Source organism: Herbaspirillum lusitanum (assembly GCF_026127345.1).
In the GTDB taxonomy this organism is placed as follows: domain Bacteria; phylum Pseudomonadota; class Gammaproteobacteria; order Burkholderiales; family Burkholderiaceae_D; genus Herbaspirillum; species Herbaspirillum lusitanum.
In genome coordinates this window covers 53565-164030 of sequence record NZ_QXFG01000018.1, presented here as the reverse complement: position 1 = coordinate 164030, position 110466 = coordinate 53565, and the positions used below count along the sequence as shown (strand labels likewise).

General features: G+C 58.7%; 129 protein-coding genes and 4 tRNA genes (2 of these 133 running past the window's edge). 109 read left to right on the top strand and 24 right to left on the bottom strand.

The features are described from left to right. From gshB to DXT88_RS22620, 3 genes are all read left to right on the top strand, one after another. Window positions 1-750, top strand: the 3' portion of a protein-coding gene (gshB, locus tag DXT88_RS22630) for a glutathione synthase (RefSeq protein ID WP_265216128.1). The gene continues 198 nt to the left of window position 1, outside the view; the window shows 750 of its 948 coding nt (coding positions 199-948); its start codon lies beyond the left edge, outside the window; its stop codon occupies window positions 748-750. A 61-nt stretch (window positions 751-811) separates the two neighbouring features. Further along, a complete protein-coding gene (locus tag DXT88_RS22625) occupies window positions 812-1219 on the top strand; it encodes a PTS sugar transporter subunit IIA (RefSeq protein ID WP_265216127.1) in 408 nt (135 codons plus the stop codon). A gap of 21 nt (window positions 1220-1240) precedes the next feature. After that, window positions 1241-1510: an HPr family phosphocarrier protein gene (locus DXT88_RS22620; protein WP_016836057.1), complete on the top strand. Its 270-nt coding sequence runs from the start codon at window positions 1241-1243 to the stop codon at window positions 1508-1510. Window positions 1511-2007: 497 nt separating this feature from the next. Here DXT88_RS22620 and DXT88_RS22615 read toward each other — a convergent pair whose 3' ends face one another. The 13 genes from DXT88_RS22615 to DXT88_RS22555 all read right to left on the bottom strand — a co-directional run bounded on the left by DXT88_RS22615 (window position 2008) and on the right by DXT88_RS22555 (window position 11077). Next, the gene (locus tag DXT88_RS22615; protein ID WP_265216126.1) at window positions 2008-3249 is read right to left on the bottom strand and encodes a phage head morphogenesis protein; all 1242 of its coding nucleotides are present in this window, start codon (window positions 3247-3249) and stop codon (window positions 2008-2010) included. Then, window positions 3236-4762 carry a DUF935 domain-containing protein gene (locus DXT88_RS22610; RefSeq protein WP_265216125.1) on the bottom strand — a complete coding sequence of 509 codons (1527 nt, stop codon included), beginning with the start codon at window positions 4760-4762 and terminating at the stop codon, window positions 3236-3238. Before DXT88_RS22610 ends, DXT88_RS22615 begins: the two co-directional genes overlap by 14 nt. Window position 4763: 1 nt before the next feature. After that, window positions 4764-6356 (bottom strand): phage terminase large subunit, encoded by a 1593-nt coding sequence (gene terL, locus DXT88_RS22605; RefSeq protein ID WP_265216124.1) that lies wholly within the window; start codon window positions 6354-6356, stop codon window positions 4764-4766. Continuing rightward, complete coding sequence (locus tag DXT88_RS22600; protein WP_265216123.1) at window positions 6349-6846, bottom strand: DUF1804 family protein; 498 nt, start codon at window positions 6844-6846, stop codon at window positions 6349-6351. The genes terL and DXT88_RS22600 overlap by 8 nt, the downstream gene beginning before the upstream one ends. A 6-nt stretch (window positions 6847-6852) precedes the next feature. Continuing rightward, entirely contained in the window at window positions 6853-7134 is a 282-nt protein-coding gene (locus DXT88_RS22595) for a hypothetical protein (RefSeq protein ID WP_265216122.1), read from the bottom strand. Next, entirely contained in the window at window positions 7124-7342 is a 219-nt protein-coding gene (locus tag DXT88_RS22590; protein WP_265216121.1) for a TraR/DksA family transcriptional regulator, read from the bottom strand. The genes DXT88_RS22595 and DXT88_RS22590 overlap by 11 nt, the downstream gene beginning before the upstream one ends. Window positions 7343-7383: 41 nt before the next feature. Further along, window positions 7384-7857 carry a hypothetical protein gene (locus DXT88_RS22585; protein ID WP_265216120.1) on the bottom strand — a complete coding sequence of 158 codons (474 nt, stop codon included), beginning with the start codon at window positions 7855-7857 and terminating at the stop codon, window positions 7384-7386. Next, on the bottom strand, window positions 7854-8504 hold the full coding sequence (locus DXT88_RS22580; protein ID WP_265216119.1) for a transglycosylase SLT domain-containing protein: 651 nt from the start codon (window positions 8502-8504) through the stop codon (window positions 7854-7856). Before DXT88_RS22580 ends, DXT88_RS22585 begins: the two co-directional genes overlap by 4 nt. Beyond that, a complete protein-coding gene (locus DXT88_RS22575) occupies window positions 8501-8815 on the bottom strand; it encodes a putative holin (RefSeq protein ID WP_265216118.1) in 315 nt (104 codons plus the stop codon). The genes DXT88_RS22580 and DXT88_RS22575 overlap by 4 nt, the downstream gene beginning before the upstream one ends. A gap of 117 nt (window positions 8816-8932) precedes the next feature. Further along, window positions 8933-9649: an SOS response-associated peptidase gene (locus DXT88_RS22570; protein ID WP_407649391.1), complete on the bottom strand. Its 717-nt coding sequence runs from the start codon at window positions 9647-9649 to the stop codon at window positions 8933-8935. Between the two features lie 16 nt (window positions 9650-9665). Further along, complete coding sequence (locus DXT88_RS22565; protein WP_265216116.1) at window positions 9666-10013, bottom strand: hypothetical protein; 348 nt, start codon at window positions 10011-10013, stop codon at window positions 9666-9668. Next, window positions 10010-10528, bottom strand: a complete 519-nt coding sequence (locus DXT88_RS22560; RefSeq protein ID WP_265216115.1) for a hypothetical protein — start codon at window positions 10526-10528, stop codon at window positions 10010-10012. The genes DXT88_RS22565 and DXT88_RS22560 overlap by 4 nt, the downstream gene beginning before the upstream one ends. Window positions 10529-10603: 75 nt before the next feature. Continuing rightward, window positions 10604-11077, bottom strand: a complete 474-nt coding sequence (locus DXT88_RS22555; protein WP_265216114.1) for a helix-turn-helix domain-containing protein — start codon at window positions 11075-11077, stop codon at window positions 10604-10606. 99 nt (window positions 11078-11176) lie between these two features. Between DXT88_RS22555 and DXT88_RS22550 the strand changes: the two genes are divergently transcribed. From DXT88_RS22550 to DXT88_RS22095, 92 genes are all read left to right on the top strand, one after another. Then, window positions 11177-11380: a DNA-binding protein gene (locus DXT88_RS22550; RefSeq protein WP_265216113.1), complete on the top strand. Its 204-nt coding sequence runs from the start codon at window positions 11177-11179 to the stop codon at window positions 11378-11380. A gap of 44 nt (window positions 11381-11424) precedes the next feature. Next, the gene (locus DXT88_RS22545) at window positions 11425-12468 is read left to right on the top strand and encodes a hypothetical protein (RefSeq protein ID WP_265216112.1); all 1044 of its coding nucleotides are present in this window, start codon (window positions 11425-11427) and stop codon (window positions 12466-12468) included. Window positions 12469-12479: 11 nt separating this feature from the next. Then, complete coding sequence (locus tag DXT88_RS22540) at window positions 12480-14096, top strand: Mu transposase C-terminal domain-containing protein (protein WP_265216111.1); 1617 nt, start codon at window positions 12480-12482, stop codon at window positions 14094-14096. Then, window positions 14096-15085, top strand: coding sequence for an AAA family ATPase (locus DXT88_RS22535; RefSeq protein ID WP_265216110.1), 990 nt, complete (start codon window positions 14096-14098; stop codon window positions 15083-15085). Before DXT88_RS22540 ends, DXT88_RS22535 begins: the two co-directional genes overlap by 1 nt. A 16-nt stretch (window positions 15086-15101) precedes the next feature. Further along, window positions 15102-15314: a hypothetical protein gene (locus DXT88_RS22530; RefSeq protein ID WP_265216109.1), complete on the top strand. Its 213-nt coding sequence runs from the start codon at window positions 15102-15104 to the stop codon at window positions 15312-15314. Window positions 15315-15316: 2 nt separating this feature from the next. Beyond that, entirely contained in the window at window positions 15317-15907 is a 591-nt protein-coding gene (locus DXT88_RS22525; protein WP_265216108.1) for a hypothetical protein, read from the top strand. A 37-nt stretch (window positions 15908-15944) separates the two neighbouring features. After that, window positions 15945-16559, top strand: coding sequence for a DUF3164 family protein (locus DXT88_RS22520; protein WP_265216216.1), 615 nt, complete (start codon window positions 15945-15947; stop codon window positions 16557-16559). A gap of 3 nt (window positions 16560-16562) precedes the next feature. After that, a complete protein-coding gene (locus tag DXT88_RS22515) occupies window positions 16563-16760 on the top strand; it encodes a hypothetical protein (RefSeq protein WP_265216107.1) in 198 nt (65 codons plus the stop codon). 24 nt (window positions 16761-16784) lie between these two features. After that, entirely contained in the window at window positions 16785-17273 is a 489-nt protein-coding gene (locus DXT88_RS22510; protein ID WP_265216106.1) for a hypothetical protein, read from the top strand. Between the two features lie 51 nt (window positions 17274-17324). Continuing rightward, window positions 17325-17576, top strand: coding sequence for a hypothetical protein (locus tag DXT88_RS22505; protein WP_265216105.1), 252 nt, complete (start codon window positions 17325-17327; stop codon window positions 17574-17576). 1 nt (window position 17577) lies between these two features. After that, a complete protein-coding gene (locus tag DXT88_RS22500; protein WP_265216104.1) occupies window positions 17578-18012 on the top strand; it encodes a regulatory protein GemA in 435 nt (144 codons plus the stop codon). After that, a complete protein-coding gene (locus DXT88_RS22495) occupies window positions 18012-18413 on the top strand; it encodes a hypothetical protein (RefSeq protein ID WP_265216103.1) in 402 nt (133 codons plus the stop codon). Before DXT88_RS22500 ends, DXT88_RS22495 begins: the two co-directional genes overlap by 1 nt. Window positions 18414-18605: 192 nt before the next feature. Continuing rightward, window positions 18606-19742, top strand: a complete 1137-nt coding sequence (locus DXT88_RS22490; protein WP_265216101.1) for a hypothetical protein — start codon at window positions 18606-18608, stop codon at window positions 19740-19742. Between the two features lie 60 nt (window positions 19743-19802). Continuing rightward, window positions 19803-20150 (top strand): capsid cement protein, encoded by a 348-nt coding sequence (locus tag DXT88_RS22485; protein WP_265216099.1) that lies wholly within the window; start codon window positions 19803-19805, stop codon window positions 20148-20150. A 120-nt stretch (window positions 20151-20270) separates the two neighbouring features. Then, window positions 20271-21218, top strand: coding sequence for a phage capsid protein (locus DXT88_RS22480; RefSeq protein WP_265216097.1), 948 nt, complete (start codon window positions 20271-20273; stop codon window positions 21216-21218). A gap of 70 nt (window positions 21219-21288) precedes the next feature. Next, entirely contained in the window at window positions 21289-21603 is a 315-nt protein-coding gene (locus tag DXT88_RS22475; protein ID WP_265216096.1) for a DUF7302 family protein, read from the top strand. Continuing rightward, complete coding sequence (locus DXT88_RS22470) at window positions 21600-22094, top strand: DUF1320 domain-containing protein (protein WP_265216095.1); 495 nt, start codon at window positions 21600-21602, stop codon at window positions 22092-22094. The genes DXT88_RS22475 and DXT88_RS22470 overlap by 4 nt, the downstream gene beginning before the upstream one ends. Then, the gene (locus DXT88_RS22465; protein WP_265216093.1) at window positions 22091-22531 is read left to right on the top strand and encodes a phage virion morphogenesis protein; all 441 of its coding nucleotides are present in this window, start codon (window positions 22091-22093) and stop codon (window positions 22529-22531) included. The genes DXT88_RS22470 and DXT88_RS22465 overlap by 4 nt, the downstream gene beginning before the upstream one ends. Then, complete coding sequence (locus DXT88_RS22460) at window positions 22531-23112, top strand: DUF1834 family protein (protein ID WP_265216092.1); 582 nt, start codon at window positions 22531-22533, stop codon at window positions 23110-23112. Before DXT88_RS22465 ends, DXT88_RS22460 begins: the two co-directional genes overlap by 1 nt. Next, window positions 23105-23323, top strand: coding sequence for a hypothetical protein (locus tag DXT88_RS22455; protein ID WP_265216091.1), 219 nt, complete (start codon window positions 23105-23107; stop codon window positions 23321-23323). The genes DXT88_RS22460 and DXT88_RS22455 overlap by 8 nt, the downstream gene beginning before the upstream one ends. Window positions 23324-23385: 62 nt before the next feature. Next, window positions 23386-24867 carry a phage tail protein gene (locus DXT88_RS22450; RefSeq protein WP_265216090.1) on the top strand — a complete coding sequence of 494 codons (1482 nt, stop codon included), beginning with the start codon at window positions 23386-23388 and terminating at the stop codon, window positions 24865-24867. Window positions 24868-24924: 57 nt separating this feature from the next. After that, on the top strand, window positions 24925-25299 hold the full coding sequence (locus DXT88_RS22445; protein WP_265216089.1) for a hypothetical protein: 375 nt from the start codon (window positions 24925-24927) through the stop codon (window positions 25297-25299). A 79-nt stretch (window positions 25300-25378) separates the two neighbouring features. Next, window positions 25379-25909: a hypothetical protein gene (locus DXT88_RS22440; protein WP_265216088.1), complete on the top strand. Its 531-nt coding sequence runs from the start codon at window positions 25379-25381 to the stop codon at window positions 25907-25909. 57 nt (window positions 25910-25966) lie between these two features. After that, on the top strand, window positions 25967-28192 hold the full coding sequence (locus DXT88_RS22435) for a phage tail tape measure protein (protein WP_265216087.1): 2226 nt from the start codon (window positions 25967-25969) through the stop codon (window positions 28190-28192). After that, window positions 28193-29482 (top strand): DNA circularization protein, encoded by a 1290-nt coding sequence (locus DXT88_RS22430; RefSeq protein ID WP_265216086.1) that lies wholly within the window; start codon window positions 28193-28195, stop codon window positions 29480-29482. It begins immediately after the preceding gene. 1 nt (window position 29483) lies between these two features. After that, window positions 29484-30569: a phage baseplate assembly protein gene (locus DXT88_RS22425; protein ID WP_265216085.1), complete on the top strand. Its 1086-nt coding sequence runs from the start codon at window positions 29484-29486 to the stop codon at window positions 30567-30569. Beyond that, the gene (locus DXT88_RS22420) at window positions 30566-31087 is read left to right on the top strand and encodes a phage baseplate assembly protein V (RefSeq protein WP_265216084.1); all 522 of its coding nucleotides are present in this window, start codon (window positions 30566-30568) and stop codon (window positions 31085-31087) included. Before DXT88_RS22425 ends, DXT88_RS22420 begins: the two co-directional genes overlap by 4 nt. Before the next feature lie 58 nt (window positions 31088-31145). Further along, on the top strand, window positions 31146-31706 hold the full coding sequence (locus DXT88_RS22415; protein ID WP_265216083.1) for a phage GP46 family protein: 561 nt from the start codon (window positions 31146-31148) through the stop codon (window positions 31704-31706). Next, the gene (locus DXT88_RS22410; RefSeq protein ID WP_265216082.1) at window positions 31703-32830 is read left to right on the top strand and encodes a baseplate J/gp47 family protein; all 1128 of its coding nucleotides are present in this window, start codon (window positions 31703-31705) and stop codon (window positions 32828-32830) included. The genes DXT88_RS22415 and DXT88_RS22410 overlap by 4 nt, the downstream gene beginning before the upstream one ends. Then, window positions 32823-33419 (top strand): YmfQ family protein, encoded by a 597-nt coding sequence (locus DXT88_RS22405; RefSeq protein WP_265216081.1) that lies wholly within the window; start codon window positions 32823-32825, stop codon window positions 33417-33419. Before DXT88_RS22410 ends, DXT88_RS22405 begins: the two co-directional genes overlap by 8 nt. Before the next feature lie 8 nt (window positions 33420-33427). After that, on the top strand, window positions 33428-34822 hold the full coding sequence (locus DXT88_RS22400; RefSeq protein ID WP_265216080.1) for a hypothetical protein: 1395 nt from the start codon (window positions 33428-33430) through the stop codon (window positions 34820-34822). A 9-nt stretch (window positions 34823-34831) separates the two neighbouring features. Further along, window positions 34832-35434, top strand: a complete 603-nt coding sequence (locus DXT88_RS22395; protein ID WP_265216079.1) for a tail fiber assembly protein — start codon at window positions 34832-34834, stop codon at window positions 35432-35434. Between the two features lie 9 nt (window positions 35435-35443). Continuing rightward, window positions 35444-35983: a DUF7338 family protein gene (locus tag DXT88_RS22390; RefSeq protein WP_265216078.1), complete on the top strand. Its 540-nt coding sequence runs from the start codon at window positions 35444-35446 to the stop codon at window positions 35981-35983. A gap of 128 nt (window positions 35984-36111) precedes the next feature. Further along, window positions 36112-36327, top strand: coding sequence for a Com family DNA-binding transcriptional regulator (locus tag DXT88_RS22385; RefSeq protein ID WP_321161130.1), 216 nt, complete (start codon window positions 36112-36114; stop codon window positions 36325-36327). After that, entirely contained in the window at window positions 36278-37039 is a 762-nt protein-coding gene (locus tag DXT88_RS22380) for a DNA adenine methylase (RefSeq protein WP_265216077.1), read from the top strand. The genes DXT88_RS22385 and DXT88_RS22380 overlap by 50 nt, the downstream gene beginning before the upstream one ends. Window positions 37040-37212: 173 nt before the next feature. Beyond that, window positions 37213-39000, top strand: a complete 1788-nt coding sequence (ptsP, locus tag DXT88_RS22375) for a phosphoenolpyruvate--protein phosphotransferase (RefSeq protein WP_016836056.1) — start codon at window positions 37213-37215, stop codon at window positions 38998-39000. Between the two features lie 265 nt (window positions 39001-39265). Beyond that, window positions 39266-40405: a homoserine O-succinyltransferase MetX gene (gene metX, locus DXT88_RS22370; protein ID WP_265216075.1), complete on the top strand. Its 1140-nt coding sequence runs from the start codon at window positions 39266-39268 to the stop codon at window positions 40403-40405. Then, window positions 40402-41004 carry a methionine biosynthesis protein MetW gene (metW, locus tag DXT88_RS22365; protein ID WP_265216073.1) on the top strand — a complete coding sequence of 201 codons (603 nt, stop codon included), beginning with the start codon at window positions 40402-40404 and terminating at the stop codon, window positions 41002-41004. The genes metX and metW overlap by 4 nt, the downstream gene beginning before the upstream one ends. A gap of 152 nt (window positions 41005-41156) precedes the next feature. Beyond that, window positions 41157-42428, top strand: coding sequence for an AmpG family muropeptide MFS transporter (locus tag DXT88_RS22360; RefSeq protein WP_016836054.1), 1272 nt, complete (start codon window positions 41157-41159; stop codon window positions 42426-42428). A gap of 84 nt (window positions 42429-42512) precedes the next feature. Next, window positions 42513-42598 (top strand) — tRNA-Tyr (locus tag DXT88_RS22355). Window positions 42599-42661: 63 nt separating this feature from the next. Then, window positions 42662-42735 (top strand) — tRNA-Gly (locus tag DXT88_RS22350). A 50-nt stretch (window positions 42736-42785) separates the two neighbouring features. Continuing rightward, window positions 42786-42860 (top strand) — tRNA-Thr (locus tag DXT88_RS22345). A gap of 96 nt (window positions 42861-42956) precedes the next feature. Next, complete coding sequence (tuf, locus tag DXT88_RS22340; protein WP_016836040.1) at window positions 42957-44153, top strand: elongation factor Tu; 1197 nt, start codon at window positions 42957-42959, stop codon at window positions 44151-44153. A gap of 112 nt (window positions 44154-44265) precedes the next feature. Further along, window positions 44266-44341, top strand: a tRNA-Trp gene (locus DXT88_RS22335). 35 nt (window positions 44342-44376) lie between these two features. Then, window positions 44377-44757, top strand: coding sequence for a preprotein translocase subunit SecE (secE, locus tag DXT88_RS22330; protein WP_016836053.1), 381 nt, complete (start codon window positions 44377-44379; stop codon window positions 44755-44757). Between the two features lie 3 nt (window positions 44758-44760). Beyond that, a complete protein-coding gene (nusG, locus tag DXT88_RS22325; RefSeq protein ID WP_029363887.1) occupies window positions 44761-45351 on the top strand; it encodes a transcription termination/antitermination protein NusG in 591 nt (196 codons plus the stop codon). A gap of 136 nt (window positions 45352-45487) precedes the next feature. Next, on the top strand, window positions 45488-45919 hold the full coding sequence (gene rplK / locus DXT88_RS22320) for a 50S ribosomal protein L11 (RefSeq protein WP_016836051.1): 432 nt from the start codon (window positions 45488-45490) through the stop codon (window positions 45917-45919). Next, window positions 45919-46614, top strand: a complete 696-nt coding sequence (rplA, locus tag DXT88_RS22315; protein WP_016836050.1) for a 50S ribosomal protein L1 — start codon at window positions 45919-45921, stop codon at window positions 46612-46614. Before rplK ends, rplA begins: the two co-directional genes overlap by 1 nt. 325 nt (window positions 46615-46939) lie before the next feature. After that, entirely contained in the window at window positions 46940-47488 is a 549-nt protein-coding gene (rplJ, locus tag DXT88_RS22310) for a 50S ribosomal protein L10 (protein ID WP_016836049.1), read from the top strand. A 107-nt stretch (window positions 47489-47595) separates the two neighbouring features. Beyond that, window positions 47596-47973: a 50S ribosomal protein L7/L12 gene (gene rplL, locus DXT88_RS22305; RefSeq protein WP_016836048.1), complete on the top strand. Its 378-nt coding sequence runs from the start codon at window positions 47596-47598 to the stop codon at window positions 47971-47973. Between the two features lie 335 nt (window positions 47974-48308). Beyond that, on the top strand, window positions 48309-52415 hold the full coding sequence (rpoB, locus tag DXT88_RS22300) for a DNA-directed RNA polymerase subunit beta (RefSeq protein WP_265216069.1): 4107 nt from the start codon (window positions 48309-48311) through the stop codon (window positions 52413-52415). A 278-nt stretch (window positions 52416-52693) separates the two neighbouring features. Next, a complete protein-coding gene (rpoC, locus tag DXT88_RS22295; protein ID WP_016836046.1) occupies window positions 52694-56932 on the top strand; it encodes a DNA-directed RNA polymerase subunit beta' in 4239 nt (1412 codons plus the stop codon). A 413-nt stretch (window positions 56933-57345) separates the two neighbouring features. After that, a complete protein-coding gene (locus DXT88_RS22290) occupies window positions 57346-59610 on the top strand; it encodes a TonB-dependent hemoglobin/transferrin/lactoferrin family receptor (protein ID WP_265216068.1) in 2265 nt (754 codons plus the stop codon). A gap of 46 nt (window positions 59611-59656) precedes the next feature. Further along, window positions 59657-60790 carry a hemin-degrading factor gene (locus DXT88_RS22285; RefSeq protein WP_265216067.1) on the top strand — a complete coding sequence of 378 codons (1134 nt, stop codon included), beginning with the start codon at window positions 59657-59659 and terminating at the stop codon, window positions 60788-60790. A 300-nt stretch (window positions 60791-61090) separates the two neighbouring features. Beyond that, window positions 61091-61474: a 30S ribosomal protein S12 gene (gene rpsL / locus DXT88_RS22280; protein WP_016836043.1), complete on the top strand. Its 384-nt coding sequence runs from the start codon at window positions 61091-61093 to the stop codon at window positions 61472-61474. 136 nt (window positions 61475-61610) lie between these two features. Continuing rightward, window positions 61611-62081, top strand: a complete 471-nt coding sequence (rpsG, locus tag DXT88_RS22275; RefSeq protein ID WP_016836042.1) for a 30S ribosomal protein S7 — start codon at window positions 61611-61613, stop codon at window positions 62079-62081. Window positions 62082-62208: 127 nt separating this feature from the next. Next, window positions 62209-64314: an elongation factor G gene (gene fusA / locus DXT88_RS22270; RefSeq protein ID WP_016836041.1), complete on the top strand. Its 2106-nt coding sequence runs from the start codon at window positions 62209-62211 to the stop codon at window positions 64312-64314. An 82-nt stretch (window positions 64315-64396) separates the two neighbouring features. After that, on the top strand, window positions 64397-65593 hold the full coding sequence (gene tuf / locus DXT88_RS22265; protein WP_016836040.1) for an elongation factor Tu: 1197 nt from the start codon (window positions 64397-64399) through the stop codon (window positions 65591-65593). 72 nt (window positions 65594-65665) lie between these two features. Continuing rightward, the gene (rpsJ, locus tag DXT88_RS22260; protein ID WP_016836039.1) at window positions 65666-65983 is read left to right on the top strand and encodes a 30S ribosomal protein S10; all 318 of its coding nucleotides are present in this window, start codon (window positions 65666-65668) and stop codon (window positions 65981-65983) included. Window positions 65984-66188: 205 nt separating this feature from the next. Then, window positions 66189-66845 carry a 50S ribosomal protein L3 gene (gene rplC / locus DXT88_RS22255; RefSeq protein WP_053200846.1) on the top strand — a complete coding sequence of 219 codons (657 nt, stop codon included), beginning with the start codon at window positions 66189-66191 and terminating at the stop codon, window positions 66843-66845. 3 nt (window positions 66846-66848) lie between these two features. Then, window positions 66849-67469: a 50S ribosomal protein L4 gene (gene rplD, locus DXT88_RS22250; RefSeq protein ID WP_016836037.1), complete on the top strand. Its 621-nt coding sequence runs from the start codon at window positions 66849-66851 to the stop codon at window positions 67467-67469. After that, window positions 67466-67780 (top strand): 50S ribosomal protein L23, encoded by a 315-nt coding sequence (gene rplW, locus DXT88_RS22245; RefSeq protein WP_016836036.1) that lies wholly within the window; start codon window positions 67466-67468, stop codon window positions 67778-67780. The genes rplD and rplW overlap by 4 nt, the downstream gene beginning before the upstream one ends. Further along, the gene (rplB, locus tag DXT88_RS22240; RefSeq protein WP_265216066.1) at window positions 67780-68604 is read left to right on the top strand and encodes a 50S ribosomal protein L2; all 825 of its coding nucleotides are present in this window, start codon (window positions 67780-67782) and stop codon (window positions 68602-68604) included. Before rplW ends, rplB begins: the two co-directional genes overlap by 1 nt. Window positions 68605-68613: 9 nt before the next feature. Then, window positions 68614-68889 carry a 30S ribosomal protein S19 gene (gene rpsS / locus DXT88_RS22235; RefSeq protein ID WP_007875308.1) on the top strand — a complete coding sequence of 92 codons (276 nt, stop codon included), beginning with the start codon at window positions 68614-68616 and terminating at the stop codon, window positions 68887-68889. Window positions 68890-68895: 6 nt separating this feature from the next. Further along, complete coding sequence (gene rplV / locus DXT88_RS22230; protein WP_016836033.1) at window positions 68896-69228, top strand: 50S ribosomal protein L22; 333 nt, start codon at window positions 68896-68898, stop codon at window positions 69226-69228. Window positions 69229-69237: 9 nt separating this feature from the next. Next, complete coding sequence (gene rpsC / locus DXT88_RS22225) at window positions 69238-70056, top strand: 30S ribosomal protein S3 (RefSeq protein ID WP_016836032.1); 819 nt, start codon at window positions 69238-69240, stop codon at window positions 70054-70056. Between the two features lie 2 nt (window positions 70057-70058). Then, window positions 70059-70478, top strand: a complete 420-nt coding sequence (rplP, locus tag DXT88_RS22220) for a 50S ribosomal protein L16 (RefSeq protein ID WP_007875315.1) — start codon at window positions 70059-70061, stop codon at window positions 70476-70478. A gap of 12 nt (window positions 70479-70490) precedes the next feature. Then, entirely contained in the window at window positions 70491-70682 is a 192-nt protein-coding gene (rpmC, locus tag DXT88_RS22215) for a 50S ribosomal protein L29 (RefSeq protein WP_016836031.1), read from the top strand. Further along, on the top strand, window positions 70679-70951 hold the full coding sequence (gene rpsQ / locus DXT88_RS22210) for a 30S ribosomal protein S17 (RefSeq protein WP_016836030.1): 273 nt from the start codon (window positions 70679-70681) through the stop codon (window positions 70949-70951). Before rpmC ends, rpsQ begins: the two co-directional genes overlap by 4 nt. A gap of 201 nt (window positions 70952-71152) precedes the next feature. Then, window positions 71153-71521, top strand: a complete 369-nt coding sequence (gene rplN, locus DXT88_RS22205) for a 50S ribosomal protein L14 (protein WP_016836029.1) — start codon at window positions 71153-71155, stop codon at window positions 71519-71521. A 9-nt stretch (window positions 71522-71530) separates the two neighbouring features. Then, window positions 71531-71845: a 50S ribosomal protein L24 gene (rplX, locus tag DXT88_RS22200; RefSeq protein WP_016836028.1), complete on the top strand. Its 315-nt coding sequence runs from the start codon at window positions 71531-71533 to the stop codon at window positions 71843-71845. 6 nt (window positions 71846-71851) lie between these two features. Continuing rightward, window positions 71852-72391: a 50S ribosomal protein L5 gene (gene rplE / locus DXT88_RS22195; protein ID WP_016836027.1), complete on the top strand. Its 540-nt coding sequence runs from the start codon at window positions 71852-71854 to the stop codon at window positions 72389-72391. 7 nt (window positions 72392-72398) lie between these two features. Further along, on the top strand, window positions 72399-72704 hold the full coding sequence (gene rpsN, locus DXT88_RS22190) for a 30S ribosomal protein S14 (RefSeq protein ID WP_007875333.1): 306 nt from the start codon (window positions 72399-72401) through the stop codon (window positions 72702-72704). Window positions 72705-72718: 14 nt separating this feature from the next. Further along, window positions 72719-73114, top strand: a complete 396-nt coding sequence (rpsH, locus tag DXT88_RS22185) for a 30S ribosomal protein S8 (RefSeq protein ID WP_007875335.1) — start codon at window positions 72719-72721, stop codon at window positions 73112-73114. Between the two features lie 10 nt (window positions 73115-73124). After that, window positions 73125-73658, top strand: a complete 534-nt coding sequence (gene rplF, locus DXT88_RS22180; RefSeq protein WP_016836026.1) for a 50S ribosomal protein L6 — start codon at window positions 73125-73127, stop codon at window positions 73656-73658. Window positions 73659-73670: 12 nt separating this feature from the next. Beyond that, window positions 73671-74033 carry a 50S ribosomal protein L18 gene (rplR, locus tag DXT88_RS22175; RefSeq protein WP_016836025.1) on the top strand — a complete coding sequence of 121 codons (363 nt, stop codon included), beginning with the start codon at window positions 73671-73673 and terminating at the stop codon, window positions 74031-74033. A gap of 11 nt (window positions 74034-74044) precedes the next feature. Further along, window positions 74045-74563, top strand: coding sequence for a 30S ribosomal protein S5 (gene rpsE, locus DXT88_RS22170; RefSeq protein WP_016836024.1), 519 nt, complete (start codon window positions 74045-74047; stop codon window positions 74561-74563). 10 nt (window positions 74564-74573) lie between these two features. After that, on the top strand, window positions 74574-74753 hold the full coding sequence (gene rpmD / locus DXT88_RS22165; protein ID WP_007875342.1) for a 50S ribosomal protein L30: 180 nt from the start codon (window positions 74574-74576) through the stop codon (window positions 74751-74753). 27 nt (window positions 74754-74780) lie between these two features. Then, window positions 74781-75212 (top strand): 50S ribosomal protein L15, encoded by a 432-nt coding sequence (gene rplO, locus DXT88_RS22160; RefSeq protein WP_029363883.1) that lies wholly within the window; start codon window positions 74781-74783, stop codon window positions 75210-75212. Between the two features lie 25 nt (window positions 75213-75237). Then, window positions 75238-76569, top strand: a complete 1332-nt coding sequence (gene secY / locus DXT88_RS22155; protein WP_029363882.1) for a preprotein translocase subunit SecY — start codon at window positions 75238-75240, stop codon at window positions 76567-76569. A gap of 34 nt (window positions 76570-76603) precedes the next feature. Then, a complete protein-coding gene (infA, locus tag DXT88_RS22150) occupies window positions 76604-76822 on the top strand; it encodes a translation initiation factor IF-1 (RefSeq protein WP_005663428.1) in 219 nt (72 codons plus the stop codon). 38 nt (window positions 76823-76860) lie between these two features. Then, window positions 76861-76974, top strand: a complete 114-nt coding sequence (rpmJ, locus tag DXT88_RS22145; RefSeq protein ID WP_014004415.1) for a 50S ribosomal protein L36 — start codon at window positions 76861-76863, stop codon at window positions 76972-76974. Between the two features lie 28 nt (window positions 76975-77002). Further along, window positions 77003-77368, top strand: coding sequence for a 30S ribosomal protein S13 (gene rpsM, locus DXT88_RS22140; protein ID WP_016836021.1), 366 nt, complete (start codon window positions 77003-77005; stop codon window positions 77366-77368). A gap of 43 nt (window positions 77369-77411) precedes the next feature. Beyond that, a complete protein-coding gene (gene rpsK, locus DXT88_RS22135) occupies window positions 77412-77816 on the top strand; it encodes a 30S ribosomal protein S11 (RefSeq protein WP_016836020.1) in 405 nt (134 codons plus the stop codon). 168 nt (window positions 77817-77984) lie between these two features. After that, window positions 77985-78608 carry a 30S ribosomal protein S4 gene (rpsD, locus tag DXT88_RS22130; protein ID WP_016836019.1) on the top strand — a complete coding sequence of 208 codons (624 nt, stop codon included), beginning with the start codon at window positions 77985-77987 and terminating at the stop codon, window positions 78606-78608. Between the two features lie 106 nt (window positions 78609-78714). Next, a complete protein-coding gene (locus DXT88_RS22125; protein WP_007875351.1) occupies window positions 78715-79692 on the top strand; it encodes a DNA-directed RNA polymerase subunit alpha in 978 nt (325 codons plus the stop codon). Window positions 79693-79863: 171 nt separating this feature from the next. After that, a complete protein-coding gene (gene rplQ, locus DXT88_RS22120; protein WP_007875352.1) occupies window positions 79864-80253 on the top strand; it encodes a 50S ribosomal protein L17 in 390 nt (129 codons plus the stop codon). Between the two features lie 292 nt (window positions 80254-80545). After that, window positions 80546-81478 (top strand): ATP-binding cassette domain-containing protein, encoded by a 933-nt coding sequence (locus DXT88_RS22115; protein WP_265216061.1) that lies wholly within the window; start codon window positions 80546-80548, stop codon window positions 81476-81478. A gap of 6 nt (window positions 81479-81484) precedes the next feature. Next, window positions 81485-82261 carry an ABC transporter permease gene (locus tag DXT88_RS22110; protein ID WP_265216060.1) on the top strand — a complete coding sequence of 259 codons (777 nt, stop codon included), beginning with the start codon at window positions 81485-81487 and terminating at the stop codon, window positions 82259-82261. Window positions 82262-82288: 27 nt separating this feature from the next. Beyond that, window positions 82289-82621, top strand: a complete 333-nt coding sequence (gene cutA / locus DXT88_RS22105) for a divalent-cation tolerance protein CutA (protein WP_016836014.1) — start codon at window positions 82289-82291, stop codon at window positions 82619-82621. After that, on the top strand, window positions 82614-84404 hold the full coding sequence (gene dsbD / locus DXT88_RS22100) for a protein-disulfide reductase DsbD (protein ID WP_265216059.1): 1791 nt from the start codon (window positions 82614-82616) through the stop codon (window positions 84402-84404). The genes cutA and dsbD overlap by 8 nt, the downstream gene beginning before the upstream one ends. A gap of 124 nt (window positions 84405-84528) precedes the next feature. Further along, window positions 84529-85167, top strand: coding sequence for a peroxiredoxin (locus DXT88_RS22095; RefSeq protein WP_116436339.1), 639 nt, complete (start codon window positions 84529-84531; stop codon window positions 85165-85167). A 46-nt stretch (window positions 85168-85213) separates the two neighbouring features. Here DXT88_RS22095 and DXT88_RS22090 read toward each other — a convergent pair whose 3' ends face one another. Further along, on the bottom strand, window positions 85214-86158 hold the full coding sequence (locus DXT88_RS22090) for a LysR family transcriptional regulator (RefSeq protein ID WP_265216056.1): 945 nt from the start codon (window positions 86156-86158) through the stop codon (window positions 85214-85216). A gap of 192 nt (window positions 86159-86350) precedes the next feature. On the opposite strand from DXT88_RS22090, the gene DXT88_RS22085 reads away from it, so the two are divergent. From DXT88_RS22085 to DXT88_RS22075, 3 genes are all read left to right on the top strand, one after another. Further along, window positions 86351-87490 (top strand): iron-containing alcohol dehydrogenase, encoded by a 1140-nt coding sequence (locus DXT88_RS22085; RefSeq protein WP_265216055.1) that lies wholly within the window; start codon window positions 86351-86353, stop codon window positions 87488-87490. A 16-nt stretch (window positions 87491-87506) separates the two neighbouring features. Beyond that, window positions 87507-89102 (top strand): aldehyde dehydrogenase (NADP(+)), encoded by a 1596-nt coding sequence (locus DXT88_RS22080; protein ID WP_265216053.1) that lies wholly within the window; start codon window positions 87507-87509, stop codon window positions 89100-89102. Between the two features lie 98 nt (window positions 89103-89200). Beyond that, entirely contained in the window at window positions 89201-90385 is a 1185-nt protein-coding gene (locus tag DXT88_RS22075; protein WP_016836008.1) for an ABC transporter substrate-binding protein, read from the top strand. Window positions 90386-90523: 138 nt separating this feature from the next. Here the strand turns inward: DXT88_RS22075 and DXT88_RS22070 are convergent, their stop codons facing one another. The 5 genes from DXT88_RS22070 to yihA all read right to left on the bottom strand — a co-directional run bounded on the left by DXT88_RS22070 (window position 90524) and on the right by yihA (window position 95579). Then, complete coding sequence (locus DXT88_RS22070) at window positions 90524-91354, bottom strand: ABC transporter ATP-binding protein (protein ID WP_265216052.1); 831 nt, start codon at window positions 91352-91354, stop codon at window positions 90524-90526. A gap of 7 nt (window positions 91355-91361) precedes the next feature. Next, window positions 91362-92171, bottom strand: a complete 810-nt coding sequence (locus tag DXT88_RS22065; protein ID WP_016836006.1) for an ABC transporter permease — start codon at window positions 92169-92171, stop codon at window positions 91362-91364. 43 nt (window positions 92172-92214) lie between these two features. Beyond that, complete coding sequence (locus DXT88_RS22060) at window positions 92215-93246, bottom strand: taurine ABC transporter substrate-binding protein (RefSeq protein ID WP_265216051.1); 1032 nt, start codon at window positions 93244-93246, stop codon at window positions 92215-92217. Window positions 93247-93494: 248 nt separating this feature from the next. Further along, a complete protein-coding gene (gene hemB / locus DXT88_RS22055; protein ID WP_265216050.1) occupies window positions 93495-94505 on the bottom strand; it encodes a porphobilinogen synthase in 1011 nt (336 codons plus the stop codon). Between the two features lie 348 nt (window positions 94506-94853). Beyond that, window positions 94854-95579, bottom strand: coding sequence for a ribosome biogenesis GTP-binding protein YihA/YsxC (yihA, locus tag DXT88_RS22050; protein WP_016836003.1), 726 nt, complete (start codon window positions 95577-95579; stop codon window positions 94854-94856). A 196-nt stretch (window positions 95580-95775) separates the two neighbouring features. Between yihA and DXT88_RS22045 the strand changes: the two genes are divergently transcribed. The 7 genes from DXT88_RS22045 (at window position 95776) to DXT88_RS22015 (ending at window position 102920) form a co-directional block, all read left to right on the top strand. Beyond that, on the top strand, window positions 95776-96444 hold the full coding sequence (locus DXT88_RS22045) for a c-type cytochrome (protein ID WP_265216049.1): 669 nt from the start codon (window positions 95776-95778) through the stop codon (window positions 96442-96444). A 176-nt stretch (window positions 96445-96620) separates the two neighbouring features. After that, window positions 96621-98744: a cytochrome c biogenesis protein ResB gene (locus tag DXT88_RS22040; protein ID WP_265216048.1), complete on the top strand. Its 2124-nt coding sequence runs from the start codon at window positions 96621-96623 to the stop codon at window positions 98742-98744. Window positions 98745-98888: 144 nt separating this feature from the next. After that, a complete protein-coding gene (ccsB, locus tag DXT88_RS22035) occupies window positions 98889-100046 on the top strand; it encodes a c-type cytochrome biogenesis protein CcsB (protein WP_029363876.1) in 1158 nt (385 codons plus the stop codon). Window positions 100047-100058: 12 nt separating this feature from the next. Then, window positions 100059-100724 carry an HAD-IA family hydrolase gene (locus DXT88_RS22030; RefSeq protein ID WP_265216047.1) on the top strand — a complete coding sequence of 222 codons (666 nt, stop codon included), beginning with the start codon at window positions 100059-100061 and terminating at the stop codon, window positions 100722-100724. A gap of 106 nt (window positions 100725-100830) precedes the next feature. Further along, window positions 100831-101811, top strand: a complete 981-nt coding sequence (gene msrP, locus DXT88_RS22025) for a protein-methionine-sulfoxide reductase catalytic subunit MsrP (RefSeq protein ID WP_265216046.1) — start codon at window positions 100831-100833, stop codon at window positions 101809-101811. Between the two features lie 8 nt (window positions 101812-101819). After that, entirely contained in the window at window positions 101820-102443 is a 624-nt protein-coding gene (locus tag DXT88_RS22020) for a protein-methionine-sulfoxide reductase heme-binding subunit MsrQ (RefSeq protein WP_265216045.1), read from the top strand. 234 nt (window positions 102444-102677) lie between these two features. Further along, complete coding sequence (locus tag DXT88_RS22015) at window positions 102678-102920, top strand: hypothetical protein (RefSeq protein WP_016835995.1); 243 nt, start codon at window positions 102678-102680, stop codon at window positions 102918-102920. A gap of 90 nt (window positions 102921-103010) precedes the next feature. Here the strand turns inward: DXT88_RS22015 and DXT88_RS22010 are convergent, their stop codons facing one another. The 5 genes from DXT88_RS22010 to DXT88_RS21990 form a co-directional block, all read right to left on the bottom strand. Next, window positions 103011-104009: an NAD(P)H-dependent glycerol-3-phosphate dehydrogenase gene (locus tag DXT88_RS22010; protein ID WP_265216044.1), complete on the bottom strand. Its 999-nt coding sequence runs from the start codon at window positions 104007-104009 to the stop codon at window positions 103011-103013. A 54-nt stretch (window positions 104010-104063) separates the two neighbouring features. After that, a complete protein-coding gene (locus tag DXT88_RS22005) occupies window positions 104064-104528 on the bottom strand; it encodes an SH3 domain-containing protein (RefSeq protein ID WP_265216043.1) in 465 nt (154 codons plus the stop codon). 156 nt (window positions 104529-104684) lie between these two features. Further along, entirely contained in the window at window positions 104685-105179 is a 495-nt protein-coding gene (gene secB / locus DXT88_RS22000) for a protein-export chaperone SecB (protein WP_053200800.1), read from the bottom strand. Window positions 105180-105246: 67 nt separating this feature from the next. Further along, entirely contained in the window at window positions 105247-105507 is a 261-nt protein-coding gene (grxC, locus tag DXT88_RS21995) for a glutaredoxin 3 (protein WP_016835992.1), read from the bottom strand. After that, entirely contained in the window at window positions 105504-105920 is a 417-nt protein-coding gene (locus tag DXT88_RS21990; protein WP_265216042.1) for a rhodanese-like domain-containing protein, read from the bottom strand. Before DXT88_RS21990 ends, grxC begins: the two co-directional genes overlap by 4 nt. A 111-nt stretch (window positions 105921-106031) precedes the next feature. Here DXT88_RS21990 and gpmA point away from each other — a divergent pair, with 111 nt between their 5' ends. The 4 genes from gpmA to DXT88_RS21970 all read left to right on the top strand — a co-directional run. Next, window positions 106032-106778: a 2,3-diphosphoglycerate-dependent phosphoglycerate mutase gene (gene gpmA, locus DXT88_RS21985; protein ID WP_016835990.1), complete on the top strand. Its 747-nt coding sequence runs from the start codon at window positions 106032-106034 to the stop codon at window positions 106776-106778. 14 nt (window positions 106779-106792) lie between these two features. Continuing rightward, window positions 106793-108199: a murein hydrolase activator EnvC family protein gene (locus DXT88_RS21980; protein ID WP_265216041.1), complete on the top strand. Its 1407-nt coding sequence runs from the start codon at window positions 106793-106795 to the stop codon at window positions 108197-108199. 3 nt (window positions 108200-108202) lie between these two features. Further along, complete coding sequence (locus DXT88_RS21975; protein ID WP_265216040.1) at window positions 108203-109699, top strand: S41 family peptidase; 1497 nt, start codon at window positions 108203-108205, stop codon at window positions 109697-109699. A 93-nt stretch (window positions 109700-109792) separates the two neighbouring features. Next, a protein-coding gene (locus DXT88_RS21970; protein WP_265216039.1) for a HesA/MoeB/ThiF family protein crosses the window boundary here: on the top strand, window positions 109793-110466 show its 5' portion. The gene runs 85 nt beyond the window's last position; the window shows 674 of its 759 coding nt (coding positions 1-674); the start codon lies at window positions 109793-109795; its stop codon lies off the right edge, out of view.

Below are 110466 nucleotides of genomic sequence, written 5' to 3'. Positions count from 1 at the left end.
CGCGCCGATGCCCCGGCCTCGACCTTCCTGTCGGAGTTCGACGCCATCGTGATCCGCAAGGATCCGCCGTTCGACATGGAATACATCTACACGACGTATCTGCTGGAACTGGCCGAGAAACAGGGCGCACGTGTCTTCAACAAGCCCGAAGCCATCCGCAGCCACAACGAAAAGCTGGCGATCGCGCAATTCCCGCAATACACCGCGCCGACCCTGGTCACGCGCGACGCCAAGCGCCTGCGTGCGTTCCACGCAGAACACAAGGACGTGATCCTGAAGCCGCTCGACGGCATGGGCGGCATGGGCATCTTCCGCATCGGCCAGGACGGCATGAACCTCGGTTCGGTCATCGAAACCCTGACCGACAACGGCAACCGGACCATCATGGCGCAGCGTTTCATCCCGGAAATTTCCAAGGGCGACAAGCGCATCCTGCTGATTGGCAGTAAAGTGGTGCCGCACGTTTTGGCGCGCATTCCGCAAGGCGGGGAAGTGCGCGGCAATCTGGCGGCCGGCGGTCTCGGCGTGGCGCAACCGATTTCGCCGCGCGAGCTGGAGATCGCCGAAGCACTGGCGCCGGTATTGGCGCAGCGGGGGTTGTTGCTGGTAGGATTGGACGCTATTGGCAATTATTTAACAGAAATCAACGTCACCAGTCCGACTTGTTTCCAGGAAATCACGCAGCAAAGCGGCTTCGATGTTGCCGCCATGTTCGTCGATGCGCTGGAAACCGCAGTCGCCGGCAGCTGAATCAATCATCCGGCGCCCGGTCTGGCAACGTACACAACGTACATATAGCAAGCAGAAATTCATGGTCGGTATCCTTCTCCTTACGCATGCTCCGCTGGGTCAGGCTTTCATTGCAGCGGCCACGCATGTCTTTCGCGGCTTGCCGGAACGCATCGAAGCAATCGACGTCATCGCCGACCAGAACCCGGCGGAAGTGCAGCGCATGGCGGCTGACGCCGTGCATCGCCTCGACGACGGCAGCGGCGTGCTGGTCATCACCGACGTCATGGGCGGCACGCCGTCCAACTGCACCGGTTACCTGTGCGCCATCGACAACGTCGAAATCATCGCCGGCATCAGCCTGCCGATGCTGCTGTGCGCGCTGACCTACCGCAACGACACGCTCGATGTCGTCATGGAAATGGCATTGGCCGGCGGCCAGAGCGGCGCCGTCCGCATCGACAACCGCATTCGCGTTTCATCCCAATAAAAGCACAAAGAAAGAACTGCCATGATTCAAAAAGAACTTGAGATCATCAACAAGCTCGGTCTGCATGCGCGCGCGTCGGCCAAATTCACGCAACTGGCGTCGAAGTACAAGTGCGAAGTGTGGATGACCTTCAACAAGCGCCGCGTCAACGCCAAGTCCATCATGGGCGTGATGATGCTGGCCGCCGGCAAGGGCACCAAAGTGCTGCTGGAAACCGAAGGCGACGACGAGCAGGATTGCTTCAATGCATTGGAAGCGCTGATCCTGGACCGTTTTGGCGAAGGCCAGTAATCCTGGTGAAGTCGTAAGTCTTCGAATTTTTCCCGTTTGTTTTCCTCTTGTTTTGCCGCACGATTGCTAAATCACGCGTTGTCCGGTAAGGTTTTGAGAGCTACCGCGCATGAACACAGATGACGGCATAACAAAATAACGCAGGAGACAGAGGGGGGATGTTTAGATTGAGTTAAGGGAAAAAGACCAGAAAAACCCGGAAAACCCGATTTAACGGGCGTTTCAGGGCAATTTGAAGAATTATCAACAGACGTTTGAATTGATCTAAATTCTGACAGGAAATAGGCTGCAATTTAAGAATAAATACCCAACAGCCGATTCATTTGTGTTCAGAAACCATCAGAACGGCCCGGAGTAAATCCGGCAGGCTTCCAGAATTCCAAAAAATAGACCTATAATCGAAGCACGGTAAGTCAGTGGACTGGAAATGGCCCAGCTATCGCGCCGGTAACGGCCCGCATTATGAGACGCCCCGCACCTCCTGACTTACCTTCCTTCTATTCCAGCTTCCCCGCTATCAACGTATATTGCGCCTGCTTGAGATTCCGCAGGTTCGCAGTCCCCAGCGAGACCACGCTGACCACGTCTTCCCCTTTATATTTTTGATTCGGGCGCAAGGCGATCTTTGGAACGGCATCGTTAAACGACCCTTTGGGAACGATGATCAAGGTCTTGCCCTTGGTATCCCACAGCACGGCCCTGTAATCACCCAGCAGTTCCGGCAGCTTGGCAATCCACTCGGACGGCCAGACCTGCGCGGCGTTCGTTGCGGCCTTGTGTGCGCCTTCAAGGTGGATCGTGCGCCGGTCGAAGACGCCCACGGCAATGGAATTCAATTCGACCTCAGGAACGGCGGCTGCAAGGCCCATCGTGACACCGTCAGGAAGATAACCGACGATTTGAGCCACGCCACGCGGCTGACCGTCCTGCCGCACCTTCTTGTACCAAGCCTGCCAGCGGTCGGACAGCACCTTGCGATAATCTTCCGTGACCGACTGGCGCACGGCGGTGGCTTGCAACTCCTGCGGCATAGTCGCCAGCTTCTTGCCAAGCGCCAGTTCGGGCGATATCCACGACTCGCCGACATTGTGATCCCAGCCAGCGTCGATGCCGAGAGGCACGCGGTCTGTAATCTCGCCATCCTTCGTGACGATATTGCGGTAACGAATGACCGGGTCTTTTGATACCGATTTTCCAGCGGCAACCATCTCCGCATACGAGTACGACCGAACAGTGCAGCGGCAATTCCAGCCGTTCGGCGGGTAGTACTGGCTCCAGAATGAATGCGTGACCGGCAGAATGGTGCCGTCCAGCTTCATGTGCGCCGGACGCGTCTTGTTGTCCTTCACGGCGCGGTATTCAATATATGGGCGGCGGTCGGCATTGGCGACGATTTGCTGCCAGCGCCCGGCCATGTACGCGCTCTGCATATTTGTGTTGTAGATCAACGCCGTGCGCCAGCCGCGCTTACCCTTATACGCCCAGCCGTTGCGCTGCACGGTCTCGTCGAAGTCCTTGCGGAACTGGCTCAGCGTCTGGCCTTGGTCAATGGCCTTTATGAGTGCCGTGTGAACGTCCTTGACCACATCCAGCGGCGCACCGGCGATGGTGAACTGCTTGGCATGGATCGGCCCCAGCAGGTCGTTCCACTTCTCCGTCGCCATCGGAATCTTGCCACGCAGGTTGTCGATGGCCTGCGTGGCCTTCACACCAAATGCCTGGACGTTAGCGGTCGTCATCGTTGTAACCTTGAGTGAACGACCAGACGAGCGCCTTGTCGGTCAACTCTCTCAATTCCGTGATATCCATTTCGCCGACGAGTGCAACCAGATCGGCACGAACATCGGCCAGCGACTTGCCGTCCTTCTCGGCCTGCGCCAGCATGCGGGCAATCGGCTCAATGACGTTCGCTTCGATGGCGTCATCTGCGGCCATCGTCGCCGCAATAATGGCCTCTTCTTCGTCGGGGGCGGTGAACTCATGGCCGGAGTTCTTGCCGGTGAAATCGGTCGACGTATCAGGCGGTGTACTGGCGGTGCTGACTGGCAGCAGCGCGTCGGCGTCATCGGCTGCAACCGGGATGTTCAACTCTTCCAGCATGGCCCTGCGCGACGGTCTTGCACCCATGTCTGCCGCTACTTTGTAGGTGTCGGCGCGTTCCTTGCCAGCCGTCTTGGTCTTGAAAAATTCAAGCTCCGGCGACGGTACATCCGGCCCGAAATTGAAGGTAGTGATGTGCCGGAAAATTTTTGAGAACGATGTCGCCGCGATAGATCGGTCAGAATTGTTGATCATGCTCTGACGACGCTCGGCGGTCTCACTCGCTGCGCGTGAGCCGGTATTCTGTAGCTCAGAAACCATCGCCTGTCCGGTCAATGCCTTGGACATCTCCCGATTCGACAGGTTGATAAGCGATTCCTGCGGCAAGTTGCTGCCGCTGCTGGTCGGCACCAGCAGTTCGACGCCGGTGCCGTCAGGCACCAGCGCATAGCCGCTGTCGATCATGGATTCAATCGCTTCACCCAGATCGGCCAAGTCTTTGTCGCTTGCGCCCTGACCATAGCGCGCCACCGGCCACGGCAAGCCATGGCGTTCGCAGTACTTCACGAAGTATTTCCAGCCGCCTGTCTTGAACGTCCACGGCCAGAAGCATGACGACAGCAACGCTTGCCCGTATGGATTGGTGGTGCTTGCCATATGGCGCGAAACGACAAACCGATAGGATTCCACTGGAACGCCTTCAGGACTACCCTTTGAGATCAGAAGCGGGTTCGCGTCATAGTCGAACGAAAAGCGCCGGTTCGGCCTGTCCAGCACCTCGACGGGAACGATGTTCCCTTCCCAGTAGCCCCACACCAACTCATGCGGCGCGTAGCCCTTGAAAATGGCCGACATCATCTGCCACATGATCTCTTCCCAGTCAGCCGCAGGATTTGGGCTGTGGTTCTGCATCCAGCGTTCGCATAGGTCACGCGCTGCCTTCGCCCGCGTGTCTTCTTCGGCCCATGTCACGATGCGATAGTCCATGTCGGCGAACTCGCCGCGAATAGATCGCACGTCACCCATCACATGAGGATCGGAAAGAATGGAGGCATACACGCGGTCGGCCATGCCCATGGCGCGCAGAATCGGGTCAGGGTTCGGCATAGTGTGCAGCTTGCCGAAGAAGTTGGGATCAGAGTCGAAGCCTGCGGCCTTCATGCCCAACACGCCCTTAACCGACGCCACCATCTGTTTGATATTGAGTGCCATATTATTTTCTCTTGCCTGAAATGATTCGTGGCACAGCGCCACCGATGAAACTGAAGGCCAGCATGAACAGCATGTGCAACGCATCCGGGCCGTCGTCGTGATCCGCTTCGGGATAGAACTGCAATTGCGTGTTCAGCACTGAGTGCTTGATATGCGAGCGGATGGTGCCGTTTGCCACGTGTGGTTGCATCGACAAAATGCGCAAGTCCTTGTCGGTGTTTGGTGTAATACCTCGCGCCGGAATCGGAATACCCATCTTGCGCGAAATCTTCACCATTTCGTCTTTCAAGAACTCCTGAAACTGGATGGTTTCAACACCCCATACCAGACAGCGATACTCTCGCTGCAATTCGACCACCGTCATGATTTGCAGATCAGGCACCATGCGTGCGATGCGGGCTTCAACTACATCAAGCAGGCCGTGTTCGCGATCCAGTCCGCCGACAAGAATCGCGCAAGGATCGCGGCTTTTGTTCTGCTTGCCCATGGAAGGATCGTGTGCGCCGAAGAACACCCAGTCGCGGCATGGTTGCACCCAGTAAGTTAGGTTGCGGAACGGTGCGCTGTCGTCGTTGCCGGGGTTGTTCTGATACTCCGCATCGAACGACATGTGATCCACGGCGCGGATTTTCATCAACGCCAACAACGGACGCATCGACGGCCAACTCACAACAGACCCCAGCTCCATGTCATAGCGGCGATGCTGGTAGTAGAGGTCGGCGGCTTCCTCGCCTTCGTTGAGATAGGTCTCTTCCCACTTTTCCCACAAGTCCATGCGGGACGGGTATTCGATGATTGCCGAGAACTTGAACGACTTCCACATCGGATTCTTATGCGTGCGGTTCGCAACAGAGTCGTAGTGCAAGATCGTGTTGAGATAGAGAACGTCCATGCTGCCGTCTGGCGGGCCGAGCGGCAAGACCGTGCGCTTCATCCAGCGCTCAGTTTTGTCGCGTTGCGCTTTTTGCTGCACGTTCTCATCGTTCTCGATATCGTCCAGCACGACCAAGTCGGGCCGGTACGGACCATGGCGAATACCCCGCATCCGCTTGCCGGAACCGAACGCCTGCACCTTGATATTGTTCCGCGTCAGCAGGACACCAACGTTCCAGACCCGGCCAGCGCCGCACACCTCCGGAAAGTCCATTGCGAGACGCGGGTTGCTTTCCAGTTCGCTTTTGATCGCTTCCAGCATGGCGTATGACTGGTCGATAGCGTCCATGATGATCGGGATAAAGCGCTTTCGCGCCGTCACGATGCACCACAGGACAAGCAACTGGGTGACCAACGTAGACTTGGCTTCGCCGCGTGGTGCGGAGATGTCCAGCAAGTGGCCTCGCGTGTCGTCCAGATAGGACGGCAGGTTTTCAAACACCCATTCATGAAACACGGAGCTATCGCCCTTGATGTAATGCGGGAAATAGGTCTGTACGAAAAAGCCGTACCCGTTCTGAGTCTTGGTGACGCGCAGATCGCGGGCCGCGTGGTCGACAGGAAAAGCAGCGCACGCCGTTTCAATGAGCGTGCGCTGTTCTTCCGCAAATGCCGTCAACTCGGCAAGAAAGTCTTTCGACGAGAGTTTCAGCTTAGCCATACTTCTTCGCGATCTCCGGGCCGAAGCCTTCGACGATTTCTAAGAACTGGTCGCGCAGTTTGGGAAAATGGGCATTGACGTAGGTCGACATATCGCGCAACAAGTCCATGGCGATAGACAATTCAGACAAACGCGGATTGCCGCGTGCGGCGGCGTTGATGGTCTTGACGTAGCTATCGGAAAGGCGCGCCAAAATTTCGGCTTTTTGGCCGGGCGGAATATCAGTCTTTTCCTTGATGTCATTGAGCGTCGCCATGAACAAGGTCGACATCTCTTCAAGAATTTGCCCGGTCAATTCTTCCATGCCGCCGCCTGACAGCCGGCGCGCAGCGCGTGCAACGTCCCAGTCATCGCCGCTTTGCTTCGCGATACGTTTCCAGTTGCGGGCAGTCTGATACGAAGCACCTGCAAGGTCAGCCGCAGTTGCCAGCGGCTGACCTTGCACGTACTTAGCACGCACTTCATTTTTGATTTTTGGGTCGATTGCCATTGATGCTCAACCAGTCTTGATGCGGATGATTTCGATCAGCAGAGTCGCAACCGTTCCCGCGATGCCGCCACCAGCCGCTGTACGTACCAGCAGCGTCTTGTGATCCGTTTCCAGTTTCTCGACCCGCTTTTCAACGTTTTGAAAGCGGGTTTCGTTCGAGGTATGGATGTCGTTGATGCGCTGATGCAACGACGCGTTGCTGGACGACATGAGGTCGCGCAAGCCCTTTAATTCCCCCTGAATCTGGCCGAGTGCGGCCAAGATTTGACCCTCTGCTTTAGCGTCCATGCTTGCGTGCCTTTTCGATGATGGTTTGACATTCGGCGCAACGCTGCGCGTGTGGCACCGCTGCGCGGCGCTTGGCCGAGATAGGTGCTTCACAATCGACGCAGTCTGGCGTTCCCTTGGTGGCGCTGGCACGGCGCGCCGCTTCGATGCCCGCAAGTCGTGCGGACTCTTCCAATCTCTGCGCCATCTCAAATTCGTGTTCAGTCATATGATTTTTTATCGCCGTAGTAGTCGACGCATTCCTCCCTTTCAATTCCCAAGTTGCGAAGTAGCTCGCACATCTGCGTCGCCAGCTTGTGGTACATCTTTGCGACCATCCTGTGATCGGCTTCCAGCGTCCGCATCTTGCCGTTCTCCGGCTGCGGCAACCGTGCGGGCGCCTGCGTCAGATTCGACGGCGGCAACACCTTCAACGGTTCCTGCGTTGGCGGCACGCCAGCGCTGCAAGCGATCAGCAGGCAACTCACAATCGTCAATAGAATTTGGCGCATCATGTGCGGCCTCCTTTTCAAGTTGGTCAAAAGCGCTGTCGAGGTTCCGGCGCGCTTTCTCAAACGAGTCACCGGCGTGCTGGTTCTTCTTCAGATTTTTATCAACACGCTTCACCTCGGCCTGACTGGACTTCGCGACGATCTTGTTCGCCACGACCGATTCGCCGGTGAAGTAGCAGACCGCATAGCCTGCACAGAACAGGCAGATAGCGGCGATGATTTGCTTCATCATTGGCAACTCCCTTGGCCCCAGCCATTCGCGACGTACAAGGGTTCGTAGCGCTGCAAAATGCGTTTGGGATAGTCGGCGTTCTCGCGCTGATTGGGCGGCGATATACCGGGATTGATCGCACACGTCGCGTCCAGGCACTTACGGGGTGTCGGCGACAGTGCTTTGCGCTTGTTCACCCAGCCCAGCCCGCCGTTGTAAGCCGACAGCGCGAAAGCAACTTGCTCGCACAGGCTTTCACCAGCGACGCGGTCGAAGAGGAACAGGTCATAGCGAAGCAGCGCACGCATCGCCCACACCGGATTGGTTGGCGAGTTGTCCGCCAGATCGGGATAGACGCCGCTGATCCACGTAGCGGTCGACGGCATGAACTGAGAGAGGCCGACAGCACCGACACGACTGCGCGCTGCGGCGTTCCATTGGCTTTCTTGATGAATCTGCGCGGCGAACGTAGCGACTGGCGCATCTAAGCCCCAGATCATGTGCGCCTGTTGACGTAGCTGACGCTTGTACTGCGACGCGCCCTGTGGCACTTGCGCCTGCGACGATTGAACGAAGCCAGACAGAAGCGCCAATGCCAGCCACCAGACCAACCACAGGGAGGTCGGTGACGACGTAAGGCGGGAAAATGTTCTGCGTACCGATGTCATGCCGCCAGCCCGACGCAGATCAGGCTTGCGGCGATGATGATGGCGCGGCGCAGACTCGCGAAGTTCAACGCGGCGGCGTCAAGATCGGTTTGGATTTCGCAGACGCCGTCCTTGCAGTAGACGTGCGGTCGACCATACGGGAACGCAACACGGTCGAGCCAGTAGCCACCCCAGCCACCAAGCGACATGAGATGTGCTTTGTACAGCGAGACAGCGATCAAGGGATCGGACTGGCGGAAGATATACGCCAGCGCCATCAGTGCAAGACTGACGACGAGACAGACGGTGAGGCGGGGAAATTTGTTAAACATGCAGCGCTCCAAAACAATCGGATGCGCTTATGTGGTGGCACCCCGAAACCTATTGACCGCAGGTTACGGGGATAGAGGTGCTCCGTATTTGTGAAATGTTTCACAGCGGTGCGATGTTCACGTGGGCCGGGTTGCAGCGGGTGCTATAAATGCGCGGCCTTCTTCGATAGTCGTTTCGGACGGATGCTTTGCATGGTTGATAGCGTCGGAAACCTTGTACCAGTCGAAGTCACTTGCGGGACGCAGCCCATGCCTCGCCAGCGTGAAAATTTCTTGTGTCGTGGCACTGATGTCCAGCCACTTCAACGCGGCGTCAGGAGCAAGAATAACGGGCCTGCGGGGATGTATGTCGGACAGTCCGGCATCCGCGTCAGTTGTCAATATGCCGACGCCGACTTCAACTTGTTGTTGCTGATTCGGTTTGAAGTTGGTGAGCGCAGCGGCAAACATCGGTTTGTCCGTCTTCAGCCGGATGTACCAAGGCTGTCGACGCGTCTTCTCGTCGCTCCATTCGTACCAACCGTCCATGGGAACGAGAACGCGGCCAGACTCAAACATATGGCGCACGAAACGTCCAGTCGCCGCCATTTCTAGCGGGATGGTCGGGCTGCGGGATTCACCTCTTGCCATGCCGTCAGGCGAGCGATATCCGAACGGAAGTGTGTCAGACCCCAACTTCCCGTTCAGGACATGGAGGGTCAACAGAAACATGCCCGTTGCGACGCTGTATTGGGGGATTAGATCGCCGCCGACCCACTTAGCGTGTTCGTATGCGGCACCTAGTTCCTGAATGGCATCTAGCCGGGTGCTTACCCGAACGAACCGGCCCGCCATGCGATACCCATGGTGATCACTTCTTGCTGATTTCTGACAGCAGTCGACGCGCCTGCTGCTTTGCTGCCCCCAGTGATGGTGCGTCGAGCTTATTGCAGTACACCTCAACGTTTCCTGCATCGCCCTGATTCACCTTTGGCGATCCCGAATTGAGGATGGTCAAATACCATGCGCAGCCCATCACTGGGTTGAGCATTTCGCCGTTGCGTGGACTCACGTAGGAATACGCGAGATTCCGCTGTGCTTGATAGTCACCCGCCAACGCCTTCTTGCCTAGCGCGTCTTGTGCTTCCAACGCGTGCGCGATTCCCATGGCCGCAAACGGCAGGATCAACGCTGCGACGATTTTTCTTGATGTGGTCATACTGTTTTTCCCTTCCAATGTTCGCCCCACAAGTGCATTGCAAATGATAAAACACAACGCATTTGCCAGTAGTTCAAGTCATTCATTTTCGACGTGCCGAAATGATCGCGAGTGAACTTTGAAATCGCTGGCTGTTCCTTCGGGCAGATTGTCCAAATGCGCAGCACTTGGGACACCATCGCGGACTCGCCTTGATGTTCACCCAACGCACAGGTCTTCCAACCCGTCAGGTACATTGTCGCTTTGCGGTACATCTCGTCGCTTACTTCTTCAATCGACGCGACGTTCAATTCCTGATTCATCGAATGCCGAATCAGCCGGGCGCTTACGATGCGCTGCTCTGCGTTTTCGACCTCGGCCACCAGCGTGCTGATGTAGCGCCGCTGCTCGCGAGACAGCATTTTGGTCTCTGGCACCAACAAGGGAAGCGGCACCCCATTGTGTACTGTGATGTGAAGATCGCCACCGACCTGAATGTTGCTACTGCCCGTTACGTACTGCTCATTCTTTGACACGATTACAACCCCTTTATTCTTTTGCACTGCTTACTGGATGCTGACTAACAGCATGCAGTTTAAATGCAGTGCAATTTATTGTGTTTTTTTTGGGGTTTTTTGTTGTCGCATACCGGTCTGAATGTTTCCGTTGCCGGTGATGACCTGCGCGTGCTTGCCTACCTGACCGTGGATCGTGGTCGCCGAGCCAGCAGGCGCTGCGTTGGCTGCGGCCTGTGGTGCGTTCAATAGCGCCACCATCATTTGGGCGAACTGCTGCCCAGACACTGCCAGACCACCGGCCTGCACCATCTGGTAGGCCGTTTCCGCTGTTCGTCTCACATCTTCTATTTCTATTCCCATGGGGCGCAGCCGCACGCCCGTCAAGACGTATTGCGTATCGAATCCCGCCGCATGCACTTTTGCCAAGAATTCAGCGTCAGGCGAGCGCTCGCCTGATTCGTAGTTGAACAGCGTCTTTCTGGTCACCCCTGTCACTTCCATCACTTCCGCCTGCGACAAGCCTGCTCCCTCACGCTCTTCCTTTAAACGCGCCCCGATTGTGTGCATAAATTTTTACTCATGAAGTGGTTGACAATGGGTAAATATGTACCCATAATGAAGTTCAAATGTACTCACATTGAACTGCAATATCACGAGAGGCTAACTATGACAGGCGAACAAGCAAAGCGCAAGCTGAGAGAGCAAGGCATCACTTTGAAGCAGTGGGCAGAAGAGAACGGACACCCGTATTACATGGTTTCGCGAGTGATAAGCGGTGTCATGAAAGCAAATTACGGCAAGGCCCACGACATCGCGGTGGCCTTGGGCATGAAGCAGCAGACCACTAACGGCAGCAAGCAATCAGCTTAAAAACAGGAGAAATCGTAATGAGTAAAGAAATACACATTGACCCGATGGAAGGCGTCGCCAAGCCGAAAGCAAAAACCCGCGCTGCGAGCGCCCCTGTGACCGATGTCGTGGTCAAGGAAGCCGGAAATGTGAAAGTCGACAACGTTGTCAAATACGACGCCGAGCAAGTGCGCTCGTTGGCGGTACGGTTCGGCCTCGATATGGACATGCCGCTGGAACAGCGCATGGATCGCGCTGTGCGGCACCTCAGCACCTCGGCGCAATACATGCTTGCGGCGGGTATTGACCTGTTGAGCCTGCGTGAAGAATGCGCGCACGGCGAATTCCTCAAGATGCTGGAAGAGCAAGGCGTCGAAGAGCGCGCCGCGTACCGCGCCATTCAATACACGCAATTCTTGCTATCCCGTTCCGAGTCGGAGCGCGACAAGCTGCTTGGCCTGCCGAAAAGCCATGTTCTGGCCATCGCCAGCGCTGACCCGGAAGTCATCGACGACCTTCTGCAAAGCGATGACAAGGAACTCGCCGGGCTGTCTGTGCGGGAACTTCGCACCACCATCAAAGACCTGTCTGCGCGCAAGACAGACATCGCCGTGCAGTTGGAAAAATCCGAATTGGAAGTCGAACGCCTGAACGGCATCGTCAAGCAACTGCGCGAAGCCCGCGTCAAGACTGGCGGCGACGTGCCGGTGCCGGTGCAAGACATGCGGCTGGAATGCGCGGCGCTCTACAAGAAAGCCGAGCTTTCGGTCGATGACATGGAGTCACTGATCAAACGATTCCTCGCTGAAGAGATGGAATTCATTGACTGGAAGGACGCTGTCGCCCGGCACCTCGTCGCTGCGCTGAGCGCGTTGCATGCGCGCACCGGTGGCCTCTTGTCTCAACTCGGTAGCTCCTTCGGCCCGGCTGCTGGCGTGCTGGAAATCACCGATGTGTTCAGCCCTGAAGAAGTGCTGCGCTGCGGTCAGGAATACAAAACGCTGACCGAAGAGCATAAGCACGAACAGACCGTGCGCGAGTGGGAACGGGAAATGGAGCGCCCAGCTAAAGCCGGTCGCCCGAAGAATAAACCGCAGGCTGGCAAGTAAGGGGCAGGCCCATGGTCGCACTCGTAAAAGCATCCACCGGACTTCCAGCCGTACAGGAAGCCGACCCATGGATGGCGGCGTCAACGCAGCAGCGTCAGACCGCGCAATGGCGTCACCAGCTGATCGCTCCGGCGCTGGCTTTGATGGAGCATGGCGCGTCCGCCAACCATGCTGCGCAACTGCTGGCAAAGAAGATCGAAGTCGGCGCGCTCAGCACCACCGAGAGCCTGCTGGTGGCGAAGCTGAAGGAAACCATTTCCGTGCCTACGCTAAAGCGTTGGATGGCCGACTACAAGCGCGACGGTAAGGCCGGGCTGCTGCCAAAACATACCGGGCGCGTCCGCAAGGACTACGGCTGGGAAGCGCGGGCAACCGAACTGTTCAACATCCCCAGTAACCCCGGCTATTCGGGGGTGGCGCTGAAGCTGCGCAAGGAAGGCTACGACTCGGCGACCGAGTCGCGGGTAAAGCGGTATCTGAAGTCGTTGCCTGCAACGCTGGGCAAGCACTCGCCCCAGCGTGTCGGCAAGAACCTGCACAAGCTGCAACGGCAGATTTGGCAACCGCGTGATCGCACCACGCTGCTGGTCGGTGAGGTCTACGCAGGCGACGGCCACACCTGCGACTGCTACGTGGCGCATCCGAACACCGGACGCCTCTATCGCCCGGAACTGACGGCCTTCATCGACATTCGGTCGGCCTACGTCACCGGCTGGTACATCAGCGAATCCGAGTCCGCGCTATCGACTCTGTTCGCGCTGTCTTCGGCGATGGTGCGCTTTGACCACGTACCTGCGGCGCTGTATCTCGACCGGGGCGCAGGTTATCGCGCCAAGCTGCTGAACGACGACAGCACCGGCTTCTATGAGCGTTTCTCCATGTCGGTCATCGGCGCGTTGCCGGGCAACCCGCACGGAAAAGGCTGGATCGAACGCTGGTTCCGCACGGTGCGCGACCACCACGACAAGTTCTTCTATGACGGCATGGTGTATTGCGGCGGCGACATGGCAGCAGAGGTGAATCGACGCCTGTCATCCGAAATCGAAAACGGACGCCGCAAGATTCCTTCGCTGGCCGCTTACGTCGAGAGCCTTGCCAACTTCATCGACGAGTACAACAACACGCCGATGCAGGCGCTTGATGGCATGACCCCGGCGCAGGTCTGGCAAGGGCTTGAACGCGTATCCGTTGAACTGCCTGCCGAGGCGATCATCAGGCCGCGTGAAATCCGTACGGTGCAGAAGCGCCACCTGATCGAACTGCACAAGCGAATTTACTGGCATGAGGCGCTGACGCTGTTTGAGCAAGGCACAAAGCTGGCCGTCGAATACGACCTGCACGACGACAAGCATGTCCGGCTGTTTGAAGAATCTGGCCGCTTCGTCTGTGTTGCCAATCTGGTCGAGACGATTGGCGTGGTCGAACCTTCCCGCATCGACGAACAACGTCAGAAGCGACTCAAGGGCCAGCAACGCCGCCTGGAACAAAAGCTGGACGAAGCACAGGCGCGAGCGCAGGACAGCATCACCGCTGGCTCCCAACTGCAACAACTTGAAACGGTAGAAGTGCCGCGACTCTCACGTAAGCGGAATTCGGAAATTGTGATTGACCTCTTGGAGAAAAAATAATGGCAACAGCACCAAAGCAAGCAGCACCCTTGACCGTTCCGACCACATGGGCGGAAAGCTACGACGCCGCCGATGTGGATGCCGCGAAGCGCATTGTCGTGTGGCTCAACGACAAGGAAATGACCCGCAGTTGGCTCGCACGTTTGGCCCGTATCTCGCCGTCGACCATGTCGCAGATTTTGAGCGGCAAGTATCCGACCTCGCCGAGTCGCCAGCTTAGCGAAATGGAAGCCGCCATCGAAGCGCACGAAACGCGTTCCTCCGTGGCGACCATCCCGTTCGTTACTACGTCCATCTACCAGATGACAGCGCTGGTCTGCGACCGCGCTCGCAAGTATGCGAACTTCGGCATTCTCACGGGCGCCGTCGGTGTCGGCAAGACCGCTGGCCTGAAGCAATACCAAGGCCAGAACGAACACACCATCATCGTAGAGGCCAACCCGAATATGACAGCCGGTGTGCTGCTGACCGAGTTGCTGACAGCGCTGGGTGCGCCTTGCCCGAACTCCATGGACAAGAAGTTCAGCGCGGTGGTGGAAGCCCTGAAGGATACGACCCGCCTGCTGATCATCGACGAAGCCGAGACCATGATGCCGCAGTGCCTGCATTACCTGCGCCGCATCCGCGACAAGGCCAATGTCGGCATCGTGCTGGCTGGCACCGACCGCCTGATGCAACTGATCAAGCCGCTGCGCGGACAGTTCGATCAGATTCGCAGCCGCGTGGGATTTTGGCCGGCTGCGATCCAGCGCGCAGAACGCGCCGATATCGACGCGATTGCACAGGCTGCACTGGCAGATCAAGGTGAGCTTGCGCCGGACGTTCTGGAGGCTATCTGGCACTACTGCCAAGGCTCCGTTCGGATGCTGGTCGAAAACCTGATCCCGGCATTGCGCGACTACGCCTTGCACAAGTACGACATCTCGCCGGAAGTCATCGACCAGACCGCAGAAAAAGTTCTGTTCATGCCACCACGCCGCACCGTTTGAACTCAGGAGAAACGCCATGAAGAAACTGATTATTGACCTCGCGACCGGCCTGTACCGCTGGTGGCTGCAACAGCGCCTGCTGGGTCTGCTGGAACGCCAAAGCACGATTGACCGCCTGCTGTGGGAAGCCAAGATCGACGCCAAGCAGGCCGAGCAGCGTCACGAAGCGCAGACCGAAGAGTTGGGCCACAAGCGTACCGCCATCCGAACTGCCTTACTGCGCCTCTGACTATGCCGCTGCCTACCGTTACCTGCCCGAACTGCCGCGTCGTCATGAGCATGGATTTGATGCTGACTGAAGACGCGCCACGCGATGCGCTGCACGCCATCATCGACGCGCACCCAGCGGGCAATACCTTCATCAAGCCGCTGCTGCGCTATGTCGGTCTGTTTGCCCCGGAAAAGAGTCAGCTAAACCACCGGCGCATGGCGGCGCTGATCAACGAACTGGTGCCGTCTATCCGGGCGGCGCAAGTGGAACGCAATGGGCGCACGTGGGCCTGCCCGATTGCGTACTGGCAAATGGGCTTTGAACAGGTGTTGGCGCAACGCGACGCCGGGCAACTGCGGCTACCGCTCAAGAGCCACGGCTATCTGTTTGAGGTGCTGGCCGGAATGGCGAACCGCGCCGAGGGAGCCGCCGAGAAGAAGACCGAGAGCCAGCGAGCCGGACACGCCGGACAGGGCAGCACTGCCGAGCGGCGTGAGACAGGCACCGTGACAACCGGGCCGGTTGTGCTGAATGCGGCGCTGCCTAAGCAAAAAATGCCTGACCACGTCTTGGCGGCATTGAAAGAATTGACCACAAACAAGAAGTCCTGATTGAAGCACCACCAAACCGAAAGGAAACACAATGAACATGGACATTTCCAAAGCATCCGTCGACTACATGAAAGACGCCAAGGGTCGTTTCGTGCCGAAGACACTGATCAAGCCGATTGACAAGACCCGCGACGAGCTGGTGCGCGAGATCGTCAAGGCGGCACAAGACGTCGCCACTCTGATGTCGGATTTCAAGCGCAAGACATTCGCGGACGTTGCTGCATTCGTCGAGATGTCGTCCGAGGAATACGGCGCAAAGGTCGGCGGCGACAAGGGCAACATCACGCTGCCGACCTTCGACGGCGAATTCAAAGTGCAGATCGCCAAGGGCGATTACATCACCTTCGACGAACGCCTCCAAGCCGCAAAAGAGTTGGTTGACGACTGCATCAACGAATGGGCGCAAGGCTCGCGCCCGGAAATCAAGGCGCTGGTGCAGCAGGCGTTCGACACCGACAAGGAAGGCTCAATCAACACGGGCCGTGTTCTCGCGCTGCGCCGCCTGAATATCGAAGACGAGAAATGGAAGTCGGCTATGCAGGCCATCGGTGATTCGGTACAGGTCACCGGCACCAAGACCTACATCCGCTTGTATCGCCGCGTGGCAAGCGGCAAGTATGAAGCGATGCCGATGGACTTGGCTGGCATCTGATCCATGGAGCCGCCTGTCATCAACGAAGAAGACGAGAAGCGCGCCATGTTGCAGGGAGCCATCGTCACCTTGGGGAGACTGCTTCCCCTTGGCATGACGGTCAGCTTCTATCGGAACCCGGACGACCCGCGCACCATCGTCGAAAGCAAGTATCCAAACGGCGAAGTGACACACGGCTACTTCACCAACGCGATGCACTGAGCAACAACAACCAAGGAGAACCACATGAAGCAATTTTTGAACTGGCTTACCAATTTCCTGCCATGCCGCGTCATCAGCGATGGCGACACGCCGTATCTTGAGCGCTACTACCTGTTCACGATTTTCGGCACCCACTTCTACCTGCACCAGTTCGTCGGCTCCGACCCTGATCGCGGCTTACATGACCATCCGTGGCGCTGGGCCGTGTCGTTCATCCTCGCGGGCTGGTACATCGAAGACACCCGCTACGGCCTGCGCGACATTCGCTGGTTCAACAAACTGACCGGCGACAGCTTTCATCGCGTCATCTTGCCCGCTGGTGGCACGCCGGTCTGGACGCTGTTCTTTCACCGGGCCAAGCGCGAGAAGGCTTGGGGCTTCCTGCGTCCAAGCGGCGAAATCGGGCTGCTGTTTCAGAAGCACCAATACCGCCTTGACGAACTTGGCCGCGACGAGAAGTGGTGGAAGACGGCACCGACCGGACGCCAAGTTCGCGCGGCACGGAAAAACTAACCCGATGGCGTTGCTTTGCGACGCCATCATCCCAACATCAAGAGGAACACCATGGTAAAGACGAAACAGGAATCACCGCTGGAACGGCTGGTCAACGCGGCAGTAATAGCAGGGTCGGTCATCTACTGCGGCGGCATGTTTGAGTTGTCGGAAAAGATCGCCTTTGAAGACATCAGCGAAGCCTTGAAGCCATTCGGCGGCATGCCTACGACCGATGCAATGAAGGCCGCAGACACCCGCTGGAAGAAGGTCGAACCGCACGCCAAGTCCGCCAAGAAGTCGTCGGCGAAAAAGGAGCGCTAACGTGGCCCTGTCATCCGACCCAGTCAAGCGCGACAGCCAGGCCATCCGTTTCAAGGCCATCAAGTCGGGCATGACCGAAGAGCAGTACAAGGATTGGCTATTCGACCTGTTCAAGGTGACTTCGGCCTCGGCGCTGGACACCCGGCAGCGTGCGGAAGCACATCGCACACTGGCTGCACTGCTGGTTGCAACCGGGAACGATACCAAGCCAACGGACGGATGGCGGGAGCCGCAGATTAACAAACTGCTGGCGCTGTGGGGCGTACTTGCTGATGCTGGCACAGTGCGTGTCCGTGGGCGTGAAGCGCTGGAGCGATGGAGCAAGCGCCAGCAGCCGCGACTCAGCGCACTGCGCTTCGCCTCGGTGCAGCAACTGGCAGAACTGATTGAAGCCCTGAAGCAATGGGCCAAACGAGTAGACGTGAAAGTCGACTGATGGAAAACCCGCAACACATCAACAACCCGCTGGCGCTGCCGGACTCTCTTCGCGATCTTATCGAATGCGTCGGCGAGTCGGCAGCGCTGCGCATTGTTGGGTGGCGCGGCGGCGCGTATCTCTGCGTGCCGAAGAAGGTCGACCCGGCGCACCCACTGCTTGAACAGATCGGCGCACCTGCGTTCTCCAAGCTGGTCGACTGGTATGGCGGCGAGACGTTGATGCTGCCGAAGAACGACGCTGTGATGCGGCAGATCAAACATGCCTTGATTCGCCAACTGCGGTACGAAAAGAACATGCAGGTCGACCAGATCGCTATCGAAGTCCACTATTCGATGCGCCGGGTCTTCCAAGTGCTTGCCGAAGACGATCCTATGCCAACTACCGGCGATTTGTTCTAATCGCCGTCCCCCCCTTAAGCCGTACCCGGTTTAAAAACGCTCAGACCCGCTTTAAAAACGCCGTTCGACACCGTTGAGCTATCAGCGGAGGTCGAAGGGATGAAAAACGCTTGTAGGGCCGCTAAACGATTCCGGCCCCTTGTGAAATCGTTCACCAATTTTTCCTAGTCCGACACGCGCAAACTGCGCTACATGGACAAAACAAAACACCCCACACCGAAACGTACCTTGACAGGTCGCTGGATCGACGTATTCCGGGCAGGCACGAATACCGACTCCAAAGGACAGGTCTCTACGTTCACCCAAGCCGACCTTGATCAGATCGTCGCCAATCACTCCCTTGGTGCCGCGCCTGCCGTTCTCGGTCATCCCAAAGACAACGACCCGGCCTTCGCGTGGACAGAAGAGATCAAGCGTGACGGCGACCTGCTGTACGTCAAATTCAAAGACATCAATCCAGCCTTTGAAGCAGGCGTCGAAACCGGCGCGTACCGCAACCGCTCGGTTTCGATCTATCGCGACCCAGCCCATGGGCTGCGCCTGCGGCATGTCGGCTGGCTCGGTGCGGCACCGCCAGCTATCGACGGTCTGTCGGTGAACTTCAGCGACAACGGCGAGTACATGGAATTCTCGGCAGCGTCGCTCAATAGCGCAGCGTGGGCCTTGAACAATGCTGCATCCCTGTTCCGCAACCTGCGCGAGCAAGTCATCGCGGACAAAGGCGTCGAAGAGGCAGACCGGGTCATCCCGAACTATCAGATTGACGCGCTTGAGTCGGCAGCGGGCGACCTGCTGGACGAAGTTACCGAAGCCGACAACCCCACTTTCACAACCGGAGAGACTGCAATGACCATCACGAAAGAAGACCTCGAAGCCGCTCGCCTCGAAGGCCGCACCCAAGCTACCACCGAGTTCACCAAGCAACTGGAAGACGCCAATACCCGCGCCGCCCGCGTCGAAGCTGATCGTCGCAGCGAGCGCATCACCACCCAGATCGAAGGCTGGAAGAAAGAAGGCAAGGTGCTGCCTGCGGAAGCTGCTGGTCTGGCCGAATTCATGGGCGTGCTGGAAACCGGCACCACCCAGTCGTTCGAATTTTCGGCCAGCGGCCAGACCGCCAAGAAGACGCCCGGCGAATGGTTCGCCGAGTTCATGGCCGGTCAATCCCCGAAGGTGGCATTGAACGAAAAGACCGGCAACGAAAACGCTGGTGACCCGAACGAAAGCGCGCAGGCGATTGCAGGCCGCATTCAGGAATACATCAACGACAAGGCCAAGGCCGGTGTCACGGTCTCCTACGCCGAAGCAATGGCGCAATTGGCGAAGTAAGCCGGGGCATCTCGGTACACCGCACCACCACCACATTCACTCAAACACAGGAGCGATCACATGTACAACAAACCGGGCTTGATTGCCAATTACCGCGCTGTCGGTGCCGTGCTGGCGCGCACCTTCGTCATGTTCGGCGCAGCCGATGACCTCGTCACCGTTGCCACCGCTGGTGCAAGCGTGCTGGGTGTTTCCAGCGATGCCGATTCGGCAGATGGCGAGCGTGTCGACGTAGTGCTGACACAGATTGCGCCGGTCATCTATGGCGCGGCGGTGACTCGCGGCCAGCGTGTCAAGAGCGACGCCGCAGGCCATGCCATCCCGGCTGCTGCGGCTGACGATGCAGTGGGCCGTGCGCTGGTCAGCGGTAACGCTGGCGACATCGGTTCCGTGCTGCTGCGCGGCTAGAACATTCACGTGAGGGAACTGCCGGGCGACGCCTAAAGCCCGGAGGAAGACGCTGCCGAACCCATGGCCTAGTCGGGTTCGGCTGTACGACCACTTTCATACGATTTCACAGGAGAGCAAATGCCTACCCCATTTCCACAAGACACCCAGTTGACCGCGATTGCTATCGCTGTCCGCAACCCCAACCTGATCGCTGACGAAGTCCTGCCGCGTTCGACACCGCTGAGCAAAACCGGCTTCAAGTATCAGGAATACCCAGTCGAGCAATTCATGACCGTGCCGGACACGAAAGTCGGTCGTCGTTCGCGTGTGAATCAAGTCGACTTCAAGGGCAAGCTGGTCAGCAATTCCACCGAAGACTACGGTCTGGAACACCCGCTGCCGAACAGCGATATCACCGACGCACCCGACAACACCAATCTGGAAGCTATGACGTCCGAATGGTTGGCTGGTCTGGTTCTGTTGGATCGCGAATACCGCGTGGCGCAACTGGTGTTCAACCCGGCTTCCTACGGTGCTAACAATGCGACCATCGCCGCCGCTGACCGCTTTGACAACGCGAACAGCGACCCGTTGGAAATGTTGCTGGACTATCTGGATCGTCCGATCCTGCGCCCGAACACCATGACAATCGGTCAGCGCGAATGGCGTCTGCTGCGTACTCATCCGGTCATCGCGAAGGCAGCAAACGGCACCTCCGGTGACAAGGGCGCGGTGACAAAAGAGCGTGTCGCCGAACTGCTGGAAATCGAAAAGATCGTCGTCGGCCAAGCGCGCCTCAACTCCGCCAAGCCGGGTCAAAACGCAAACCTGCAACCGTGCTGGGCTGGTGGTCTGTCCCTGACGTATCAAGACGCGGCTGCGGCCAAGATGTCCGGCGTGGTCGACGGTGCAAATGTGACCTTCGGTTTCACCGCGCAGACCGGCCAGCGTGTCGCCGGTGCAAAGGACGACAGCAACATCGGCCTGCGTGGTGGCCGCATGGTGCGCGTCGGCGAGACAGTCAAGGAAGTCATCTGCGCGCCGTCGCTGGGCTTCTTCCTGAAGGACGTCATCACTCCGGCGTAATTGTCGCTGTGACTGCCATGGACAGCGCTGCGGCGCTGTCCATTTCTCCACCCAACCGGGAATAGCGGAAATGGAAAAACAGTACAAGGTGGCGCAGAACGTGCGCCTTCATCGTAAGCACCACGATATCGGCGCAACCGTCACCGTGGACGAAAGCGAAGTCCAGGACTTGGTAGACAGCGGCGCACTGGTAGAGATCGACGAAGCCGCGCCAGCACCAGCGCCAGCCAAGAAGACGATCACACCACCGGCGCCCGCAATTGAAACACCAGACCAGACCGTGACTGAAAAGCCGGTCACGACACCACCGAAGGCACCAGCCAAGGGCGTGCCGAAGGCGCGTGCCGCAAAGCCGAAGGCTGCGAAAGGTAGCAAGGCGAAATGACCTACGCCACCGGCCAACAGTTTGTCGATGCATTCGGCATCGGAGAGACCACAGACCTCTTGCGCGACGAGCTGGAATTGCTGACGACGGAGTTGCTGGCGATGGTGATGGCCGATGCGATCACCGGCGACCCGACCGACGAAGAAATCGCGCAAGCCCGGACAGCCGTCGCCCGTTTGGATAACGCGATGGTAGAGGCCGGGAAGTGGATGGACGGCTACTTTCTGAGTGTCGTAGCGCTGCCGTTGACAGCGGAACAGATCGCCGCAGCCCCGGTTAAAAGCTGCTGCCTTGAACTGGCGCGCTGCTACCTGAAGGATGACGACGACAACATGACCGAAGGCGCAGAGAAACGCTGCAAGCGTTGGGTTGACTGGCTGCGTGACGTCTCCGCAGGCAAGGTCAAGCTGGTGCAGGAGCAGGTGCACAGCAAAGGCGTCCGCTCTGGCCGTATGCCAAGCCGCTACAACTGGGGCGCGTTCGGGAAATGAGCGATCAAGGCGTTTCGCTTCAGTGGAATTTCGCCAACGATGCATTGACGGAACACCTGCACCGGCTGGCGACCGCTGACCTGACAGGGCTGAAGCAAGACATCGGCGAGTACGCCATCGGTCAGATTCAAGACCGATTCGATCATCAGAAGCTATTCGACGGCACTGCGATGCCGCCATCTAAAGCAGCAGGCAGTCGCGGTGGTCAGACCCTGATTCGCAGCCGCTTGCTCTACAAGAGCTACGTCTATCAGGTCACGGATGACGGTGTTGAATGGGGTTCCGATTCGCCATATGCGCGCATCCACCATTTCGGCGGTGAAACCGGGCGTACCGGGCATCGCTTCAACATGACGGCCCGCCCGGTTATGGGTGAGAACGAGAAGGACGAGAACGCCATCGGCGACATGATTGTGAACGAACTGCGAGGCATTTGATGAACAGCGGGAAGCTACTGGACGAGATCAAGACACACATCAAAGCCAACACTGTAAAGCTGTTCGCGACGATTGAAGACTACGGTGGCGAGTTCAGTTCTGACGAGATCGACGTGAAGTCGTTTAATGCGCCGGCTGTCTTTGTCGCCGCGCTGGGCTGGCGAAAGATTGAACGAGGCAAGACGTTGGGCGGCAAGGAAATTTGGCGAGCGCGCATCGCCCTGTTTGTGGCGACCAAGCATAGCGACCGAAACAAACGCATGCGCGAAGCCATGGAGCGCACCGAGGTGCTGACAGCGTTGTTTCAAGGCTGGCGCGCAGAAATCTGCTCCGGCCCGCCCGAAGAGATCATGGCCGAAAACCTCTATAACCGCGCCGTCGACAAGAAAGGCATGGCGCTGTGGATGGTCGGCTGGTGGCAGGAAGTCGAATTCAAGAAGCAGCAGCAGCCGAATGCCCCTGTGCTGCCGGACATGAAGCAGGTCGAAATCTCGACCACTGGAAAAACCCACGTCCCGGCGCAGCCGGAGACCCCGAACGATTCAAACGTTACTCACACTTTGGAGATGAAAGATGGCTAAAACCGACAAGCAAGACGATTCCACCGAAACCACACCGAAGTTCAAACGCCCGCGCATCGGCGAAACAATCGGCGTGAAAGCAGGCGTCGACCGCAAGGTGCCGAACAACGAACACGGCGACTACTTCAGCGAGAAAGAGACGGCGTCGATTACCACCAACGTGCGCGTGCTGCGCCTGCTGGACGACGGTGACCTGATCCGCACCAAGTAAGGCCGCAGCGCCGCTTAGAAGCTGCACCAAACCATTTTTAACCATGCTTTAAGGGTGAATCAATGATCTCCAACCTCCTGTCTCTGAACTTCCTGATGCCTGCCGTCGTGCACAAGTTCGACGCCAGCAATGCGTTCCGCACGCTGCGCGGCATGCCGCGTGCCGTACTGCTGATCGGTCAGGCCAAGCCACCACTGGTGGTGAACATCAACAAGCGTATGCGCATCAGCACCGAGTCGGAAGCGCTCGGCACCTTCGGCGAAGGTACGATGCTGATGGCGATGTGGCGTGGCGCTCGCGCCAACCTCGGCTTGGGTATGCCCATCGACGCCGTCATCCTGGTCGATGACGACACTGCCGAAGCGGCCAAGGGCAAGGTAACGCTGCTGCTGGATGCGCAGCACGCGTCCGGCGAACTGCCGCTCTACATCGGCGGCGAGCGTGTGCGCGTCGGCGTGTCGGTCAACGACACGCTGGCGACCCTCCGCACGAAGCTGATCAACGCCATCAACGCGACCGCCTCGCTGCCACTCAAAGCGGCGGCGGGACAAGCCGTTGGCGATATCGACCTGACCTGCAACTGGGGCGGCGCTACCGGCAATGACATCGACCTGCGCACACTCTTCTTTCAAGATGATGTCATTCCGCAGGGCTTGTCCGTGACCATCTCGCCCATGGCGGGTGGTGCTGTCAATCCCGACTGCTCGCCAGTGATTACCGCTATGAGCGGCTATCGTGCGACCGAAATCGCGTTTCCTTACAACGACTCGACCAACATCGGCATGTTGGAAGAAGAGATGGAGCGACGCTGGGACTTCGCCGATATGCAGGACGGCCAAGTCGTCACCGTCATGCGCGGCACCGAAGGCCAGATCACTACATGGCTGACGCCGCGCAATAGCCCTATGTTCCATACCATCTGCGTCACCCGCGACCGTACTAATCCATGGGAGACCGCCGCGATGGCCGCAGCCGCGATTGAAAGCCACGCGGACATCGACCCGGCGGTTCCCTTCACCGGCGTGCCGCTGGTTGGCTACAAGGCCGCGAGCAAGCTGGATGACTTCGAGGCATCGACGCAGAAAAACAACCTGCTCAACGCCGGTGGTTGCGTGTTGGAAGTGGCCGAAGACGGCACCGCTAATCTGTTGCGACTGGTGACGAACTACATCACCCATCCGACCGGCGCTGTCGACCCAAGCTGGCGCGACCTGTGCTGGGTGAAGACGTTGAGCTACTACCGCTGGTTCGTGGTGTCTGAGTTTCAGATCAAGTATCGCGGCTATAAGCTGGCCGAATATTTGGTCGAGCCGATTCCGGGTCAGAAGATCATGACCGCCGCGCTGGGCGAGGAAGTCATGCTGAACTGCTACCAACAGTTCATCAACGCCGGTCTGTTCCAGAACATGGACTACTACAAGAAGACGATTGCGGCCGAGGTCGACGGCCCGGCCGGAAAGCTGAAGATCATCGACAACCCTGTCCTGATCACTCAGCACTATCAGACCGAAATCACAAGCCAGTTCGCAGCCGGTCACGTTTAACACCTGCCAGTAGACGGCGCTTAGCAACACGAATTTTTAGACTTTAAAGGAGTAACCATGGCTGGATGCGATAGCGAACTTTTCCGAGTGGACTCGCTCACCGTTGACGGTGACGTGCTTCCCATCGAAGACGGCAGCGCCACGCTGCAAGGCGTAGCAGACTTTGAAACCGAGGCGGTGCTGGCCGGAACGGGCGACGATGCAACTACGCGCAAGCGTGTTGCCCGTGTCATCAAGGCCAAGATTCTGTTTGGCGTGAGCGTGACGCCAGATCAGTACACCAAGGTCTGCAACGCGCAAATGGTCTGCACCAACCTGCATACCGGCCAGCGTGTCCGCGCTGGCAAGTGCCGGTTCAAGAGCATGGGTGAAGTCGGCAACGGTGCCGTCGACATCGAATTCAACGTGCTGCAGCCGTATCAGTGGCTCTAAGGTAAGTCCCGCGCAGTAGCGCCTTTGCGCCGGAATCGTCTCATGCGATCCGGCGCTTTTTTTTAGTCAGGTACACATCATGAAAAAAGAAGACCTCTACGAACTGCATCTTGTCGACGGCCTGAAGTCCCGCATAGGGAGTCAGGAAGTCCGATACAAAGTCGTGCGCTTGCGCGAGACCGCCGTGGAAGACGAAATGATTGCGGTTGAAATGGCGGAACGTCTCATGCACATCGGAGGCAAGCCGACGCTGGTGCTGTCCGACGATATCTATCGTATGGCCCTGACCATGCGTCACGTCGAGAAATTCACCATGCCGGGTCTGGAAGACATTGGCCTTGACCTGCTGGACTTGAAGCTGTTCGGGAAGCTGTCGCCGTTTGACCTTCACCGCATTGAAGAGCGCTGCGTCTTGATCGGTCTTGCCGCACAGGTGCGCTACGGCCTGCTATCCGCTGCTGACTTTGACAAGCTGCTCAGTGGCGAGCCTGCGCAGGAGGTGACCCCATCCCCGCGATCCGAGGGCCAGACTGCGGAACTGGATGGCGATGGTGCACCACATCAGTCTGGCCCACAACTGCTCGCCGACCACTCTGTACAGCGTCCGTAAAAGCCTGCTGCTGCTGTGGGCGAAACAGATTAACGAAGCGAGAAAGAAGGCCACGCCATGACCACGAAGAACCTGTCGATCAAGTACTACATCAGTCTGGTCTCGGACATTGCCAAGAAGTCCGATGCCAACGCGAAGGCATTTGAAAATGCGACCAAGCGCCAGAACAAGGCACTGGAACAAACCGAGAAAGCAGCGACCAAGACCGACAAGGCGGTTACCGCTGTTGGACAGGCCACGTCAGTCGGCAAGGTCGAAGGCGACGCCAAGCGTGCGACCGCCGCGCTTGATCAGACCACCGCAGCCGCACGCCGGGCGAACGATGCACTGAACCGGGTCGGCACCGGGCGGTCATCGTTTGAGCGGACGAACGGCTTCCTGTCCGGTGTCGCCCGCCGCCTTGACGATGTGCGCCGCAAGGCAGCACAGGCCGGTGAAGGCGTGCGCAAGATCGACGGCGTCGCTTCAGGTGCGGTCGCTGGAGGCGTGGTCGCTGCTGCCATGGTCAGACGGCCTATGTCGTTCGATGCGCGGCTGGCCGATATGGCGAACGTCGCCTACGCGGACGAGGATTTGAAGGGGCGCATCGCAGGCATGAACGTGCTGGAAGCAAAGATCAATGAATCCGTGCGCACCAGCGGCGGCTCTCGCGATACCGCAGCCGAAGCACTGAATGAAATGATTGCATCGGGCGTGGTCAAGACCAATGAGGCACTGCAAATGCTGCCTGATTTGCAGCGTGCCGCTACAGCGTCCGGCGCGGATGTCACCCAGTTGACCCAGATCGCCATCCGCGCCATGCAGAACTTCGGCCTCAAGGCTGATCAAATTCCCGAAGCGCTGTCGAAGGCGATCAAGGCCGGTCAGGAAGGCGGCTTTGAGCTGAAGGACATGGCGAAATGGTTGCCGCAGATGATGGCAGTGTCCAAGGGCATGCTGGGTATGCGCGGCATGTCCGGGTTTGAAAAGCTGATTTCTGCGTCGCAGGCGTCGGTCATCACTGCCGGTACAAAGGACGAGGCCGGTAACAACATGGTCAACCTGCTGGCGAAGATCAACAGCCAGGACACCAAAAAGGATTTCGAGAAGGTCGGCATCGACCTGACGGCGTCGCTTGTGAAAGCGCAAAAGCAAGGGTTCACGCCACTGGAAGCGTTCGTGAGCTTTGTCGAGCAGGTGGCCGCGAAGGACAAGGACTACGTCAAGCTGAAGAAGCAGGCAGACGCAGCCGGTAGCGAAGACGAGAGGAAACCCATCTTGGACGCCATGGCGGACACGCTACAAGGTAGCGCTATTGGTCAGGTGATTCAGGATCGGCAGGCACTCATGGCGCTGATCGCGCTGATGCAGAACAAGGACTACGTCAAGAAGGTGGAGGCGCAGGTCAAAGGCGACACCGGACAAGCACGCGAGAGCAACTTTGAACTGATCTCCAGCCGCGCCGGATTCAAGGCGCAACAAGCATCCAATGAGGCCGATATTGCCCGCAGCAACACGTTCAAGCAGGTCGACGGCCCGCTGCAATCCTTGCTGACCGGCGCGACTAACCTCGCTCGCGAATTCCCGGCGTTGACCACAGTCGTCAGCGGTGCTGTTGCCGCCATTGGCATCTGGAAGGCTGCGAGCATTGGCGCTGGCCTGTCGTCCTTGTTGCGTGGCAAGCCTGCCGCCGCTGCCGCTGCTGCTGCCGTCAGCGCTGCACCGGCATTCAATCCGTTCGGCTCGCTGGGCGGTACGCCGGTGCCGCAGCCAGCGGCCAAAGTGGGTTTTCTCGGACGAGCCGGTGGTTTGTTGCGCAAAGCGGGATGGCTGGGTGCCGCTGGGTATACCGCCTATGACGTCGGCTCGACCCTGATGGACAGCGACAAGACCGCAGCCGAAAAGACGAACGCTATCGGACGTACCGCAGCCGGTGTCGCTGGTGGTTGGGCTGGGGCGAAGGCTGGGGCGCTGGCCGGTGGCGCGCTGGGTTCCTTCGTTCCCATCATCGGCACCGGCATCGGAGCGGCAGTAGGCGGACTGGTTGGTGGCGGTCTTGGATGGTGGGGAGCGCAGAAGCTGGGCGACAGTCTCGCCAACAACTCCGCTATGCAGCCCACAGCCGCCGCAAACGCCTTGCGTGAGGTTCCGCCCCAGAAGGTCGACATCGACCTCAAGGAAGGCCGTTTAGCGGTCGCTGTGACGGTTTCTGATATGCGGACTCAGGTCAACACCTCGGTCGTGCAGCAACTCAACGGCGTCAGGATCGATGCCGGTTCCACCAATCCAGCAGGAAGGCAATAAATGGCAGACGAAACCGAAATCGCGTGGCTCAAACAACTGCGCATGGCAAGTTGGCGCGACGTGCCGTTTCAGGTCGACACCATCGACATCACAGCGGGCAGCAATACCATCCTGCGCGAATACCCGTTCCAAGACCTGCCGACCGTCTTCAAGATGAGCAACGCCACCGAGGAAATCAAATTCTCGGCTTACCTGATCGGTGATGACTATCTCGACCAGTTGGATGCGCTGCGGGCTGTGCTGGAAGGCGATGGCGTTCTGATCCATCCGACCCAAGGCAGCATCCGGTGCTACTACCACGGCAAGTACACGATCAAGGAATCCCCAGCGCACGAGGGCGGCATCGCTCGCCTTGACCTGACCTTCATCCGTGCCGAAGAGCGCCGCTATCCAGTCGCCAAGGCCAACAGCACCGACAAGGTGTCGCAGGCCGGAGCCGCTGCGCAAGCGTCTGCCGCCGACAAGTTCGGTAAGAAATTCGATGCAGACGGCGCGCCGGGCTGGTCGCTGGACAACATGCGGGAAAGCATGCGCAGCGCCATGGAGACCGCTTGGTCGACCGTGTCGAAAGTGCAGAAGGAAATGAACTACTACGATGGTCTGGTCAAGACGTACATCACCAATCCGACCAACGAACTCCTTGCCTTGAAGGATATCGCCAGCGGCATGTTCAGCAACATCATGCGCATCCCCGACAACATCGCGTCGTCGCAGGCGCTGACTCTTTTTGGCTCGCTCCGCAGCCTGTGGTCTAGCAGCCCGGCGACGAGCGTGGCATCGGCTTACCAGTCGAGCGGGATTACGACGGCGCCCGCAGCCAGTACGCAACTCGCCAGCGCCTTGACGCCAGTCGCCACGCCATATCAGACCGCCAGCCGCCAGAAGGAAGCGGCGTCGCTGACGGCACTGTCCGGGCTGATCGAGGCAACCGCCACCATCTCTGCGGCGCAGGCGGTCACGCAGGTCGACATCGTGAATTACGACCAAGCGCTCGCGCTGCGTCAAGACTTCAACCAGCAGTTCTCCAAGCTGCTGCGGATGGATGTTGTCGACCACGACACCCTGCTGACGCTGCACACCGCTGTTCTGGCCGACCTGCAAGAGCGGTCGCGGGATCTCGCCCGCGTCACCACGTACACGCCGGAGACATGGCAACCGGTGGTCTACATCAGCTACCGGCTGTTCGGCACCGTGCGCTGGGCCGATGAAATCATGGCGATGAACCCACACATTCTCAACCCGTTGCTTGTCCCGCCCGGCAAGCCGCTGCGCATCATCAAGAGGGACTGACATGGAACGCTTTACCAAAGAACAGGCCAAGGTCTACGTCACGGTCAATGGCTACGACTACCAAGGCTGGACTGAATCAACCATTGAGCGGTCGATTGAAAACATCTCGTCGCGCTTTACCATCCCGGTCACCTACGTGCCGGGCAAGCGCCCGAACATCAACCGGCAGGACGTTATCAAGGTGCGTATCAACGACACGGTGGTCACAACGGGTTACGTCCTGACCGCCGAACCGTTCTATCGCTACGACGACTGCGGCATCAAGATCGAAGGCCGGAGCCGGACAGGCGACCTCGTGGCCTGCTCGGCCATCCACAAGGGTGGGCAGTGGAAGAAAGCCAAACTTGACCAGATCGCCCGCGACCTGTGCAGCCCGTTTGGCATTGATGTCGTGGTCGAGACCGATATCGGCGACGCACTGGCGGACTTCGCCATCGAACACGGCGAAACGGTGCTGACCACGCTATCTCGCGCCAGCCGTCTGCGCGGAGTGCTGGTCACCACCAATATGCGCGGCCAGTTGCTGCTTACCAAGGCGGGCAAGACGGTCAGCCATGGCGCGATTGTGCGCGGAGGCAATGTCATCACCATGGAAGGCGTCGGCACGGATGCCGAACGATTCGCCACCTACATCGGCTACGGCCAGAAGAAGTCGGACAAGGAATTCAGCGAGTCCATGCAGCAGAAAGCCGTATTCAAAGACCCGGAAATCAAGCGCTATCTGCCCTTGATCGTCAACGCCGAGGGCAACGCCGAAGTCGGCGATATGCGCCGGCTGGTCGAGCACACCATGCGCGTGCGGCGCGGACAGGCATACGGCTTGCGCTACCGCGTAGAGGGCTGGACATGGAAGGGCTTGCCATGGGAAGTCAACACCCGCGTGCCTATCTACGACGATATCGCAGGTCTGAACGGTGACCAGTGGCTGATCGCTGATATCAGTTCGCACGTCGACCTGAAGGACGGCGACGTGACCGATATCCTTGTGCGCCCGGTCGACGCCTATGACACAGTGCCGCTCAAGCCCCGCAAGAAGAAAAAGCATTCCGAGGAAGCCGAAGAACTTGAAGTATTGAGTGTGAAATGAGCAAACAAACGATGATGCGCCGCGCTCGCATGCGTGGCTTGGTAGACAGCAAGGTGCAGAAGGTTCGCGTGGACGTTTTCGATAACCTGAGCCGTGAGACCGTCGAGCGCCTGCAAGACTACGGCTTCGCAGCGGCCCCGACCGAAGGCGAAGGACTGGTGATCTCTATCGGCGGTCACATGATGGTGCTGCGCATGGATCAGATCGGGAGCCGCCCGCCGCTGACGGCCAACGAGGTGGCGGTGTGGCACAAGGACGGCCACAACATCAAGCTGACCGATGGCAAAAAGATCGTAATCAAGTGTGACGAGTACATCATCGACACGAAAAAATATTCGGTGACAGCACCGGACGGCATCAGCATGGACTCGCCGACCTTGGAGGCAACAGGCAAGGTTAAGGGCGCTACGCTGGACATCGCGGGAACAGGCAAGATCGACGGCGTCGATGTGGGATCGCACGACCACGGCGGGGTCAAGGAAGGCGAAGACCGGACGGACGGCCCTAGCAAAAGCTAAGGCTTATGAAATAGTTCACCAATATTTAAATCTGCATTAAAGCGATCATGGTCACACCATGATCGACATCCTCACCGCCACCCCCGCAAGTAATCCTCTCTCGCTGCCGTTTGACTGGCAGCTTGTGCCGACCTCGGCGCAGAACGAATTCTCCGTACGGGATTTCAGCAACCCATGCATGGTCGCAGCGCCACGCGCGGTGTTGCTGGCCGAGTACGCACTGGCGCTGGACGACACCCTGCACACCGCCGTCATCATTTCCCTGTTCTCAGATAAACGCGCTGGCCGTGATGTGAAGCTGCCGCGCAATCAGACCGACCGACGTGGCTGGTGCGGCGACGAATTTGTCAGCCCCGGCGAGCAATGGGGGTCTGAGCTATGGCAATGCTATGTGTCCAAGTCGACGGTGGACATCGAAGAGCGCGCCCGATTCGCCGCGTGGGAGGCATTGCAGTGGATGGTGAACACGCAATTGGCCGAAAAGATCGTGGTTGACACCCAGTGGACGGGTGTCGCAGCTGACAGGCTCGCGCTGCGTCCACAAATTTGGCGTTCGGCGACGAACGAGCGCCCCGACTACGACGCCCTTTGGGGAACCACTTTGCGGAAATCGCTATGATCGACACACTGCCAGCCATCCCCTCCATCGACGATCTTACCGCCAGCGCGGCGACTCTCTTGCAGCAGGCGCTTGTGGAAGCACAGTCGGATGGCGTACAGCTATCAGCCACGGACATTGCCATCGCCCGGTCGAATCAAAAGGCGCAGGCATTCGTGCAAGGCGTCGGCATCCATGGTGCATATCGCTATGTCCGCGACTTCGTGTCGAAACAGGCCATCCCAACCAAGTCCAGCGGCCAGTACCTGCGCGAGTGGATGATCGCATACGGCATTCCGATGAAGGAATCGGAGCCAGCGACCGGCCCCATCGCGGGAACTGGCGTTGTGAACGCGATTCTGAGCGCCGGGGCCGTGATGCAGCGTGAAAACGGGCTGACCTATGTTGTGCAAGCTGACACAGTGGTCGCTGCCGACAACACGGTGACGCCGACACTGCTTTGCACGACTGCTGGTACTGCGGGCAATATTCCAGCCGGGGAAAAGCTGACGCTGGTCGCGACCGAGGTCGATATCGACGGCGACTTTATCGTCGGTGCCGCAGGGATAAACGGCGGCGTCGACGAAGAAACCGAGGCGCAGGCCATCTATCGTCTGAAGCAACGCCTTGGCAATCCTCCGCGTGGAAGCGCGCCAAGTGACTACGAGCGCTGGGCGCTTAAGGTGCCTGGAATCACGCGGGCGTGGGGCGTGCGCAATCCAAGCGGCCCGACTACAGCAGGCGTCATCATCATGGCGGACGGGAACCCTAACGGCTTGCCCACAGCCGCTCAGCGGGACGCGGTCTACAACTACATTCGCGACAACGACCGAGGGCCACCAGACGAACTCTTCGTGATTATCCCGGCTGCAAAGTACGTCGACGTGATGCTGGGCATATCACCGGATACCGGCACCAACCGGGCCAACATCAAATTGGAGCTTCAAGACCTGTTCTACCGTGAAGCATTGCCGGGCGGTCGAATTCCGCTGTCTCACCTGACTGAAGCGGTTTCCATCGCGCCGGGCGAGTACACGCACCAGATGTTTGAGCCGGAGCCGGTGCCGGGAGGCTTTCTTTTCTCAACGGCTTACGAGGTGCTGGTGTTGCGCAACGTCGAATTTCAGGCGATGACCAATGGATAAATTTTGGCAGGCATTGAGCTATCTGCTGCCTCCCGGCTGGGCTTTCCCGCGCCATCCCCTGTCAGTGGTCATGCGCTGGCTGAAGGCGTTCGGCGACCTGCTGCGGGAGCATGACGAGTTCGTTGACCGGATGATCCGGCAGTGGATTCCACACAGCACATGCTCGCGCTTGGAAGAGTGGGAAGACGCCTTGAATTTGCCGGACGCTTGCTTTGGCGACGATCAGACCGTCGAAGTGCGCCGCACGAACATGCTGGCCCGCTTTCAGGGCGACATTGACCTGCCATACGACGATAGCTCGGCGGACAGCATCGGAGCAATCAAGGGCTATCTGAAGCGCTATGGCTTCGAGGTGGAGGCTTGGTACAACGTGCCTTTCCGGGTCGGCAGGAACCGTGTCGGCGACAAGCTGGGCGCACTGACCGGAACCCTCCATGTCCGCATTCTTTACATCTGCCAACCGTTTCGGGTTGGCTCAAATCGTGTCGGGCAGAAGCTGGTGAACTGCACCAAAAACACGGCTGAAGTCGAATGTCTGCTGAAGCGCATTGTTCCTGCGCGCTTCGATATCAACGTCATCTATTTCTAGAGGAAGCCATGAACTACACAGAGAGCTTAGACAATGTCGTGCACGCTGCCACCGCACAGCGCATGCATACCGACACAGCGGCCATTCCTACGACCTTTTCGGCCAAAGACGCCAACATGCTTATTTGGAGCATGATGGAAGTCATCAAGCGGTCGGGATTGCCGGGCAAGACATTCAACCCGGACGACGCCACCAGTTACCGTGTGTTCTTGAACGCTTTGGAGCGTCTTTATCCGCAGAAGCAGCTACTGGTGACGTCAGGAACCGGTGCTGCTTACGTCATCACGCCCGATGTTACGCCTGACGCATACAGTGCGGGTCTGTTCTTCCGGGTTCGCTTTCACTCCAACTCGCTAGCTAATCCTACCCTGAAAGTAGGCGCAGGAGACTTGCCCTCGGTGGCGCTCAAGCAGTACGACTCAACCGGCGCGAAGATCAACGCGCTGATGGTGACCGACCTCATCTCGGACGTGATGTTCGACGGCACGAATTTTGTGTTGCTTGATCCTCTGCCGTCGCCAAGCGCGCTACCCTCCGGCACGCCGCTGCACTGGCCCACGCTTGATTGCCCGACATGGGCTGTGGTGCGCGATGGCTCGTCCATGACGCGCACGGTCTATCCGGCCTTGTTTTCGGTGCTGGCTCCGCTGCGCGCCTGCAACATCACCGCGAATGCCGCAGGCGCGATCATCACCGGGCTGGCACGGACATCCGATATGTGGGTTGGCATGCCCGCAGAACATGCCAACTTGCCAGCCGGGACAACGATTAAAAGCATCGACAGCGCCGTTCAAGTGACCTTGAGCGCCAATGCCACCGGCGCGCTGGCCGGAACGACAATACGATTCTTTCTACATGGCTATGGCAACGGCGGCAGCGTTCTCACGTTCGGATTACCTGATGATCGTGGTCTGTTTGAACGCGGCCTTGACAGCGGTGCGCGGGCATACGAGCAAACGACATTAACCGCCACCACCACAGCGGGATCTGACTCTATCACCGCATTCGCAACCACTCGCGGGATGTTTGTCGGCATGGCGCTTGCCCACGCCAACCTGCCTGCGGGTACAACCGTCAAGGCGATCTTGTCTGCGACGAGCGTGCAAGCGTCAGCGGCTGCCACAGTGACCGGCGCATCCGTAAAGATCATCACCACCGGTGGCCAGATCGGCGCTGAGCGGGGGCATACATCTCAGGGGCACCGCCACCAAACCACGACCAACCCCAACTTCCCGTATGCAACTGGCGGCACCATCGGCGACTTTCTGTACGTCAACGGTACGGTCGGCAACATTACAAGCGGTGTTGCCGATCCAACGACGGACGGTGCGAACGGGACGCCGCAAATCGGTCCGGAAACACGCGGACGATTCCGTAACTATCTTGCAATCATGGTCATTTAAGGGGCATCCATGGAAAACTATAACTATCACCGGCTGACCGGCGAATTCACCAACATGACCATCGCAGAAGAGCGTCCGCGTGAACCGGGCGTGTATCCATGCCCAGCCTACTCGACGCCGAACGCACCATTCCCGGCCAGCGCTGGACATGCAGTCGTGTTTCGGGAGGCAGATGGCGGCGTTCCCTCTGACTATCAGTTGGGCGAGTGGGTCGAGGTCATCGACCGCCGTGGCCTTTACTGGCAAACCACAGATGCAGTGCCTGTTCAGTTCGATGAACTCGGTGTCGAGCCTTCCGAACGCAGCCTGACCGATAAAGAGCCGGTCGGCGCTGTGAAATGGAGCGGCAGCGACTGGGTGGTCGACGCGGAGAAGCTGACTCTGCAAGCTCTTGCCCGGCGCAATGGCTATATGGCGCAAGCAAGCGGCCCTATTGCAACGCTGAGCGATGCTGTTGAACTGGACATGGCGACTGACGAAGAGATCGCATTACTCAAAGCATGGAAGCTGTACCGCATCGCACTGAGTCGAATTGAAAAGCAGTCCGGCTTTCCGGTCGACATCGAATGGCCGACATCTCCAATTGACGACACCTCGGCCCCGGCGAATTAAGGGGGAGCCATGCTTTATATCAATATCTTGTTCTATCCGCTGTTTGCGTTGCTGGACTTCGCCGTTGCGCACATTGTCGCCACGGTGTTTGTGAACTGGTGGGCACCAGTCTTCGCCGGAAACGTTCCCTATAGCGACCGAGGCGTCACCAAGCAGGGTTATAAGCTGCCGGGCTGGTTGGCGTGGTTTGACACATTTGACGCCGACCTTGATCAAGGCGTCCGTGACGGTTCAATCATTGGCGAGTCCACGTACTGGAACCGCGTGGACTGGCTGTATCGCAATCGGGCGTATGGCTTCAGCTATTGGGTCTTGGGAATCGAGTTTGTCCCCGCGAACTGGCGGGTCATCCGGGCTGACGACGATCTGTTTCTGGCCGTCGCCAACGGCTATTTCAGCGTGCACATCAAGAACTTCGTGGGAATTCAATGGAAGTTCGGCTGGAAGGCTTGGAATGACTACAACCGCACTACGCAGGAATGGCCGACCAAACCGTGGGGGCCAGTCTGGCGCGTGCCGTTTGTTTTCTCAGTATCGCGGTCTAAATAAAGACAGAGCGACCGGAAGGATGCGGGAACATCCGACCGGCCACTTAGCACGCAGCCGTAACTGCATGCCTCGCCAAGGCTCCGCCACCTGTCGACAGGCGGGCCGAATCTTAGCACGGAGAGGTCAACATGCAGGAAATGCAGGAAATCCGCTGTGGCGGCTGTAATAAGCTGCTGGGCAAGGGGGAATACAAGGTCATCAGCATCAAATGCCCCCGCTGTAAGACATTGAATGAATTGAGGGCCATGAGTCCCATACCCGAACGCCAGCGAGCGTCCAACACGGAAGGGGTACATGAGCAAACCAATCATCCCATGGGTAGGAGGCAAGCGCCGTCTGGCTAAGCGCCTCCTGCCGCTGTTCCCGGCACATCAGTGCTATGTCGAGCCATTCTGTGGTGCGGCGGCGCTGTTCTTCATGAAGGAACCGGCCACCGCCGAGGTCATCAACGACATCAACGGCGACTTGATCAATCTATATAGAGTGGCCCGGCACCATCCCGACGCGCTGATAAAGGAGTTTGAATGGGTCTTGGCCTCGCGGCAGGAATTTGACGGCTACAAGCGCATGTTCGACGAGCGCCTGACCGACATCCAGCGCGCCGCCCGGTTCTATTACCTGCAAAGAAGCTGCTTCGGCGGTCGGGTGGAAGCCAAGAACTTCGGCGTCAGCACCACCACACCGACCCGCCTGCAACCCCGCCAGATCGAACGAGACCTCCGTATGGCGCACTCCCGGCTGCTGAACACCACCATCGAGCATATGCCGTGGGAAGCCTGCATAGAGCGATACGACCGGCCTCATACGTTCTTCTACTGCGACCCTCCGTACTGGGGAACAGAGGGCTACGGGGTAGAGTTTGGGCTGGAACAGTACGACAGGCTGGCCGAGGTGGCCGGAAGTGCCAAGGGGAAGGTGCTGATCAGCGTGAACGATATCCCGGAGATGCGCCGGGCATTCGCAGGCTTGTCCATTGACACGGTCGATCTCAAGTACACCGTGGGCGGTCACAACACCGATGTCACCAGCCGAGAGTTGATCATCTCCAATTTCTGATTCGATGCTGCTACACTCAGGCCAACGTCTGAACGTTCTTTAAAAACCATTTGGGGGTGCTTCGAAGCACCCCCAAATAACGTCTGAAGCCACTAATTGATCGGCATAATTACTGGCTCAAATTAAATGTCCGCGTGTGTCAAAATATGCGGCGCGCTACTGAGACAAACGCGATGGCATCTTTCACCTTACACGGCATCCCGGTTTCCAAAGGGATCGCCATCGGTCGCGCGCATCTGCTCGCGCCGGCCGCGCTGGACGTCAAACATTATCTGATTCCCGAAGAGCAGGTCGAAGCCGAAGTCCTGCGCCTCAAGAACGCAATCGCCGCCGTCCATCAGGAACTGCAAATCATCCGCGACGATTTGCCGAAAGAGGCGCCGCCGGAACTGGGCGCTTTCATCGATGTGCATGCGCTGATCCTGTCGGACCCGATGCTGGCCGAAGTGCCGCTCAACATCATCCGGCATCGCTATTACAACGCCGAATGGGCGCTGGTGACGCAAATTGACGGCCTGTCGGCGCAGTTCGACGAGATCGAAGATCCCTATTTGCGCGAGCGCAAGGCCGATATCCAGCAGGTCGGCGACCGCGTGCTCAAAGTATTGACCGGGAGCGCCATCAGTTTGCCGCCGGTCGCAGGGGAGGGCGCCGCCGCCAGCATCATCGTCGTCGCGCATGATATTTCGCCGGCCGACATGCTGCAGTTCCGTGACGGCGCCTTCGCCGGTTTCGTCACCGACCTCGGCGGCCAGAATTCGCACACCGCCATCGTCGCGCGCAGCCTCGACATCCCGGCTGCAGTCGGGATGAACAACGCTTCGGTGCTGGTCAAGCAGGAAGACGTGCTGATCATCGACGGCGACGCCGGCGTGGCCATCGTCAATCCGTCGCCGCTGGTGCTGGCGCAATACCGCGCGCGCCAGGAGCGCATGCTGCGCGATCGCAAGAAGCTCGGCCGTCTCAAGAAGACCCCGGCGATCACCCAGGACGGCACCGAGATCACGCTGCTGGCCAACATCGAGTTGCCCAGCGACAGTGCTCCCGCGCTGGAGGCGGGGGCCAACGGCGTCGGCCTGTTCCGTTCCGAATTCCTGTTCATGGGCCGCGCCGGCCATCTGGAAAAATTCCCGTCCGAAGACGAACAGTTCGATTCCTATTGCCAGACCGTGGTGTCCATGAAGGGCCGTCCGGTCACCATCCGCACGCTCGACGTCGGCGCCGACAAGCCGCTCGACGAAGACGAACAGACCGCGTTGAACCCGGCCCTGGGTTTGCGCGCGATCCGCTATTGCCTGAGCGAGCCGCAGATGTTCCTGACGCAGCTGCGCGCGATTTTGCGCGCCTCGGCCTTCGGTCCGATCAAGCTGCTGATCCCGATGATGGCGCACGCGTTCGAAATCGACCAGACGCTGGCGCTGATCGAGCAGGCCAAAGGGCAATTGCGCCAGCGCAAGCAAAAGTTCGACGAAGACATCGAGATCGGCGCCATGATCGAAATTCCGGCGGCGGCGCTGGCCTTGCCGATGTTCATCAAGCGGCTCGACTTCTTGTCGATCGGCACCAACGATCTGATCCAGTACACGCTGGCGATCGACCGCGTCGACCACGAGGTGGCCCATCTGTACGATCCGCTGCATCCGGCCGTGCTGTTCCTGTTGTCGAGTGTGATTTCCATGGCGCGCAAGGCCGGCATTCCGGTGGCGGTGTGCGGCGAAATGGCGGGCGACGTGAAGTGGACGCGGCTGTTGCTGGGCATGGGCTTGCTGGAGTTTTCCATGCATCCTTCGCAACTGTTGTCCGTCAAGCAGGAAATCCTCAACAGCGACCTGACCCTGCTGGAGCCGCAGGTCAAGAAGGTGTTGAAGGCATCCGAGCCGTCCGCCATCGAGGCCGCCATGGCGCAATTGCGCGCCATCAACAGCGAACCGGAAATCAAGGCCGCCGCACGGCGCCGCTGATTGCACGACAGGCGTGCGTCACCGTGGTTTGACGGCATGCCCCGACTTGGTTATCCTTACACCACTGCGCCGATTTGAATGGTTTCTCCAAACCTCAGCTTGCGGGCGCCGGAACCCCGGGTTCCATCTAAATACGGCTAAAGCGAGCTTGGTGCAATATCAGACAAGCCCAGAATTTAGCCCGTGAGCGCAAGCTCCGGGCTTTTTTGTTTTCGGGCCCCTGAATCGGTAGACGGACATAACCGCAAGATAACGAAGAGAGCCCATGTCGATCGGAATCGTATCGCCGCAAATCATGCATTTCCCCGAGCCGCTGCCGCTCAAGAACGGCACGGCGCTGGCCGACTACGTGCTGATGTATGAGACCTACGGCACGCTCAATGCCGACAAGTCCAACGCCGTGCTGGTGTGCCACGCGCTGAACGCCTCACACCACGTGGCCGGCATCTACAAGGACGAGCCCGACAACGTCGGCTGGTGGGACAACATGGTCGGACCCGGTAAGTCGCTCGACACCGACAAGTTCTTCGTCATCGGCGTCAACAACCTCGGCTCCTGTTTCGGCTCGACCGGCCCGATGCATACCAATCCGGCCACCGGCAAGCCGTACGGTGCGAGCTTCCCGGTGGTGACGGTGGAGGACTGGGTCAACGCGCAGGCGCGCCTGGCGGACCAGCTCGGCATCGCCCAGTTTGCGGCGGTCATGGGCGGCTCACTGGGCGGCATGCAGGCGCTGGCGTGGAGCATCATGTATCCGGATCGCTTGCGCCACTGTGTGGTGATCGCGTCGACCCCGAAACTGTCGGCGCAGAACATCGCCTTCAACGACGTCGCGCGCCAGGCGATCCTGACCGATCCGGATTACCACGGCGGCGATTTCTATGCGCACGGCGTGGTGCCGAAAAACGGCTTGCGCGTGGCGCGCATGGTCGGCCACATCACTTACCTGTCGGACGACGACATGGCGGAAAAATTCGGCCGCGACCTGCGCTCGGGCGAATACCAGTTCGGCTACGGCGTGGATTTCGAGATCGAATCCTACCTGCGTTACCAGGGCGACAAATTCTCGACCTACTTCGATGCCAACACCTATCTGCTGATCACCAAGGCGCTCGACTATTTCGATCCGGCGCGCGACTTCGGCGGCGATCTGCGCAAGGCGCTGGCCGGCACCAAGGCGCAATTCCTGCTGGCTTCGTTCACCACCGACTGGCGCTTCTCGCCGGAGCGCACGCGAGAAATCGTGCAGGCGCTGGTCAGCAACAAGCGCCGCGTCAGCTATGCCGAAATCGACGCGCCGCACGGGCATGATGCCTTCCTGCTGGACGATGCGCGCTACATGACCTTGCTGCGCGAATACTATCAACGCGTCTGGGCGGAAATCGCCATGGAGGAGAGCGCATGAATTTCCCTGAACTGAGCGTACTGCGCCCCGACCTGGCCTTCATCGCGCACTGGATTCCGGCCGGCTCGCAGGTGCTTGACGTCGGCTGCGGCGACGGCGTGATGCTCGATTACCTGCAGACCGACAAGGCCTGCAGCGGCTACGGCATTGAAATCGACGACGCCCGCATTCCGGAATGCGTGGCGCGCAACGTGTCGGTAATCCAGCAGGATCTGGAAGGCGGCCTGGCCATGTTCGAAGACAACGCCTTCGACAACGTCCTGTGCCTGTCGGCGCTGCAGATGGTCAAGGACGTCGAAGGCATCCTGCGCGAAATCGCCCGGGTCGGCCGCGAAGCCACCGTATCCTTCCCCAACTTCGCCTACTGGTCGCACCGGGTCGCGTTGCTGCGCGGTCGCATGCCGGTGTCGAAATCGCTGCCCTACGAGTGGTACGACACGCCCAACCTGCGTTGCGCCACGATCAAGGACTTCGAAGCGCTGGCCAACGAGGTGGGGCTCAACGTGCTGGAATGCGTGGCGCTGCACGACGGCAAGCCGGTGACCTTCCTGCCGAACTGGCGCGGCAGCCTGGCGGTATTCCGCCTCAAGAAGAAGTAAGGCGCCATCTTCATTGCCGCAGCAGCAGGAAAAATCGTACCGGCGCCGGCAAATTCCTTATACTCCGCAGACGTCTTCGCCCGAGCTTTCCCGCGGGCGGAGTTCTTCTCGCATGCACAGACGCATGTACTGATGATCCCCGATCCTTTTCTATGACCGATAACCGCATTTCATGGCACAGCTATCTCAACCGTCGCATGCTGATTTGCGTGTTTCTGGGCTTCACCTCGGGGTTGCCGCTGTTCATCCTGCTGAGCCTGTTGCAGGCCTGGCTGGCCAAGTCCGGGCTCAACGTCAAGGCGCTCGGCTTGTTTGCGCTGGTGATGTTTCCCTACACCTGGAAATTCCTGTGGTCGCCGCTGATGGACCGTTTCCATTTCGGCCGCATGGGGCGCCGGCGCGGCTGGATGTTGTTTACCCAGATCGGCCTGTTCTTCGGCATCGGCGGCATGGGGATGCTGGATCCGCAGACCCAGATCGGCACGATCGCGTTCATGGCGTCGGTGGTGGCCTTCCTGTCGGCCAGCCAGGACATCGTCGTCGACGCCTACCGCCGTGAAATCCTGCCGGAAGAAGAGCTCGGCCTGGGCAGCGCCATCCACGTCAACGCGTACAAGTTGTCGGGCATGGTGCCCGGCGCCTTGTCGCTGGTGCTGGCCGATCTGATGCCGTGGCAGTCCGTGTTCTGGATCACGGCCGGCTTCATGCTGCCGGGTTTGCTGTGCACGCTGGCGGTCAAAGAGCCCGTGGTCTACGGCGTGCCGCCCAAGAATCTGCGCGAAGCCGTGGTGCTGCCGTTCCGCGAATTCGTCACGCGCGGCGGCTGGAGCAAGGCGCTGTGGGTGCTGGCCTTCATCTTCCTCTACAAGCTCGGCGACAGCATGGCGACCGCGCTGGCGACCAAGTTTTACATCGATCTCGGCTTTTCCATGACGCAGATCGGCGTGGTGTCGAAAACCACCAGCCTGTGGGCCAGCGTGGTGGGCGGCATCATCGGCGGGGTCTGGATGATCCGGCTCGGCATCAACAAGGCGCTGTGGGTATTCGGCGTGGTCCAGGCGGTGGCGATCCTCGGTTTCGCCTGGCTGGCCCAGGTCGGCGCCAGCACGGTAGCGCTGGCGGTGGTGATCGGCATTGAAGCCTTCGGCGTCGGCCTTGGCACCGCGGCCTTCGTCGCCTACATCATGCGCGAAACCGATCCGCGCTATACGGCCACGCAATTTGCCCTGTTCACCAGCCTGGCGGCGGTGCCGCGCACCTTCGTCAATTCATCGGTGGGGTACATCGTCGCCTATATGGGCTGGTTCAACTTCTTCATCCTGTGCTTCATCCTGGCGCTTCCCGGGATGGTCATGCTGCTGAAAATTGCTCCGTGGAATCATGTCGAGCATCGTCCCAAGACAACAGTCGGGATCCGGGAATAGCCGGAAGCTAAAAATAATGCGTCCGCTCTCGTATTTTAGTTGACAAGGGAAAAGTGTTCGCCTATAGTTTTGAGTTCCCTGCGCGGAGAGGTGGCCGAGTGGTTAATGGCAGCAGACTGTAAATCTGCCCTCTTACGAGTACGCTGGTTCGAATCCAGCCCTCTCCACCATTTTGGGAACAGTCTTGAAGTTGTTGCGGCTGTGAAGTGATAAGTGTTCGATGGCAGTTCCTCGCGGGTGTAGCTCAATGGTAGAGCTGAAGCCTTCCAAGCTTATGACGAGGGTTCGATTCCCTTCACCCGCTCCAAAGTTTTTGTCCGGTTGCATTGTTTGGTAGTTGGTGCGATCGGCAGGTATGCCCTTGTAGCTCAGTGGTAGAGCACTCCCTTGGTAAGGGAGAGGCCACGTGTTCAATCCACGTCAAGGGCACCAGTTCTATAGCAGGTGTTTCATAGTAAGCGCTGCAGCAAGTCAGCAAGTCGATCGGGCGCGTTGCCTGAACATTCTCATAATCGTTAGGAGTCTAAGATGGCAAAAGGCAAATTCGAGCGGACCAAGCCGCACGTGAACGTTGGCACGATTGGTCACGTTGACCACGGCAAGACCACACTGACAGCCGCAATCGCGACCGTGTTGTCGAAGAAATTCGGCGGCGAAGCGAAGGCCTACGATCAAATTGACGCAGCGCCGGAAGAAAAGGCACGCGGCATCACGATCAACACCGCGCACGTCGAATACGAAACCGCAAACCGTCACTACGCCCACGTTGACTGCCCAGGCCACGCCGATTATGTGAAGAACATGATCACCGGCGCCGCGCAGATGGACGGCGCGATCCTGGTTTGCTCGGCAGCAGACGGCCCGATGCCGCAAACCCGCGAACACATCCTGCTGTCGCGTCAAGTTGGCGTTCCTTACATCATCGTGTTCCTGAACAAGGCCGACATGGTCGATGATGAAGAGCTGCTGGAGCTGGTCGAAATGGAAGTGCGCGAGCTGTTGACCAAGTACGAATTCCCAGGCGACGACCTGCCAATCATCAAGGGTTCGGCGAAGCTGGCCCTCGAAGGCGACACTGGCCCATTGGGCGAGCAAGCGATCATGGCACTGGCAGAAGCGCTGGACACCTACATCCCGACACCGGAACGTGCTGTTGACGGCGCCTTCCTGCTGCCAGTGGAAGACGTGTTCTCGATCTCCGGCCGCGGTACGGTTGTGACCGGTCGCGTCGAGCGCGGCATCGTCAAGGTTGGCGAAGCCCTGCAAATCGTCGGTATCCGCGACACGCAAGACACGGTTTGCACCGGCGTCGAAATGTTCCGCAAGCTGCTGGACCAAGGTCAGGCGGGCGACAACGTTGGCGTGCTGCTGCGCGGCACCAAGCGTGAAGACGTGGAGCGCGGCCAGGTGTTGGCCAAGCCAGGTTCGATCAAGCCGCACAAGCACTTCACCGGCGAGATCTATGTGTTGTCGAAAGACGAAGGCGGCCGTCATACTCCGTTCTTCAACAACTATCGTCCACAGTTCTACTTCCGTACCACGGACGTGACTGGCTCGATCGAGTTGCCGAAGGACAAGGAAATGGTCATGCCAGGCGACAACGTGTCGATCACCGTGATGCTGATCAACCCGATCGCGATGGAAGAAGGTCTGCGCTTCGCGATCCGCGAAGGCGGTCGTACCGTCGGCGCCGGCGTGGTTGCCAAGATCCTGCCTGACGCGTAATAAGAAGAGTAGCAATCGCCGCGATTCGGGAAATTCCCGCCTCGCGGCGTTGATGTCTGAGCGGCAAGCGTAAGTTGGCTGGCCAAGCCGTTCAGATCAGTGTTTTGATCGTAGGGGTGTAGCTCAATTGGCAGAGCGCCGGTCTCCAAAACCGGAGGTTGGGGGTTCGATGCCCTCCGCCCCTGCCACCGATTCAGGTGAGTAGGGTACTGAAAGTAAATAAATGTCTAACCAGCCTGTACAAACCGTCAATACATCAAGCGACAAGCTCAAGGTTGCCCTGGCAATCGTAGCGGTCATCGCGGGTGTGGTCGGTTTTTTTGTGTTGTCGGGTCAATCGACTCCGGTGCGCGCACTGGCCCTGGTGGCCGGCTTGCTGGTGGCGGTAGGTTTCGCCTGGACATCTTCGCAAGGTCGCGGTTTCGTCGGCTTTGCCAAAGAATCGGTACGTGAAACCAAAAAAGTTGTCTGGCCTACCCGCAAGGAAGCGACGCAGATCACGGCGATCGTATTCGCCTTCGTGCTGATCATGGCGATCTTCCTCTGGGGTACGGACAAATTGCTCGAATTCCTGTTGTACGACGTAATTTTGGGCTGGAAATAAAACATGAGCGATAGCACACAAGACAGCGCACCGATTGGTGCGCAAAGCGTTTCAAGCGCAAGTAAAAAGCGCTGGTACGTTGTGCATGCCTATTCCGGCATGGAAAAGAGTGTGCAGCGTGCACTGACCGAGCGCATCGTCCGCGCCGGCATGGAAGAACAGTTCGGCCAGATCCTGGTGCCGACTGAAGAAGTCGTAGACATGAAAAACGGTCACAAGTCGGTAACCGAGCGTCGTTTCTTCCCGGGCTACGTCCTGGTTGAGATGGAAATGACGGATGAAACCTGGCATCTGGTGAAAAACACCAGCAAGGTGACCGGTTTCATCGGCGGCAAGTCCAACCGCCCGACGCCGATTCCGCCGCATGAAGTCGACAAGATCATGCAGCAGATGCAGGACGGCATCGAAAAGCCGCGTCCGAAGGTCTTGTACGAAGTGGGCGAGCTGGTTCGCATCAAGGATGGTCCTTTTACCGATTTCAACGGCAACGTGGAAGAAGTGAATTACGAAAAATCCCGCGTGCGCGTCTCCGTGACCATTTTCGGTCGTGCAACACCGGTCGAGCTCGAGTTCGGCCAGGTCGAAAAAGTCTAGGCAATACTCTATCAAGCGCCCCGCAGGAGCGCGGCGAAATGCAAGTTTCCCGAATCCTGCAGCAGCAGAGGAGCCTCAGTAAAACGCCGCAAGGCAAATGAACAGGCGCTAACACTCAATCAACGTAGGAGCCATCATGGCAAAGAAAATCATCGGTTTTATCAAGCTGCAAGTGCCAGCTGGTAAAGCAAATCCATCCCCACCGATCGGCCCGGCGCTGGGTCAGCGCGGTCTGAACATCATGGAATTCTGTAAGGCATTCAATGCCCAGACTCAAGGCCTTGAGCCAGGTCTGCCGATTCCGGTCGTGATCACTGCATTTGCGGACAAGTCCTTCACCTTCGTGATGAAGACTCCTCCAGCAACCATCCTGATCAAGAAGGCTGCCGGTATCCAAAAGGGTTCTGCCAAGCCGCATACAGACAAGGTTGGCAAGATCACTCGTAAACAAGCGGAAGAAATCGCTACCCAGAAGAAGCCGGATCTTACCGCTGCTGATCTGGAAGCGGCTGTGCGTACCATCGCTGGTTCGGCACGTTCCATGGGCATCACGGTGGAGGGTCTGTAATGGCTAAGTTGACAAAACGCGCTAAGGCGCAAGAAGGCAAGATCGATAGCACCAAGGCTTATCCTTTCGATAACGCGCTGGCGCTGGTCAAGGAATTCGCAACAGCGAAGTTCAACGAATCGATCGACGTGTCCGTCCAACTGGGCGTTGATGCGAAGAAGTCGGACCAAGTGGTTCGCGGTTCCGTGGTTCTGCCGGCTGGTACAGGCAAGACCGTTCGCGTCGCCGTGTTCGCTTCGGGCGAAAAGGCTGAGCAAGCTAAAGCAGCCGGCGCAGACGTGGTCGGTATGGAAGACCTGGCCGAAATGGTCAAGGCCGGCAACATGCCTTTCGACATCGTGATCGCTTCGCCGGACACCATGCGTATCGTCGGTACTCTGGGCCAGATCCTGGGTCCACGCGGCCTGATGCCTAACCCGAAGGTCGGCACCGTGACTCCTGACGTGGCTACCGCCGTCAAGAACGCCAAGGCTGGTCAAGTGCAATACCGTACCGACAAGGGCGGCATCATTCACGCCACCATCGGTCGCAAGTCGTTCAGCGATGCAGATCTGAAGTCGAATCTGGTTGCACTGATCGATGCACTGAACAAGGCCAAGCCGGCTACCAGCAAGGGTGTTTACCTGCGCAAGGTGTCGCTGTCGTCCACCATGGGCGCTGGCGTCCGCGTGGATCAATCGACTCTGTCGGCTTAAGTAAAGAATCAAGTCCTCGTTTCCTCAAGGAGGCGAGGCGCATCTTTGGGCTGGAGCATTTTGCAATTGTGAAGTGCTTCAGGCAATCAAAGACCGTTGGGCGGCATGCAGCAGGCAGGCATAAAGTTAAAACGTCGGAAGCTCACGTTTCCGATTACCCAGCGCAGATGGTGACCCCGAACAAGTTTTGCAGTCTCACACAGCGCTTCGTGCATCTTGAAACGCTGCAATGAACTCCTAACGTCGGACGCCGTGTTCGAACCGATGCAAGGCAAGCAGGTTTTTCGCCTGTGTCGTCGCCAAGCATCATTTTTGGAGGTTGATCTTGAGTCTCAATCTGAATGACAAAAAGGCCGTTGTCGCCGAAGTCGCCGCAAAAGTAGCAACTGCGCAGACTATCGTCGTGGCCGAATACCGTGGCATCCAGGTTGGTCACTTGACGCAACTGCGCGCCAAAGCGCGTGACCAAGGCGTGTACCTGCGCGTGTTGAAAAACACACTCGCGCGTCGTGCCGTTGAAGGTTCCGCGTTTGCTGACCTCGCTTCTGAAATGACCGGCCCGCTGATCTATTCGATCTCGGAAGATGCCGTTGCTGCAGCCAAAGTCATCTCCGACTTTGCTAAGACCAACGACAAGCTGGTTGTCAAGGCAGGTAACTATGCAGGTAAATCGCTGGATAAAGCAGCGGTTGTCGCATTGGCAAATATCCCAAGCCGCGAAGTATTGCTGGCCCAGTTGTTGGGCATGATGCAAGTTCCGGTTGCTGGATTTACGCGTGGTCTGGCTGCTCTGGCAGCCAAAAAAGAAGCCGAATCCGGCACAGTGGCAGCGCCAGCTGCAGAAGCAGCTCCGGCTGCCGAAGCCGAAGCTTAAGTCGTTTGACCGCTCAGGCGGTCACGATTTTGGCAAGGCCCTGTGTCTTTCGCTTTTTTAGCGTCAGTACCGACTAGATGTTTTATCGAAAAAATTAGGAGTTTCAAATGGCAATTAGCAAAGACGATATCCTGGAAGCCGTAGGCAACCTGACAGTATTGGAATTGAATGACCTGGTGAAGGCATTCGAAGAAAAGTTCGGCGTTTCCGCAGCAGCTATGGCTGTCGCTGGTCCTGCTGGTGGTGGCGCTGGCGCCGCTGCTGCTGAAGAGCAAACTGAGTTCACCGTTGTTCTGGCCGAAATCGGCGCGAACAAGGTTGGCGTCATTAAGGCAGTTCGCGAAATCACCGGTCTGGGCTTGAAAGAAGCTAAAGATCTGGTTGATGGCGCACCGAAGCCAGTCAAGGAAGCAATTCCTAAGGCTGATGCTGAAGCAGCCAAGAAGAAGCTGGAAGAAGCTGGCGCGAAAGCTGAAATCAAGTAATTTTTACTTGAGCTGGAATATCGCCGGTTCGCCGGCGCATCGTTCCACCGGAGTCAAAGTGCAGAATCCTTTGAAAGAAGGATTCGGCTTTGGCTCCTTTGTCGTTTCGTAATTTTGTATGTGAATTTGAGTCCGATTCGAATTTGCGTCGAATTCAAGTTCGTTAATGGTCAGCAGTTTCTTGCCCGCTTTGCCGGTGAAGCAAGAGAAGGCGCCAACCAAGACTGAAGGGCTGAGACTTGAGGTTTCGCTGTTAACGGATTGCAGCAACAAGGCAACAAGCAATCCGGGCGAGTCCTGAACTCTCTATCCTTCCTGTCACTCACGGAGTGTCCATGCACTACTCATTTACTGAGAAGAAGCGTATTCGTAAATCCTTTGCGAAACGCGCTAACGTCCACAACGTTCCGTTCCTGCTAGCGACTCAGATCGAGTCATACCAGACATTCTTGCAGACGGACAAAACAACGTCCCAACGCAAGAACGAAGGTCTGCAATCGGCCTTTACATCGATTTTTCCTATCGTTTCGCACAATGGTTTTGCGCGTCTCGAGTTTCTGTCCTATGTGTTGGGCGCGCCGCCGTTCGACGTCAAGGAATGCCAACAACGTGGCCTGACCTTTGCGTCGCCGCTGCGTGCCAAGGTGCGTCTGGTGATCCTGGACAAGGAATCGCCGACCAAGCCGGTCATCAAGGAAATGAAGGAACAGGAAGTCTACATGGGCGAATTGCCGCTCATGACGACCACCGGTTCGTTCGTCATCAACGGTACCGAGCGCGTCATCGTGTCGCAGCTGCACCGTTCGCCTGGCGTGTTCTTCGAACATGACCGCGGCAAGACCCACTCGTCCGGCAAGCTGCTGTTCTCCGCCCGCATCATTCCTTACCGCGGTTCGTGGCTGGACTTCGAATTCGATCCGAAGGACATCCTGTTCTTCCGCGTCGACCGTCGTCGCAAGATGCCGGTAACGATCCTGCTCAAGGCCATCGGCATGACGTCCGAGCAGATCCTGGCGAACTTCTTCGTGTTCGACAACTTCACGTTGCACGCTGAAGGCGCCGAGATGGAATTCGTCGCCGAGCGTCTGCGCGGCGAAGTTGCGCGCTTCGACATTCTCGACAAGTCCGGCAAGCCGCTGGTCGCGAAAGACAAGCGTATCAACGCCAAGCATGTGCGCGACATCGAAGCTGCCGGCATCAAGCAGATTTCCGTGCCGGAAGACTACCTGCTGGGTCGCGTCCTGGCGAAGAACATCGTTGACGGCGACACCGGTGAAGTCATCGCGTCGGCCAACGACGAGCTGACCGAAGAACTGCTGGCCCGCCTGCGCGAAGCCGACATTGACGCAGTCCAGACCTTGTACACCAACGACCTGGACCAGGGCGGCTATATTTCGCAAACATTGCGTACCGACGACACGGCGGATCAGACCGCTGCGCGCGTGGCAATCTATCGCATGATGCGTCCTGGCGAACCGCCGACCGAAGACTCGGTGGAAGCCCTGTTCAACGGCCTGTTCTACAGCGAAGACCGTTACGACCTGTCGGCTGTCGGCCGCATGAAGTTCAACCGCCGTATCGGCCGCGATGAACTGACCGGCGCCATGACGTTGTCGAACGAAGACATCCTGGCCGTGATCAAGATTCTGGTGGAACTGCGCAATGGTCGCGGTGAAGTCGATGACATCGATCACTTGGGCAACCGTCGCGTCCGTTGCGTCGGCGAACTGGCGGAAAATCAATTCCGCGCCGGTCTGGTCCGCGTTGAGCGCGCCGTCAAGGAACGTCTCGGCCAGGCCGAAGCGGATAACCTGATGCCGCACGACCTGATCAACTCCAAGCCGATCTCGGCAGCGATCCGTGAATTCTTCGGATCCTCGCAGTTGTCGCAGTTTATGGACCAAACCAACCCGCTGTCGGAAATCACGCACAAACGCCGTGTTTCCGCTCTGGGACCTGGTGGTCTGACGCGCGAACGCGCCGGCTTTGAAGTCCGCGACGTGCACCCGACCCACTACGGCCGCGTGTGCCCGATCGAAACGCCTGAAGGCCCGAACATCGGTCTGATCAACTCGCTGGCGCTGTATGCCCGCCTGAACGAATACGGTTTCCTGGAAACCCCATACCGCAAGGTCGAGGGCAGCAAGGTCACCAACCAGATCGACTATCTGTCGGCAATCGAAGAAGGCCGCTACATCATCGCTCAGGCGAATGCGACCATCGACGCTTCGCTGAAGCTGTCGGATGAACTGGTCTCGGCGCGTGAAGCCGGCGAAACCATTCTGGTCTCGCCGGAGCGCGTCCAGTACATGGACGTGGCCCCAGGCCAGGTCGTGTCCGTGGCGGCGTCGCTGATTCCGTTCCTCGAACACGATGACGCGAACCGCGCATTGATGGGCGCCAACATGCAACGTCAGGCCGTGCCTTGCCTGCGTCCGGAAAAGCCGCTGGTCGGCACCGGCATCGAGCGTACCGTTGCAGTTGACTCCGGTACCACCGTGCAAGCGTTGCGTGGCGGTATCGTCGACTACGTCGATGCAGGCCGCGTGGTGATTCGTGTGAACGATGAAGAAGCGCAGGCTGGTGAAGTCGGCGTCGACATCTACAACCTGATCAAGTACACGCGTTCGAACCAGAACACCAACATCAACCAGCGTCCTATCGTCAAGGTCGGCGACCGTGTCGCCAAGCATGACGTGATCGCCGACGGCGCATCGACCGACCTGGGCGAACTGGCTCTGGGTCAGAACATGCTGGTGGCGTTCATGCCATGGAACGGCTACAACTTCGAAGATTCGATCCTGATCTCCGAAAAAGTCGTTGCCGATGACCGCTACACCTCGATCCACATCGAAGAGTTGTCGGTTGTTGCACGTGACACCAAGCTCGGCGCGGAAGAAATCACCCGCGATATTTCGAACCTGGCGGAAAACCAGCTGGCGCGTCTGGACGAGTCCGGCATCACCTACATCGGTGCTGAAGTCGAAGCCGGCGATACGCTGGTCGGTAAGGTAACGCCAAAGGGCGAAACCCAGCTGACGCCGGAAGAAAAGCTGCTGCGCGCGATCTTCGGCGAAAAAGCATCCGATGTTAAGGACACCTCGCTGCGCGTGCCTTCGGGCATGGTCGGCACCGTCATCGACGTGCAAGTGTTCACCCGCGAAGGCATCCAGCGCGACAAGCGCGCACAACAGATCATCGACGATGAACTGAAGCGCTATCGCCTGGACCTGAACGACCAGTTGCGTATCGTTGAAGGCGATGCCTTCCAGCGTCTGGAAAAGATGCTGATCGGCAAGGTCGCCAACGGCGGTCCTAAGAAGCTGTCGAAGGGCACCAAGCTGGACAAGGCGTACCTGGACGATCTGGACAAGTACCATTGGTTCGACATCCGTCCGGCTGACGACGACATGGCGACTGCACTGGAAGCGATCAAGGAATCGATCGCCGAAAAGCGTCACCAGTTCGATCTGGCGTTCGAAGAAAAGCGCAAGAAGCTGACCCAAGGCGACGAACTGCCGCCAGGCGTGCAAAAGATGGTCAAGGTTTACCTGGCCGTGAAGCGTCGCCTGCAACCAGGCGACAAGATGGCGGGTCGTCACGGTAACAAGGGTGTGGTTTCGCGCATCCTGCCGATCGAAGACATGCCGCACATGGCCGACGGTACGCCAGCCGACATCGTGCTGAATCCGCTGGGCGTGCCATCGCGCATGAACGTCGGTCAGGTGTTGGAAGTCCATCTGGGCTGGGCAGCCAAGGGTCTGGGCCTGCGCATCGGCGAAATGCTGACTGCACAAGTGAAGATCGCCGAACTGCGCAAGTTCCTGACCACGATCTACAACGAATCGGGCAAGAAGGAAGCGCTCGACGAGTTCAGCGATCAGGAGATCCTGGAACTGGCAGCCAACCTGAAGAAGGGTGTTCCGTTCGCCACGCCGGTGTTTGACGGTGCGCACGAAGATGAAACCCGTCGCATGCTGGATCTGGCGTATCCGGATCACATCGCCAAGCAACTGGGCATGACGCCGTCGAAGAACCAGGTCACCATGTATGACGGCCGTACCGGCGAAGCTTTCGAGCGTTCCGTGACTGTCGGCTACATGCACTACCTGAAGCTGCATCACTTGGTCGATGACAAGATGCATGCGCGTTCGACCGGTCCTTACTCGCTGGTTACTCAGCAGCCTCTGGGCGGTAAGGCGCAGTTCGGCGGTCAACGCTTCGGTGAAATGGAAGTCTGGGCACTGGAAGCCTACGGCGCATCGTATGTGCTGCAGGAAATGCTGACCGTGAAGTCCGATGACGTGAACGGCCGTACCAAGGTTTATGAAAACCTGGTCAAGGGCGACCACGTGATCGACGCCGGCATGCCGGAGTCCTTCAACGTGCTGGTCAAGGAAATCCGTTCGCTCGGTATCGACATCGATCTCGAACGCGACTGATGTTCCCAAGGGCAAGGCGGCGCGGCCGTCTTGCCCTGTTTCATCGTCTGATCCTGCCGCCTGAAACAAAGGCGGCAACGTAGTAAAGTAAGCAGTTCAGCAAGCAGCTACAAGCAATTGTAAGCAGTCAAGGACGACCAAGTCTGTCCCGGTACATGCGGAACCCGGCGCAAGCCACGGCTCTCCCGCAGGTGCGAACAGGGTGTGCGCAGATTGTGGTGCGGCCGTCTCGATATACACAGCATTACCTAGCGTTCTCACGCCAACTGGAGTGATACATGAAAGCACTGCTCGATCTATTCAAGCAAGTTCAGCAAAACGAACAATTCGACGCGATCAAAATTGGTCTGGCGTCCCCGGAAAAAATCCGTTCGTGGTCCTACGGCGAAGTCAAAAAGCCGGAAACCATCAACTACCGTACCTTCAAGCCTGAGCGCGACGGTCTGTTCTGCGCCAAGATCTTTGGCCCGATCAAAGACTACGAATGCCTCTGCGGCAAGTACAAGCGCCTCAAGCATCGCGGCGTCATCTGCGAAAAATGCGGCGTCGAAGTCACGCTGGCCAAGGTGCGCCGCGAGCGCATGGGCCACATCGAACTGGCTTCGCCGACTGCGCACATCTGGTTCCTGAAATCGTTGCCGTCGCGTCTGGGCATGGTCCTCGACATGACCCTGCGCGATATCGAACGCGTGCTGTATTTCGAAGCCTACGTCGTGACCGATCCAGGCATGACTCCGCTGAAGAAGTGCCAGATCATGTCGGAAGACGACTACGCCGCCAAGTACGAAGAGTACGGCGACGACTTCACCGCATTCATGGGCGCCGAAGGCATCCGTGAACTGCTGCGCTCGATCGACATCGACCGCGATGCAGAAACCCTGCGCGTGGAACTGAAAGAATCGAAGTCCGAAGCCAAGATCAAGAAATACGCCAAGCGCCTGAAGGTGCTGGAAGCGTTCCAGCGTTCGGGCATCAAGCCTGACTGGATGATCATGGAAGTGCTGCCGGTGCTGCCGCCGGAACTGCGTCCGCTGGTCCCGCTGGACGGCGGCCGCTTTGCGACTTCCGATCTGAACGATCTGTATCGCCGCGTCATCAACCGCAATAATCGTCTCAAGCGCCTGATGGAATTGCGCGCGCCGGAAATCATCACGCGCAACGAAAAGCGCATGCTGCAGGAAGCGGTTGACTCGCTGCTGGACAACGGCCGTCGCGGCAAGGCAATGACCGGCGCCAACAAGCGTCCGCTGAAGTCGCTGGCCGAAATGATCAAGGGCAAGGGCGGTCGTTTCCGTCAAAACTTGCTGGGCAAGCGCGTCGATTACTCCGGCCGTTCCGTCATCGTGGTGGGCCCGCAGCTCAAGCTGCATCAGTGCGGTCTGCCGAAGCTGATGGCGCTCGAGCTGTTCAAGCCATTCATCTTCAACAAGCTGGAACTGATGGGTCTGGCAACGACCATCAAGGCAGCCAAGAAGCTGGTCGAAATCCAGGAGCCTGTGGTCTGGGACATCCTGGAAGACGTGATCCGCGAACATCCGGTCATGCTGAACCGCGCGCCGACACTTCACCGTCTGGGTATCCAGGCGTTCGAGCCGGTCCTGATCGAAGGCAAGGCGATCCAGCTGCATCCGCTGGTCTGCGCCGCGTTCAACGCCGACTTTGACGGCGACCAGATGGCGGTCCACGTTCCACTGTCGATCGAAGCGCAGATGGAAGCGCGTACGCTGATGCTGGCGTCGAACAACATCCTGTTCCCATCGAACGGCGAACCGTCGATCGTGCCGTCCCAGGATATCGTGCTGGGTCTGTACTACGCGACCCGTGAAGCGATCAACGCCAAGAACGAAGGCATGTTGTTCCAGGACGTTTCGGAAGTCATCCGTGCGTACGACAACAAGGAAGTCGAACTGGCTACCCGCGTCACCGTGCGTATCGTCGAAAATCCAAAGGATCCGGTCACCGGCGAATTCGTGCGCACCGTCAAGCGTTACGAAACGACCGTCGGTCGCGCCATCCTCTCGGAAATTCTGCCGAAGGGCCTGCCATTCTCCGTGCTGAACCGCGCGTTGAAGAAGAAGGAAATTTCGAAGCTGATCAACACGTCGTTCCGCAAGTGCGGTCTGCGCGCAACCGTTGTGTTCGCCGACCAGCTGATGCAATCGGGCTTCCGCCTGGCGACACGCGCCGGTATCTCGATCTGCGTGGACGACATGCTGGTGCCGCCACAAAAGGCGACCATCATCGCGACGGCAGAGCAAGAAGTGAAGCAGATCGAACAACAATACTCGTCCGGTCTGGTTACCGCCGGCGAACGCTACAACAAGGTTGTGGACATCTGGGGCAAGGCCGGCGACGACGTCGGCAAGGCCATGATGGACCAGCTGAAGGTCGAAGACGTGGTCCGCCGCGACGGCACCAAGGGTACCCAAGAGTCGTTCAACGCGATTTACATGATGGCCGACTCGGGCGCCCGCGGTTCCGCAGCGCAGATTCGTCAGCTGGCAGGTATGCGCGGTCTGATGGCGAAACCGGACGGTTCGATTATCGAAACGCCGATCACCGCGAACTTCCGCGAAGGCCTGAACGTGTTGCAGTACTTCATCTCGACGCACGGCGCCCGTAAGGGTCTGGCCGATACCGCGCTGAAGACCGCGAACTCCGGTTACCTGACACGCCGTCTGGTTGACGTGACCCAGGATCTGGTCGTGATCGAAGATGATTGCGGCACCTCCAACGGCGCATCCATGAAGGCAATGGTTGAAGGCGGTGAAGTCATTGAAGCGCTGCGCGACCGTATCCTCGGCCGCGTTGCCGCCACCGACATCATCAATCCGGAAACCCAGGCTACGCTGTACGAAGCCGGCACCCTGATGGATGAAGACACCGTTGAAGAAGTCGAACGCCTCGGCATCGACGAAGTCAAGGTTCGCACTCCGCTGACTTGCGACACGCGCTACGGCCTGTGCGCCAAGTGCTACGGTCGCGATCTGGGCCGCGGCGTGCTGGTCAACAGCGGCGAAGCAGTCGGCGTTATCGCTGCGCAGTCGATCGGCGAACCAGGTACTCAGCTGACCATGCGTACGTTCCACATCGGTGGTGCGGCTTCGCGTGCAGCAGTGGCCTCGTCGGTGGAAGCCAAGTCGAACGGCACCATCCGCTTCACGGCGACCATGCGTTACGTCACCAACGGCAAGGGCGAGCTGATCGTCATTTCCCGTTCGGGCGAAGTGCTGATCACCGACGACCTCGGTCGCGAGCGTGAACGTCATAAAGTACCGTACGGTGCAACCCTGATCGTCAAGGACGGCATGGTCATCAAGGCCGGTACTGCGCTGGCGACATGGGATCCGCTGACACGTCCGATCATCACCGAGTACACCGGTACCGTGAAGTTCGAAAACGTCGAAGAAGGTTCGACCGTCGCCAAGCAGATCGATGAAGTGACCGGTCTGTCGACCCTGGTGGTTATCGATGCCAAGCGCCGCGGTTCGTCCGCTGCCAAGGTGTTGCGTCCACAGGTCAAGCTGCTGAACGAGCAAGGCGAAGAAGTCAAGATCGCCGGCACCGAACACGCAGTGACGATCGGCTTCCAGGTCGGCGCGCTGATTACGGTCAAGGACGGTCAGCAAGTCCACGTTGGTGAAGTGCTGGCGCGTATCCCGACCGAATCGCAAAAGACACGCGATATTACCGGTGGTCTGCCGCGCGTCGCCGAACTGTTCGAAGCACGCTCGCCGAAGGATGCGGGCATGCTGGCTGAGGTCACAGGTACTGTGGCGTTCGGTAAGGAAACCAAGGGCAAGCAACGTCTGGAAATCACCGACATGGACGGCGCCAAGCATGAGTTCCTTATCACCAAGGACAAGCAAGTGCTGGTGCATGACGGCCAGGTGGTGAACAAGGGCGAAATGATTGTCGACGGTCCTGCCGATCCGCAAGACATCCTGCGCCTGTTGGGTATCGAAGCGCTGGCGCGTTACATCGTCGACGAAGTTCAGGACGTGTATCGTTTGCAAGGCGTGAAGATCAACGACAAGCACATCGAAGTCATCGTGCGTCAGATGCTGCGTCGCGTGCAGGTTGTGGATCCGGGCGATACCAACTACATCACCGGCGAACAGGTCGAGCGTTCCGAACTGCTGGACGAAAACGATCGCGTCAATGCCGCGACCAAGATTCCTGCAACGTACGAAAACGTGTTGCTGGGTATCACCAAGGCATCGCTGTCGACCGACTCGTTCATCTCGGCTGCATCGTTCCAGGAGACTACACGTGTCCTGACCGAAGCGGCGATCATGGGCAAGAAGGACGGCTTGCGCGGTCTGAAGGAAAACGTCATCGTTGGTCGTCTGATCCCGGCTGGTACCGGTCTGGCGTTCCACCGTGCACGCAAGGAAAAAGACGCATGGGAAGCCGACGAGCGCGCAGCGCTGTTGGAATCCGAGCGCGTGGCGCGTGTGACCGAAACCGAAGCGCACTCTGCCGAGACTTTCGGCGGTACGGACGGCGAAGCGTGATGATGCAATAGCCGCATATCTGTCCTGACGGGCGGATATACGGTAAAGAAGAGCGGCGCCGGAAGAAATTCCGGCGCCGTTTTTTATGCGCGGAAACATTGCCGCCGACTTCGCATGGGAGCGCATATCGGACTATCAATGTTGACGAATCATGTTGAGCTGATTTAGTTTTTGTCCTACAATATGCGAATAAGAATTATTCTTATTTAAAATAATCCGCCTCAGGAATGCTGGCAACAACGTCCACCAGTTTCATCGGACCGGACGGCGCGCGCGACCACAACAAAACGACTCTGCGCGATCAACATGCAGCGGTACGGTCGTCGCGAGGCAGGTAAAAAATCTCGTATTAATATCCAGGTAGCCAGCTAGCAACATGCCAGTAACCGAACTCACTCAGGGGAATGGTTACCATGAAGCTATGCAAGAAAAAACTCGTCCTGGCGACGGCCGTCGTGCTGCAACAATGGGCGATGGCGCCCGCTATTGCACAACAAGCCGCACCACAAACCACGCAACAACTGGCGGCGCTGAATCGCCCGCTGGATGAAATCACCGTCACCGCCACGCGCGGCGTCGACAGTGACCTGAACCGTGTCGCGGCGACCGTCTCGGTAATCACCGCCGAAGAACTTGAACAACAAAACGCCAAGGACATCAAGGATGCCCTGCGCTATGAACCGGGCGTGGAAGTGCGCCGCTCGGTATATCGCGTCGGCGGCGTGACCGGTGCGTCGGCCACCATGGGGCGCGGCGGCAACGAAGGCATCAATATCCGCGGCCTGGAAGGCAATCGCGTCATGCTGCTGGAAGATGGCGTGGCCTTGCCGCGCGCATTCAGCCAGGGCACATTGAGCGCCGGTCGCGGCGCCTATACCGACACCGATCTGTATCAACGCATCGAAATCCTGCGCGGTCCGGCGTCGTCCATGTACGGCAGCGACGGCCTGACCGGCGTGGTCAACTTCGTCACCAAGGATCCGCAAGACCTGCTTAACGTCTTCGGCAAGAGCAGCTACTTTGCGTTGCGTCCTTCCTACGATTCCAGCGACAGCAGTTACGGCGCGACCGGCACCATGGCGTTCGGCAACGATCGCATGCAAGGCATGCTGGTGCTGAACGCGCGTCACGGTAACGAGACCGAAACCAACGGCAGCGTCGGCGGTACCGGCGCCGCGCGCACGAAGGCCGATCCGCTGACCTACAACAATCGCTCGGCGCTGGGCAAGCTGGTGTTCAAGATTGATCCGCGCAACGTCTTCAAGCTGAGTTTCGAAACGGTGGAAAACAAGTTGCGCGGCGACAGCCTGTCCGCAGTCGCGGCGCCGACCATCACCGGCTATCAAAGCACCAGCGACGTCAAGAGCAACAAGCTGCAGCTGCAATATGAACACGACGATGCGAACAACCCGGTCTTCCAGAAACTGCGCGCCAATATCTACTACCGCGATTCGAAGACGAAGCAGTACTCCTTTGAAAACGGCGCCGCGCCGACGCGTCCGCGTTTTCGTGACATCAGCTACCAGGACGACATCTTCGGCGGCGGCGTGCTGGCCGAGAGCGGCTTCAATACCGGAGTCGTCAAGCACAAGCTGACTTACGGCGTCGACCTCAGCGTGGCCAAGTTGCAAATGGCGGCATCCGGCACCGGCTGGACTACCTGCACCGGCACGCAGTATTGCGAGTACTTTCCGAAAACTGAATACAGCGTGTTTGGTTCCTACGTGCAGGACGACATGCGCATCGGTGCATTGAGCATCGTCCCGGGCCTGCGTTACGACGCCTACAAGATCAAACCGGAAGCAAGCGCCAAATATGACGCGCAGGCCATCGCCAACAAGCAGCCGGCGTCAACCAGCAAGGACAGTGCGTTCTCGCCGCGCCTGGCCTTCATCTACGAAGTCGCACCGGCGTTCGCACCGTACGTGCAATATGCGCGCGGCTTCCGTTCGCCGTCGCCGCATGAGGTCAACTCCTATTTCAACAATGCCTCGCAGGGCTATTCGCAGATTGCCAATCCTGCCCTCAAGCCTGAGACCAGCAACTCCTACGAAATCGGTTTCCGCGGCAAGTTGCCGACGTCGGCCGGGCTGTTCAGCTACAGCACGGCGGCTTATGCCGGCGAGTATCGCAATTTCATCGACTCAGTGTCCGTGGCGGGTGCCGGTACGGTGCTCAACCCGACCATCTTCCAATACGTGAATGCAGCCAAAGCATCCATCCACGGCTTTGAAGGACGTCTCGACTGGCGCATGGAAAACGGCATCTCGCTGAAGACCGGCTTCGCCTACACCAAGGGAACCACAACCGACCGGACCGGGAAGAAGACCGGGCTGGAATCGGTGGCGCCGTTGTCGGTGGTTGCCGGCGTGCGCTACGAACCGAGCCAGGTGTGGTTCGTGCAAAGCGATATCGTCTATAACGCCGTCAAGAAAAAAGAAGACATCGCGACGCCGACCAACTTCGTCTCGCCGTCGTTCTTCGTCATGGATCTGAGCTCGGGCTATCGTTTCAGCAAGAACGCCGTGCTGTACGCCGGCATTCGCAACCTGTTCGATCGCAAGTACTGGAACTGGACCGACATACGCGGCTTGTCGCTGCTTGACAGTGCAACCAACAAGGACGCCTACACCGAACCTGGCCGCAGCTTCAACGTCAGCATGAAGTTCGAATACTGATCACTCGTCAACCGCTGAAAACCACTTAACCGAAAAGAGGTAAGAAATGAAATACACCAAATTGGGCGTAATGCTGCTGGCTGCAGGCGCCATCAGCATCGCGGCGTGCTCGACCACGCCGAACAGCACCCTGGCCGAACGCTGGTCGGCATTGCGTGTGGAGCAGCCCAAACTGCAACCGCGCGACGCCGCGCAGAAACTGAACGTCTCGGAAGCCGAACTGGTGACGACCAATGTCGGCAAGGGCGTGACCCGTTTGCGCGATGGCGGCCCGGCCTACAAGGCGGTGTACGATCGGTTGCATGAGCTCGGTCAGATCAAGGCGATTACACGCAATGACAATGCCGTGCTGGAGCGCGTCGGTACGGTCACTCAGGCCAAGCTCAATGCAGACGGCCGCGTGATTCCGGGCACCGGATTTGCCGGTGGTCCGATCGACCTGCGTTTCGGCGCCGACCAATGGCGTTCGGCGTTCGCCGTGGTGCAGCCCGGCCGCGAAGGCAAGACAAGTCGCAGTCTGCAATTCTTCGACGTGCACGGCAACGCGGTGAACAAGGTGTATCTCGACAACGAAGCCGGCGTGGCGGCATTCGACAAACTGGTCGCCGACTTCAAGGCGCCGGAGCAATTGGCGTATCTGAGCGTCGACAAGGCGCCGGCCAAGGTCGTCAGGAAACCTAATGGCGAAGTCGACGTCAAGGAGCTGCGCGACACCTGGAACGAGCTCAGCGACGTGCATGAATTCCCGCGCCTGCTCAAGGATCTGGGCATTACGCGCGAGCAGGCGCTGGACCTGATCGGCAAGGACGCCGCCTATCGCATCAGTGCACAGTCGGTGCAGACCCTGCTCGACAGCGCAGCCAGGCAAGGGCAGCCGATCATGGTGTTCGTGAGCAATCTTGGCATGACGCAGATCTTCAGCGGCAAGATCACGAAAGTGAAGGCGACTGAAGAGTGGTACAACGTGCTGGATCCGGATTTCAACCTGCATTTGCGCCAGGCCGGCATTGACCGCGGCTGGGTGGTCAAGCGTCCGGCCAAGGATGGCGTGATCACTTCGGTGGAGTTCTACGACGCCAAGGGTGAGCAGGTTGTCAACTTTTTCTCACGCCGGGATCGCAACAAGGAAGAGACGACAACCTGGCGCAATATTGTTACCAATCTGGCAAAGACTTCGTAATTTTGGTCCGGGTTGATTAAGAAAGCGGCAAAAACGTCGTAAAACGGTCACGGGGGTCAGGGCGCAGGGAGCTGCCCTTGACCCTTTTGCGTTTCAGGCATATACTCGCGAGTTCTCGAATTTGGGCTCTCCTGAGCTTAAGCGTTCTTTGGTCTGCTTCCGGCTTTCTTCGGCGCTTCTCTCGTTTTCTCTAAAATCGGTATGCACAGGTTTCTTTCGTGCAAGTTTCTTGTTTAATTCCAAGCAACCGTTCCTGGAATTAATGTTATTAACGTCGTAAATTTTGTTGGATATAAAACGATGCCAACCATCAATCAATTGATTCGCAATCCACGCGTCTCCGCGATCGTGAAAAGCAAATCGCCGGCGCTGGAAAACAGCCCGCAAAAACGCGGCGTATGTACCCGCGTTTACACAACGACTCCTAAAAAGCCAAACTCCGCTTTGCGTAAAGTTGCAAAAGTGCGTTTGACCAACGGCTTCGAAGTGATTTCGTACATCGGTGGTGAAGGCCACAACCTGCAAGAACATAGTGTCGTGCTGCTGCGCGGCGGCCGTGTGAAGGATTTGCCGGGTGTGCGTTACCACATGGTTCGCGGTGCTCTGGATACCCAAGGCGTCAAGGATCGTAAGCAGGCTCGCTCGAAGTACGGTGCCAAGCGCGCCAAGGCAGCTAAGAAGTAATTGTTTTTTGTCGGGTGCAAGCCTGGTGAAATGTGTCGGTCCGTAACGGACCGAGTAAGTGGTTGGCTATGATGGCCGTCCGCGAGTGCGGCAAGAATTTATCTGCGCGCTCAACTGAAGACTGAAAGGAATTGAAATGCCACGTCGTCGTGAAGTACCCAAGCGGGATATCCTGCCTGATCCAAAGTTCGGCAATGTTGAAGTTGCTAAGTTCGTCAACGTGTTGATGTTGTCCGGCAAGAAGTCGGTCGCTGAAAACATCATCTACGGTGCGTTCGACCATATCCAAACCAAAACCGGTAAAGACCCGCTGGAAGTGTTCTCCGCTGCACTGAACAACTGCAAGCCGCTGGTCGAAGTGAAGTCCCGCCGCGTCGGCGGCGCCAACTACCAGGTTCCGGTGGAAGTGCGTCCTGTCCGCCGTATGGCGTTGTCGATGCGTTGGTTGCGCGAAGCCGCAAACAAGCGTAGCGAAAAGTCCATGCCGCAACGTCTGGGTGGCGAGTTGATCGAAGCGGCTGAAGGCCGTGGCGGTGCGATGAAGAAGCGTGATGAAGTTCACCGTATGGCCGAAGCGAACAAGGCGTTCTCGCACTTCCGCTTCTAACAAGACTGTGCGGGGCTTTCCGGGTTTTTTGGAAAGGCTTCGCTTGTATCTAAAATTTGTTCGAGCCGAGCGACTATTTTACAAAAATGGCGCTCGGTTTCGCGCATTAAAGACTTAGGAATAAATCATGGCTCGCAAGACCCCCATTGAGCGCTACCGCAACATCGGTATTTCCGCTCACATTGACGCCGGTAAGACAACGACGACTGAGCGCGTTCTGTTCTACACGGGCGTGAACCACAAGATCGGTGAAGTGCATGATGGCGCCGCCACCATGGACTGGATGGAACAAGAGCAAGAGCGCGGTATCACCATTACCTCGGCTGCGACGACCTGTTTCTGGAAGGGCATGGCGAACAACTTCCCGGCCCACCACATCAACATCATCGACACCCCGGGCCACGTTGACTTCACGATTGAAGTTGAGCGTTCGATGCGCGTGCTCGACGGCGCCTGCATGGTCTACTGTGCGGTCGGCGGCGTTCAGCCGCAGTCGGAAACAGTCTGGCGTCAAGCGAACAAGTACAAGGTTCCACGTCTGGCATTCGTCAACAAGATGGACCGTACCGGCGCGAATTTCTTCAAGGTGTACGATCAGATGCGTGCCCGCCTGAAGGCCAACCCGATCCCGATGCAAGTGCCTATCGGCGCCGAAGACAACTTCGAAGGCGTGATCGATCTGGTCAAGATGCGCGCGATTTACTGGGATGACGCCAGCCAGGGCATGAAGTTCGACTACCGTGACATTCCTGAGCATTTGAAGGCAGAAGCTCAAAAATGGCGCGAGAACATGGTCGAAGCGGCTGCTGAAGCATCCGAAGAACTGATGAACAAGTACCTGGAAGACGGCGATCTGAGCGAAGAAGAGATCAAGGCTGCGATCCGTCAGCGCACCATCGCCAGCGAAATCGTTCCGATGATGTGCGGCACCGCGTTCAAGAACAAGGGCGTGCAAGCCATGTTGGACGGCGTGATTGAATACCTGCCGTCGCCGGTCGATATTCCGCCTGTTCCGGGTCTGGATGAAGACGACGAGCCGGTTGTGCGTAAAGCGGAAGACACCGAGAAGTTCTCGGCGCTGGCATTCAAGATTGCAACCGACCCGTTCGTCGGTCAGCTGTGCTTCATCCGTTGCTACTCGGGCACCCTGAATTCGGGCGACACCGTGTTCAACTCGGTGAAGTCGAAGAAAGAGCGTATTGGCCGTATCGTTCAGATGCACGCCAACCAACGTGAAGAAATCAAGGAAATGCTGGCAGGCGACATCGCTGCCGTGGTCGGTCTGAAAGACACCACAACCGGCGACACCCTGTGCGACGACAAGGCTGTGGTCGTGCTGGAACGCATGGTCTTCCCTGAGCCTGTGATTTCGCAAGCTGTCGAGCCAAAGACCAAGGCCGACCAGGAAAAGATGGGCCTGGCGCTGAACCGTCTGGCTGCTGAAGATCCATCGTTCCGCGTGCGTACCGACGAAGAATCGGGTCAAACGATTATCGCCGGTATGGGCGAGTTGCATCTGGACATTATCGTCGACCGCATGAAGCGTGAATTCAACGTTGAAGCGACCGTCGGCAAGCCACAAGTTGCTTACCGCGAAACCATCCGCAAGACTTGCGAAGAAATCGAAGGCAAGTTCGTCAAGCAATCCGGTGGTCGTGGTCAGTACGGTCACGTGGTCTTGAAGATCGAGCCGCAAGAACCGGGCAAGGGCTTCGAATTCGTTGACGCGATCAAGGGCGGTACCGTTCCTCGCGAATTCATCCCTGCAGTTGAAAAGGGTGTGCGTGAAACACTGAACTCCGGCGTGTTGGCCGGTTATCCAGTGGTTGACGTCAAGGTTACCCTGTTCTTCGGTTCCTACCATGATGTCGACTCGAACGAAAATGCGTTCCGCATGGCCGGTTCGATGGCGTTCAAGGATGGTTGCCGTAAAGCCAGCCCGGTCATTCTGGAGCCAATGATGGCCGTTGAAGTTGAAACACCGGAAGACTACGCCGGTACCGTGATGGGCGATCTGTCGTCCCGCCGCGGTATGGTGCAAGGCATGGATGAAATCGCCGGCGGTGGCGGCAAGATCATCAAGGCCGAAGTGCCGCTGTCGGAAATGTTCGGTTACTCGACTTCGTTGCGTTCGGCAACACAAGGTCGTGCGACATATTCGATGGAATTCAAGCACTACTCCGAAGCGCCGAAGAACGTCATCGACGCGATCGTTACTTCCAAGGCCAAGTAATTTAGTTTTGCGCATTCCCTGCGTTGGCAGGGGATGCGCTTTTAATTGTTGAGAAAATCGTTCTTTCTGAAGGAAATGCAAAATGGCAAAAGGTAAATTCGAGCGGACCAAGCCGCACGTGAACGTTGGCACGATTGGTCACGTTGACCACGGCAAGACCACACTGACAGCCGCAATCGCGACCGTGTTGTCGAAGAAATTCGGCGGCGAAGCGAAGGCCTACGATCAAATTGACGCAGCGCCGGAAGAAAAGGCACGCGGCATCACGATCAACACCGCGCACGTCGAATACGAAACCGCAAACCGTCACTACGCCCACGTTGACTGCCCAGGCCACGCCGATTATGTGAAGAACATGATCACCGGCGCCGCGCAGATGGACGGCGCGATCCTGGTTTGCTCGGCAGCAGACGGCCCGATGCCGCAAACCCGCGAACACATCCTGCTGTCGCGTCAAGTTGGCGTTCCTTACATCATCGTGTTCCTGAACAAGGCCGACATGGTCGATGATGAAGAGCTGCTGGAGCTGGTCGAAATGGAAGTGCGCGAGCTGTTGACCAAGTACGAATTCCCAGGCGACGACCTGCCAATCATCAAGGGTTCGGCGAAGCTGGCCCTCGAAGGCGACACTGGCCCATTGGGCGAGCAAGCGATCATGGCACTGGCAGAAGCGCTGGACACCTACATCCCGACACCGGAACGTGCTGTTGACGGCGCCTTCCTGCTGCCAGTGGAAGACGTGTTCTCGATCTCCGGCCGCGGTACGGTTGTGACCGGTCGCGTCGAGCGCGGCATCGTCAAGGTTGGCGAAGCCCTGCAAATCGTCGGTATCCGCGACACGCAAGACACGGTTTGCACCGGCGTCGAAATGTTCCGCAAGCTGCTGGACCAAGGTCAGGCGGGCGACAACGTTGGCGTGCTGCTGCGCGGCACCAAGCGTGAAGACGTGGAGCGCGGCCAGGTGTTGGCCAAGCCAGGTTCGATCAAGCCGCACAAGCACTTCACCGGCGAGATCTATGTGTTGTCGAAAGACGAAGGCGGCCGTCATACTCCGTTCTTCAACAACTATCGTCCACAGTTCTACTTCCGTACCACGGACGTGACTGGCTCGATCGAGTTGCCGAAGGACAAGGAAATGGTCATGCCAGGCGACAACGTGTCGATCACCGTGATGCTGATCAACCCGATCGCGATGGAAGAAGGTCTGCGCTTCGCGATCCGCGAAGGCGGTCGTACCGTCGGCGCCGGCGTGGTTGCCAAGATCCTGCCTGACGCGTAATAGCTTCACTAGCAGTTATTTATCATTGCCGCGGATGGCTGTCATCCGCGGTTCGTTCTTTAAAGGAAAACCATGTCAGTTCCTAGCCAAAAAATCCGTATCCGCCTGAAGGCATTCGACTACCGTCTGATCGACCAATCCGCACAGGAAATCGTCGACACCGCAAAGCGCACCGGCGCCGTCGTCAAGGGTCCGGTTCCGCTGCCGACACGCATCCAGCGTTTCGACGTTCTGCGTTCGCCGCACGTCAACAAGACTTCGCGCGATCAATTCGAAATCCGCACGCACCAACGCCTGATGGACATCGTTGATCCGACCGACAAGACAGTCGATGCATTGATGAAGCTGGATCTGCCGGCTGGCGTTGATGTAGAAATCAAGCTGCAATAAGCTTTTGCGGCAAGTGTTGTAAAAAGTATGACCGGGTAGGGCTTTGACATACCACGACACTGTCGGGTATTGCAAATAAAAATTTACCCGGTTATACTGATCGGCTTCGGTGGAGTCGCGCTGGCTTTTTGTCTCGGCGATTTCACATATTTTAGTAGTACAAACATCAGCCCCGCCCAATCGCAGGCGGGAATGGAGAAAAACAATGAGCCTAGGCCTTGTTGGTCGCAAGGTTGGTATGATGCGTATCTTCACGGAAGACGGGGATTCTATTCCTGTGACCGTGTTGGATGTGTCGAACAACCGCGTGACCCAAATCAAAACGCCTGAAGTGGATGGTTATTCCGCTGTTCAGGTCGCATACGGTCAGCGTCGCGCCTCGCGTGTGACTAAAGCTGCTGCCGGTCACTACGCCAAAGCTGGCGTTGAAGCTGGTACCGTCCTGAAAGAATTCCGCATTGACGCAGCCAAGGCTGCCGAGTTGAAAGCTGGCGACGTCGTCGCTGCAAGCTTGTTCGAAGCTGGCCAGAAAGTGGACGTGCAAGGCGTGTCCATCGGTAAGGGCTACGCTGGTACGATCAAGCGCCACAACTTCGCATCCGGTCGCGCATCCCACGGTAACTCCCGTTCGCACAATGTTCCAGGCTCCATCGGTATGGCGCAGGATCCAGGTCGTGTTTTCCCTGGTAAGCGCATGACCGGTCACCTGGGTGACGTTACCTGCACAGTGCAAAACCTCGAGATCGCACGCATCGACGCTGAGCGTCAATTGCTGCTGGTCAAGGGTGCCGTGCCAGGCGCGAAGAACGGCCAAGTGGTCGTGTCGCCGGCAGTCAAAGTTAAAGCCAAGAAGGGAGCCTAATTCATGGAACTCAAGCTCCTGAATGATCAAGGTCAAGCCGCATCGAACGTCGCTGCTCCTGACACGATCTTTGGTCGTGACTACAACGAAGCGCTGATTCACCAGGTCGTCGTGGCTTATCAAGCCAATGCTCGCAGCGGTAACCGCAAGCAAAAAGACCGTGAAGAAGTGCACCATACAACCAAGAAGCCATGGCGCCAAAAGGGTACTGGCCGCGCTCGTGCTGGTATGTCGTCGTCGCCACTGTGGCGCGGCGGTGGTCGTATTTTCCCGAACTCGCCTGACGAAAACTTCTCGCACAAGGTCAACAAGAAGATGTATCGCGCAGGTGTCTGCTCGATTCTGTCCCAGTTGGCTCGCGAAGGTCGTCTGTCGATCGTCGAGAATTTCTCGGTCGAAGCACCGAAGACCAAGCTGCTGTCGGAAAAGCTGAAGGTCATGGGTCTGGATTCCGTGTTGGTCATCACTGACAACCTGGAGGAAAACCTGTTGCTGGCATCGCGCAATCTGCCGAACGTGCTGATTGTCGAGCCACGTCAAGCTGATCCGGTCTCCCTGGTGTTCTACAAGAAAGTGCTGATCACCAAGCAGGCACTGGCCAAGATTGAGGAGTTGCTGGCATGAACGCAATTAAACATAGCGAAGAGCGCTTGCTGAAAGTGCTGCTGGCGCCGGTGATCTCTGAAAAGGCAACCTTCGTCGCCGAGAAAAACGAGCAAGTCGTTTTTCTGGTGACGCAAGATGCGACCAAGCTGGAAGTCAAGGCTGCGGTCGAACTGCTGTTCAAGGTCCAAGTGGAGTCCGTTCAGGTCGCGAATCGTCAAGGTAAGCAAAAACGTTCCGGCCGTTCGGTTGGTCGTCGCAACCACACACGTCGCGCATTTGTCAGCCTGAAGCCTGGTCAAGAGATCAACTTCACCGAGGAGGCTAAATAATGGCACTCGTAAAAGTTAAGCCAACCTCGCCTGGTCGGCGTGGCATGGTCAAGGTCGTCAGCGACCTGTACAAGGGCCGTCCGTTTGCCGGCCTGATCGAAAAGAAGTCCAAGACCGCTGGTCGTAACAACAACGGTCACATCACCACCCGTCATATCGGTGGCGGCCACAAGCAACACTACCGTGTTATCGACTTCCGTCGCAACAAGGACGGTATCGTTGCCAAGGTCGAGCGTATTGAATACGACCCGAACCGTACTGCGCACATTGCTCTGCTGTGCTACGCAGACGGCGAACGCAAGTACATCATCGCTCCCAAGGGCATCGCAGTCGGCGACCAGCTGATCAGCGGCTCGGAAGCGCCGATCAAGGCTGGCAATTCGCTGCCGATCCGCAACATTCCTGTCGGTACAACAATCCACTGCGTGGAAATGTTGCCAGGCAAGGGTGCTCAGATCGCTCGTACCGCCGGCGCCGGCGTTGTGCTGATGGCACGCGAAGGTACTTACGCTCAGGTGCGTCTGCGCTCCGGTGAAGTGCGCCGCATTCACATCGAATGCCGTGCAACCATCGGTGAAGTCGGTAACGGCGAACACAATCTGCGCAAGATCGGTAAAGCGGGTGCCATGCGTTGGCGCGGCGTTCGTCCGACAGTGCGTGGTGTGGTCATGAACCCGGTCGATCACCCGCACGGTGGTGGTGAAGGTAAGACTGCAGCAGGTCGTCATCCAGTTTCGCCGTGGGGTCAGCAGACCAAGGGCAAGAAGACACGCAGCAACAAGCGTACGACTTCAATGATTGTCTCGCGCCGCGGCAAGAAATAAGGATAAAACATGACACGTTCATTGAAAAAAGGTCCATTCTGCGACGCTCACCTGGTCAAAAAGGTTGAGGCCGCTCAAGCGACTAAAGACAAGAAGCCAATCAAGACATGGTCCCGTCGTTCGACAATCATGCCGGATTTCATCGGCCTGACGATCGCGGTGCACAACGGCAAGCAGCACGTGCCGGTTTATGTGTCCGAAAACATGGTTGGTCATAAGCTCGGCGAATTCGCGCTGACCCGTACGTTCAAGGGTCACGCCGCCGATAAGAAGGCTAAGAAATAAGGTCCTATGATGGAAACTAAAGCTACCCTGCGTGGTGTGCATCTGTCGGCCCAGAAGGGCCGTCTGGTTGCAGACCTGATCCGCGGCAAAAAAGTTGATCAAGCACTGAATATCTTGGCCTTCAGCCCTAAAAAGGGTGCGGTCATCATCAAGAAGGTTCTGGAGTCCGCAATCGCGAACGCCGAACACAATGATGGCGCCGACATTGACGAGCTCAAAGTCACGACTATTTATGTGGAAAAAGGTACGGTCCTCAAGCGCTTCACAGCGCGTGCAAAAGGCCGTGGTGATCGTATTTCCAAGCAATCCTGTCACATTTACGTGACTGTCGGAAACTAAGGAGTCACGATGGGACAGAAGATTCATCCAACCGGTTTCCGTCTGGCGGTTACACGTAACTGGGGATCGCGCTGGTATGCAGGCAATAACAATTTTGCCAGCATGCTCAACGAAGATCTGAAGGTTCGTGCTTACCTGAAGACAAAACTGAAGAACGCTTCGGTTGGTCGCGTCGTTATCGAGCGTCCGGCGAAGAATGCCCGCATCACCATTTACAGCTCCCGTCCAGGCGTTGTGATCGGTAAGAAGGGTGAAGACATCGAAGTGCTGAAGGCAGCGCTGGCTAAATTGATGGGCGTGCCCGTGCACGTCAACATCGAAGAAATCCGCAAGCCGGAAGCCGATGCGCAACTGATCGCCGATTCGATCGCTCAACAGCTCGAAAAGCGCATCATGTTCCGTCGCGCCATGAAGCGTGCGATGCAAAACGCAATGCGTCTGGGTGCTCAGGGCATCAAGATCATGTCGTCCGGTCGTCTGAACGGCATCGAAATCGCCCGCAAGGAATGGTATCGCGAAGGCCGCGTGCCTCTGCACACCCTGCGCGCTGATATCGACTACGGCTTCGGCGAAGCACAAACCACCTACGGCATCATCGGTATCAAGGTTTGGGTTTACAAGGGCGATCGTCTGGCTAACGGCGATGCACCAGTGTTGGTCGGTGAGCCAGAAGACGACAAGAAGCGTCGCGGTCCACGTCGTGATGATGGCAAGCCAGGTGCTCGTCCTCGTCCGAAGACCGCCGGTGCTCCAGCAGGTGCGGGTGCCAAGCGTGCTCCACGTCAAACTGCCGATGCCGGTGTGTCGGCTGAGAAAGCAGGAGAATAATCATGCTGCAACCAGCACGTAGAAAATATCGTAAAGAACAAAAAGGTCGCAATACGGGTATCTCGCACTCGCGTGGTACTGCCGTATCGTTTGGCGAATTTGGTCTGAAGGCAGTTGGCCGTGGTCGTATCACGGCGCGTCAGATCGAAGCCGCTCGTCGTGCTATGACCCGTCACATCAAGCGTGGCGGTCGTATCTGGATCCGTGTTTTCCCGGACAAGCCGATTTCCCAAAAGCCTGCTGAAGTGCGTATGGGTAACGGTAAGGGTAATCCAGAATACTACGTGGCTGAAATTCAGCCAGGTAAGATGCTGTACGAGATGGATGGTGTTGACGAAGCTCTGGCGCGTGAAGCGTTCCGCTTGGCAGCAGCCAAATTGCCACTGTCGACGACTTTTGTTGTTCGTCAAGTCGGTCAATAATAGGAGCGGAATATGAAAGCATCTGAACTCCGTGGTAAAGACGAAGCGGCTCTGGCCAAAGAACTGAACGAGCTGTTGAAGGCTCATTTCAGCTTGCGCATGCAAGTGGCTACGCAGCAACTGAACAATACTGCGCAACTGAAGAAAGTACGTCGCGATATCGCACGTGTGAAAACAGTCATCAATTCGAAGGGTCAACAATGAACGATCAAGTGAAACAAGCGCTCAAGCGCACGCTGATTGGCAAGGTTGTGTCCGACAAGATGGATAAGACTGTTACCGTTCTGATCGAGCGTCACGTCAAGCATCCTCTGTACGGCAAAATCATCGTGCGTACCAACAAGTACCACGCTCATGATGAGGCCAACCAGGCGAAGACTGGCGACACCGTCGAGATCCAGGAAGGTCGTCCAATCTCCAAGACCAAAGCTTGGAGCGTGACACGCGTTGTACAAGTGGCACAAATAGTTTAAGTAGTGCTTGCTTACTCAGCATTATGGCGTCATAATGCTGAGCTCTCCTTTGCTTCTTGGTGTTTGGCGAAGCTGAGAGGCAAGATGCAGTTACGTAGCTTAATCGTCCCCTAACTAGCAGGTTCGCTTGCTAACAGGACCAAGACTGACCGCGATTCACATTGTGTGATTTAAGCGGATTAAGTTGGGAAAGAAAATATCATGATTCAAACTGAAAGCCGGCTCGAAGTGGCCGACAACACCGGTGCGCGCGAAGTTTTGTGCATCAAAGTCTTGGGTGGTTCCAAGCGCCGTTACGCAGGCATCGGTGACGTGATTAAGGTTACCGTGAAGAGCGCAGCTCCACGCGGTCGCGTCAAAAAAGGTGAAATTTACAACGCTGTCGTCGTTCGTACCGCCAAGGGCGTACGTCGTCAGGATGGTTCCTTGGTCAAGTTCGACAGCAATGCTGCTGTTCTGCTGAACGCCAAGCTTGAGCCTATCGGTACCCGTATTTTCGGGCCAGTTACTCGTGAGCTGCGTACAGAGCGCTTCATGAAGATCGTCTCTCTGGCGCCTGAAGTTCTGTAAGGAGTGGTCATGGGAAAGATTCGTAAGAACGATGAAGTCATCGTGCTGACCGGCAAAGACAAAGGTAAGCGCGGTGTGGTAACTCAGCGTGTCAGCGCTGATTACGTTGTTGTTGACGGCATTAACGTCGCTAAAAAAGCGACCAAGCCTAATCCAATGACTGGTGCAACTGGCGGCATCGTCGATAAGCTGATGCCAATTCATGTGTCGAACCTCGCATTGTTCAATGCGACGGCCGGCAAGGCAGATCGCGTGGGTTACAAGAGCGTGGACGGTAAGAAAGTCCGTGCTTATAAATCCAGCGGCGAAGTTGTTAAGGTTTAATAGATCATGGCACGTCTCCAAGAGTTCTATAAAGAAAAAGTCGTTGCCGACTTGACTGCTAAGTACGCTTATAAGTCGGTAATGGAAGTTCCGCGCATTCTGAAGATCACATTGAACATGGGTCTGTCGGAAGCTGTTGCGGATAAGAAAATCATCGAGCACGCTGTCGGCGATTTGACCAAGATTGCTGGTCAAAAGCCGGTCGTGACCAAGGCACGCAAGGCGATCGCGGGTTTCAAGATCCGTGAAGGCTATCCGATTGGTTGCATGGTGACCCTGCGTGGCGCCCAGATGTACGAGTTCCTGGATCGTTTCATCACCGTGGCTCTGCCGCGTGTGCGTGACTTCCGTGGTGTCTCCGGTCGTGCTTTCGATGGTCGTGGTAACTACAATATCGGTGTGAAAGAGCAGATCATTTTCCCCGAAATTGAATACGACAAAATCGATGCGCTGCGTGGCTTGAATATCAGCATCACGACAACCGCGAAGACCGACGACGAAGCGAAATCGCTCCTCGCCGCATTTAAATTCCCGTTCAGAAACTGAGGCTGCCATGGCAAAACTGGCACTGATTAACCGTGAACAAAAGCGTGCAGATCTGGTGAAGAAATACGCCGGCAAGCGCGCTGAGTTGAAGGCAATCATCGACGACCAATCCAAGTCGGAAGAAGAACGTTACGAAGCGCGCCTGAAGTTGCAAGCGCTGCCACGTAACTCTGCTCCGACCCGCCAACGTAATCGTTGCGCACTGACAGGTCGTCCACGTGGCACATTCCGTAAATTCGGTTTGGGCCGTATTAAGGTCCGTGAGATCGCCATGCGTGGTGAAATCCCGGGTTTGACTAAAGCCAGCTGGTAATAGGAGAACAAGCAATGAGTATGAGCGATCCTATCGCCGATATGCTGACCCGTATCCGCAATGCGCAAGTTGTGCAGAAAACGACAGTAGCAATGCCGTCGTCGAAAGTCAAAATCGCAATTGCTAACGTCCTCAAGGACGAGGGCTATATCGAAGACTTCGCCGTGGCAGAAGCCGGCGGCAAAGCAGAACTGAAAATCGGCCTGAAATACTACGCCGGTCGTCCAGTTATCGAGCGCCTCGAGCGCGTGTCGCGTCCTGGCCTGCGTATCTACAAAGGCAAAGACGAGATTCCTAACGTGATGAACGGCCTGGGTGTGGCAATCGTTTCCACTCCACGTGGCGTCATGACAGATCGCAAAGCGCGCGCTACCGGTGTCGGTGGCGAGGTGATTTGCTACGTGGCCTAAGGAGTGCAATATGTCTCGTGTTGGTAAAATGCCGATTGCACTGCCGGGTGGCGCGGAAGCGACCATTACTGCAGCGCAGATCACAGTAAAAGGCCCGTTGGGCTCGCTTTCCCAGCCATTGACTGGCCTGGTGAAAGTTGCAAACAACAATGGCACGCTGAACTTCGAAGTGGCAGATGACAGCCGCGAAGCGAATGCAATGTCCGGTACCCTGCGTGCGTTGGTCAATAACATGGTCAACGGTGTCACTAAGGGTTTCGAAAAGAAGCTGAACTTGGTTGGTGTGGGTTTCCGCGCTCAAGCACAAGGCGACAAGCTGAATCTGTCGCTGGGCTTTTCGCACCCGATCGTTCACCAGATGCCACAAGGCATCAAGTGTGAAACCCCGACTCAAACCGAGATCTTAATCAAGGGTATCGACCGCCAGGTAGTTGGCCAGGTCGCCGCTGAAATCCGTGCATATCGTCAGCCAGAGCCTTACAAGGGCAAGGGCGTTCGTTATTCGGATGAAGTGGTTGTACTCAAAGAAACCAAGAAGAAGTAATAGGGGTTGACGATGGACAAGAAACAATCACGTCTGCGCCGCGCGACTCAAACCCGTGCCAAGATCGCAGAATTAAAGGTCAATCGCCTGGCCGTGCATCGTACCAACACGCACATCTACGCGAGCATCATCGGCCCCGACGCAAACGTCCTGGCTTCGGCATCGACGTTGGAAGCGGAAGTTCGCCAACAACTGGCTGGCCAATCGGGCAAGGGCGGCAACGCTGCTGCCGCGACACTGGTAGGCAAGCGCGTCGCCGAGAAGGCACTGAAAGCCGGAGTCACCGAAGTAGCGTTTGACCGCTCCGGTTTCCGTTATCACGGCCGCGTCAAGGCGTTGGCTGAAGCTGCGCGTGAAGCCGGCCTGAAGTTCTAAGGAAAATCATCATGGCAAAAATGCAATCTAAAATGCAAAGCGACAAGCCGGATGACGGCATGCGCGAAAAAATGATCGCGGTCAACCGTGTCACCAAAGTGGTGAAGGGTGGTCGTATCATGGGTTTCGCAGCGCTGGCAGTTGTTGGTGACGGCGATGGCCGTATCGGCATGGGCAAGGGCAAGTCGAAGGAAGTGCCAGTTGCGGTGCAGAAGGCAATGGAAGAAGCCCGTCGCAAGATGATCAAGGTCACCTTGAAGAACGGCACCCTGCAACACACAGTGACCGGCAAGCACGGCGCGTCGTCGGTTCTGATGTCGCCAGCCAAAGACGGTACCGGTGTGATCGCCGGCGGCCCGATGCGCGCAATTTTCGAAGTGATGGGCGTGACCAACGTTGTTGCAAAGTCGAATGGTTCCACCAATCCTTACAACATGGTCCGTGCAACACTCGACGGTTTGGCCAAAATGAACACTCCAGCAGAGATTGCAGCCAAGCGCGGCAAGTCTGTTGAAGACATCCTGGGCTAAGGTGAAACAGATGGCAAACACAATCAAAGTACAACTGGTCAAAGGTCTGATCGGTACTCGCCAAGACCACCGTGCAACAGTGCGCGGTCTGGGACTGCGTCGCGTTAATTCGGTCTCCGAATTGCAAGACACTCCATCGGTTCGCGGCATGATCAACAAAGTGTCCTATCTTGTGAAAGTGGTTTCGTAAGCCCTGGGCTTGCGAACGGAGCAAATCATGGAATTAAACACAATCCAACCCGCAGATGGCGCCAAGCACTACAAGCGTCGCGTCGGTCGTGGTATCGGTTCTGGCTTGGGCAAGACTGCCGGTCGTGGTCACAAGGGTCAAAAATCGCGTTCGGGCGGCTTCCATAAAGTCGGTTTCGAAGGCGGTCAGATGCCTCTGCAACGTCGTCTGCCAAAGCGCGGTTTCAAGTCGCTGGCAGCGCCGTACAAGGCTGAAGTCCGTTTGTCCGATCTGGAAAGCCTGCCGGTCACTGAAATCGATATCCTGGCGCTGAAGCAAGCCGGTGTCATCGGCGAACTGGCCAAGGTCGTCCGCATCATCCTGTCGGGTGAGCTGACCAAGAAAGTAACAGTCAAAGGTCTGATTGCTACCAAGGGCGCAAAAGCAGCTATCGAAGCTGCCGGCGGTTCGGTAGCTTAATCTGACGTTTGACGCGGAGCATTAATTGGCGACTACACCTCAACTTGCTAAAGGCGCTGCAAAAGGATTCCCCTGGAACCGTTTGTGGTTTTTGCTGGCGGCATTAGTTGTATATCGCATCGGTGCTCACATTCCTGTTCCAGGAATTGACCCGACGCAGTTGGCGCAATTGTTCAAACAAAACCAGGGCGGCATCTTGGGCATGTTCAACATGTTCTCCGGCGGCGCCCTGTCGCGTTTCACAATTTTCGCTCTTGGGATCATGCCGTACATTTCGGCGTCGATCATCATGCAGTTGCTGTCGGTGGTATCGCCGCAGCTCGAAGCGTTGAAAAAAGAAGGTGAAGCAGGGCGTCGCAAGATTACCCAGTACACCCGCTACGGCACCCTGGTGCTGGCAACGTTTCAGGCGCTGGGTATTGCCGTTGCACTGGAATCGCAAGCTGGTCTTGTGTTGGATCCGGGTCTGGCGTTCCGCCTGACGACGGTCGTGACGCTGGTGACCGGTACGATGTTCCTGATGTGGCTGGGCGAGCAGATTACAGAGCGCGGTTTGGGTAATGGCATTTCGATCATTATCTTCGCCGGTATCGCAGCTGGTTTGCCGAATGCATTGGGCGGCTTGTTTGAACTGGTTCGTACAGGTTCGATGAGCGCATTGTCGGCGATCCTGATTTGCGTGATTGTGGCGCTGGTGACGTTCCTGGTGGTGTTCATTGAGCGCGGCCAACGCAAGATCCTGGTGAACTATGCGAAGCGTCAGGTCGGCAACAAGATCTACGGCGGGCAAAGCAGTCATTTGCCGCTGAAGCTGAACATGGCTGGCGTGATTCCTCCCATTTTCGCTTCGTCGATCATCTTGTTCCCGGCAACGATCACGAGCTGGTTCACTTCCGGCGATACATCGAATCCTTTCATTCGTTTCCTGAAGGATTTGGCTGCATCGATGGCGCCGGGCGAACCGATTCATGCGCTGCTGTATGCGATTGCAATTGTTTTCTTCTGTTTTTTCTACACTGCGTTGGTTTTCAACAGCAAAGAAACTGCAGATAACCTGAAAAAGAGCGGTGCGTTTGTTCCTGGTATTCGTCCTGGCGACCAGACAGCCCGTTACATCGACAAGATCTTGATGCGCTTGACGTTGGCCGGTGCGGTGTACATCACATTGGTTTGCTTGTTGCCTGAATTTTTGATCGCACGTTGGAAGGTGCCTTTCTACTTCGGTGGAACCTCTCTTCTGATTATTGTGGTCGTCACCATGGATTTCATGGCGCAGGTCCAGAATTATGTAATGTCTCAGCAGTATGAATCGTTGCTTCGCAAGGCAAATTTCAAGGGCGGTATGACTTCACGATAGGTGAAGGGTAGCGCCCAAAGGAACAGACGATCGAATGGCAAAAGACGACGTTATTCAGATGCAAGGCGAGATTCTGGAGAATCTGCCTAATGCGACATTCAGAGTTAAGTTGGAAAACGGACATGTTGTACTCGGCCATATTTCCGGGAAAATGCGGATGAACTATATTCGCATCCTTCCGGGAGATAAGGTCACGGTGGAACTGACTCCTTATGATTTGAGCCGGGCACGTATCGTGTTCCGTACCAAGTAGTGTGAAACGAACCTAGTATCGAAAGAAAGAGGGCCACAATGAAAGTGCTCGCATCAGTCAAGCGGATCTGCCGCAACTGCAAAATCATCAAGCGCAAAGGCGTAGTTCGTGTTATCTGCACAGAACCGCGTCATAAACAGCGCCAAGGTTAATTTAACGTTATTGATCGAGGAATAACGCATGGCACGTATTGCAGGGGTCAACATCCCCAACCATCAGCACACTGTAATCGGCTTGACAGCCATCTACGGTATTGGCCGTCCACGCGCGCAAGATATTTGCGTCGCCACCGGTGTCCCGACCAATAAAAAGGTCAAGGATCTGGACGATAACGAACTGGAAAAGCTCCGTGACGAAATTGCAAAATTCGTCGTCGAGGGTGACCTGCGTCGCGAACTGTCGATGAACATCAAGCGTTTGATGGACCTGGGCTGCTACCGTGGTATGCGTCACCGCAAGGGCTTGCCTTGCCGTGGCCAACGTACCCGCACTAATGCGCGTACTCGCAAGGGTCCACGTAAAGCCGCACAATCGTTGAAGAAATAATCCCGGCACCCGCTAGTCGATTACCGGATTCAAGGAAATAATTATGGCAAAGAGCCCAAATAACGCCGCAGCAGCACGCGTGCGCAAGAAAGTTAAGAAGAACGTTGCAGAAGGTATCGCTCACGTTCACGCTTCGTTCAACAATACCATCATCACGATCACGGATCGCCAAGGTAATGCTTTGTCTTGGGCGACTTCGGGTGGTGCCGGTTTCAAGGGTTCGCGTAAATCGACTCCGTTTGCTGCCCAGGTTGCTGCTGAAGCTGCCGGCAAGGTTGCAATCGAATGCGGCATCAAGAATCTGGAAGTGCGTATCAAGGGCCCGGGCCCAGGCCGTGAATCGGCTGTGCGCGCACTGAACAACCTGGGCATCAAGATTACCCAGATCCAGGACGTGACTCCGGTCCCGCACAACGGCTGCCGCCCACCAAAGCGTCGTCGTATCTAATCTGTAGTATAATCTTGCGCTTTCGCAGAACATGCGAAAGCGTTGGAAATCACCCGCCAATGACCTTGGCGGGTTTTGTTCTTAAGCCCACTGTTTGATAGCAGGCAGATCAAACTAGCGTTCAGGCCGGCGACGGCCTTGGGACGTCATTCAATTAAAGGAAATACCGTGGCACGTTATATCGGACCTAAAGCAAAACTTTCCCGCCGTGAAGGCACCGACCTGTTCCTGAAGAGCGCACGCCGCTCGCTGGATTCCAAGTGCAAACTGGATTCCAAGCCAGGTCAACACGGTCGCACTTCCGGTGCTCGCACTTCGGACTACGGCAACCAATTGCGCGAAAAGCAAAAGGTCAAGCGTATCTACGGCGTGCTTGAGCGTCAATTCCGCCGCTACTTCGCAGAAGCCGACCGCCGCAAGGGCAACACCGGCGAAACGCTGCTGAAGCTGCTGGAAGCCCGTCTGGACAACGTCGTTTATCGTATGGGTTTCGGTTCGACCCGTGCTGAAGCGCGTCAACTGGTTTCGCACAAGGCGCTGACCGTCAACGGTATCGTCGTGAACATCGCGTCGTATCAGGTCAAGGCCGGCGACGTCGTCGCCGTCCGTGAAAAGGCCAAGAAGCAAGTGCGTATCGCCGAAGCCCTGTCGCTGGCTGAGCAATCCGGTTTCCCATCGTGGGTTTCCGTCGATGCCAAGAAGCTGGAAGGCACTTACAAGACTTCCCCGGACCGTAACGAAATCGCCAACGACGTCAACGAATCGCTGATCGTCGAACTGTATTCGCGTTAATCCGTATCCTGAGTTTTTCCTGTGCCCACCTTCTTGGTGGGCATTTTTCCGACATGCCATCAGCCTTATCGGTGTAACGAACCGAGGGTATTGAAGAGGACATTTCATGCAAAATAGTTTGTTGAAGCCACGTATCATCGAAGTTGAAGCACTGGGCGCCGGTCACGCGAAGGTCGTGATGGAGCCGTTCGAGCGTGGCTATGGCCACACCCTGGGCAACGCGCTGCGCCGCGTTCTGCTGTCGTCGATGATCGGTTACGCCCCGACCGAAGTCACCATCGCCGGCGTCGTACATGAGTATTCTTCCCTCGACGGCGTGCAGGAAGACGTCGTTGACATCCTGTTGAACCTGAAGGGCGTCGTGTTCAAGTTGCATAACCGCGACGAAGTCACACTGACCCTGAAGAAAGAAGGCGAAGGCGTTGTTCTGGCATCGGATATCGATCTGCCGCACGATGTCGAGCTGATCAATCCGGATCACGTGATCGCCAACCTGACCGCAGGCGGCAAGCTGGACATGCAGATCAAGGTCGAAAAGGGTCGCGGCTATGTGCCGGGCAACGTTCGCCGTCTGTCCGAAGATGCCAACAAGACCATCGGCCGCATCATCCTGGACGCTTCGTTCTCGCCAGTGCGCCGTGTTTCCTACGCTGTCGAATCGGCTCGCGTGGAACAACGTACCGATCTGGACAAGCTGGTCATCAACATCGAAACCAACGGTGTGATCACACCGGAAGAAGCGATCCGCCAGTCGGCCCGCGTCCTGGTCGATCAACTGAATGTGTTCGCCGCCCTGGAAGGCACCGAAGCGACTGCCGAAGCTCCATCGCGCGCACCGCAAGTCGATCCTATCCTGCTGCGTCCGGTCGACGACCTGGAACTGACTGTCCGTTCGGCAAACTGCCTGAAGGCCGAAAACATCTACTACATTGGCGATCTGATCCAACGTAGCGAGAATGAACTGCTGAAGACGCCGAACCTGGGCCGCAAGTCCCTGAACGAAATCAAGGAAGTTCTGGCATCCCGCGGTCTGACCCTGGGCATGAAGCTGGAAAACTGGCCGCCAGCCGGCCTGGAAAAGTAATTTTGCAATGATGGTGAGCGTTTGAAAAATCGCTCACCATGCAAAGCAAAGCAAGGCAACAGAAGCACCAAGTCCTGGCGACAGGCACTAACCCAATCGATACCGGTCCGCGGCAGCCAGACACTGCCGATAGAAGAACTGGATTAAAACTGTAATCTGAAAGGAAATATCATGCGTCACCGTCACGGTCTCCGTAAACTGAATCGTACTTCCTCGCACCGCCTGGCAATGCTGCGCAACATGACAGTATCCCTGCTGCGCCACGAAGCCATCAAGACAACTCTGCCAAAAGCCAAGGAACTGCGCCGCGTCGTCGAGCCTATCCTGACTCTGGGCAAGACCGATACACTGGCCAACAAGCGCCTGGCATTCTCCCGTCTGCGCGACCGCGAAATCGTCGGCAAGCTGTTCTCCGAACTGGGCCCACGTTACGCAGCACGTAACGGCGGCTACCTGCGCATCCTGAAAATGGGCTTCCGCGTCGGCGACAATGCTCCTATGGCTTTCGTTGAACTGGTTGATCGTCCGGACGTCTCGGAAGAAGCGCCAAGCGTCGAGTAATCACGCTGCTGCATGCTGACATCGCGTCAAGCACGATGGAAGAAAAAAGCCAGGCCATGCCTGGCTTTTTGCATTTCGGACATTGCAATACTGAGCGGTCTGATCTGTCAAACTTGACCGGCCGGATTGCAACAAGCATGCGCAAATACGGTCGAACCGCTTGCCGCCGGTTGCAAGTTTCAATTCGCGCGGATCGATCAGCTGTCGCAGGCGCATCGGCGACATGCCCGGCGTTACAAAACCGGCAAACAAGCCAACAACAACGGAGCGCCCGCGCGGCGCCAGGGATGATATGACGGAGCCATCGATACTGTCGGTCAGCAAGCTGCACAAGGCATTCGGCGCCGGCGCGCAACGCGTCGCCATCATCAACGACCTGAGCTTCGCTCTGCGTCCCGGCGAGTGCTACGGCCTGCTCGGCCCCAACGGCGCCGGCAAGACCACCACGCTGCGTCTGTGCCTCGGGCTGGCCACCCCCGACAGCGGCGAGATCCGGCTCGGCGGCCAGGCCATCCCGGACCAGGCGCGCGCCGCACGCATGCGCGTCGGCGTGGTGCCACAGGCCGACAACCTCGATCCCGACTTCACCGTGCAGGAGAATTTGCTGGTGTTCGCGCGCTACTTCGGCATCGCTGACGCGACGATGGCGCAGCGCATTCCCGAGTTGCTCGAGTTCGCCAACCTGACGGCAAAGAAGGATGCGCGTATCGCCGAATTGTCCGGCGGCATGAAGCGGCGCCTGACGCTGGCGCGCGCCCTGGTCAACGATCCCGACCTGATCTTCATGGACGAGCCGACCACCGGTCTCGATCCGCAGGCACGCCACATGATCTGGGAGCGCCTCAAGAACTTGCTGGCGCGCGGCAAGACGATCTTGCTGACCACCCACTTCATGGATGAGGCGGAACGCCTGTGCGATCGCCTGGCGGTGATCGATCACGGCAAGATGATCGCCGAAGGCTCGCCGCCGGATCTGATCGCGCAGCACATCGAAGCGGAGGTGCTCGAGATCTACGGCGAAAATGCCAGATCCTGGGCCGAGCAGCACGGCCGCAGCCATGCCTCGCGCGTTGAATACAGCGGCGAGACGGTGTTCTGCTACACCAATGACGCACAGGCGCTGCTGGCCACCTTGAAGCACGTCCCAGGCGTGCGTTACATGCACCGCCCGGCCAACCTCGAAGATCTCTTCCTCAAACTCACAGGCCGCGAAATGCGCGATTAAAATCACATGACGACAATCTACGCACCGCCGGTATTTTCGCTGCGCTTCTATCCGATCTGGCGCCGCAATTTCCTGGTCTGGAAAAAGCTCATGGCGGCCAGCATCATCGGCAACATCGCCGAGCCGCTGATCACCCTGATCGCCTTCGGCTACGGCCTCGGCAGCATCCTCAAGGAAATCGACGGCATTCCCTACATTCACTATCTCGCTTCGGGTTCGATCTGCATGTCGGTGATGATGGCCTCGTCGTTCGAGGCGCTGTATTCTGCCTACTCGCGCATGAGTGTGCAACGCACCTGGGACGCGCTGATGAATGCGCCGCTGGCGCTCGACGACATCGTCCTCGCCGAGCTGCTGTGGGCCGCCACCAAGTCCTTGTTCAGCGGCGTCGCCATCCTGTGCGTGATGTTCGCGCTCGGCATCGGCCTGCACCCGCAAGTGTTGCTGGTGCTGCCGGTGCTGTTCCTGGCCGGCATGACTTTCAGCGCACTCGGGCTGATCATGAATGCGCTCGCCAAGGGCTATGATTTCTTCACCTACTATTTCACGCTGATCCTCACGCCGATGACCTTCCTGTCGGGCGTGTATTATCCGGTTGCGCAGTTGCCGTCATGGCTGCAAACGGTGTCGCAATTCCTGCCGCTGAGCGCCGCCGTGAACCTGGTGCGTCCGCTCGTGCTGGGCGGCTGGCCGCAGGCGCCGCTGCTGGATCTGGCGGTGCTGGCTTTTTATTGCTGCGCGGGATTCTATGTCGCGGTGATCTTCACGCGGCGACGCTTCTGAATGTCTGACGCAAACGGGAGAGATGTCATGGAACAAGTGCTGGTCGTATTGACCAACGTGCCCGACGCCGAACTGGCGAAATCGCTGGCGCACACGCTGGTGGAACGCCGCCTGGCGGCCTGCGTGAATATCATGCCTGCGGTACAGTCGATATATCGGTGGCAGGGCGCCGTCGAGCACGCCAGCGAAGTAAGCTTGGTGATCAAGAGCACACAGGCGCGCTATGCCGAACTCGAAGCGGCGATCGTCGCCGCGCATCCTTACGACGTGCCGGAAATCATCGCCTTGCCGATTGCCGCCGGCTTGCCCGCCTACCTGAATTGGATCGTTGCAGAAACCGGGAAAGAATTGCATGTTTAAGCGCTTGCTGGCCGCCGGACGTGGCGGCTTTTTGATCAAATTATTGCTGGCCGCCGTGTTGGCGATCTCGCTGACGCCTGCAAGCGCATCAGCGGAAGAGTATCTCGCGCCGGAAGCGGCCTTCCGTTTTTCCGCCGTGATGGTTGACGCGCGCACGCTGCAGATCACCTACGCAATCGCCGACGGCTATTACATGTACCGCGACCGTTTCCATTTCAAGGCCGACGGCGCCACCCTGGGTCAACCTGATTTTCCGCATGGCAAGGTCAAGTACGACGAGAATTTCCAGAAGGAAGTCGAAACCTATCGCAACAGCGTCAGCATCCGCATCCCGGTTGAGGCGGGCGCCTCCGGCGACACATTCAAACTGATCGCGACCGCGCAAGGTTGCGCCGACAAGGGCCTGTGCTATCCGCCGATGGATACCGCTGCGGAGATGTCGACGAGCGCCGTGGGCAAGGTGGTCGGACCGGCGGATGCATCCGGCAACGCCGCCTCCATCGGCATGGCGGGAAGCGGCTCCGACATGGACAGGATCAGCGCGGTGCTCAAGAGCGGCAAGCTGCTGACCGTGCTGTCGCTGTTCTTCCTGCTCGGCGTCGGCCTTTCGTTCACGCCCTGCGTGCTGCCGATGGTGCCGATCCTGTCGTCCATCATCGTCGGCGAAGGCGCGCAGGCCAAGCGCGGCCGCGGCTTGCTGCTCTCGGCCGTCTATGTGCTCGGCATGGCGCTGGTGTATACCGCGCTGGGCATCGCCGCCGGCCTGATCGGCGAAGGCCTGTCGGCGGCGCTGCAGAATCCCTGGGTGCTGTCGGCGTTCGCGCTGCTGATGGTCGGCCTGTCGCTGTCGATGTTCGACTACTATCAACTGCAGGTGCCGGCGGCATGGCAATCGAAACTGACCGAGGTCTCCGGGCAGGGCGGCGGCAAGTTGGCAGGGGTATTCGCCATGGGCGCGATCTCGGCGCTGATCGTCGGTCCCTGCGTCGCCGCGCCGCTGGCCGGCGCGCTGCTCTACATCAGCCAGACGCGCGACGTCGTGCTGGGCGGCAGCGCCCTGTTCGCGATGGCGCTCGGCATGGGCGTGCCGCTGCTGGTCATCGGCGCGTCCGCAGGCGCTCTGCTGCCGCGCGCCGGCGGCTGGATGGAATCGGTCAAGCGTTTCTTCGGCGTACTGATGCTGGCCACCGCCTTGTGGATGGTGTCGCCCGTGATTCCGGCCTGGGCCTTCGTCGCCGGCTGGGCGGCGCTGGGCATCGCCTACGGCGCCTACTTATTGTGGAGCAAGCCGGGCCATTGGGCCGCGCGCGCCTGCGGCCTGGCGTTCGCCGCGCTGGGCGTATTGCAACTGGTCAGCGTCGCCACCGGCGGCCGCGATCCCTTGGCGCCGTTGTCGCATCTGGGCGGCGGCAAACCGGCGGCGCACACCGATTTCGTGCGCGTGCGTTCGGTTGCCGAACTCGACGCCGCACTCGCGCAGACCGGCGGCAAGCCGGCCCTGCTCGACTTCTACGCCGACTGGTGCGTGTCCTGCAAGGAGATGGAAAAATTCACCTTCACCGACCCGCGCGTGCGTGAAAAATTCGCCCGCATGGTCCTGCTGCAGATCGACGTCACCGCCAACAACGCCGACGACAAGGCCATGCTCAAGCGCTTCCAGCTGTTCGGGCCGCCCGGCATCATCCTGTTCGACGGCCAGGGCCGCGAGCTGGCGGGCAAACGCGTGATCGGCTACCAGAACGCGGAGCAGTTCTTGCAAAGTCTGCAAGTGTTGACGCCCTGAAACCTGTCGCCGCCGGCAAGTTTTCATAGCCCGGCGTTATTTGAATACTCGTTAATAGTTGTTGGATTGCGATGACCCGGACGTTATAGTAGACGTCCTGAATTTCGTTACCAAGGAGACTGACATGACACTGCGTTTGGGCGACACCGCGCCGGATTTCGAGCAAGATTCCTCCATCGGCAAAATCAAGTTCCACGAATGGGCAGGCGACTCCTGGGTGGTCCTGTTTTCGCATCCGGCCGACTTCACGCCGGTCTGCACCACCGAGCTGGGCCTGACCGCCAAGCTGAAACCTGAGTTCGACAAGCGCAACGTCAAGGCCATCGCCCTGTCGGTCGACGGCGCCGAAGCGCACACCAAATGGATCAAGGACATCGAAGACACGCAGAAGACCGTGGTCGGTTTCCCTATCGTCGCAGACGTCGACAAGAAAGTCGCCGGCCTGTACGACATGATCCATCCGAACCAGTCCGAAACCGCGACCGTGCGTTCGCTGTTCATCATCGATCCGAAGAAGAAAGTACGCCTGATCATCACTTACCCGATGAGCACCGGCCGCAACTTCGACGAAGTGCTGCGCGTGCTGGATGCGCTGCAACTGACCGACGGCTACACCGTGGCCACGCCAGGCAACTGGAAAGACGGCGACGACGTCATCATCCCGTTGTCGGTCAAGGATGAAGAAGTGATCAAGCAAAAGTATCCGAAGGGTTACACCTCGCCGCGTCCTTACCTGCGCATCACGCCGCAGCCGAACAAGTAAGCCGGTTCGGAATATCAAAAAGCGCTCCCGCAACGGAGCGCTTTTTTTACGCCTCTTCCTTCGGCGTCTCGGTGAATTCGTCGATGAACAACTGCGCCACCGACGAGCGCATGCTGCCGTGGCGCGTGACCAATTGATACGGCTCGCTGCGCGAATGCAGCGGCAGCGGCAGGATCGTGGTCATGCCGAAGCGCGTGCAGAACTGCGCCACGTCGACCGACATCAGCGCCACGAAGGATGGATTTCTTTGCAATAAAGACAAGGTGGTGAAGGCTGAGGTGGTTTCCAGCAAGTGCAGCGGGAAGCGCAGGTTGGCTTCATGGAATTCGCGCTCCAGCAACAGCCGCATCGGCATGTTGGCCGAATACACCACCCAGCGTGAATCGGCCAGATCGGTCAGCTGCAGTGTTTCGCGTCCCGCCAGCGGATGGTTGATGTTGGCCACCACCGCCAATTTCTCGTTGTGGATGTCGATGCTGTCGTACAGGTGCGGCTGCTGGCTGATGCTGGTGCGGCAGATCGCCATGTCCAGCCGGCCCTGGTCGAGCAGGCGCAGCAGCCGCGCGCTGGTATCCTCGACGATTTCCACCGACAGCGCCGGGCGCTTTTCCAGCAGTCGCGTCAGCGCATCGGTCAGCAGCGGCACCGCCCCCATGATCACCCCCAGCGCCAGCCGGCCGCCGTGGCCCTGCAGGATGCCGATCATGTCTTCGCGCAAATGCGCCAGGTCGGTCTGGATCAGGCGCGCATAGCGAATTACGCAATGGCCGAGGTCGGTCGCCTCGAGGCCGCGGTTGGTGCGCACGAACAGTTGCGCGCCCAAGGTGGTTTCGATCTCCTGCAAGGCCTTGCTGGCGCCCGGCTGCGTCAGCGCGACCTGCTCCGCCGCCTTCAGCAGCGAGCCGTGGTCGGCCAGTGCAATCAGCAGGCGCAACTGCTTCAGATGCAAACGGGAAGTGATGGAGCTCAGCGAGGGGATTTCTTGCATCATGGGAATGATTTGTGTATGAGTATAGGTTATAGCTGTATCAGCAGTTCTCATTAGGCAAAGCCTGCCGATTGGCATACAGTTTTGCCTCTAAAGCTTGATTCGCACAGGGAAATCGCCTGATGCGCCGTGGTTCGGAAGCCGCCGGCTTCGCAACACGCTGCAAGTATATCTATAACTTTAAGGCTATGTACGATGGCATTGATTAACTACATTACCCAAGTCCAGTTCGATTTCGGCGCACTCGCGCTGCTGCAGCAGGAATGCGACCGCATCGGCATCCGCAAGCCGCTGATCGTCACCGACATGGGCATCCGCAATGCCGGCATCCTCGACAAAGTCGTGGCCCAGCTGAAAGACGGCGCCCAAGTCGCCGTGTTTGACCAGACGCCGCCGAATCCAAATGAAGCCGCCGTACGCGCTGCGGTCAAGCTGTTCCGCGACAGCGCCTGTGACGGCATCATCGCCGTCGGCGGCGGTTCCTCGATCGACCTGGCCAAGGGCGTGGCCGTCTGCGGTACGCACGAAGGCACGCTCAAATCGTTTGCGCTGATCGAAGGCGGCCTCGCCAACATCACCGCCAAGACCGCGCCCGTGATCGCCATCCCGACTACCGCCGGCACCGGCAGCGAAGTCGGTCGCGGCGCCATCCTGATCCTCGACGACGGCCGCAAGGTCGGCGTGTTGTCGCCGTATCTGGTGCCGCGCCTGGCGATCTGCGACCCCGAGCTGACACTGAATCTGCCGGCGATGATGACCGCCGCCACCGGCATGGACGCCATCGCCCACTGCCTGGAAACCTTCATGGCGCCGTCCTTCAACCCGCCGGCCGACGGCATTGCGCTGGACGGCTTGTGGCGTGCCTGGGCGCATATCGAACGCGCCACCAAAGAACCGCACGACCGCGAAGCGCGCCTGAACATGATGAGCGCCTCGATGCAAGGCGCCATGGCGTTCCAGAAGGGCCTCGGCTGCGTGCACAGCCTGAGCCATTCGCTGGGCGGCATCAATCCGCGCCTGCACCACGGCACCCTGAACGCCATCTTCCTGCCGGCCATCATCGAGTTCAACAAGGATTCGGAATCGGTCATCAAGGAAAAGAAACTGGCGCGCATCGCGCACGCCATGGGGCTGGCGAACGAAGCCGACATCGGCCCTGCGATCAAGGATATGAGCCGACGCCTCGGCTTGCCGACCGGCCTGGCCGAACTCGGCGTGACCGAAGACATGTATCCGAAGATCATCAAGGGCGCGCTGGCTGACCACAGCCACAAAACCAATCCGCGCGTGGCGTCGGAAGACGACTACGCTCGTATGCTCACCCAATCGATGTAACTGGAGAACGATAAAAATGACACTGCTCGGACATAACTATATTGGCGGCGGACGCAGCGGCGAAGGCGACGTCAAGTTGCTCAGCATCGCAGCGGCGACCGGCGAAGCGCATGCCGTCCCATTCCTGACCGCAACGGAAGCTGAAGTCAGCGCTGCGGTCGACGCCGCCAGCGCGGCTTATCCGGCTTACCGCGCTTTGCCGGCCGAAGCGCGCGCCAAATTCCTCGACGCCATCGCGGAAGAAATCGACGCCCTCGGCGATGACTTCATCGCGGAAGTCTCGCGTGAAACCGCCTTGCCTGCAGGTCGCCTGCAAGGCGAGCGCAGCCGCACCAGCAATCAGATGCGCCTGTTCGCCAAGGTCCTGCGCCGGGGCGATTTCTACGGCGCCCGCATTGATACCGCTTTGCCGCAACGCCAGCCGCTGCCACGTCCCGATCTGCGCCAATACCGCATCGGCGTCGGTCCGGTGGCCGTGTTCGGCGCCAGCAATTTCCCGTTGGCGTTCTCGGTGGCCGGTGGCGATACCGCTGCGGCGCTGGCAGCCGGTTGCCCGGTCGTGTTCAAGGCCCACAGCGGGCATCTGATCACCTCCGAACTGGTGGCCGACGCGATTGAGCGCGCAGTCAAGCGCAGCGGTGTGCCGGCCGGCACTTTCAACATGATCTACGGCGATCGCGTCGGCGCGCAACTGGTCAAGAGCGCCGGCATTCAGGCGGTCGGTTTCACCGGTTCGCTGCGCGGCGGTCGTGCACTGTGCGACATGGCGGCGGCGCGTCCGCAACCGATCCCGGTGTTCGCCGAAATGTCGAGCATCAATCCGATCATCGTGCTGCCGCAAGCTTTGGCGACACGCGGTGAAGCAATCGCCCGCGACCTGATCGGTTCGGTCGTGGTCGGCGTCGGCCAGTTATGCACCAGCCCGGGCCTGGTGCTCGGCGTGCGTTCGCCGGAACTGACCAGGTTCATCGAGCAGCTGCGCGAAGCGACGCTTGCACAATCGCCTCAGACCATGCTCAACAGCGCCGGTCTCAAGACCTACGGCGGCGGTGTGGAACGCTTGAGCAAAGTCCCCGGCGTGGTGGTTCTTGCCGCCGGCGGCAGCAGCGCAACCCAGGCTGTGCCGCATCTGTTCAAGGCGGAAGCTTCGGTGCTGTTCACCAAGGAAGCGCCGCTGGAAGAAGAAGTCTTCGGCCCTGCGACCGTGATCGTCGAGCTGGAAAGCCGCGAACAACTGATCGATTTCGCCCGCAACATGCAAGGTCAATTGACCGCGACCTTGCAGGCGCAGCCGGAAGACCTGCGCGCTCACCAGGACCTGATCGCGCTGCTGGAACAAAAGGCCGGCCGCCTGCTGGTCAACGGCTTCCCGACCGGCGTCGAAGTCAGCGATGCGATGGTCCACGGCGGCCCGTATCCGGCCACGTCCGACGCGCGCGGCACCTCGGTGGGCACGCTGGCGATTGATCGCTTCCTGCGTCCGATCTGCTATCAGAACTATCCGGACGAGTTGTTGCCGGCTGCACTGCAAAACAGCAATCCGCTCGGCCTGCTGCGTCTGGTCGATGGGGAGCCGACCAAGGCCGTGGTGAACGATCCGCGTACTGCATGACAATTTGATTTGAACAGGGAGGCGGCGCGCAATTCCAGGTTGCGCGTCGCGGCAGGACCATAACAACAGAGGAGACGGGTTTGAAAAAATTTCTGAAAATGGCGGCATTGTCCGCCGCGATGTGCGCAGCATTCAGCGGCAATGCCAACGCAGCCGGCGACACCATCAAGATCGGCTTCATCACCGATCTGTCCGGCACCTATGCCGACATGGACGGCCAGGGCGGCATCGAAGCGATCAAGATGGCGATCGCCGATGCAGGCGGCACCATCAACGGCAAGAAGGTCGAGTTCGTTTTTGCCGATCACCAGAACAAGGCCGACATCGCCGCCAACAAGGCGCGCGAATGGTTTGACCGCGACGGCGTCGACATGCTGGTCGGCGGCGTGAACTCGGCAGCCAGCCTGGCCATGGGCAAAGTGGCCGGCGAAAAGAAAAAGGTCTTCATCTCGGTCGGCGCCGGCACCACGCGCCAAACCAATGAAGAATGCAATGCCTACACCGTCCAGTACGCCTACGACACAACGGCATTGGCGCGCGGCACCGGCGCAGCGATCACCAAGCAAGGCGGCAAGTCGTGGTACTTCGTCACCGCCGATTACGCATTCGGCACCTCGCTTGAAAAAGACACCAGCGACGTCGTGAAGGCCGGTGGCGGCACCGTCGTCGGCCAGGTCCGCGCACCGCTGGCGACATCGGACTTCTCGTCCTTCCTGCTACAGGCGCAATCCTCCAAGGCGCAGATCCTGGGTCTGGCGGTAGCGGGCGGCGACGTCATCAACGCCATCAAGGCGGCCAATGAATTCGGCGTGAACAAGACGATGAAGCTGGCCGGTCTGCTGATCTTCATCACCGACACGCATTCGCTGGGCCTGCAAGTCACGCAAGGCATGTACCTGACCGACGGCTGGTACTGGGACATGAACGACCAGGCGCGCGCATGGGGCAATCGCTACTTCGGCAAGATGAAGAAGATGCCGACCATGTTCCAGGCCGGCGATGCATCGGCGGTGGGCCAGTATCTGAAGGCAGTCAAGGCCGTTGGCAGCACCGACGCCGACAAGGTCATGGATTACCTGCGCAAGAACAAGATCAACGACTTCTTCACCTCCAACGGCGTGGTCCGTCCGGATGGCCGCATGGTGCATGACATGTACCTGATGGAAGTGAAAAAACCGTCCGAATCCAAGCGTCCATGGGACTACTACAAGCTGGTGCAGACCATCCCCGGCGACCAGGCGTACATGACCAAGGCCGAGTCGAAGTGCTCGCTGTGGAAGTGATTGCAGGGATAGAAAAGACAGAGCAAAGACAGTAAGAACAGATTTGAAGTAGTAACTTTTCTGAGCAGAAGTCGGCGCAAGCCGATGCATTTCAGCGCATCTCGACTCACGTCGGGGTGCGCTTTTTTTATGCGTCGTTCAGGTTGTTTGCGCTGCCGCCGCGCCGGTGCCGGCCATGCTCTTGCGCGCTTCCTCACGCACGATGTGCAGGATCTTTTGCTTGAGCGCGCCGTAGCCGGTGTCGGCCACCAGCAATTCGACATCGCGCGGGCGCGGGAAGGGCAGTTTGAATTCCGCGCAGATGCGGCCCGGGCGCGCCGACATCACCAGCACGCGATCGGCCAGGAACAGAGCTTCGTCGACGTCGTGCGTGATGAACAGGATGGTGGTGCCGGTAGTCTGCCAGACGCTGGTCAGCAGCTCTTGCATCATGAGTCGCGTCTGTGCGTCGAGCGCGCCGAACGGTTCATCCATCAGCAGGATTTCCGGATTGGGCAGCCAGGCGCGCGCCAGTGCAGCGCGTTGACGCATGCCGCCCGACAATTGCCACGGCATGTGATGCTGGAAATCCTGCAGGCCCACCAGGCGCAGATAGCGCTCGGCCTCGGGCAGATAGACGGACTTCTTGATGCCGGCCATGCGCGGACCGAAGGTGACGTTGTCGAGCACCGACAGCCACGGGAATAGTGTCGGCTGCTGGAATACCACGCCGCGTTCCGGACCGGGTTTGTTGACCGCGACGCCGTCGAGCAGGATGGCGCCTTGATCGGCTTGTTCGAAGCCGGCGATCAGGTTGAGAATGGTCGATTTGCCGCAACCGGACGGACCGAGCAGGCAGACCAGTTCACCTTGTTCCAGCTCCAGCGAAATGTCCGACAACACCGGCGTGGCCGCCTGCTTGCCGGAGGTGAAACTCTTGCTGATGCCGGCCAGCCGCACACGGGCGGGCAGTTGTGCAATCTGGTTCATAGTTTGCTCATGAATCGCGTCCCGCCCAAGGCACAAAGGCGCGCTGCAACAGCACCAGCGCGAGGTCGAACAGATAGCCGATGATGCCCAGCAACAGGATGCCGAGCATCACCACGTCGGTGCGCAGGTAGGTGCCGGCGTTGATTACCATCCAGCCGAGACCGGAGTTGGCGGCCACCATTTCGGCGGCGATCAGCGAAGTCCAGCCGATACCGATCGACAGGCGCACGCCGGTGAAAATTTCCGGCAGGGCATTCGGCAACACCACGCGCGTGAACAGCTGGTAGCGGTTGGCGCCCAGCGTCTGCGCTGCGCGCAGGCGGTTCTTGTTGACGCCGACTGCCGCTGCAGCGGCGCTGACCACCACGCTGAGGAAGCAGGAGATGAAGATCAGGAAAAACTTGGAGCCTTCGCCGATGCCGAACCACACCACCGTCAAGGGGATCAGCGCGATCTTCGGCAACGGCCGCAGGAATTGCACGAACGGTTCCAGCACCGCGCTGACCGGTTGCGACAAGCCCATCGCCAGCCCCAGCGGAATGCCGGCGGCGATGGCGGCGACGAACGCCACCGTCGCGCGCAGCACGCTCACGAGGATGTGCTGCCACAGCGATACCTGGCGATAACCGTCGGCCAGGATGTCACCCGTGGTCTGGAAGATTTCGCTTGGCGGCGGCAGCAGCAGCGGATCGATCCAGTGCAGGCTGCCGGACAGTTGCCACACGCCCAGCACCAGCGCCACTGCGGCGGTGCTGACGGCGGCGCGTTTGGCCGGACCCATGCCGAGGCCGGTATTGCGGCTTGCCTGCGCCGTCATGTGCGTGCTCCGGCTGATTGATGTGGTGCGTGGTGCATGGGCATTACTTGGCGACGGCCTGTTTCAGGTAGCTGATGTTGATGGCCGGTGCAAACGATTCCGGTACGTCGCTCTTGCGCAGGTCGCCGATTTCCACGAGGAAGTTGGCGGTGTCCTTGGCGGCCTTGGCGATGCCCGAGGTCGGCGTGGCGGCGCCGTTGCCGAGGTAGGCCGGGGTCAGCTGCTCGGTGCTGGAAGGATATTCCAGGCCGGTCAGCACACTGCGTGCGGTTTCAAACGGAATGTCGAGATGCTTGGCGATCAGTTGCGCGGAACCGTCGGGATCCTTCTTGTATTGGTCGACTTTTTCCTGGTAGGTGCGCAGGAATTTCACGACCAACTGCGGGTACTTCTCGGCAAATTCCTTGCGCACGACGAAGTTGTTGTAGACCAGATAACCGTCTTTTTGCAGCTGCTTGGTAACGAAGATTTCATGACCGCCGTCAGCTTCGAACTGTTGCGTGAACGGACCCCAGACATAGGCCGCGTCGATGTCGCCGCGCTTCCATGCGGCGACCTGGTCGGCCGGCTTCAGCGGCACCAGGCGGATTTTGGATTTGTCGAGACGGTTGACCTTGATGGCCAGCTCGAGCGCATATTGCGCGGTCGAGTTCGGCGGATAGGCGACGGTCTTGCCTTCGATGTCCTTGATCGAATTGATGTTCTTGCTCTTGCGGCCGATCAGGCGTTCGCTGGTGGCGATGACTTCGGGCACGCTGATGATTTCAATCGGCAGCTTGCGCGCGATGCCGGCGACGGCCGGGCTGGAGCCGAAGCGGGCAATGTCGATTTCCTTGGCGGCGAACAGCGACAGCACGTCGGCGCCGGTGGCGAATGGAATCCATTTCACCGGTGCGCCGAAGGATTTGTCGAAGGACTTGTCGATCTTGCCGAGGATCCAGACACGCGGTCCGCCGGCCCAGGCGAAGCGGACTTCCTGCGGGACGTCTTCGGCATGCGCGAGGTTTGCACCGAGTGTGGTGACGATGAGTGCCGCGGCGGCGGCGAGCTTCTTGAAGAGAGTATGCGATGTCATTTCCCGACCCCGTTTTATTGTTGAGCGACGGCGCACCGGCTAACTGAAAACGCGCGCGCCAAAAGAATCGGAGCCCGAACGGATTCCGTGTTTCGCAGACTATAAAGAGTCCGGCGGTTTTGTAAAAATACCAATTCAGAGCTTGCATATCCGGATTTCAACTAAGCGCGTCGGCGCGTCGAAAATCCAGAGGAAGGATGGCGCGGCGTCGCGCTGAAGGCGACGCCGGCGAGATGATTATTTCAGATTTATTTCTTCAGATAGCGCGCGATGTCGCGTGCGAAATACGTCAGCACGCCGTCGGCGCCGGCGCGCTTGAAGGCCATCATCGCTTCCATCATGGCCTTGTCGTGATCGAGCCAGCCGTTTTGCGCTGCTGCCTTGATCATCGCGTATTCGCCGCTGACCTGATAGGCGAAAGTCGGCACCTTGAATTCGTCTTTCACGCGACGCACGATGTCCAGATACGGCATGCCGGGTTTGACCATGACCATGTCGGCGCCTTCCTGCAGGTCCAGCGCCACTTCGCGCAAGGCTTCGTCGCTGTTGGCCGGATCCATCTGGTAGGTGCTCTTGCTGCCCTTGCCGAGGTTGGCGGCGGAGCCGACCGCGTCGCGGAACGGGCCGTAGAAGGCCGAGGCGTATTTGGCCGAGTAGGCCATGATGCGGGTATAGATGAATTTCTCCGCTTCCAGCGCCTCGCGCACCGCGCCGATACGGCCGTCCATCATGTCCGACGGCGCCACAATATCGACGCCGGCCTGCGCTTGCGCCAAGGCCTGGCGCACCAGCAGTGCGGTGGTTTCGTCGTTGAGCACGTAGCCGTTGTCGTCCATCACGCCGTCCTGGCCGTGGCTGGTGTACGGATCGAGCGCGACATCGGTGAGGATGCCGAGTTCGGGAAAACGTTGCTTGAGCGCCGCCACCGCGCGCGGCACCAGGCCGTCGGGATTGATGGCTTCGATGCCGTCGGGCGTCTTCAGCGCAACGTCGATGACCGGGAACAGCGCCAGCACCGGAATGCCGAGCGCGACCGTGTCCTCAGCCACATGCAGCAACTGGTCGATCGACAGGCGCTCGACACCCGGCAGGGAGCCGACCGGTGTACGCAGGTTCTGGCCTTCCTGGATGAAGACCGGATAGATCAGGTCGGCGGGCGTGATGACGTTTTCCTGCATCATGGCGCGCGAAAATGCGTCCTTGCGCATGCGGCGCATGCGGATGGCGGGGAATTGGGCGGAGGTGGAGGTCAATGACATGGTGGTAGGTGCTCGCTAAACCGCAGGAAGGCTGCAATTCACCGTGACGAACAGGTTGGCGGCATCGGCCAAGCTTTTCGCCGCGATGTTGCCGGCCTTTTAACTGCGGACAAATTTCAACAATTTCAATTAAAAAATAGTCAAAAGACGATAATTAAAAAATCGATTCGTCCTCTGAAACTTTTCTCCCGGGAGGGGTTCTGACGCATAGGCAATGTATGTTGCCTCCCGCTTCCCCTTCCCTCCCTGAGCGGGGCTCATCGTGCAAACGATAGGCGTTTGCCCTGGAACGGTTTCCCCCTTCCAGGGCATTTTTATTTGCGGCATTATTGCGGTATTAATTTACTGTCAATTCTCTTCATTGCCGATGTCGTCGGGCGCATTTGATGCATCCCATTCGGTATCTTCGTCATTCGACAATCCCGCCAGTTCCAGAATCTTGTCGTTGGCCTCCTCGAGGCCGGTACGCTTGAGCGCGGAAAACAATTGCGCCGTGAACGGAAACGGCTCGCCCTTCGCATCGACGTAGCTGGACAGGAAGGTATGCGCCTGGCGCAATGCATTGGTCGCATCGTTGCGGTTGAGCTTGTCGGCTTTGCTGAGGATGCAATGCAGCGGCTTGCCGGTGGGCGCAAACCATTCCACCATCTGGATATCGAGGTCGGTAAAAGGCCGGCGCGAGTCGACGATCATCACCAACGCAGCGAGCTGGTCGCGGCGGCGCACGTAGTCGCCCAGCAGTTCCTGCCAGTGCAGCTTGGCCGAGCCGGACACCTGGGCATAACCGTAACCGGGCAAATCGACCAGCAGGGCGCGGATTTCATCCACTTTTGTCTCATCTTTGCGATGCTGCGCCACATGCGCGCCGCCGATCGAGAAATAGTTGATATGCTGTGTGCGTCCTGGCGTTTTTGATGCAAATGCCAACTTTTTTTGATTGCACAGTACGTTGATGGCCGTGGATTTGCCGGCATTGGAGCGACCGGCAAAGGCGATCTCCGGTACCTTGGTATTTGGCAAATCACGGAGATGATTCACCGTGGTGAAGAAGCGGGCTTGCCAAAGTTGGGACATAGTAGGAGGAAAATGCATTGAAAGTGGGCAAAAATGCCGAAAAGCTATTGTACAATAAGGGGTTGTCTCTTGTTGTGTTGCACCAGGGGAAACACTTTTCGGATGTGCATTTTCAAGCGTGCTGAAAAGTAGGGAAAGAGGAATCGCGTCGCCAACCTGGCAATTTATTATCACAATCAAGTCTCAGGGTGTTTGAATGAATCGTGCCTTTTCGCCGTTGTTGAAATCCTTGTTCATTGCAATGCTGGCGGTTTCTTCCGCAGCATTTGCAGCCGAAGAAAAAAAAACCGAGCCCGTCGCCAAGGTTGATCCGGCCAAAGGCGAAGCGCTCTATACCAACGGCGACGCGGCGCGCAACATCACCGCCTGCGTTTCCTGTCATGGCGCCGCGGGTAATTCGACCATTACCGCCAATCCGCGCCTGGCCGGCCAGCATACCGCCTACATCGTCAAGCAATTGACCGATTTCCGCACCGCCGGCCGCAGCAATCCCATCATGTCGCCGCTGGCCAAGGCCTTGTCGGATGAAGACGTGAAGAACATCGCTGCCTACCTCAACGCCCAGGCCCCGAAGCCGGGTGCCGCCAAGAGCAAGGACACCCTTGAACTCGGCAAGCAGATCTGGCGCGGCGGCATCGCCTCCAAGAACGTTCCGGCCTGCGCCGGTTGCCACAGCCCGAACGGCGCCGGCATCCCTGCACAGTATCCGCGTCTGGCAGGCCAGCATCAGGATTACACGGTGACCGAACTGACGGCTTTCCGCGGCGGCACGCGCAGCAACAGCCCGCAAATGACCACTATCGCGGACCGCTTGTCGGACAAGGAAATCAAGGCTGTGGCAGACTACATCGCCGGCCTGAAGTAAAGAATCAGATGTAAAAAATACAGGTAGCAACAAACTGGAGGGGGTGGCTGCGAAGCCGCCCCTTTTTGCATTTTCGCCCTGCCAGGCCAACTCAACGCGGCAGGCGAGGCAGCCGCTGAGAACTGCACCGCAAGCAGCAAAACAAGCAGCATCGGGCATCGATAAAGGTAGCACTTATGACAGGCAGTACCGCAGGCATCCAATTGAAGACCCGCCAACGCTGGGTCGCCGAAGTCGTCGAGCTGTTTTCCTCCATGCGCTTTGCCATCAGCCTGCTGACGCTGATCGCCGTCGCCTCCATCATCGGCACCGTGCTGCAGCAGAACCAGCCGATGCCGAACTACGTCAACCAGTTCGGGCCGTTCTGGTTCGAGGTGTTCGGCAAGCTCGGCCTGTACGCCGTGTATTCGGCCTGGTGGTTCCTGCTGATCATGGGTTTCCTGGTGCTGTCGACCTCGCTGTGCATCGCGCGCAACGGTCCCAAGATGCTCAGGGACATCAGCAGCTGGCGTGAAAACGTGCGCGAGCAATCACTGCGCAATTTCCACCACAAGGCCGAATGGACTGCCGCCACGCCGGTGGCCGGGATGGCGCAGCAACTGGTGCAGCGCATCGGCGCCAACGGCTACAAGGTCAAGCTGCTGGAAAAGGACGGCGCCACATTGATCGCCGCCAAGAAGGGCGCGGCCAACAAACTGGGTTACATCTTCGCCCACTCCGCCATCGTCATCATCTGCCTGGGCGGGCTGCTCGACTCCGACCTGCCGATCCGCTTCCAGCAATGGTTCTACGGCAAGACGCCATTTGCCGGCAACGGCGTGATTTCGCAGATCCCGGCCGAGCATCGGCTGGGCCTGGGCAATCCGACCTTTCGCGGCAACACGCTGATCCCCGAAGGCGCCAGCAGCAGCACCGCCATCATCCCGCAGCAGAACGGCGTGATGATCCAGGACCTGCCGTTCACGATCCAATTGAAGCGCTTCGTCATTGACTACTACTCGACCGGCATGCCAAAGCTGTTCGCGAGCGACGTGATCGTGCGCGACAACGCCACCGGCAAGGATTTTGCCGCCACCATCAAGGTCAATGAGCCGCTGATCTACAACGGCATCGCGGTCTACCAGTCGAGCTTCGAGGACGGCGGCAGCAAGCTGCGCCTGACCGGCCACGCCATGACCGGCGCCGACGACAAGCGCTTCGAGATCGCCGGTGAAGTCAACGGCAGCACGCCGTTGTCGGCGGCCAAGGACAATGAATACACGGTGGAGTGGAGCGGCTTCCGTCCCTTCAACGTGGAAAACATGAACAACAACGGCAATGGCGGCAACAGCGCTAACAGTGGCGATGTCCGCAGCGTCAACAAGAGTGTGAACAAGTCGTTCGCCGACGGCCTCGACAAGCACCTCGGTTCGGGCGCCAAGAACGCCAACAGCAAGGACCTCAAGAACGTCGGCCCGAGCGTGCAATACAAATTGCGCGACAAGACCGGCCAGGCGCGCGAGTTCCTGAACTACATGCAGCCGGTGCAGGTCGACGGCGCTTATGTCTTCCTGGCGGGCGTACGCGACATGCCGGACGAGCCATTCCGCTACCTGCGCATTCCGGCCGATGATGAAGACAGCGTCGACGAGTGGATGCGCCTGCGCGCCGCGCTGGCCAATCCGGCCTTGCGCGCCGAAGCCGCCGCACGCTACGCGCGCCAGGCCATGAAAGGCGACGACGCCAATGCCCGGCAACTGCGTGACCAGGTGCAGCAATCGGCCTTGCGCGGCCTGAGCATTTTCGCCGGCGACGGCAAGGAGTCGGGCTATATCGCGGTCTCGCGCTTCATCGAGAAGATCCCCGCCGCCGAGCAGGAAAAGGCCGCCGACATCTTCATGAAGATCCTCAACGGCAGCATGTGGGAGTTGTGGCAGGTTGCGCGCGAGAAGGCCGGCCTGAAAGCCATGGGCACCGACGAGACGCATGCGCGCTTCCTGCAACTGGCGATCAACGCGATGGCCGACGCCGGCTTCTACCATGCGCCGGTGTACCTCAAGCTGAGCGGTTTCGACGAGATCAAGGCCTCGGTGTTCCAGGTCACGCGTTCGCCGGGCAAGAAAGTGGTCTACCTGGGCTGCCTGTTCCTGGTGCTGGGTGTGTTCTCGATGCTGTACATCCGCGAGCGCCGCCTGTGGGTCTGGATCCGTCCGCAAGCCGGCGGATCGCATTCATTGATGGCCATGAGCACCCAGCGCAAGACGATGGATTTCGAGAAGGAATTCGAATTACTCAAGGCGAAGCTGACGCAAACGGCGTAAGCTAGCGTCGGACATAATATGGGCATGGGCGTTTATCGCTTATGCCCGCAACGACATATCTCCCGCACGCTAGACGGGTAGGATGTCGCAGGGCCTGATGCCGCGACGATGCGCGGCGGCCCCAGGATTGAACTGGAGATCGTAATGGAATTGAGCCAAACCCACGCCCGCGCCGAGTTGCAGGATATCGGCTTTTTCAAGCGCCTCAGCGTGCTTGACTGGATTTACGCGGCCGCGTTGGTGGCGGCGTCGCTGTTTGCGCTGAGCCGCTACGGCGGCCACATGGATTACTACGAAAAGGCCGTCCTGCTGCTGGCGGCGCCGACCTTCGCCTGGCTCGGCTGGCACTGGAAATCGGTGCGCTGGCTGATGGCCTTGCTGGCGGTGCTGGCGCTGTCTGCAATCGCCATGTACGGCGGCGCGCTGGACATGGCCGACAAGAAATTCTTCCTCAAATACCTGCTTTCGAGCCAGTCGGCCATCCTGTGGATGAGCGCACTGTTCGTGTTGTCCACGCTGTTCTACTGGGTCGGCCTGGTGGCGCGCTCCGGCACCGGCGCCGCGCTCGGCTCCAAACTGTGCTGGGCGGCGGTGGTGCTGGGCTTTACCGGCATGCTGGTGCGCTGGTACGAGTCCTATCTGATCGGCCCGGATATCGGCCACATTCCGATTTCCAATCTGTATGAAGTGTTCATCCTGTTCTGCATGATCACCGCGCTGTTCTACCTGTATTACGAAGAGCGCTATGCCACCCGTCAGCTCGGCGCCTTCGTGCTGCTGGTGATTTCGGCGGCGGTCGGTTTCCTGCTGTGGTACACGGTCTCGCGCGACGCCGCCGAGATCCAGCCGCTGGTGCCGGCGCTGCAAAGCTGGTGGATGAAGATCCACGTGCCGGCCAACTTCATCGGCTACGGCACCTTCGCGCTGGCGGCGATGGTGGCGGTGGCCTACCTGCTCAAGTCCAAGGGCTACCTGGAAGACCGCCTGCCGTCGCTGGAAGTGCTCGACGACGTCATGTACAAGGCCATCGCGGTCGGTTTCGCCTTCTTCACCATCGCCACCATCCTCGGCGCGCTGTGGGCGGCCGAAGCCTGGGGCGGCTATTGGTCCTGGGATCCGAAGGAAACCTGGGCGCTGATCGTCTGGCTCAACTACGCGGCGTGGCTGCACATGCGTCTGATGAAGGGCCTGCGCGGCCAGGTTGCGGCCTGGTGGGCGCTGGTGGGACTGCTGGTCACGACCTTTGCTTTCCTCGGCGTGAACATGTTCCTGTCCGGCCTGCATTCCTACGGCGAACTGTAAGCGAACCGCACCATGACAACAGCGCTGCCCGGCATTGACCTGATCCTGTTCGACTGCGACGGCACTCTGGTCGACAGTGAAATCGTCGCTGCCGACGCCTGGGTCGAGCACAGCGCGCGCTTCGGCGTCAGCATTACCGCGGTCGAGGCGCTGGAGAAATTCAAGGGCGTCAACATGGCCGACTGCGTGGCCGAGATCGAACGCCTCGCCGGCAGTCCCTTGCCGGCCAGCTTCGTGACCGAGTTGCGCGATCTCATGGCGATCATGTTCCGCGCCCGCCTGCAGCCGATCGCCGGCGCGCTCGAGCTGGTGCAGTCGCTGGCCGTGCCGTTTTGCCTGGCGTCCAATGCGCCGCGTGACAAGATCGAGCTGTGCCTGCGCGTGACCGGCATGCTGCCGTATTTCGAGGGCCGCATCTACAGCGCTTACGACGTCCGGAAATGGAAGCCGGATCCGGCTTTGTTCCTGCATGCCGCAGCCGCAATGGGCGTCGCGCCGGCGCGCTGCGCCGTGGTCGAAGACAGTCTGCCCGGCGTCAAGGCCGGCCTGGCGGCGGGCATGACGGTGTTTGCGCTACAGTCGGAAGACCATGTGCTGACGCTGCCCGACGGCGTACACGTGATCCGCGAACTGGCGGAATTGCCGGGCCGCCTGGCGCCGGCCGCCAATCTCTCCTGACCTGCTCCTCTTCGGCACAATCAAATCGGCGAACTTCTGTAAGATGATGCGGATCAACGCGACCAATGGTCGTCAGTGACCGCCATTGTCCGCCACAGGAGATTCCATGTTCATCAAGCGCCAGCTCCGCAATATCGACGTTCCGCTGCCTTCCGAGATCACGCCGCGCGCGTTGTTCGAATCGCGTCGCGATTTCATGCGCCACGTCGCGGTCGGCTCGATCGCCGGCGGCGCCTTGCTGGAAACCATGACGCAACCCGCCCTGGCGCAGACGCCCGGGGCGCAGAAGCTGACCGCCAAGGCCAACTCCGCCTATGTCGTGATGGACAAGCAGACCAGCTTCAAGGACGCCAGCACTTACAACAATTTCTATGAATTCGGCACCGACAAGGGTGATCCGGCGCAAAACGCCGGCACGCTGAAGACGCGGCCGTGGACCATCGCCATCGAAGGCGAGGTGAAAAAGCCGCTGACGCTCGACATCGATGCGCTGCTCAAGCTGGCGCCGCTGGAAGAGCGTATCTACCGCCTGCGCTGCGTCGAGGGCTGGTCGATGGTGATTCCGTGGATCGGCTATTCGTTGTCCGAACTGATCAAAAAGGCCGAACCCACCGGCAACGCCAAGTACATCGAATTCGTCACCCTCGACGACAAGAAGCAGATGCCCGGCGTCTACGAGCGCGTGCTGCAATGGCCTTACACCGAAGGCCTGCGCCTGGACGAAGCCAGTCATCCGCTGACGCTGCTGACGGTGGGCATGTACGGCGAAGTGCTGCCGAATCAGAACGGCGCGCCGGTGCGCGTGGTGGTGCCGTGGAAATACGGTTTCAAGTCGGCCAAGTCCATCGTCAAGATCCGTTTCCTCAAGGAACAGCCCAAGACCGCATGGAACGTATCGGCGCCGCACGAATACGGCTTCTATTCCAACGTCAATCCCAATGTCGACCATCCGCGCTGGTCGCAGGCCTCGGAGCGCCGCATCGGCGAAGACGGTTTCCTGGCCCGCAAGCGCAAGACGCTGATGTTCAACGGCTATAACGAAGTCGCGCCGCTGTATGCGGGCATGGATCTGAAGAAATTCTTTTGAGCGCGCCCATGAATGCACTGCGCAACCTCAAGCCGCGCCAGGTCGGCATCCTCAAGGGCGTGCTGTTCGTGCTGGCGCTGTTGCCGTTCGTGCGGCTGATCGCCTTCGGCTTCCTCGACCGCCTCGGCGCCAACCCGATCGAATTCATCACGCGCAACACCGGCGACTGGACACTGTATTTCCTGTGCATCACGCTGGCGGTCACGCCGCTGCGGCGCCTGACCGGCTGGAACTGGCTGATCCGGCTGCGCCGCATGCTGGGATTGTTTTCATTCTTTTACGTGGTGCTGCACTTCATGACGTTTTTCTGGTTCGACCATTTCTTCGACGTGGAAGAAATGTGGCGCGACGTCATCAAGCGGCCGTTCATCACGGTCGGCTTCATTGCCTTCGTGCTGCTGATCCCGCTGGCGGCCACCAGCACCAATGCCATGGTGCGCCGGCTCGGCGCCAAACGCTGGCTGTGGCTGCACCGGCTGATGTACCTGATCTTGCCGCTGGGCATTTTGCACTTCTGGTGGATGAAGGCGGGCAAGAACCTGCTGGCCCAGCCGATACTTTTTGCAACAATTGTTACGGGTCTGCTGCTACTGCGTATGTTCTTCAAATTTCGGTCGAGAAAAATGCTGTAAAGCCTTGTAAAGACTGGAGTTTGCATTTTGCTGCGGTGCCGCAAACATGGCGGCGTTTTGTTTTTTCTTGCTACTCCCTGACAAAAATTCGGATTTTGCGTATTCCAAATCGAATTTGGTGCGTTAGTTGACTTACAGCGCGCCAAAAACGCGCAACTGCGATGGCGCCGAAAGGTGTTTGTCGTCGCAGAACGCCACGAACGGGAACGTCAGAAGACGTGTAAGGACAGGGTCATGCAAGCAATTGAACGCAATATCGCAGTCAAGAATGCCAAGAGCGGCGTCGCTCATCAATATGTACTGTCGGCCAAGGAAGGTCGTTTCAGCAAGGCAGGAAAATCGTTCCGCGCGAAAGAGCGTGAAGACGATTGCTCGGTCTACGACAAGCTGCCGAAGCAGATCGACGACATCGTCGAGGGTGAGTCGCCCAAGCGTTTCAAGCGCCCCAAAATGGAAAGCGACATCGTCGCTCGCTAAGTTTTCAGGGTTGCAGCAGCGGGACTGAGCGCCAGGCGCCAGTCCCGTTTTTTATCGGCCGGCGGTTTTGCCCGGCGTCAATTTTCTTGTTCAATTCTCTTCGCGCGGATCGCGCGACAGCAGCTGCGCCACCATTTCCTGTACTGAAACGCCATCGAACAAGGCCCCGGCCACCGCATTGGTGATCGGCATGTCGATGTCCAGCTCCTGCGCCAGCGAGCGTACCGCCTGCGCGCAGCGCACGCCTTCGGCGACGTGGCCGAGTTCGGTGACGATGGCGTCGAGTTTCTTGCCTTGGGCCAGGCCGAGGCCGACACGGCGGTTGCGCGACAGGTCGCCCGTGCAGGTCAGGATCAAATCACCGACGCCGGACAAGCCCATGAAGGTCTCGGCGCGGCCGCCCAGCGCAATGCCGAGCCGGCTGATTTCCGCCAGGCCGCGCGTGATCAGCGCTGCGCGCGCGTTCAATCCCAGTTGCAGGCCGTCGGCCGCACCGGTGGCGATGGCCAGGATGTTCTTCACGGCGCCGCCGATTTCCACGCCGATCAGATCGTCGCTCGAATAGACGCGCAGGTTGCCGCCGTGCACCGCGCTGACCACGCGCTCGCACAGGGCCTTGTCATGGCTGGCGATGGTCAGGGCGCAGGGCAGGCCGCGCGCTACTTCCTGGGCGAAGGACGGGCCCGACAGCGCGCCGGCCGGAATCTTGTCGCCCAGCACTTCGCGCACGATCTGATGCGGCAGCAGCCGGGTTTGTTCTTCCAGTCCCTTGCACAGCCAGACGATGTTGGCGATCGGATGATCGCGCAGCGTTTCCGCCAAAGCGCGCAGGCCGGATACCGACGAGGCCACGATCAGCAGATTGTCGGGGTTGGCGGTGACGTGTTCAACCGTCCTCGCAAAATCGCCGGTGACGATGAGCGACTCCGGCAGATGGAAGCCGCGCAGGTAAGCCATGTTTTCGCGTTGCAGGGACGCTTCCTGCATGGCCGGGCCATTGCGGCCCCACAGCACGACCTGATGCCGCTGCGCCAGCACGATGGCCAGCGCAGTGCCCCAGGCGCCGGCGCCGAGTATGGAAATATTCATGAAGATTCGCTTGTAGAGGCCGGAATGGGGAGAGTATGCGCCCGTTGCCCGGGCTTAATCGCCCCAGACCTCGGATGCCTTGACGAAGCCGCTCTGGCCGTCGCGGTGCTTGACCTTGATCCAGCCGCCGGACACCGGCGTGGCGTCGGTCAGCTCCAGCAAGACGTTCTTGTCGGCGCTGAATACGGTGGCGCTGTTGTCGTCGGCTGCCGCATGGACCTTGGCGTTGGCGACGCTGACCACGACGTTGCGCTTGGTCGTCAGCGATTTGGACATGACCCAGGACAGCGTGCCGGCCGCATCGCGCACCTTGCTCCACTCGCCGTAGGTCAGCACGACTTCTACCGGCATGCCGCGCGGCGCCACGAAGACGCGGCGACCTTTTTCGGATGGGGCGTCATACAGCACGGCCGGCGCGGCGCCGACCGACTTGAAGTCGAGCGCAAAGGCGGGCGCTACCGCGGCCGAGCCGAGGATCAGGGTGGAAAGGATGAGAGAGGCGCGAGGGGAAAATTTCATGGACTTGCTCCGCTGGAGAGGTTGAGGCCGTGCATGGCGCGGATGGTCGCCGCGCACGGCATCGGAATAGCAGGGTACAACGGTAAAACGCTGGTAAAACGCCGGCCGCAGCGCGCTCCGCGTGGAACGGAACGGCGAGCGGCGGATGAAGCGAGATCAGTTGACGGTGGTGGTGCCGTTGACCAGCGTGCCGTCGGTCTGTTGTTCGGCCAGCGCCTGCAGGCGTTGCTGGTAGAACACTTCGAAATTGATTTCTGCCAGGTGGATCGGCGGGAAACCGGCGCGGGTGATCACATCGGCGATGTTGGCGCGCAGGTAAGGATAGATGATGTTCGGGCAACCGATGCCCAGCAGCGGATCCAGTTGCTCGGCAGGAATGTTGCGCACTTCGAAGATGCCGGCTTGCTTGCCTTCGACCAGGAACGCGACCTTGTCCTTGACCTTGGCGGTCACGGTGATGGTGACGGTGGATTCGAAGATGCCGTCGGCCAGCGCTTCGGCGCCGACGTCGACCGCCACTTCGATCGCAGGCGCATCCTGTTCCAGGAAGATCGCCGGGGAGTTCGGTTGCTCCAGCGACAGGTCTTTCAGGTAGACGCGCTGGATCTGGAATACGGGTTGCTGTTCAGCTTGTTGGTTCTCTTCCGCCATGGAATGCTCTCGTTTCAGGTTGGATTAATGCGAATGGTAAAAATGCGAATGGATCAGTTCGAACGGATCAGCCCTGCAGCAGCGGGTCGAGACCGCCGGCGCGGTCCAGTGCGCTGAGGTCGTCGAAGCCGCCGACGTGGGTGTCGCCGATGTAGATCTGCGGCACCGTGCGGCGACCGGTCTTCTCCATCATGATGTCCTTCTGCTGCGGATCGAGGTCGATGCGGATCTTTTCGATGTCCTCGACGCCCTTGCTCTTGAGCAGGCGCTCGGCCATCATGCAATAGGGGCACACGCCGGTGCTGTACATGAGGACGCGCGCTGTCATTTTGCCGCCTTCTGGCTGGCGGTCGGCAAGCCTTGCGCCTGCCAGGCCGCGATGCCGCCGGTCAAGCCGTGCACTTCGGTGAAGCCGGCCTTCTTGAGGATGCCCTCGGCCTTGGCGGTCTGCGTGCCGGACTGGCACACCACGATGACGTTCTTGCCCTTGAACTTGTCGAGTTCGGCGACGCGTTGCGACAAGTCCTTGAGCGGGATGTTGCGGGCGTCGCGGAGGTGGGCGGCGTTGAATTGCTCCACGTCGCGCACGTCCAGGACCAGGGTCTTGCCGGTATTGATCAGTTGAGTGGCTTGCAGCAACGTCAGCTTGCTGCCGCGCTGTTGCAGGAAGGGAATCAGCAGCGCGCCACCAGAAATGATGACCAGGCCGATCAGGAAAATATTGTCTACGATGAATTTCACGGGATCTCAATGGGTTTACTGAATCCCGGCATTATAAAATAGAAGCTGACACGCTATTTGATTCTTCCTTTGCTATTTTCTCATCCCTCCCATTTCTCACGAATCCACACTATGTACAAAATCGTTTTCATGCGCCACGGCGAGTCGACCTGGAACCTCGCCAACCGTTTCACCGGCTGGGTTGACGTCGACCTGACCGAAAAAGGCGTGGCCGAAGCCAGGCAGGCCGGCAAGCTGTTGAAGGAAGCCGGTTTCACCTTCGACCTGGCCTATACCTCGGTGTTGAAGCGCGCCATTCGCACGCTGTGGACCACGCTCGACGAAATGGACCTGATGTATCTGCCGGTGCAGCACGACTGGCGTCTCAACGAACGCCACTACGGCGCGCTGCAAGGGCTGAACAAGGCGGAAACCGCCGCCCAGTACGGCGATGAGCAGGTGCTGGTCTGGCGCCGCAGCTACGACACGCCGCCGCTGCCGCTGGAGCCGACTGACCCGCGCGCGTCCTACAACGACCCGCGTTATGCCAGCCTCAAGCGCGAAGACATCCCGCTGACCGAATGCCTCAAGGACACCGTCGCGCGCGTGCTGCCGGCCTGGAACGACACCATTGCACCGGCCATCCGTGCCGGCAAGAAGATCATCATCTCGGCCCACGGCAACAGCCTGCGCGCATTGATCAAGTACCTTGACGGCATCAGCGACAACGACATCGTCGGCCTCAACATCCCCAACGGCCAGCCGCTGGTGTATGAACTGGATGCCGACCTCAAGCCGATCAAGAGTTACTATCTGGGCGACCAGTCGGCCATCGACGCGGCGCTCAAGGCCGTGGCAAATCAAGGGAAAACGAAATAACTAAGCTTTTTTGCATGACGAATGTGCTGAGGACGGCATTGCGGCACTGGCGCGCCGGCAGACCGGCGGCTCTCGGCGCTGCGGCATTGGCCGCAGCGTTGTGTTTGCCGTCGCCGGTCGGCGCCCAAGTCACCGAACGCGCCAAACAAAAGCAGGCGGCTGAGAAAGAGCGCGCCGACCTGCAGCAAAAACTGGCCAATCTCAAGCGCGACATCGACAAGACCGAGACCGCCAAGGGCAACGCCGCCGATGCGCTGGCCGAGTCGGAGCAGGCGATCTCCAAGGCCAACCGCTCGCTGCGCGAACTGAGCCAGGAGCAGGCCGGCACCGAAGCCAAGCTCAACGTGCTGGTGAAGCAGCAGGCCGAGCTGTCCGGCGTGGTCAACAGCCAGCAGGCGCAATTGTCGAAACTGCTGCGCGACCAGTACGTGGCCGGCAACGAGGATCGCATCAAGCTGCTGCTGTCCGGCGACAATCCCAATCGCATCAACCGCGAGCTGCAATACATGGGCTACGTATCGCAGGCGCAGGCGAAACTGATCGAAACGTTGCGCGTGAACCTGCAGGCCATCAAGGACAACAAGGCTGCGACCCAGAACGCCAAGTTCGAACTGGAAGAAATCGCCCAGGAAGAGAACGAGCAAAAGAAGCTGCTGGAGAAGGAAAAGGCCAAGCGCGGCACATTGCTGGCGCAACTGTCGACCAAGCTGAACACGCAGCGCAAGGAAGTCGGCAACCTGCAGCGCGACGAGCAGCGCCTGTCCGGCCTGGTCGACAAGCTGGCGCAGCTGATCGAAGACCAGAAGAAGGCCGAAGCCGCGGCGCGTGAAAAGCGGCGGCAGGAACAATTGGCCAAAGCTAAAGCCGAACACGAACGGCGCGCAGCTGCGGCCGCCCAGCAAGCCAGGGCCGCGCCGGGAACCAAGGTCAAGCCGGCGCCGTCGGACACCATCGACGACGATGAAGCGCCGCAATCGCTGGGCCGCAACGAAGCCACGCCGTCGCCGGAAGAAAATTTCGGTAAACCTTTCGCCAGCCTGCGCGGCCAGCTGCGCCTGCCAGTGCGCGGCGACCTGATCGCCAAATTCGGCGGCAAGCGCGGCGACGGACCGAGCTGGAAGGGCCTGTTCATCCGCGCGCCGGAAGGCTCGGAAGTCAAGGCAGTGGCGGCTGGGCGGGTGGTGTACGCAGACTGGCTGCGCGGTTTTGGCAATCTTCTGATCGTCGACCACGGCAACCAGTACATGACGATTTATGGCAATAATCAGTCCGTTCTGAAGCGGGCAGGGGATCTCGTCAAAACCGGGGATGTCATCGCCAGCGCAGGCAATAGCGGCGGCAATGAGCAATCGGGTTTATACTTTGAAATGCGGCATCAGGGCCGCGCTTTCGACCCACTGGGCTGGGTAACTACTAGGTGAAAAATGGGCAGCAAACTCAAGAACGTTGGACTTATCAGTTTGGGCATGATTGCGGGCGTGGCGGCTTCGATGCAATTCGACGCCATCGCGCAAAAGAATGCGACGGCGCCGTTGCCGTTGGAGGAGTTGCGGCAACTGACCGACGTGTTCGGTCTGATCAAGTCCGATTACGTTGAGCCGGTAGAAGACAAGAAGCTGCTCACCGAAGCAATTTCCGGCATGGTTGCCTCGCTCGACCCGCATTCCGCCTATCTCGACAAGAAGGCCTACAAGGAGCTGCGCGAAGGCACCATGGGCAAGTTCGTCGGCCTCGGCATCGAAGTCGGCATGGAAGACGGCTACGTCAAGGTGATCTCGCCGATCGAAGATTCGCCGGCCTACCGCGCCGGCATCAAGGCGGGCGACCTGATTACCCGTCTCGACGCGACGCCTGTCAAGGGCCTGACGCTCGATGAAGCCGTCAAGAAGATGCGCGGCGAACCGAACACCAAGATCACGCTGACGATCGCCCGTAAGGACGAGGACAAGCCGATCATCCTGAGCATCACCCGCCAGGAAATCCGTGTGCAAAGCGTCAAGTCGAAAGTGGTCGAACCCGGCTACGCCTGGCTGCGCGTGACGCAATTCCAGGAACCGACGGTCGACGACATGACCAAGAAGATCCTGGCGATCTACGCCCAGGAGCCGAACCTCAAGGGCCTGGTGCTCGACCTGCGCAACGATCCGGGCGGCGTGTTGCCGGGTGCGATCGGCGTGTCGGCGACGTTCCTGCCCAAGGATGCCGTGGTGGTGACCACCAATGGTCAACTGCCGACTTCCAAATCGAGCTTCCTGGCCAAGCGCGAATTCTACGCCGCCAACCCGCTCAACGATCCGCTGTCCAAGTTGCCTGACGCGATCAAGAAGGTGCCGCTGGTGGTGCTGATCAACTCCGGTTCGGCTTCGGCTTCCGAAATCGTCGCCGGCGCGCTGCAGGATTACAAGCGCGCCACCATCATGGGTACGCAGTCGTTCGGCAAGGGCTCGGTGCAGTCGGTGATCTCGCTGCCGCCGGACAAGCTGACGGCAGTCAAGCTGACCACGGCGCGCTACTACACGCCGAACGGCCGCTCGATCCAGGCGCGCGGCATCGTGCCGGACATCATGGTGGATGAATACGCCGACGGCGACGGCCTCAACGGCCTGCGCTTGCGTGAAGCAGACCTGACCAAGCACCTGACCAACGACAAGGACAAGGACGCCAAGGAAGTGAAGGCATCCACGGTCGACGAGAAGGAAGAAGAGCGCCTGATCGCGCTGGAAAAGAAACGCAAGCCGCTCGAGTTCGGCAGCAAGGAAGACTTCCAGCTGGCGCAGGCGCTCAATCACCTGAAGGGCCAGCCGGTCCAGGTGTCCAAGGTCAAGCCTGAAATCCGCGACGAGTCCAGCAAGGACGACAAGCCGGTCAAGGACATCCGCAAGGACAACAAGGCGCCACCGGAAAAGATCGAGAAAAAATAAGATCGTAAATTGCGTTACATTAAGAGGGCTGCGTGTTTGCAGCCCTCTTTTCATTTGCTGCCACTCACCGCATATCCACCGCTCCGCCACGCCATGAACGACCAGCAACTGCTGCGCTACTCGCGCCACATTCTCCTCGACGAGATCGACATTGCCGGACAGGAAAAGCTGCTGGCCGGCCATGCGCTGATCATCGGCGCCGGCGGGCTGGGGTCGCCGGCAGCCATGTATCTGGCCTCGGCCGGCATGGGCAGGATCACGCTGGTGGACGACGACACCGTCGACCTGACCAATCTGCAGCGCCAGATCATGCACACCACCGGTCGCGTGGGGCAGCTCAAGGTGCAGTCGGGGCAGCAGGCGTTGGAAGAGATCAATCCCGACATCGACATCGTCGCGCTGGCCGAGCGCGTCAGCGACGCGCGTCTTGGCGAACTGGTGCGCAGCGCCACGGTGGTGCTCGACTGCAGCGACAATTTCGACACCCGTCACGCCGTCAACCGCGCCTGCGTGACCCACAAGGTGCCGCTGGTGTCGGGTGCGGCGATACGTTTCGACGGCCAGGTCAGCGTTTTCGATCCGCGTTCGGGGACGGCGCCATGCTACGCCTGCCTGTTTCCACCCGACCAGAAATTCGACGAGGTGCAATGCTCGACCATGGGCGTGTTTTCGCCGCTGGTGGGCATTATCGGCACGATGCAGGCGGCTGAAGCGCTCAAGTTGACGGCCGGGATCGGCGAATCGCTGGCCGGCCGGCTGCAGATTCT

Excerpts from the sequence above, each read along its gene's own strand:
- DXT88_RS22550 (WP_265216113.1), top strand. The coding sequence starts at position 11,177 with ATGACAGGCGAACAAGCAAAGCGCAAGCTGAGAGAGCAAGGCATCACT.
- msrP (WP_265216046.1), top strand. The coding sequence starts at position 100,831 with ATGTTCATCAAGCGCCAGCTCCGCAATATCGACGTTCCGCTGCCTTCC.
- rpsL (WP_016836043.1), top strand. The coding sequence starts at position 61,091 with ATGCCAACCATCAATCAATTGATTCGCAATCCACGCGTCTCCGCGATC.
- DXT88_RS22600 (WP_265216123.1), bottom strand. The coding sequence starts at position 6,846 with ATGGCAATCGACCCAAAAATCAAAAATGAAGTGCGTGCTAAGTACGTG.
- rpoC (WP_016836046.1), top strand. The coding sequence starts at position 52,694 with ATGAAAGCACTGCTCGATCTATTCAAGCAAGTTCAGCAAAACGAACAA.
- DXT88_RS21975 (WP_265216040.1), top strand. The coding sequence starts at position 108,203 with ATGGGCAGCAAACTCAAGAACGTTGGACTTATCAGTTTGGGCATGATT.
- rplA (WP_016836050.1), top strand. The coding sequence starts at position 45,919 with ATGGCTAAGTTGACAAAACGCGCTAAGGCGCAAGAAGGCAAGATCGAT.
- rplC (WP_053200846.1), top strand. The coding sequence starts at position 66,189 with ATGAGCCTAGGCCTTGTTGGTCGCAAGGTTGGTATGATGCGTATCTTC.
- DXT88_RS22480 (WP_265216097.1), top strand. The coding sequence starts at position 20,271 with ATGCCTACCCCATTTCCACAAGACACCCAGTTGACCGCGATTGCTATC.
- cutA (WP_016836014.1), top strand. The coding sequence starts at position 82,289 with ATGGAACAAGTGCTGGTCGTATTGACCAACGTGCCCGACGCCGAACTG.
- DXT88_RS22060 (WP_265216051.1), bottom strand. The coding sequence starts at position 93,246 with ATGACATCGCATACTCTCTTCAAGAAGCTCGCCGCCGCCGCGGCACTC.
- DXT88_RS22615 (WP_265216126.1), bottom strand. The coding sequence starts at position 3,249 with ATGACGACCGCTAACGTCCAGGCATTTGGTGTGAAGGCCACGCAGGCC.
- metW (WP_265216073.1), top strand. The coding sequence starts at position 40,402 with ATGAATTTCCCTGAACTGAGCGTACTGCGCCCCGACCTGGCCTTCATC.
- DXT88_RS22085 (WP_265216055.1), top strand. The coding sequence starts at position 86,351 with ATGGCATTGATTAACTACATTACCCAAGTCCAGTTCGATTTCGGCGCA.
- DXT88_RS22565 (WP_265216116.1), bottom strand. The coding sequence starts at position 10,013 with ATGACCACATCAAGAAAAATCGTCGCAGCGTTGATCCTGCCGTTTGCG.
- rplB (WP_265216066.1), top strand. The coding sequence starts at position 67,780 with ATGGCACTCGTAAAAGTTAAGCCAACCTCGCCTGGTCGGCGTGGCATG.
- DXT88_RS22290 (WP_265216068.1), top strand. The coding sequence starts at position 57,346 with ATGAAGCTATGCAAGAAAAAACTCGTCCTGGCGACGGCCGTCGTGCTG.
- DXT88_RS22425 (WP_265216085.1), top strand. The coding sequence starts at position 29,484 with ATGGAACGCTTTACCAAAGAACAGGCCAAGGTCTACGTCACGGTCAAT.
- rplP (WP_007875315.1), top strand. The coding sequence starts at position 70,059 with ATGCTGCAACCAGCACGTAGAAAATATCGTAAAGAACAAAAAGGTCGC.
- rpmJ (WP_014004415.1), top strand. The coding sequence starts at position 76,861 with ATGAAAGTGCTCGCATCAGTCAAGCGGATCTGCCGCAACTGCAAAATC.
- rplO (WP_029363883.1), top strand. The coding sequence starts at position 74,781 with ATGGAATTAAACACAATCCAACCCGCAGATGGCGCCAAGCACTACAAG.
- DXT88_RS22470 (WP_265216095.1), top strand. The coding sequence starts at position 21,600 with ATGACCTACGCCACCGGCCAACAGTTTGTCGATGCATTCGGCATCGGA.
- rplQ (WP_007875352.1), top strand. The coding sequence starts at position 79,864 with ATGCGTCACCGTCACGGTCTCCGTAAACTGAATCGTACTTCCTCGCAC.
- rpsS (WP_007875308.1), top strand. The coding sequence starts at position 68,614 with ATGACACGTTCATTGAAAAAAGGTCCATTCTGCGACGCTCACCTGGTC.
- DXT88_RS22115 (WP_265216061.1), top strand. The coding sequence starts at position 80,546 with ATGACGGAGCCATCGATACTGTCGGTCAGCAAGCTGCACAAGGCATTC.
- DXT88_RS22585 (WP_265216120.1), bottom strand. The coding sequence starts at position 7,857 with ATGATGAAGCAAATCATCGCCGCTATCTGCCTGTTCTGTGCAGGCTAT.
- DXT88_RS22525 (WP_265216108.1), top strand. The coding sequence starts at position 15,317 with ATGCCGCTGCCTACCGTTACCTGCCCGAACTGCCGCGTCGTCATGAGC.
- DXT88_RS22090 (WP_265216056.1), bottom strand. The coding sequence starts at position 86,158 with ATGATGCAAGAAATCCCCTCGCTGAGCTCCATCACTTCCCGTTTGCAT.
- DXT88_RS22530 (WP_265216109.1), top strand. The coding sequence starts at position 15,102 with ATGAAGAAACTGATTATTGACCTCGCGACCGGCCTGTACCGCTGGTGG.
- DXT88_RS22400 (WP_265216080.1), top strand. The coding sequence starts at position 33,428 with ATGAACTACACAGAGAGCTTAGACAATGTCGTGCACGCTGCCACCGCA.
- rplL (WP_016836048.1), top strand. The coding sequence starts at position 47,596 with ATGGCAATTAGCAAAGACGATATCCTGGAAGCCGTAGGCAACCTGACA.
- DXT88_RS22380 (WP_265216077.1), top strand. The coding sequence starts at position 36,278 with ATGAGCAAACCAATCATCCCATGGGTAGGAGGCAAGCGCCGTCTGGCT.
- DXT88_RS22445 (WP_265216089.1), top strand. The coding sequence starts at position 24,925 with ATGGCTGGATGCGATAGCGAACTTTTCCGAGTGGACTCGCTCACCGTT.
- rpsC (WP_016836032.1), top strand. The coding sequence starts at position 69,238 with ATGGGACAGAAGATTCATCCAACCGGTTTCCGTCTGGCGGTTACACGT.
- DXT88_RS22455 (WP_265216091.1), top strand. The coding sequence starts at position 23,105 with ATGGCTAAAACCGACAAGCAAGACGATTCCACCGAAACCACACCGAAG.
- rpsJ (WP_016836039.1), top strand. The coding sequence starts at position 65,666 with ATGTCAGTTCCTAGCCAAAAAATCCGTATCCGCCTGAAGGCATTCGAC.
- fusA (WP_016836041.1), top strand. The coding sequence starts at position 62,209 with ATGGCTCGCAAGACCCCCATTGAGCGCTACCGCAACATCGGTATTTCC.
- DXT88_RS22420 (WP_265216084.1), top strand. The coding sequence starts at position 30,566 with ATGAGCAAACAAACGATGATGCGCCGCGCTCGCATGCGTGGCTTGGTA.
- DXT88_RS22520 (WP_265216216.1), top strand. The coding sequence starts at position 15,945 with ATGGACATTTCCAAAGCATCCGTCGACTACATGAAAGACGCCAAGGGT.
- secE (WP_016836053.1), top strand. The coding sequence starts at position 44,377 with ATGTCTAACCAGCCTGTACAAACCGTCAATACATCAAGCGACAAGCTC.
- DXT88_RS22125 (WP_007875351.1), top strand. The coding sequence starts at position 78,715 with ATGCAAAATAGTTTGTTGAAGCCACGTATCATCGAAGTTGAAGCACTG.
- secB (WP_053200800.1), bottom strand. The coding sequence starts at position 105,179 with ATGGCGGAAGAGAACCAACAAGCTGAACAGCAACCCGTATTCCAGATC.
- DXT88_RS22450 (WP_265216090.1), top strand. The coding sequence starts at position 23,386 with ATGATCTCCAACCTCCTGTCTCTGAACTTCCTGATGCCTGCCGTCGTG.
- DXT88_RS22440 (WP_265216088.1), top strand. The coding sequence starts at position 25,379 with ATGAAAAAAGAAGACCTCTACGAACTGCATCTTGTCGACGGCCTGAAG.
- ccsB (WP_029363876.1), top strand. The coding sequence starts at position 98,889 with ATGGAATTGAGCCAAACCCACGCCCGCGCCGAGTTGCAGGATATCGGC.
- DXT88_RS22030 (WP_265216047.1), top strand. The coding sequence starts at position 100,059 with ATGACAACAGCGCTGCCCGGCATTGACCTGATCCTGTTCGACTGCGAC.
- DXT88_RS22535 (WP_265216110.1), top strand. The coding sequence starts at position 14,096 with ATGGCAACAGCACCAAAGCAAGCAGCACCCTTGACCGTTCCGACCACA.
- yihA (WP_016836003.1), bottom strand. The coding sequence starts at position 95,579 with ATGTCCCAACTTTGGCAAGCCCGCTTCTTCACCACGGTGAATCATCTC.
- DXT88_RS22510 (WP_265216106.1), top strand. The coding sequence starts at position 16,785 with ATGAAGCAATTTTTGAACTGGCTTACCAATTTCCTGCCATGCCGCGTC.
- rplR (WP_016836025.1), top strand. The coding sequence starts at position 73,671 with ATGGACAAGAAACAATCACGTCTGCGCCGCGCGACTCAAACCCGTGCC.
- DXT88_RS22620 (WP_016836057.1), top strand. The coding sequence starts at position 1,241 with ATGATTCAAAAAGAACTTGAGATCATCAACAAGCTCGGTCTGCATGCG.
- nusG (WP_029363887.1), top strand. The coding sequence starts at position 44,761 with ATGAGCGATAGCACACAAGACAGCGCACCGATTGGTGCGCAAAGCGTT.
- DXT88_RS22015 (WP_016835995.1), top strand. The coding sequence starts at position 102,678 with ATGCAAGCAATTGAACGCAATATCGCAGTCAAGAATGCCAAGAGCGGC.
- rplK (WP_016836051.1), top strand. The coding sequence starts at position 45,488 with ATGGCAAAGAAAATCATCGGTTTTATCAAGCTGCAAGTGCCAGCTGGT.
- DXT88_RS22490 (WP_265216101.1), top strand. The coding sequence starts at position 18,606 with ATGGACAAAACAAAACACCCCACACCGAAACGTACCTTGACAGGTCGC.
- DXT88_RS22545 (WP_265216112.1), top strand. The coding sequence starts at position 11,425 with ATGGAAGGCGTCGCCAAGCCGAAAGCAAAAACCCGCGCTGCGAGCGCC.
- tuf (WP_016836040.1), top strand. The coding sequence starts at position 64,397 with ATGGCAAAAGGTAAATTCGAGCGGACCAAGCCGCACGTGAACGTTGGC.
- DXT88_RS22460 (WP_265216092.1), top strand. The coding sequence starts at position 22,531 with ATGAACAGCGGGAAGCTACTGGACGAGATCAAGACACACATCAAAGCC.
- infA (WP_005663428.1), top strand. The coding sequence starts at position 76,604 with ATGGCAAAAGACGACGTTATTCAGATGCAAGGCGAGATTCTGGAGAAT.
- dsbD (WP_265216059.1), top strand. The coding sequence starts at position 82,614 with ATGTTTAAGCGCTTGCTGGCCGCCGGACGTGGCGGCTTTTTGATCAAA.
- rpsN (WP_007875333.1), top strand. The coding sequence starts at position 72,399 with ATGGCAAAACTGGCACTGATTAACCGTGAACAAAAGCGTGCAGATCTG.
- ptsP (WP_016836056.1), top strand. The coding sequence starts at position 37,213 with ATGGCATCTTTCACCTTACACGGCATCCCGGTTTCCAAAGGGATCGCC.
- DXT88_RS22515 (WP_265216107.1), top strand. The coding sequence starts at position 16,563 with ATGGAGCCGCCTGTCATCAACGAAGAAGACGAGAAGCGCGCCATGTTG.
- DXT88_RS22595 (WP_265216122.1), bottom strand. The coding sequence starts at position 7,134 with ATGGACGCTAAAGCAGAGGGTCAAATCTTGGCCGCACTCGGCCAGATT.
- DXT88_RS22505 (WP_265216105.1), top strand. The coding sequence starts at position 17,325 with ATGGTAAAGACGAAACAGGAATCACCGCTGGAACGGCTGGTCAACGCG.
- terL (WP_265216124.1), bottom strand. The coding sequence starts at position 6,356 with ATGGCTAAGCTGAAACTCTCGTCGAAAGACTTTCTTGCCGAGTTGACG.
- DXT88_RS22385 (WP_321161130.1), top strand. The coding sequence starts at position 36,112 with ATGCAGGAAATGCAGGAAATCCGCTGTGGCGGCTGTAATAAGCTGCTG.
- rpsM (WP_016836021.1), top strand. The coding sequence starts at position 77,003 with ATGGCACGTATTGCAGGGGTCAACATCCCCAACCATCAGCACACTGTA.
- DXT88_RS22590 (WP_265216121.1), bottom strand. The coding sequence starts at position 7,342 with ATGACTGAACACGAATTTGAGATGGCGCAGAGATTGGAAGAGTCCGCA.
- DXT88_RS22005 (WP_265216043.1), bottom strand. The coding sequence starts at position 104,528 with ATGAAATTTTCCCCTCGCGCCTCTCTCATCCTTTCCACCCTGATCCTC.
- rpmD (WP_007875342.1), top strand. The coding sequence starts at position 74,574 with ATGGCAAACACAATCAAAGTACAACTGGTCAAAGGTCTGATCGGTACT.
- DXT88_RS22570 (WP_407649391.1), bottom strand. The coding sequence starts at position 9,649 with ATGGCGGGCCGGTTCGTTCGGGTAAGCACCCGGCTAGATGCCATTCAG.
- tuf (WP_016836040.1), top strand. The coding sequence starts at position 42,957 with ATGGCAAAAGGCAAATTCGAGCGGACCAAGCCGCACGTGAACGTTGGC.
- DXT88_RS22410 (WP_265216082.1), top strand. The coding sequence starts at position 31,703 with ATGATCGACACACTGCCAGCCATCCCCTCCATCGACGATCTTACCGCC.
- DXT88_RS22020 (WP_265216045.1), top strand. The coding sequence starts at position 101,820 with ATGAATGCACTGCGCAACCTCAAGCCGCGCCAGGTCGGCATCCTCAAG.
- DXT88_RS22575 (WP_265216118.1), bottom strand. The coding sequence starts at position 8,815 with ATGTTTAACAAATTTCCCCGCCTCACCGTCTGTCTCGTCGTCAGTCTT.
- rpsQ (WP_016836030.1), top strand. The coding sequence starts at position 70,679 with ATGAACGATCAAGTGAAACAAGCGCTCAAGCGCACGCTGATTGGCAAG.
- DXT88_RS22110 (WP_265216060.1), top strand. The coding sequence starts at position 81,485 with ATGACGACAATCTACGCACCGCCGGTATTTTCGCTGCGCTTCTATCCG.
- rplF (WP_016836026.1), top strand. The coding sequence starts at position 73,125 with ATGTCTCGTGTTGGTAAAATGCCGATTGCACTGCCGGGTGGCGCGGAA.
- DXT88_RS22405 (WP_265216081.1), top strand. The coding sequence starts at position 32,823 with ATGGATAAATTTTGGCAGGCATTGAGCTATCTGCTGCCTCCCGGCTGG.
- DXT88_RS22080 (WP_265216053.1), top strand. The coding sequence starts at position 87,507 with ATGACACTGCTCGGACATAACTATATTGGCGGCGGACGCAGCGGCGAA.
- DXT88_RS22095 (WP_116436339.1), top strand. The coding sequence starts at position 84,529 with ATGACACTGCGTTTGGGCGACACCGCGCCGGATTTCGAGCAAGATTCC.
- DXT88_RS22580 (WP_265216119.1), bottom strand. The coding sequence starts at position 8,504 with ATGACATCGGTACGCAGAACATTTTCCCGCCTTACGTCGTCACCGACC.
- rplW (WP_016836036.1), top strand. The coding sequence starts at position 67,466 with ATGAACGCAATTAAACATAGCGAAGAGCGCTTGCTGAAAGTGCTGCTG.
- DXT88_RS22540 (WP_265216111.1), top strand. The coding sequence starts at position 12,480 with ATGGTCGCACTCGTAAAAGCATCCACCGGACTTCCAGCCGTACAGGAA.
- rplE (WP_016836027.1), top strand. The coding sequence starts at position 71,852 with ATGGCACGTCTCCAAGAGTTCTATAAAGAAAAAGTCGTTGCCGACTTG.
- DXT88_RS22475 (WP_265216096.1), top strand. The coding sequence starts at position 21,289 with ATGGAAAAACAGTACAAGGTGGCGCAGAACGTGCGCCTTCATCGTAAG.
- DXT88_RS22415 (WP_265216083.1), top strand. The coding sequence starts at position 31,146 with ATGATCGACATCCTCACCGCCACCCCCGCAAGTAATCCTCTCTCGCTG.
- rpsE (WP_016836024.1), top strand. The coding sequence starts at position 74,045 with ATGGCAAAAATGCAATCTAAAATGCAAAGCGACAAGCCGGATGACGGC.
- DXT88_RS22010 (WP_265216044.1), bottom strand. The coding sequence starts at position 104,009 with ATGAATATTTCCATACTCGGCGCCGGCGCCTGGGGCACTGCGCTGGCC.
- DXT88_RS21980 (WP_265216041.1), top strand. The coding sequence starts at position 106,793 with ATGACGAATGTGCTGAGGACGGCATTGCGGCACTGGCGCGCCGGCAGA.
- rplV (WP_016836033.1), top strand. The coding sequence starts at position 68,896 with ATGATGGAAACTAAAGCTACCCTGCGTGGTGTGCATCTGTCGGCCCAG.
- rpsH (WP_007875335.1), top strand. The coding sequence starts at position 72,719 with ATGAGTATGAGCGATCCTATCGCCGATATGCTGACCCGTATCCGCAAT.
- rpsK (WP_016836020.1), top strand. The coding sequence starts at position 77,412 with ATGGCAAAGAGCCCAAATAACGCCGCAGCAGCACGCGTGCGCAAGAAA.
- gpmA (WP_016835990.1), top strand. The coding sequence starts at position 106,032 with ATGTACAAAATCGTTTTCATGCGCCACGGCGAGTCGACCTGGAACCTC.
- grxC (WP_016835992.1), bottom strand. The coding sequence starts at position 105,507 with ATGACAGCGCGCGTCCTCATGTACAGCACCGGCGTGTGCCCCTATTGC.
- DXT88_RS22430 (WP_265216086.1), top strand. The coding sequence starts at position 28,193 with ATGGCAGACGAAACCGAAATCGCGTGGCTCAAACAACTGCGCATGGCA.
- DXT88_RS22070 (WP_265216052.1), bottom strand. The coding sequence starts at position 91,354 with ATGAACCAGATTGCACAACTGCCCGCCCGTGTGCGGCTGGCCGGCATC.
- rpsG (WP_016836042.1), top strand. The coding sequence starts at position 61,611 with ATGCCACGTCGTCGTGAAGTACCCAAGCGGGATATCCTGCCTGATCCA.
- rpmC (WP_016836031.1), top strand. The coding sequence starts at position 70,491 with ATGAAAGCATCTGAACTCCGTGGTAAAGACGAAGCGGCTCTGGCCAAA.
- rplX (WP_016836028.1), top strand. The coding sequence starts at position 71,531 with ATGGGAAAGATTCGTAAGAACGATGAAGTCATCGTGCTGACCGGCAAA.
- rpoB (WP_265216069.1), top strand. The coding sequence starts at position 48,309 with ATGCACTACTCATTTACTGAGAAGAAGCGTATTCGTAAATCCTTTGCG.
- DXT88_RS22065 (WP_016836006.1), bottom strand. The coding sequence starts at position 92,171 with ATGACGGCGCAGGCAAGCCGCAATACCGGCCTCGGCATGGGTCCGGCC.
- DXT88_RS22610 (WP_265216125.1), bottom strand. The coding sequence starts at position 4,762 with ATGGCACTCAATATCAAACAGATGGTGGCGTCGGTTAAGGGCGTGTTG.
- DXT88_RS22435 (WP_265216087.1), top strand. The coding sequence starts at position 25,967 with ATGACCACGAAGAACCTGTCGATCAAGTACTACATCAGTCTGGTCTCG.
- DXT88_RS22465 (WP_265216093.1), top strand. The coding sequence starts at position 22,091 with ATGAGCGATCAAGGCGTTTCGCTTCAGTGGAATTTCGCCAACGATGCA.
- metX (WP_265216075.1), top strand. The coding sequence starts at position 39,266 with ATGTCGATCGGAATCGTATCGCCGCAAATCATGCATTTCCCCGAGCCG.
- DXT88_RS22360 (WP_016836054.1), top strand. The coding sequence starts at position 41,157 with ATGACCGATAACCGCATTTCATGGCACAGCTATCTCAACCGTCGCATG.
- DXT88_RS22285 (WP_265216067.1), top strand. The coding sequence starts at position 59,657 with ATGAAATACACCAAATTGGGCGTAATGCTGCTGGCTGCAGGCGCCATC.
- DXT88_RS22495 (WP_265216103.1), top strand. The coding sequence starts at position 18,012 with ATGGAAAACCCGCAACACATCAACAACCCGCTGGCGCTGCCGGACTCT.
- DXT88_RS22045 (WP_265216049.1), top strand. The coding sequence starts at position 95,776 with ATGAATCGTGCCTTTTCGCCGTTGTTGAAATCCTTGTTCATTGCAATG.
- rplN (WP_016836029.1), top strand. The coding sequence starts at position 71,153 with ATGATTCAAACTGAAAGCCGGCTCGAAGTGGCCGACAACACCGGTGCG.
- DXT88_RS22390 (WP_265216078.1), top strand. The coding sequence starts at position 35,444 with ATGCTTTATATCAATATCTTGTTCTATCCGCTGTTTGCGTTGCTGGAC.
- DXT88_RS22625 (WP_265216127.1), top strand. The coding sequence starts at position 812 with ATGGTCGGTATCCTTCTCCTTACGCATGCTCCGCTGGGTCAGGCTTTC.
- DXT88_RS22485 (WP_265216099.1), top strand. The coding sequence starts at position 19,803 with ATGTACAACAAACCGGGCTTGATTGCCAATTACCGCGCTGTCGGTGCC.
- hemB (WP_265216050.1), bottom strand. The coding sequence starts at position 94,505 with ATGTCATTGACCTCCACCTCCGCCCAATTCCCCGCCATCCGCATGCGC.
- DXT88_RS22395 (WP_265216079.1), top strand. The coding sequence starts at position 34,832 with ATGGAAAACTATAACTATCACCGGCTGACCGGCGAATTCACCAACATG.
- rplD (WP_016836037.1), top strand. The coding sequence starts at position 66,849 with ATGGAACTCAAGCTCCTGAATGATCAAGGTCAAGCCGCATCGAACGTC.
- DXT88_RS22040 (WP_265216048.1), top strand. The coding sequence starts at position 96,621 with ATGACAGGCAGTACCGCAGGCATCCAATTGAAGACCCGCCAACGCTGG.
- DXT88_RS22555 (WP_265216114.1), bottom strand. The coding sequence starts at position 11,077 with ATGCACACAATCGGGGCGCGTTTAAAGGAAGAGCGTGAGGGAGCAGGC.
- DXT88_RS22075 (WP_016836008.1), top strand. The coding sequence starts at position 89,201 with ATGGCGGCATTGTCCGCCGCGATGTGCGCAGCATTCAGCGGCAATGCC.